The sequence below is a fragment of the Bacillus sp. BD59S genome (assembly GCF_007363175.1).
In the GTDB taxonomy this organism is placed as follows: Bacteria; Bacillota; Bacilli; order Bacillales; family Bacillaceae_G; genus Bacillus_A; species Bacillus_A pacificus.
Genome location: NZ_CP034685.1, coordinates 1 through 115,343, shown reverse-complemented (window position 1 = coordinate 115,343; position 115,343 = coordinate 1). Strand labels below are relative to the sequence as shown.

Annotated in this window: 86 protein-coding genes and 11 pseudogenes (1 of these 97 running past the window's edge); 50 read left to right on the top strand and 47 right to left on the bottom strand. The window is 33.5% G+C overall.

Annotation, left to right across the window (positions count from 1 at the left end):
• The 7 genes and pseudogenes from EKQ63_RS01470 to EKQ63_RS30110 form a co-directional block, all read right to left on the bottom strand.
• A protein-coding gene (locus EKQ63_RS01470) for an acyltransferase family protein (RefSeq protein WP_143880650.1) crosses the window boundary here: on the bottom strand, positions 1-1,411 show its 5' portion. Its footprint begins 404 nt before the window's first position; only the first 1,411 of its 1,815 coding nucleotides appear in the window; its start codon is at positions 1,409-1,411; its stop codon lies beyond the left edge, outside the window.
• 366 nt (positions 1,412-1,777) lie between these two features.
• The gene (locus EKQ63_RS01465) at positions 1,778-2,443 is read right to left on the bottom strand and encodes a YkyA family protein (RefSeq protein ID WP_143880649.1); all 666 of its coding nucleotides are present in this window, start codon (positions 2,441-2,443) and stop codon (positions 1,778-1,780) included.
• 20 nt (positions 2,444-2,463) lie between these two features.
• Complete coding sequence (locus EKQ63_RS01460) at positions 2,464-3,285, bottom strand: peptidoglycan-N-acetylglucosamine deacetylase (RefSeq protein ID WP_143880648.1); 822 nt, start codon at positions 3,283-3,285, stop codon at positions 2,464-2,466.
• Between the two features lie 474 nt (positions 3,286-3,759).
• Positions 3,760-4,881, bottom strand: coding sequence for an alanine dehydrogenase (ald, locus tag EKQ63_RS01455; RefSeq protein WP_143880647.1), 1,122 nt, complete (start codon positions 4,879-4,881; stop codon positions 3,760-3,762).
• Between the two features lie 137 nt (positions 4,882-5,018).
• Entirely contained in the window at positions 5,019-6,242 is a 1,224-nt protein-coding gene (locus tag EKQ63_RS01450) for a PucR family transcriptional regulator (RefSeq protein WP_143880646.1), read from the bottom strand.
• A gap of 739 nt (positions 6,243-6,981) precedes the next feature.
• Positions 6,982-8,382: a zinc dependent phospholipase C family protein gene (locus EKQ63_RS01445; RefSeq protein WP_143880645.1), complete on the bottom strand. Its 1,401-nt coding sequence runs from the start codon at positions 8,380-8,382 to the stop codon at positions 6,982-6,984.
• 440 nt (positions 8,383-8,822) lie between these two features.
• A pseudogene (locus tag EKQ63_RS30110) lies at positions 8,823-9,227 on the bottom strand (GNAT family N-acetyltransferase).
• A gap of 348 nt (positions 9,228-9,575) precedes the next feature.
• Between EKQ63_RS30110 and EKQ63_RS01435 the strand changes: the two are divergent.
• On the top strand, positions 9,576-11,249 hold the full coding sequence (locus tag EKQ63_RS01435; RefSeq protein WP_139889419.1) for a M4 family metallopeptidase: 1,674 nt from the start codon (positions 9,576-9,578) through the stop codon (positions 11,247-11,249).
• Positions 11,250-11,528: 279 nt separating this feature from the next.
• On the opposite strand, the gene EKQ63_RS30625 is transcribed toward EKQ63_RS01435, so the two are convergent.
• The 8 genes and pseudogenes from EKQ63_RS30625 to EKQ63_RS01395 form a co-directional block, all read right to left on the bottom strand.
• The gene (locus tag EKQ63_RS30625; protein ID WP_371861585.1) at positions 11,529-11,648 is read right to left on the bottom strand and encodes an IS3 family transposase; all 120 of its coding nucleotides are present in this window, start codon (positions 11,646-11,648) and stop codon (positions 11,529-11,531) included.
• A 92-nt stretch (positions 11,649-11,740) separates the two neighbouring features.
• Positions 11,741-14,230, bottom strand: a complete 2,490-nt coding sequence (locus EKQ63_RS01430) for a M60 family metallopeptidase (protein WP_143880644.1) — start codon at positions 14,228-14,230, stop codon at positions 11,741-11,743.
• A gap of 433 nt (positions 14,231-14,663) precedes the next feature.
• Positions 14,664-15,368 (bottom strand): annotated as a pseudogene (locus EKQ63_RS30105) (discoidin domain-containing protein); the annotation flags it as partial.
• 117 nt (positions 15,369-15,485) lie between these two features.
• Positions 15,486-16,427 carry a carbohydrate kinase family protein gene (locus EKQ63_RS01415; RefSeq protein WP_143880642.1) on the bottom strand — a complete coding sequence of 314 codons (942 nt, stop codon included), beginning with the start codon at positions 16,425-16,427 and terminating at the stop codon, positions 15,486-15,488.
• Positions 16,424-17,899: a glycoside hydrolase family 32 protein gene (locus EKQ63_RS01410; protein ID WP_143880641.1), complete on the bottom strand. Its 1,476-nt coding sequence runs from the start codon at positions 17,897-17,899 to the stop codon at positions 16,424-16,426. Before EKQ63_RS01410 ends, EKQ63_RS01415 begins: the two co-directional genes overlap by 4 nt.
• 17 nt (positions 17,900-17,916) lie before the next feature.
• Complete coding sequence (locus EKQ63_RS01405; RefSeq protein WP_143880640.1) at positions 17,917-19,293, bottom strand: sucrose-specific PTS transporter subunit IIBC; 1,377 nt, start codon at positions 19,291-19,293, stop codon at positions 17,917-17,919.
• A 136-nt stretch (positions 19,294-19,429) separates the two neighbouring features.
• Complete coding sequence (locus EKQ63_RS01400; protein ID WP_143880639.1) at positions 19,430-20,416, bottom strand: LacI family DNA-binding transcriptional regulator; 987 nt, start codon at positions 20,414-20,416, stop codon at positions 19,430-19,432.
• Between the two features lie 196 nt (positions 20,417-20,612).
• A pseudogene (locus tag EKQ63_RS01395) lies at positions 20,613-20,917 on the bottom strand (transposase); the annotation flags it as partial.
• 51 nt (positions 20,918-20,968) lie between these two features.
• Here EKQ63_RS01395 and EKQ63_RS01390 point away from each other — a divergent pair.
• Positions 20,969-21,157: pseudogene (locus EKQ63_RS01390) on the top strand (IS4 family transposase); the annotation flags it as partial.
• A gap of 930 nt (positions 21,158-22,087) precedes the next feature.
• On the opposite strand, the gene EKQ63_RS01385 reads toward EKQ63_RS01390, so the two are convergent.
• From EKQ63_RS01385 to EKQ63_RS01365, 5 genes are all read right to left on the bottom strand, one after another.
• A complete protein-coding gene (locus tag EKQ63_RS01385) occupies positions 22,088-22,507 on the bottom strand; it encodes a DUF2871 domain-containing protein (protein WP_143880638.1) in 420 nt (139 codons plus the stop codon).
• Between the two features lie 57 nt (positions 22,508-22,564).
• A complete protein-coding gene (locus EKQ63_RS01380; RefSeq protein ID WP_143880637.1) occupies positions 22,565-22,939 on the bottom strand; it encodes an HsmA family protein in 375 nt (124 codons plus the stop codon).
• A 181-nt stretch (positions 22,940-23,120) separates the two neighbouring features.
• The gene (locus tag EKQ63_RS01375; protein WP_143880636.1) at positions 23,121-23,834 is read right to left on the bottom strand and encodes an ABC transporter ATP-binding protein; all 714 of its coding nucleotides are present in this window, start codon (positions 23,832-23,834) and stop codon (positions 23,121-23,123) included.
• On the bottom strand, positions 23,834-24,898 hold the full coding sequence (locus EKQ63_RS01370) for an ABC transporter permease (protein WP_143880635.1): 1,065 nt from the start codon (positions 24,896-24,898) through the stop codon (positions 23,834-23,836). The genes EKQ63_RS01375 and EKQ63_RS01370 overlap by 1 nt, the downstream gene beginning before the upstream one ends.
• Positions 24,899-25,076: 178 nt before the next feature.
• Complete coding sequence (locus tag EKQ63_RS01365; RefSeq protein WP_143880634.1) at positions 25,077-26,480, bottom strand: sensor histidine kinase; 1,404 nt, start codon at positions 26,478-26,480, stop codon at positions 25,077-25,079.
• Between the two features lie 712 nt (positions 26,481-27,192).
• Between EKQ63_RS01365 and EKQ63_RS01360 the strand changes: the two are divergent.
• A pseudogene (locus EKQ63_RS01360) lies at positions 27,193-27,879 on the top strand (IS6 family transposase).
• A 449-nt stretch (positions 27,880-28,328) separates the two neighbouring features.
• On the opposite strand, the pseudogene EKQ63_RS01350 reads toward EKQ63_RS01360, so the two are convergent.
• The 7 genes and pseudogenes from EKQ63_RS01350 to EKQ63_RS01320 form a co-directional block, all read right to left on the bottom strand.
• Positions 28,329-28,691: pseudogene (locus EKQ63_RS01350) on the bottom strand (DDE-type integrase/transposase/recombinase); the annotation flags it as partial.
• Between the two features lie 91 nt (positions 28,692-28,782).
• The gene (locus EKQ63_RS01345; RefSeq protein WP_143880633.1) at positions 28,783-29,616 is read right to left on the bottom strand and encodes a class C sortase; all 834 of its coding nucleotides are present in this window, start codon (positions 29,614-29,616) and stop codon (positions 28,783-28,785) included.
• A 4-nt stretch (positions 29,617-29,620) separates the two neighbouring features.
• Positions 29,621-30,817 (bottom strand): DUF4046 domain-containing protein, encoded by a 1,197-nt coding sequence (locus EKQ63_RS01340; protein WP_143880632.1) that lies wholly within the window; start codon positions 30,815-30,817, stop codon positions 29,621-29,623.
• A 107-nt stretch (positions 30,818-30,924) separates the two neighbouring features.
• Positions 30,925-31,743 carry a class C sortase gene (locus EKQ63_RS01335; protein ID WP_143880631.1) on the bottom strand — a complete coding sequence of 273 codons (819 nt, stop codon included), beginning with the start codon at positions 31,741-31,743 and terminating at the stop codon, positions 30,925-30,927.
• Between the two features lie 99 nt (positions 31,744-31,842).
• Entirely contained in the window at positions 31,843-33,504 is a 1,662-nt protein-coding gene (locus tag EKQ63_RS01330; RefSeq protein ID WP_143880630.1) for an LPXTG cell wall anchor domain-containing protein, read from the bottom strand.
• 201 nt (positions 33,505-33,705) lie between these two features.
• The gene (locus EKQ63_RS01325; RefSeq protein WP_143880629.1) at positions 33,706-37,743 is read right to left on the bottom strand and encodes a SpaA isopeptide-forming pilin-related protein; all 4,038 of its coding nucleotides are present in this window, start codon (positions 37,741-37,743) and stop codon (positions 33,706-33,708) included.
• A gap of 1,542 nt (positions 37,744-39,285) precedes the next feature.
• Entirely contained in the window at positions 39,286-39,588 is a 303-nt protein-coding gene (locus EKQ63_RS01320; RefSeq protein ID WP_143880688.1) for an ArsR/SmtB family transcription factor, read from the bottom strand.
• A gap of 897 nt (positions 39,589-40,485) precedes the next feature.
• Between EKQ63_RS01320 and EKQ63_RS01315 the strand changes: the two genes are divergently transcribed.
• Together EKQ63_RS01315 and EKQ63_RS01310 are read left to right on the top strand one after the other, a co-directional pair.
• The gene (locus tag EKQ63_RS01315) at positions 40,486-40,995 is read left to right on the top strand and encodes an ABC transporter permease family protein (RefSeq protein WP_143880628.1); all 510 of its coding nucleotides are present in this window, start codon (positions 40,486-40,488) and stop codon (positions 40,993-40,995) included.
• Positions 40,973-42,559, top strand: a complete 1,587-nt coding sequence (locus tag EKQ63_RS01310; RefSeq protein WP_143880627.1) for a helix-turn-helix domain-containing protein — start codon at positions 40,973-40,975, stop codon at positions 42,557-42,559. Before EKQ63_RS01315 ends, EKQ63_RS01310 begins: the two co-directional genes overlap by 23 nt.
• A 163-nt stretch (positions 42,560-42,722) precedes the next feature.
• Here EKQ63_RS01310 and EKQ63_RS30100 read toward each other — a convergent pair.
• The 3 genes and pseudogenes from EKQ63_RS30100 to EKQ63_RS01290 all read right to left on the bottom strand — a co-directional run.
• Positions 42,723-42,878: pseudogene (locus EKQ63_RS30100) on the bottom strand (type II CAAX prenyl endopeptidase Rce1 family protein); the annotation flags it as partial.
• Between the two features lie 81 nt (positions 42,879-42,959).
• Positions 42,960-43,262, bottom strand: a pseudogene (locus EKQ63_RS01300) (DDE-type integrase/transposase/recombinase); the annotation flags it as partial.
• Positions 43,263-43,661: 399 nt separating this feature from the next.
• Positions 43,662-44,078 (bottom strand): hypothetical protein, encoded by a 417-nt coding sequence (locus EKQ63_RS01290; RefSeq protein WP_190240620.1) that lies wholly within the window; start codon positions 44,076-44,078, stop codon positions 43,662-43,664.
• Positions 44,079-44,231: 153 nt separating this feature from the next.
• On the opposite strand from EKQ63_RS01290, the gene EKQ63_RS01285 reads away from it, so the two are divergent.
• On the top strand, positions 44,232-44,465 hold the full coding sequence (locus EKQ63_RS01285; RefSeq protein WP_143880625.1) for a hypothetical protein: 234 nt from the start codon (positions 44,232-44,234) through the stop codon (positions 44,463-44,465).
• A gap of 309 nt (positions 44,466-44,774) precedes the next feature.
• On the opposite strand, the gene EKQ63_RS01280 is transcribed toward EKQ63_RS01285, so the two are convergent.
• Complete coding sequence (locus EKQ63_RS01280; protein ID WP_143880624.1) at positions 44,775-45,644, bottom strand: hypothetical protein; 870 nt, start codon at positions 45,642-45,644, stop codon at positions 44,775-44,777.
• 773 nt (positions 45,645-46,417) lie between these two features.
• On the opposite strand from EKQ63_RS01280, the gene EKQ63_RS01270 reads away from it, so the two are divergent.
• Entirely contained in the window at positions 46,418-46,648 is a 231-nt protein-coding gene (locus tag EKQ63_RS01270) for a helix-turn-helix domain-containing protein (protein WP_000467337.1), read from the top strand.
• Positions 46,649-46,653: 5 nt separating this feature from the next.
• Here the strand turns inward: EKQ63_RS01270 and EKQ63_RS01265 are convergent, their stop codons facing one another.
• The 5 genes from EKQ63_RS01265 to EKQ63_RS01245 all read right to left on the bottom strand — a co-directional run bounded on the left by EKQ63_RS01265 (position 46,654) and on the right by EKQ63_RS01245 (position 51,711).
• Positions 46,654-47,268 carry a replication-relaxation family protein gene (locus tag EKQ63_RS01265; protein ID WP_143880623.1) on the bottom strand — a complete coding sequence of 205 codons (615 nt, stop codon included), beginning with the start codon at positions 47,266-47,268 and terminating at the stop codon, positions 46,654-46,656.
• The gene (locus tag EKQ63_RS01260) at positions 47,207-48,388 is read right to left on the bottom strand and encodes an FtsK/SpoIIIE domain-containing protein (protein WP_143880622.1); all 1,182 of its coding nucleotides are present in this window, start codon (positions 48,386-48,388) and stop codon (positions 47,207-47,209) included. The genes EKQ63_RS01265 and EKQ63_RS01260 overlap by 62 nt, the downstream gene beginning before the upstream one ends.
• Before the next feature lie 100 nt (positions 48,389-48,488).
• A complete protein-coding gene (locus EKQ63_RS01255; protein ID WP_143880621.1) occupies positions 48,489-48,674 on the bottom strand; it encodes a hypothetical protein in 186 nt (61 codons plus the stop codon).
• 1 nt (position 48,675) lies between these two features.
• Entirely contained in the window at positions 48,676-48,972 is a 297-nt protein-coding gene (locus EKQ63_RS01250) for a hypothetical protein (RefSeq protein WP_143880620.1), read from the bottom strand.
• Positions 48,973-50,010: 1,038 nt separating this feature from the next.
• A complete protein-coding gene (locus tag EKQ63_RS01245) occupies positions 50,011-51,711 on the bottom strand; it encodes a hypothetical protein (protein WP_143880619.1) in 1,701 nt (566 codons plus the stop codon).
• Between the two features lie 1,754 nt (positions 51,712-53,465).
• Here EKQ63_RS01245 and EKQ63_RS01240 point away from each other — a divergent pair.
• The gene (locus EKQ63_RS01240) at positions 53,466-55,145 is read left to right on the top strand and encodes a helix-turn-helix domain-containing protein (protein WP_139889427.1); all 1,680 of its coding nucleotides are present in this window, start codon (positions 53,466-53,468) and stop codon (positions 55,143-55,145) included.
• Positions 55,146-55,209: 64 nt separating this feature from the next.
• Here the strand turns inward: EKQ63_RS01240 and EKQ63_RS01235 are convergent, their stop codons facing one another.
• The 5 genes and pseudogenes from EKQ63_RS01235 to EKQ63_RS01215 form a co-directional block, all read right to left on the bottom strand.
• On the bottom strand, positions 55,210-55,647 hold the full coding sequence (locus tag EKQ63_RS01235; protein ID WP_000763937.1) for a hypothetical protein: 438 nt from the start codon (positions 55,645-55,647) through the stop codon (positions 55,210-55,212).
• Between the two features lies 1 nt (position 55,648).
• Complete coding sequence (locus EKQ63_RS01230; RefSeq protein ID WP_139889428.1) at positions 55,649-56,836, bottom strand: ParM/StbA family protein; 1,188 nt, start codon at positions 56,834-56,836, stop codon at positions 55,649-55,651.
• Between the two features lie 850 nt (positions 56,837-57,686).
• Positions 57,687-58,218: pseudogene (locus EKQ63_RS01225) on the bottom strand (ASCH domain-containing protein).
• Positions 58,219-59,745: 1,527 nt separating this feature from the next.
• Positions 59,746-60,300, bottom strand: a complete 555-nt coding sequence (locus tag EKQ63_RS01220) for a MerR family transcriptional regulator (RefSeq protein ID WP_143880617.1) — start codon at positions 60,298-60,300, stop codon at positions 59,746-59,748.
• Between the two features lie 1,170 nt (positions 60,301-61,470).
• Positions 61,471-62,439, bottom strand: a complete 969-nt coding sequence (locus tag EKQ63_RS01215) for a Replicase RepFR55 (protein ID WP_143880616.1) — start codon at positions 62,437-62,439, stop codon at positions 61,471-61,473.
• Between the two features lie 634 nt (positions 62,440-63,073).
• On the opposite strand from EKQ63_RS01215, the gene EKQ63_RS01210 reads away from it, so the two are divergent.
• Both EKQ63_RS01210 and EKQ63_RS29785 read left to right on the top strand, forming a co-directional pair.
• The gene (locus EKQ63_RS01210) at positions 63,074-64,204 is read left to right on the top strand and encodes an AimR family lysis-lysogeny pheromone receptor (protein ID WP_143880687.1); all 1,131 of its coding nucleotides are present in this window, start codon (positions 63,074-63,076) and stop codon (positions 64,202-64,204) included.
• Entirely contained in the window at positions 64,197-64,343 is a 147-nt protein-coding gene (locus EKQ63_RS29785) for a hypothetical protein (RefSeq protein WP_001031951.1), read from the top strand. The genes EKQ63_RS01210 and EKQ63_RS29785 overlap by 8 nt, the downstream gene beginning before the upstream one ends.
• Before the next feature lie 256 nt (positions 64,344-64,599).
• Here the strand turns inward: EKQ63_RS29785 and EKQ63_RS01205 are convergent, their stop codons facing one another.
• A complete protein-coding gene (locus EKQ63_RS01205) occupies positions 64,600-64,992 on the bottom strand; it encodes a helix-turn-helix domain-containing protein (RefSeq protein ID WP_012263735.1) in 393 nt (130 codons plus the stop codon).
• A gap of 146 nt (positions 64,993-65,138) precedes the next feature.
• Between EKQ63_RS01205 and EKQ63_RS01200 the strand changes: the two genes are divergently transcribed.
• The 29 genes and pseudogenes from EKQ63_RS01200 to EKQ63_RS01060 all read left to right on the top strand — a co-directional run bounded on the left by EKQ63_RS01200 (position 65,139) and on the right by EKQ63_RS01060 (position 95,315).
• A complete protein-coding gene (locus tag EKQ63_RS01200) occupies positions 65,139-65,348 on the top strand; it encodes a helix-turn-helix transcriptional regulator (RefSeq protein WP_012263734.1) in 210 nt (69 codons plus the stop codon).
• A 163-nt stretch (positions 65,349-65,511) separates the two neighbouring features.
• Positions 65,512-67,797 carry a thioester domain-containing protein gene (locus tag EKQ63_RS01195; RefSeq protein ID WP_143880615.1) on the top strand — a complete coding sequence of 762 codons (2,286 nt, stop codon included), beginning with the start codon at positions 65,512-65,514 and terminating at the stop codon, positions 67,795-67,797.
• Between the two features lie 158 nt (positions 67,798-67,955).
• A pseudogene (locus EKQ63_RS01190) lies at positions 67,956-68,412 on the top strand (TRAG family protein).
• Positions 68,413-68,452: 40 nt separating this feature from the next.
• Positions 68,453-69,028 carry a TraM recognition domain-containing protein gene (locus tag EKQ63_RS01185; RefSeq protein ID WP_143880614.1) on the top strand — a complete coding sequence of 192 codons (576 nt, stop codon included), beginning with the start codon at positions 68,453-68,455 and terminating at the stop codon, positions 69,026-69,028.
• Positions 69,029-69,131: 103 nt separating this feature from the next.
• Entirely contained in the window at positions 69,132-69,380 is a 249-nt protein-coding gene (locus EKQ63_RS01180; protein ID WP_143880613.1) for a hypothetical protein, read from the top strand.
• A gap of 559 nt (positions 69,381-69,939) precedes the next feature.
• Positions 69,940-70,383, top strand: coding sequence for a hypothetical protein (locus EKQ63_RS01175; RefSeq protein ID WP_065486257.1), 444 nt, complete (start codon positions 69,940-69,942; stop codon positions 70,381-70,383).
• 29 nt (positions 70,384-70,412) lie between these two features.
• Positions 70,413-70,637, top strand: coding sequence for a hypothetical protein (locus EKQ63_RS01170; protein WP_001018798.1), 225 nt, complete (start codon positions 70,413-70,415; stop codon positions 70,635-70,637).
• A 31-nt stretch (positions 70,638-70,668) separates the two neighbouring features.
• A complete protein-coding gene (locus EKQ63_RS01165) occupies positions 70,669-70,977 on the top strand; it encodes a hypothetical protein (RefSeq protein WP_000062187.1) in 309 nt (102 codons plus the stop codon).
• A gap of 108 nt (positions 70,978-71,085) precedes the next feature.
• A complete protein-coding gene (locus EKQ63_RS01160) occupies positions 71,086-71,277 on the top strand; it encodes a hypothetical protein (protein ID WP_143880612.1) in 192 nt (63 codons plus the stop codon).
• Between the two features lie 39 nt (positions 71,278-71,316).
• Entirely contained in the window at positions 71,317-72,402 is a 1,086-nt protein-coding gene (locus tag EKQ63_RS01155) for a hypothetical protein (RefSeq protein WP_065486264.1), read from the top strand.
• A gap of 15 nt (positions 72,403-72,417) precedes the next feature.
• Complete coding sequence (locus EKQ63_RS30095) at positions 72,418-73,839, top strand: hypothetical protein (RefSeq protein WP_223290755.1); 1,422 nt, start codon at positions 72,418-72,420, stop codon at positions 73,837-73,839.
• 75 nt (positions 73,840-73,914) lie between these two features.
• Positions 73,915-74,430: a hypothetical protein gene (locus EKQ63_RS01145; RefSeq protein ID WP_143880611.1), complete on the top strand. Its 516-nt coding sequence runs from the start codon at positions 73,915-73,917 to the stop codon at positions 74,428-74,430.
• A 37-nt stretch (positions 74,431-74,467) separates the two neighbouring features.
• Positions 74,468-77,038 (top strand): VirD4-like conjugal transfer protein, CD1115 family, encoded by a 2,571-nt coding sequence (locus EKQ63_RS01140; RefSeq protein ID WP_143880610.1) that lies wholly within the window; start codon positions 74,468-74,470, stop codon positions 77,036-77,038.
• A 57-nt stretch (positions 77,039-77,095) separates the two neighbouring features.
• A complete protein-coding gene (locus EKQ63_RS01135; protein ID WP_000538815.1) occupies positions 77,096-77,305 on the top strand; it encodes a hypothetical protein in 210 nt (69 codons plus the stop codon).
• A gap of 23 nt (positions 77,306-77,328) precedes the next feature.
• Complete coding sequence (locus tag EKQ63_RS01130) at positions 77,329-79,890, top strand: pLS20_p028 family conjugation system transmembrane protein (protein WP_143880609.1); 2,562 nt, start codon at positions 77,329-77,331, stop codon at positions 79,888-79,890.
• A 47-nt stretch (positions 79,891-79,937) separates the two neighbouring features.
• A complete protein-coding gene (locus tag EKQ63_RS01125) occupies positions 79,938-80,225 on the top strand; it encodes a DUF5592 family protein (RefSeq protein ID WP_001258281.1) in 288 nt (95 codons plus the stop codon).
• Between the two features lie 14 nt (positions 80,226-80,239).
• On the top strand, positions 80,240-81,061 hold the full coding sequence (locus tag EKQ63_RS01120; protein WP_143880608.1) for a TraC-like domain-containing protein: 822 nt from the start codon (positions 80,240-80,242) through the stop codon (positions 81,059-81,061).
• A gap of 15 nt (positions 81,062-81,076) precedes the next feature.
• Entirely contained in the window at positions 81,077-83,014 is a 1,938-nt protein-coding gene (locus EKQ63_RS01115; protein ID WP_139889327.1) for a VirB4 family type IV secretion system protein, read from the top strand.
• Between the two features lie 4 nt (positions 83,015-83,018).
• Positions 83,019-84,146, top strand: coding sequence for a bifunctional lytic transglycosylase/C40 family peptidase (locus EKQ63_RS01110; protein ID WP_143880607.1), 1,128 nt, complete (start codon positions 83,019-83,021; stop codon positions 84,144-84,146).
• 27 nt (positions 84,147-84,173) lie between these two features.
• The gene (locus tag EKQ63_RS01105; protein ID WP_143880606.1) at positions 84,174-84,752 is read left to right on the top strand and encodes a MerR family transcriptional regulator; all 579 of its coding nucleotides are present in this window, start codon (positions 84,174-84,176) and stop codon (positions 84,750-84,752) included.
• Positions 84,753-84,773: 21 nt separating this feature from the next.
• The gene (locus tag EKQ63_RS01100) at positions 84,774-85,670 is read left to right on the top strand and encodes a hypothetical protein (protein ID WP_143880605.1); all 897 of its coding nucleotides are present in this window, start codon (positions 84,774-84,776) and stop codon (positions 85,668-85,670) included.
• Positions 85,671-85,930: 260 nt separating this feature from the next.
• Positions 85,931-86,191, top strand: coding sequence for a hypothetical protein (locus EKQ63_RS01095; protein WP_016513356.1), 261 nt, complete (start codon positions 85,931-85,933; stop codon positions 86,189-86,191).
• Positions 86,184-87,374 (top strand): MobP2 family relaxase, encoded by a 1,191-nt coding sequence (mobP2, locus tag EKQ63_RS01090; RefSeq protein WP_143880604.1) that lies wholly within the window; start codon positions 86,184-86,186, stop codon positions 87,372-87,374. The genes EKQ63_RS01095 and mobP2 overlap by 8 nt, the downstream gene beginning before the upstream one ends.
• 3 nt (positions 87,375-87,377) lie before the next feature.
• Complete coding sequence (locus EKQ63_RS01085; RefSeq protein WP_139889333.1) at positions 87,378-87,821, top strand: hypothetical protein; 444 nt, start codon at positions 87,378-87,380, stop codon at positions 87,819-87,821.
• A 42-nt stretch (positions 87,822-87,863) separates the two neighbouring features.
• Positions 87,864-88,139 carry a hypothetical protein gene (locus tag EKQ63_RS01080; RefSeq protein ID WP_139889334.1) on the top strand — a complete coding sequence of 92 codons (276 nt, stop codon included), beginning with the start codon at positions 87,864-87,866 and terminating at the stop codon, positions 88,137-88,139.
• Positions 88,132-90,633 carry an LPD25 domain-containing protein gene (locus tag EKQ63_RS01075; protein ID WP_143880603.1) on the top strand — a complete coding sequence of 834 codons (2,502 nt, stop codon included), beginning with the start codon at positions 88,132-88,134 and terminating at the stop codon, positions 90,631-90,633. Before EKQ63_RS01080 ends, EKQ63_RS01075 begins: the two co-directional genes overlap by 8 nt.
• A 295-nt stretch (positions 90,634-90,928) precedes the next feature.
• Positions 90,929-93,586, top strand: a complete 2,658-nt coding sequence (locus tag EKQ63_RS01070) for a type IA DNA topoisomerase (protein WP_143880602.1) — start codon at positions 90,929-90,931, stop codon at positions 93,584-93,586.
• 96 nt (positions 93,587-93,682) lie between these two features.
• Positions 93,683-94,660 (top strand): DUF3991 and TOPRIM domain-containing protein, encoded by a 978-nt coding sequence (locus tag EKQ63_RS01065; protein WP_143880601.1) that lies wholly within the window; start codon positions 93,683-93,685, stop codon positions 94,658-94,660.
• Positions 94,653-95,315, top strand: a complete 663-nt coding sequence (locus tag EKQ63_RS01060; RefSeq protein WP_143880600.1) for a restriction endonuclease — start codon at positions 94,653-94,655, stop codon at positions 95,313-95,315. Before EKQ63_RS01065 ends, EKQ63_RS01060 begins: the two co-directional genes overlap by 8 nt.
• 214 nt (positions 95,316-95,529) lie before the next feature.
• Here EKQ63_RS01060 and EKQ63_RS29780 read toward each other — a convergent pair whose 3' ends face one another.
• Positions 95,530-95,682: a ribbon-helix-helix domain-containing protein gene (locus EKQ63_RS29780; protein ID WP_000290205.1), complete on the bottom strand. Its 153-nt coding sequence runs from the start codon at positions 95,680-95,682 to the stop codon at positions 95,530-95,532.
• A gap of 333 nt (positions 95,683-96,015) precedes the next feature.
• On the opposite strand from EKQ63_RS29780, the gene EKQ63_RS01055 reads away from it, so the two are divergent.
• The 5 genes from EKQ63_RS01055 (at position 96,016) to EKQ63_RS01035 (ending at position 102,869) form a co-directional block, all read left to right on the top strand.
• The gene (locus EKQ63_RS01055) at positions 96,016-96,276 is read left to right on the top strand and encodes a hypothetical protein (protein WP_143880599.1); all 261 of its coding nucleotides are present in this window, start codon (positions 96,016-96,018) and stop codon (positions 96,274-96,276) included.
• An 854-nt stretch (positions 96,277-97,130) separates the two neighbouring features.
• Positions 97,131-98,681, top strand: a complete 1,551-nt coding sequence (locus EKQ63_RS01050; RefSeq protein WP_143880598.1) for an NPP1 family protein — start codon at positions 97,131-97,133, stop codon at positions 98,679-98,681.
• A 619-nt stretch (positions 98,682-99,300) separates the two neighbouring features.
• A complete protein-coding gene (locus EKQ63_RS01045) occupies positions 99,301-99,960 on the top strand; it encodes a lipoprotein BA_5634 family protein (RefSeq protein ID WP_143880597.1) in 660 nt (219 codons plus the stop codon).
• Between the two features lie 542 nt (positions 99,961-100,502).
• Positions 100,503-101,216, top strand: a complete 714-nt coding sequence (locus tag EKQ63_RS01040; RefSeq protein ID WP_143880596.1) for a class I SAM-dependent methyltransferase — start codon at positions 100,503-100,505, stop codon at positions 101,214-101,216.
• Positions 101,217-101,435: 219 nt separating this feature from the next.
• Positions 101,436-102,869, top strand: a complete 1,434-nt coding sequence (locus EKQ63_RS01035; RefSeq protein ID WP_143880595.1) for an IS4 family transposase — start codon at positions 101,436-101,438, stop codon at positions 102,867-102,869.
• A 401-nt stretch (positions 102,870-103,270) separates the two neighbouring features.
• On the opposite strand, the gene EKQ63_RS01030 is transcribed toward EKQ63_RS01035, so the two are convergent.
• Both EKQ63_RS01030 and EKQ63_RS01020 read right to left on the bottom strand, forming a co-directional pair.
• On the bottom strand, positions 103,271-103,831 hold the full coding sequence (locus tag EKQ63_RS01030) for an AAA family ATPase (protein ID WP_143880594.1): 561 nt from the start codon (positions 103,829-103,831) through the stop codon (positions 103,271-103,273).
• An 832-nt stretch (positions 103,832-104,663) separates the two neighbouring features.
• Positions 104,664-105,197, bottom strand: coding sequence for a hypothetical protein (locus EKQ63_RS01020; protein WP_143880592.1), 534 nt, complete (start codon positions 105,195-105,197; stop codon positions 104,664-104,666).
• Between the two features lie 292 nt (positions 105,198-105,489).
• Between EKQ63_RS01020 and EKQ63_RS01015 the strand changes: the two genes are divergently transcribed.
• The 6 genes from EKQ63_RS01015 (at position 105,490) to EKQ63_RS00980 (ending at position 114,032) form a co-directional block, all read left to right on the top strand.
• A complete protein-coding gene (locus tag EKQ63_RS01015; protein WP_223290754.1) occupies positions 105,490-106,908 on the top strand; it encodes a S8 family peptidase in 1,419 nt (472 codons plus the stop codon).
• A gap of 760 nt (positions 106,909-107,668) precedes the next feature.
• Positions 107,669-107,875 (top strand): hypothetical protein, encoded by a 207-nt coding sequence (locus EKQ63_RS01000; protein ID WP_000581809.1) that lies wholly within the window; start codon positions 107,669-107,671, stop codon positions 107,873-107,875.
• 649 nt (positions 107,876-108,524) lie between these two features.
• The gene (locus EKQ63_RS00995) at positions 108,525-110,120 is read left to right on the top strand and encodes a spore germination protein (RefSeq protein ID WP_143880591.1); all 1,596 of its coding nucleotides are present in this window, start codon (positions 108,525-108,527) and stop codon (positions 110,118-110,120) included.
• Positions 110,117-111,304, top strand: coding sequence for a Ger(x)C family spore germination protein (locus EKQ63_RS00990; RefSeq protein ID WP_143880590.1), 1,188 nt, complete (start codon positions 110,117-110,119; stop codon positions 111,302-111,304). Before EKQ63_RS00995 ends, EKQ63_RS00990 begins: the two co-directional genes overlap by 4 nt.
• A gap of 27 nt (positions 111,305-111,331) precedes the next feature.
• On the top strand, positions 111,332-112,420 hold the full coding sequence (locus EKQ63_RS00985) for a GerAB/ArcD/ProY family transporter (protein ID WP_143880684.1): 1,089 nt from the start codon (positions 111,332-111,334) through the stop codon (positions 112,418-112,420).
• A gap of 178 nt (positions 112,421-112,598) precedes the next feature.
• Positions 112,599-114,032, top strand: a complete 1,434-nt coding sequence (locus EKQ63_RS00980) for an IS4 family transposase (protein WP_143880589.1) — start codon at positions 112,599-112,601, stop codon at positions 114,030-114,032.
• Between the two features lie 413 nt (positions 114,033-114,445).
• On the opposite strand, the gene EKQ63_RS00970 is transcribed toward EKQ63_RS00980, so the two are convergent.
• Positions 114,446-114,757 carry a YbjQ family protein gene (locus tag EKQ63_RS00970; RefSeq protein ID WP_143880588.1) on the bottom strand — a complete coding sequence of 104 codons (312 nt, stop codon included), beginning with the start codon at positions 114,755-114,757 and terminating at the stop codon, positions 114,446-114,448.
• Positions 114,758-114,820: 63 nt separating this feature from the next.
• Positions 114,821-115,342 (bottom strand): annotated as a pseudogene (locus EKQ63_RS00965) (type II CAAX prenyl endopeptidase Rce1 family protein); the annotation flags it as partial.
• Position 115,343: the final 1 nt, after the last annotated feature.

The following is a 115,343-nucleotide window of genomic DNA, read 5'->3' as shown; positions in this document are numbered from 1 at the left end:
CCTTTAAATACGGAGAGACATCAATCATAATTGAATCACCAATGGCTGTAACAGTCTTAGGTTGTTTAATTTGTTTAGAGGAATCTTTATTTTCGTCCTCTAATGTTTTATCAACCGGTTTCTCTTCCTTAGTAACTGGATGAGCAGGTTCCTCATTTTTTTTCACTTGTACCGCCTCTGTCCTAACTTGTTTAGAATTGTCTTTTACTTTGTCAGCTGTTGAGAAACCAAAGATAACTGTTATGGAGAGGAATATTGTACATGCTAAAGCAACTCTATTAACGAATGATAAGTCTCTTATTTTCAAGTCCTTTAAACGAAGATTCTTCAATGCACCTTGACGAATTGGATTTTCAATAAACTTCCACGAAAGATGTGCCATAAGTAGAATCAAAAAAACTTGAAAAATAGCTTTAGTAAGATGAGGTCCTTCTGTACTAGCTTGCGAGCTCGTTAATGTGATAATCGGATAATGCCAAAGGTATATTCCATAGGACCGAATACCAATCCAACGTAATGGTTTAAACCTTAAAAGCACACTAATTCTGCTAGTTGGATGAGCAAGGTTGGCTACTAATAAAGCAGTAACAACTGATAAAAATAACATTCCTCCACGATATAGGAATGAGTCATATTGATTTGTCTCCCAAAACATAATTAAAATAATAATTAAAGCGATTCCCCCAACTACATCTAAAACAAGACGGGCTGACGGAATAATTTTATTAGAAAGTCTATTACTTGGCCAAAGTAGAGCGAGTACTGCCCCTATTAACAGAGAAAACGCTCTTGTATCGGTACCATAATAAACTCTACTTGGATCACTTCCTGGCTCATACAGTACAGCCATTGCAATTGCTGAAGCAATTGCTCCTAAAAAAATAAATAGTGTCATACGTGATCGTTTTTTTATGTAGTAGAATCCTAAGCTAAGTATGAATGGCCAGAATACATAAAATTGCTCTTCAACAGCCAACGACCAAAAATGATTTAAAGGAGTAGGTTGGCCAAAGTTATCAAAATATGATAACTTATGATAAATGTACCACCAGTTACTAATATATAATACTGCTGCTAACGAATCTCCCCGCATTTTTCCTAGTAAGGAGTTATGAAATAACGTCACCCATGCAAAAACAATAAGGAGCATAACAAACATTCCTGGAAGTAATCTTCTTGCCCTACGTATCCAGAAATTTTTTAAATTAATTCTTTTATATTTCTCCCACTCAGTAGCAAGAAGATCAGTAATTAAATAACCAGAGAGCACAAAGAAGACTGTAACGCCCAGGAATCCTCCAGGTATCCACTTATAGTTGACGTGATATAACACGACACCTAGTATAGCCAGTCCTCTTAAACTATCTAATCCGACCATATAACGATTATTTTTCTTTAATGGTGTGGGCATGTATAATCCTCCCTTAAACTTTGCTGATATGTTTGTTTACTTTTTCTCATAAGTGATTATCAACAGAAAACAAATGAAAACTCTATGAATATGAGAAAAAGTATATCTATACAACGAAACTTTTATATAGAAATTCCTTAATTTGTAATTTCGTTCTTTGTTACCAAGCCAAAAAGTCGAAAGAGCATTATAAAATGCTTTTTCGACTTTTACATTATATCATTTAGTTAATTAGTACTTGAATACCCCCTTCTAATATTACACAATCCCAATTTATCCTTTTTACAGATTTTCAATATAAAAAGCTCGGTGTAGAACTTTGATTTGTCTATAGATAGAAGAATTTTAAGGTACTTAAATTCATAATTATTTCTCTGGCTTTTGCTCTTTTATTTTTATCTTCGCGGCTTTATAAAAACTTAATTTCTCCTTATTATACTCTGTAGTATATTGATTGAACTTTTCTTTTTCCTTTAGTGTTTCTTCATTTATTACATTGTAAGCTTTTACTTTCTCACTAATCTCTTTTAGTTTTGTTTCTTTTTCTTTTAGCTTTTCATAAAGTTCCTTTTCAATTATTAATGATTTTTTGTAACTTCCATTCATTTTTAGAAAAGCATCATAACGATTTTTATAAGCTTGTTCTACTGCTTTGGCTTGTTCTTGTAATTTTTTATCCTCGATTTTATTTATATCATTAAGAACTGATGTTACTTCTGTTTGTGCTTTTTTTAATACATCTGCTTCATTATCTAACTCTTTCTCACGTTCAGATACATTTGCAACAGCTTGTTCTACTTGGGGTAGTGCTTCCTCATTATTCTCTTGTCCTTTCTGTATAATTTGATTATACAATTCTTGTCCCTTTGCTTCTAACTGCTCTAATTTTTTTACATTATCAGATAACGTTTTTTCTTGATCTGCTACCTTTTCAAAAGCAACATATAATTTCTCTTCTGGCTTTGCTCCTAAACATCCCCCTAGAAATCCAATTGATAGGATTCCTATTAGAATCGCTTTTCTATTAATCAATTTCAATCCCTCCTACAATGTCAAATACGTTTATCGTGCCAAAAATTTAACGGAAAATGTTCCTCTTCATGATACGCTTCAAGTTCATATCCTTTTTCTTTTAATCCTTTTATGATAGCTGGTACAGCAGCAACAGATTGCGGATGAATATCATGCATTAAAATAACTTCTTGTGGTTCTGTTGCACCTGCTAGTACATTTTGAACAATTTGAGCTGAAGCTGAATCAATTGGCATCTTGTTATACTTCCAATCTAAAGAGTCAATTGTCCAATCCCAAACTGTAAAACCAGCTTCTACTGCTTTATTGCGAAGTTCTTCATTTAGTCCTGGCATGGAGCCATATGGTGGCCGTGTTAATTTGGGAGATTCCTTCAGAATATTTGCTATTAAATTTTGATCTTCCTTCATTTCATTTACATACTCACCATCGGTATATAATTTCTTAAAGTTATGTGTCATACTGTGCATGCCCACATAATGGCCTTCTTCTTTCTCTCGTTTCACTAAATCCGGAAACTGCTTCACATTTTCACCAATTAAAAAAAATGTTGCTTCCGCACCATTTTGTCGTAGGATGTCTAACAACTCAGTTGTATATTTTCCAGGTCCATCATCAAAAGTAAGATAAGCAACTTTTCTCTCTTGGCCATTAAAGCGCTTTGGTGCTTCTTTCTTTATTTCATTTTTTGCTTGTTCACTTGCTAATTGCACTGAATTCTCTTGCTTCGTTACGGACCTTGCTGGTGAAGTAAGAGATTGATACATAAAATAGCAAGCTGCTACTGCAATAATTGCTATAATTGTAATAGATATACGTTGTATATTAGTAGTATTTCTCATAATAGTAATCCCTTTCGTTTTATATATTAATTTTATTATGTGATTCACATTTGATTTACTATTACATTTATAAATAACAAATCAAAGTAATAATTTTTTCTCTTTTTAATAGCAGAGATATAAGTTGTTGAGGATATATACAATGTCCAAAGCTACATTGAGGGTGTTTTTCTGCGTTGATACGATTTACAGATAAACCTTTTGAAGTATTTGGAGGAAAAGACGTTTATCCTTCATATAATTTTTAAAACTTCATTAACGGATATGAAAACGATTCCCGATATGTTTATATTAACTATTAAATCGATTAAAGCTTTCTTATAATACAAGAAGATTAGATAATAATTCTATCCAATCTTCTTGAGCGATTCAGATAGTTTAACTATTTTACCGCTAATTTCTTAAATCAAATGACAACAACTTAGCTTCTTTTTTTATCTTATTTAATACATGAAAGGCTCATGTTAATTTGGTTTATTTTTTCGCAAGAGCTTCTTCTATAGAAACACAAGCATAGCCGAGTTCTTTTGCAACCACTTCACATGTAACTTCACCGTTCAGCATGTTTACACCGAGTTTTAATGCATTGTTTTCAAAGATTGCTTCTTGCACACCCTTATTGGCGATTTGTAAAGCATATGGAAGTGTTACATTAGTTAAAGCGATGGTGGAAGTTCTTGGAACTGCCCCTGGCATATTCGCAACAGAGTAGTGAAGTACTCCATATTTTTCGAATGTCGGGTTATCATGCGTTGTAACATGATCGCAAGTTTCCACGGCCCCACCTTGATCAATGGCTACATCCACGATTACAGAACCGGTTTTCATTGCCCTTACCATTTCTTCTGTAACTAACTTAGGTGCTTTTGCACCAGGAATCAAAACAGCACTAATTAATAAATCTGCTTGTTTTACTGTTTCCGCGATGTTAAACGGGTTGGACATCAATGTTTTGATATGGGTACCAAAAATGTCATCCAGTTGGCGTAATCTTTCTGCATTCAAGTCAATAATTGTTACATCAGCACCTAGGCCAATTGCCATTTTCGCAGCATTTGTTCCTACAATGCCTCCACCAAGGATAGCGATTTTTCCGCGATTTACACCGGGAACACCTGCCAGAAGAATACCTTGTCCACCGTTTGATTTTTGTAGGAATTGTGCGCCAATTTGTACAGACATCCGTCCAGCTACCTCACTCATTGGTGTAAGAAGAGGGAGCGTATGATTCACTTCTACAGTTTCGTAAGCAATTGCAGTAACACCATTATCTTTAAGAGCTTGGGCTAAAGCTGGCTCTGCAGCCAAATGCAAGTAAGTGAATAGAACTAAATCTGGACGAAAGTATGTGTATTCACTGGCGAGGGGCTCTTTTACTTTCATAATCATTTCTGATTGTCTCCATACTTCTGCAGCACTTTGAATAATTTCAGCACCGGCATATACATAATCTACATTGTTAAACCCGCTTTCAACACCGGCATTTGTTTCAATCAATACTTTATGTCCAGCCTTGACAAACGCAATAACTCCTGCAGGTGTAAGTGCAACACGGTTTTCATTATTTTTTATTTCCTTTGGTACTCCAATAATCATGAAATGATCTTCCCCTCTATACTAATCTTTAGGTTACTTAGTTGTAGTCCAAGTATAGAGTATTAAAAATCTTTTTTCATTGTTAGGAAAAAAGAAAAATGCAGCATCCTTTTGTGGGATTCCACAAAAGGATGCTGCTACATGAATTTTTTTAGTTTGAGATCCAAGAACATAATCATTTTTTTGTTTGGATCTTTTAAATCAATCTCACCGATTTCGCAAATACGTTTAAGTCTATAACTTAATGTATTAGGATGAATATTTAAAGATTTGGCCACCTCACCCACATTACTGTCTTTATTCAAAAAGGTCTCCAACGTCTCAACAAGGTTGCAATTATGCTTATAATCATAATCATACAGCTTTTGTAACGCTTGATTTTCATACTCTTCACACTTTCGTTTCTCAAGGAGAAGGTCAATCAATTGATAAATACCCATATTTTGATATCCGTGGATGTTTGCTGTGTCGCAAGGGAATTTTTCCTTTATAGATAAAACAGTTAGAGCCTCTTTATAAGCTTTACCAACTTTTTGATAGTTACTATAAACACTACTAAACGCTGGTTTGATATGTTTAACTCCAAATCGTTTTTCCATTTTATGCACAAACATTTCAACGAAATTGTTGATTTCATAGGATGGTCGATTCACACAGTCCAATGAAGTAAGAAGAATTAATCGATTATGATCTATTGTGGTAAGTAAAACTTCTAAATATTGGCTTGTTTTTAGCAAATAAGAAATCTGTCTTTCTTTTTTATTTATAATTTCTTGTTCAAACTGGAATACGATGATAGTAAATACAGACGCAGGAGTAATATGCAGACGATGGAAATTTTCAATAATCATTTCATTTATTTGTATGTGATTGGTCAATAATTTCCAGAAAAATTCTTGTGTTTGTTCAACCTTTTTATTTTTACGAGCTTGAAGCTGTATTAATTTGCTTTTTACGGCCTCTGCAGCTTTTTTCAGCAAAGTGAAATTTTCCTCAGTTAAGAAATGTTCGTCTTCCATAACCCAGATGAATCCCAAAACTTCTTCTTTGTTCCAAATAGAAATAGCAACCCTGTCACTAAGACCGACACCATTTATCCTCTTTACACGAATAGGTTCACGCTTTTTCAAAAGTTCAGGGATAATGCCTTCTTTCCACAAACTGTTAATTACTTTTTCAGGTACACGTCTTCCCATAATAGTTGCAACTCTCGCGGAGTCTATTCTTTCGGCATGAGTACTATATGCCAGAAGACGATGATTCACATCTTCAATTGTAACTGGGCATTGTAGAATCTCACTAATTGTGTCAGCAAACTCTTCTAAACTGTTAAAGTTGATTTTAGAGAAATCATTTTTCATATATGTCAAAACTCATCCATCCTATTTAAAATATAGTTTTTATCTACTGTAAAATGTAAAAAAGTATTCATTGTGTAAATTAACAAACCTATAACACTTTTTATTAATAGTAGGGAATCGCTGTAACTCACTACACGTTGAAAAACCAAAGTTTAGTCGCAAACTTCGGTTTCGTTTATATAGAGCATGAAGCGTTTCAATTCCTTTAATCGTAAGAGAAGTATGACCCCGATTTTGAAAGTCTGTGAATTTCAAAAAACTTCGCTTTTTTCGAAGTTGAATCTCTAATATACGTCCATATTTATTGATTGCACGATATAGATAACACCATTTTTTTGAACTTTATATAGTTTTTTCATCTAGCTTCTAGGATAGATGAAGGCTTTTCATTTTCTTCTTCCATAATGGTCATACCAATTACAACTTTATTAAAACATTAAATTCCCAATGCGTAAACAGTAGATTTTTGTCGAATGTATTCAGTGATTTAATTATTATTTCATCAAATATGTTTTTTTGATGAAATAAGGGAATTATGGATACCTTTTTAGAAGACATTGTATATGTTTGGTTATATATAATATTTATCTTTCAATTGATTAAGATGGCTTCCTGCCATCCCTTGTCCGAAGCCAACTCATCTCCCGCCTACTCTCTTCCCGTTCCTTGAGGAAGAAGCCTTCATGGTTAAAAAGAAAAACACTCGTTCTGATTAAGGACGAGTGTTTTTCTTTTTAGATTATCTAACAGGGATAAACTTCCATGAGCTAGGTTTTTGTGTTTTTTCACCTAGTACAATCCAATTTTTCTTTGCATTTATATTTCCATAATTTAATGGATAGTCATCTGTAAAAATATTATATTCTGTAGGATTATCCAGGTTAATTTTAATTTTAAAATCAGCTAAACTATCGGATTTTTGAGCAAGGTGAATCCAACTAGAATAATTAGACCAATTTAAATATTGGAATTGGTCGTAATTTGAGTGCTTCATGCGAAGATATATACTCTCCCCGTGGTGTAGCTTTGCATCATTTTCTTTGTAGAATTCAAATTCCATAGGTGTACCAGATAAACCATTGTTTTCTTTATTTGCAAGTGTGACATAATCGTAACGATTTGCTATATACCATTCAAACGTTAGACCTTGATAAGGAGATTCACTTGGTACGATATAATAGTTTTTCCCTGCTTCTATGACATTTCCTTCTATATCATAGATTAATGCAGTCTCTATACTTGGAGCTTTCACATTTTCAGTAAAAGTTTTAAACCACAGATTTAAGAAACCTGCTGTATTGCGCTGAGCTTCTCCTAAGCTTCGCTGCACAGCTGGGGTAACCATTTCTTGCCACAATTGTGCCTTACCACTATTATAATACTTAAATGTTTTATCATTAGTAATATTTTGGATTTCAGGTTTAGCTACTCGAGCTGCATAATCAATCCATTCTTCAGGTGTAGATAGAGAATTGTTATAATTCCCTCCAGTATTGACTGCAAATTGATTTTGAATGGTTGTAACATAATTTTCAAAGTAGCTATGATATTTTATAGCTCTCGTATCAATTGCGGTAAAATTTGCTGCATGCATAGGTTGAGTAGCATCTGTAAAGTAGTGCGTGGCTACTCCTAAATAATAAAAAGCTTTTTCATAGTCCTTATTTCGTAAATGTTCTCCAGATTCATAAAAGTATTTTTTACCTTGTGTAAGAGCCGTTGGATTTGTTTCTCCTCTATAATTTTCTTTAGTATCAGGATCATAAAAATGAGATTTCCATCCACCTTTAAAAACGCCGCCTATACCTGTTCCACCATCGTTAAACTCTGCATTATAATCTGCATCATATAATCCTTTAGAAAATAGATCTTTATATTGTGGATAATTTAAAAAGTCCACAGCCTGCTTATTTGCTTCAATATTAGATTCTGTTTTCATAATTTCAATAGCTTGTTTTGCAATCCATAAATGTGTACTTTTATCAGAATGATACGGAGCTTCTGCAGACCATCTCGCAGTAATAGGATCGTTCTCATTTAAATCAATTTGATCGAGATGAGCATAACTACTTTGAGGACATACGCCTAAAATAGTTAAAGTCAGTCCAGCTACACATAGTGTTGTTATGATTTTTTTCATTTTTTCTTCCTTTCTAAATATAAAGATTCTTATGGGGGTATTCATCTTATTAACGAAAGTTAAATAGCTCTAATAAAAGAGCGATTAGCAAAGGCTAACTGCTTAATTTCTCTCTTAAAGGAATTTAAACACACATTGATTAAATTAAAAATTTTAAATTAACCTTAAACAATAATTTCCCTTCTCTACATCTAGTTATATATAAAAGCGCGTCTTATTTAAACATGTTTTTTTATGCAATTCTGCATATCCGAAAATAGGGAATCAAATAACCTTCCATTTGTTATATTAATGAAAGGCCGTTGTCTTTACACCATTGAAATTATGATGTTTTAAGTTAATAATCTATATCCATTAACTTACGAATTTTCACTACCCCTAAGTACAAAAAAACGTTATTCTTTCTAAACACTCTAAGAAAAAACACCTATAAATAAAATTTAATTAATTGGTATATACTTCTTGAAACCCTTACTTATGGTTCCATTGTATCCATTTTTAGTGAAAAATTTATGTGCTTTTATTCTAGATGCACTACTTAATAAGATAATTCTTGTGGATCTCCTTGCAATCGATATCTGTTCTACATGTTTCAATAACTTTTCCCCTATCCCATTACCTCAAAAATCTTCATTTACAATCACATACTCTAAAACAGTATATGGTCTAAATTGATATCCAGGATTAAGGCAAAACGTCATAAATATACTTCCTTTGACGTTACCACTTTCCTCATAGACAAACAAAAAATTATTAGAATCATTCCTTATCTGCTCAATTCTTTCTGGTAAAACTTTAATATTTTTGCTATGTGGTGCTAATTTTTTATATAGATTTTCAATTATATTACTGTCCTTTGGTGAAAATCTTTAATTTATTATTTAAGTCCCTACATGACAGCACATGTAAATCGATTTTGGAAGTATCATATTGATGATAATTGAAAACCAGAAAATCTTCCATTTGATCCTTTACGTTTTTTGAGGAGGAAGTCTTCCTGGATGAAATGATAAATCATTATGAAGAAGGATGTTTATATAACAAGGAATAGAGAATTAATTATCAAAAAATATTAAAAAGTCAAAAAATAATATATGCAATTTTACATTAATAATCTCAAAAGAATGGTTTTTTTGTATACTCCTTAATAAGATGCATCTTTATTATACGGAATATTAAGGGGAGAAATAGACATGAAAAAATCTGTCGTTACATTACTAGCAACCGGAATGGTTTTAGGTGCTCCATTTTCAAGTGCTTTTGCAGAAGAACAAGTATCGCAGCAAGAAGCTTTGAACAAAATGGAAGTCGTTCAAAAAAAGTGGAATGATGAACAAGGAAATCCATCCTTCCTTTCAGGAGAATTATCTGATAAAAGAGTGTATTCTGAAAAATCTGTAAAATCTTTCCTTGAAGAAAATAAAGAATTATTTAAAATCAACCCACAAACTGACTTAACACTGAAAGAAGTAAAGTCAGATGATTTAGGAATGAAACATTATGTGTACATTCAATCTATTAATAAAGTTCCAGTTGATGGTGCACGTTTCATTGTTCATACAAATCGTGACGGCAAGGTAACAACGGTAAACGGAGACGTACATCCCGCTGCCGCTGACCGTTTGAAAGGAAATACAAAGGCAAAGATTTCAAATGAAACTGCCCTTTCAAATGCATGGAAACATATTAATCTAGCAAAAAAAGATACACTTGTAGAAACAAATGGGACTCCGTTAGAACAAATAAAAGAAAAAGCAAAATCTACAAATGAAAAAGCAGATTTAGTTGTTTATGAAAAAGACGGGAATTATTACTTAGCTTATAAAGTACAATTACAATTCATTAAACCTTATGGAGCAAACTGGCAAGTCTATGTAAACGCAGAAGATGGAACAATTATAAATTCATATAATGCAGTTACAGATGCAGATACTCCACAAAAAGGCTATGGAAACGGCGTATTTGGGGATCGAAAAAACCTGAATACAACTTACAGTAGTCAATATGGAAAATACTATTTAAAAGACACAACAAAGCCGATGAATGGTGGCGTTATTGAGACAACTACAACTAATCATGGAACTGATTGGCAAAATCCAGATAATTACTATCTATTCGATACAGATAATGCTTGGATAGATAAGAGCCAAGCTCCTGCAGTTGATGCTCATTTTAATGCAGGAAAAGTATATGATTATTATAAGAATGTTCATAACCGTAACAGTTTTGATGGAAAAGGTGCAACGATTCGTTCTGGAATCAATTTCGGAACCAATTACAATAATGCATTCTGGAATGGACAACAAATGGTTTATGGTGATGGCGATGGTGTTAAATTCGCACCGCTGTCAGGTTCTCTAGATGTTGTTGCACACGAACTAACACATGCGGTAACTGAAAAGTCAGCTGAGCTTGAATACCTAAATCAATCCGGGGCACTAAATGAATCTTTTTCTGATGTATTTGGATATTTCGTTGATCCAGCCAACTGGGATTTAGGAGAAGCTGTAACTACGCCAAAAGTTGCAGGAGATGCACTTCGCAGCTTATCAAATCCTGAAAAGTATGGACAACCTGCTCATATGAATGACTATCAATATTTACCACCAACAGAAGAAGGAGACAATGGTGGCGTACATATCAATAGCGGTATTCCAAATAAAGCTGCTTATTTAACAATCAATGCTATTGGTAAGGAAAAAGCAGAAAAAATCTACTACCGTGCTTTAACAACGTACCTTACACCAACAAGTGATTTCAGCAAGGCACGTGCTGCTTTATTGCAATCCGCTGCTGATTACTATGGTGTTAATAGTGCGACATATCAAGCTGTGCAAAAAGCTTGGAATGACGTAGGAGTAAAATAATAGTTTCATTGATAGAGAAATGTAAAAGGGCCCCCCTGCTAGGAGTATCTGGCAAGAGGGTCTTTTTTCACTATCTATCATTAAAGAAAGTCCACATAGTTTTAGGATTCTCTCACTGTAACTTTCCCCATAAACTTGCCGTGAATGTTGCATCAAGACAAATAAAAATTGATTAAGAGCACCTTATAAAAGTTAATTTCAACTAAAAGGAAAAGAATTCATTTTAACCAAAGATGAACAGCTCCCTTTCAAGTAGACAGGGAAAATAATAAAAATACTTTAAGCGGCTTGAACACTGTATTCCAATGGACTTAAGCCGTTTAATCTTTCTTGGAAACGTTTGTTATTGTAAAATTTTATAGTACCCCCAGAATGAAATTTTGTGCTAATTTGTAACAAAAAAGCTCATTTTTTAGTTTTGGGCATATTTACATTTGTTAGCTTGAGGGCATGTAAGGTGACCCCTATTTGTTATTACCTAAACATTAAAATCATTGCGTACTTTTTTTGCTCAATAAAAGTAAACCTAAACCTATTAATATAGAAAGTATTCCTATATATAACCCTACAGAAATTCCATGTCCTGTTTTTGGTAATATCTTTCCATCTTCTCTCGTATTTAGTTCCTCACCTGTATTTGGCTTCTCACCTGTATTTGGTTTCTCATCCGTACTTGGCTTCTCACCTGTACTTGGTTTCTCTTCCGTACTTGGCTTCTCACCTGTATTTGGTTTCTCATCCGTACTTGGCTTCTCACCTGTATTTGGTTTCTCATCCGTACTTGGCTTCTCACCTGTACTTGGTTTCTCACCTGTATTTGGTTTCTCATCCGTACTTGGCTTCTCACCTGTATTTGGTTTCTCATCCGTACTTGGCTTCTCACCTGTATTTGGTTTCTCACCTGTATTTGGTGAATCTGTTTCTGCTTTTACTTGCTCTAATCGATTATTTTTTATTCTGAATAGATAAGTTTTATCCCCTTCCTTAGTCGTTTCTGAATTTCCATAATAATATTTTAGTCGCGAAGGTTCTGCATGATATATTTGAATTATATCTCCCTCTTCATATGTTAAACCGTTAATAGCTCTTTCCAATGTATTTTTAGTACTCTCATGTCCTTGTACTTTCACATTTACTTTTTGTTTTTTGTTTTTGTCATATATTTCTACACCTATATATTCTTTATTTGTAAAATAGCTATGCACTGAAGCATCTGTTCCTAAAAAGCTTAATTTTTTTGTTTCAGGATGTACCGTTAAGTTTCCTACTAAATATGATCCCAATCCTAAAAATTCTAGTGTGTCTCCATACTCCACATTAACCGGAATCTTTATAAGATTACTATTTCCATACGTGTTTGTTAACTTTACTAATAAATCCCCCGCATTTTTTCCAATCTTAAAAGCTTCAATAGAAGATGTGGTAACAGAAATATTAACATTGGAATCATCGTTTAAATTATGAATATCCGTAAAAAATTTAGAGGCATCTAAATGAGAAGCATCTTGTTCTCCTAATAATACTGTTGGAATATCTTTTATATTAGCTGTTGGAATAATATACGGACTGAGTTCTCTATCTACTATTTTATTTTTTTCTATTATATTTTTCCAAATGGGACGTGTTATTTTCGGATATTGTTCTACTATTTTCTTTGTTTCGTCGTTTGCGTATAGCCCCCATTTTTCAAAGAAAGGTAATAAATTCCTGTTAGTAACCTTACTTGTCATTTGAATAAATAATTGCTTTTTACTATCATCAGTACCCAATTTATGATTTTTTAAAACTCGATACTCTTGATTAAGTTTTGGATAAAAATTATTTCCATATGCTTGGCGTAATTGCTCAAACATTCCAAGCTTAACCCATACATCTGCATTATCAAAGTTTTTATTAGGATCAGTTGATTCTAAAAAGTCTTTTATTTCTTTCTCGGAATTTTTCAGACGATTAGGAAATCCTAGTTTTTCTTGAATGACTAACGCTGGAATATTTACAGTTACTTCTCCTAAACCACCCCATGTATAATCTGGATTTTGATATGTATGTCCCATCTCATGCCATACCCCCCATTGCTGTTGATTTGAGGGAGTACTCAAAATATCTTTACCTGCACCAGTATTTTTTTGGAAAGAAATATATTCACTTGTTGCATAAGCATATCCGGCACCGTTATCCGGATTCACAATGTGTATTCTATTATCATATTTTTTGGCAGCACCATTGGCGTTCAAATCTAATCCTGAAACCTCATTTTGAATTAAATATATCTTGTCCCAGTATTTTAATAAATCTTCTACTGATCTATTTTTTAACGTTTCAGCAGCAATTGTATATTGAAATGTACCAAATACATGTTTACCAACTAGTTCAACGAATGGGGCCTTTGGCATTTTTTCCAACATATTTATCCATTCTTCCTGTGTGGTTTCCTCTAAAATGAATTTAGGTACATCTTCTCCCCCCCATATTGAAACTGTAATCGTATTTGTTTCAGATGTATTTTTGAGATATAACATTCCATCTCCTTTATCAAAAACAATGTCATTATCTCCACTTTTTAATTCAAAATTAGTATAGCCAATGTCTTTATTGTCATTTAGATATTCATATGTCCCAATTCTGCCGATAGTAGCATACAGTTTTGCTGCATTATCAGCATTGTGAACTTGAATTTTAATATGTTCTCCTTTTTTAACAAAAATTCCTGTTGGTTCTAAATCAGTGTGATACATTGTGCGATTTTCTAAAGATCTTCTGTTATTTGCATTTCCTCTTGGTTTTAAAACAAATTTTTCACTCCGATCTGTTGCCTGTAATTGATTTTCAGTTGGCTTCCCCTCATGCTCCGCATAAGATATTTTTGGATAAAATTGCTGTGGCAACAAAATTACCATGAATGCGAATAAAATGCGTAATAATTTAGAAAATTTATCATGGCTTAGTTTGTAACTTTTAGTCTTACTTCCTTGTTGATTCATGCTGTACCCCTTTCATTTTTTATTATCTTAGCAAAGATTAATACTAAGAATATCAATAATTATAACTCTAATAAAATGCATATCAAATATAAGTTTTAGTTTTTTTATTGCGATAAAACCTTTAGGGATAGAAGAATATGCCCCTCAACTTAAGAATATTCACTCCCCCCAAGTGCAAAAAACGTTATTCTCCTAAACAAGACTATTGTTTAGAAGAAATAACGTTGCCACTTAAATATATTTTCATTTTCCATACTGATTACGTCTCTTTTAAAGAGTTATAATATCAGTATGTCCAAGTTTACTAGACTTGGTGTATATATTTTGAGATTTCGCAACAGAACCCTCTACTTTTTCTTTATGCACTTTTTCTCAAATATTATAGAAAAATCAATTCTAAAGCTCATTATCTAATAAATAATTACAAAAGAAATTAATGTCCTAAGATATCTATTTCTCCTGCCGAAGCATATCCATTTACTCTGTTTAGTACCTCTAATTTTACATATTTAGCAGTTACAGGATTAAATGTTGCAAATTGTTGTTTCTTACTATTTTCCCATGTTCCAGAAGTTACCTTTTGATAGTTCGTGCCATCTGTACTTGTGTAAATATTGTAGCTTAAAATACGACCATTTTCCGACCAATCTTGGTCTTGTCTTGGGAGATATGACAACTGTGTAATTGTACAAGTTTTGCCAAGATCAACTGTTAAATTGTATGGATATTGATTTGGTTCACTCCATTTACTATGCCATATTGTATATGGGTTTCCGTCAATTGCATTCGTTGCAGGTTCTTGCTCTAATTCTTTACTGCTTGCAACTACTTTTATATTTTCTTTAGGTAATGTGTTTAATGGAACACGTTTAAAATCAGTTGCGTCCTAAATAGGAGCAGTTAATGTTGGTAAATTCAACGCTTCTATTTTTTGTCTAGTTTCTTCCGATGCTTTTAATCCCCATTTATCAAAGCATGGAAGTAAATTCTATTTTGCTACTTTAGATGCATTATAAATGAAACCTTGTATTTTCTCATCATCCGTTTTAGGTAACTCTTCGTACGGTATTGCACAGTATAATTGTTGTAATTTAGGATAGAATTCGTCTCCGAATGCTAAAGCTAATTGCCAAAACATGAAAAAGTAGCCCTTCACCTGGCCAAAAAGGATAAGGTGAAGGACTATTCTTTGTACTTCTATCATTTCTTACTATCTTGTACGAATTTCAGTATTCATACATTACAGAGTGCTTGATTAATCGTATGCTTTTACATCTGTTAATGATGGAAGGGAAGCAATTGCTCCGTAATTTGTACATGTTACAGCACCTACTTTATTTGCAAATGAGATAAACTCTTTTAAATCTTTGAAGTTATGAATAAGAGTTTGTTCACTTTTTGCAATTTGGTATAGCATCGCTCCGACGAAAGCATCACCAGCACCAGTTGCATCTACTTGTTTAATGGAAACAGAAGGTACAATGATTTGAGAGTCCTGTGTTGCAAGAAGGGTGCCGTCTTTTCCGAGTGTAATAGCTACAACTTTAGCCCCGTAATGTAGTAATTTCAGGGCTGATTGTTGTAAATCAGTTTCTTTAGAAAGCATTGTGGCTTCTTCTTGGCTTACCTTTACAAAATGTGCGTGTTTTATAATGGATAGGCAATCTTGAGAAAATTGCTCTATATCTGTAATCAGTGCATCTCGATAATTTGGATCAAAAGAAATAAAATGATTATTGTCTTTCGCAAATTGTAATAGTTGAAAGTATGTTTCTTTTAATGGACTTGATAATAAGGCAGTTGCTGAACCGAAATGTATTAGATCATTACGTTTTATTTTCGATAAATCAATTTTATTAAAAGTGTATTCACCATCAGCTCCGCGCATAAAAATAAAATCTCGTTCGCCATCTTTATCGATGGATACGAAAGCAAGCGTGGTTTGTTTATCTTTTATGAGCATTGAAGTATCAACATGTGCACGCTGTAAAGTTTGCTCTAGAAACTCACCGAATGGATCATTTCCTACTTGTCCCATAAATGTAGCGTGTCCACCTAATTTTGTAATAGCGGCGGCAACGTTAGCTGGAGCCCCACCAGCTTTTTTCTCGAAATCTGCACCATCAACTAAAGACATATTGGAATTTCGACAAACGAAATCAATTAATAATTCACCTATACAAAAAACATTTCTCATACGATCCCTCTTTTAAGTTTATATTGTGTAATTGTAAAATGTAATTGTGCATCTGAAAAGATTGCGATATGATGTTTCATTCCTTTTCGCGGAAATACTCTAGACGTAAAGACAGTGGAACCATCATATAAGAAAATTTCTACGATGCTATTATCTACAAATATTCGTAATTCTATCGTATCGCGAATATCAATTTTTTTACAACGTTCATACCCATAATCTCCACCGAATTGGTGATGGAAATTGCTTCGGTCTACGAAAACAGTTCCTTTTTCACGGTTAAATGTAATCGGGAAAGATTCCTCTTCATTATGGAAGAGGGAAAGGCCGAATTTGTACGCATCATCTGTTTTAAGAGTGGCAATTAATTCATATGAGTATTCATGGCCCAGAGTGGTTAATACGTTTAGCCCCGTTGATATGTCACCTGAAATCTCTTTCTTGGTTGTTCTTAGCTTGGTTAGTTCTGAAACTGGTTTTTGTTTTAATATATTATTTTCTAATGCTAGTTCTCGTGGAAGTGTTAAACAATGAGCCCACATATAATCATCAGAAGGATATGTTATTTCGCTTGAGCCCGCCCAAGCAAATAAAAGGCGGCGCCCAGATTGATCTTCTAAAGTTTGAGGGGCGTAAAAGTCGAATCCTTTATCAACTTCGTAATACGCATCGATATGGAAATACAAATTTTCGATATCAAAATTTCCAATTGTATATACGACATTATATACATTTTGAAAACTTTCCTTATCTCTTTCGATTCCTTGTGGCGAAAAGAGTAACACATCTCTCCCTGATAGTTGGAAGTAGTCGGGGCATTCCCACATAAATCCAAATTCTTTTAAATTTGTTTTAACCTCACCTTGGAAATTCCAACTGTATAGGTCTAGTGATTTATATAATAATAGAGTCCCCGTTTTATTTTCACGTTGTGCTCCGAGTAACATATAGTATGCATCGTTATTTTTCCATACTTTTGGGTCACGTACATGCTTCGTATACCCATCAGGGATCATATCAATAACAGGATTATTACTATATTTAGTCATCGTATATTGAGAGTCCATCGTTACCATACATTGTTTAGAATCGCGAGAACCATCAGATTTTTTTATATTACCTGTATACAATAAGTGAAGGAGCCCATCTTTTATAATAGAACTACCGGAATATGCGCCATGTGATTCATAGCTTTCAGTCGGGATAATGGCGACTGGCATGCGCTCCCAGTTAATAAGGTCTTTTGATTTTACATGCCCCCAATGTTTCATTCCGTGTATTGGACCAAATGGATACCACTGATAAAAAACGTGATACTCATCATTGTAGTATGATACACCGTTAGGGTCATTCATTAATCCATATGGTGGATGGATATGATAAATGGGTTTCCATGAATCTTGATTTGCAATTTCATTTAAAGAATGTAATTCTTCTTTATTAGATTGTAGTATTGTTTTATATTTCGCCATAGGTTTTCACCCCGTTGTTATTTACTTTCTTTATATAAAATTAATGTGGCAACAAAAGCAGTAATAACCGCAATAGCGAAGCCGATTACATAGTGAATCACATTCATCATGCCAAGAGGTGCAACAATTGTAAGCATTGGTATACCTGTTAAACCATATGCATTCGCGGCAACTTGCATCCAAACAACGTAAGCACCTCCAATTGAGCCACCAATAGCTGCTGCAATAAATGGTTTACCAAGTTTTAAATTGACACCAAAAATAGCTGGTTCTGTAATTCCTAAAAATGCTGAAGCTGCTGCTGGAATTGCAATTTCTTTCGTTTTTTTGTTTTTTGTTTTGAAATAAACTGCTAAAGTAGCACCACCTTGAGCAACGTTCGCCATTGACCAAATAGGGAGTAAGAAATTGACCCCGATATCCTTATTTGCGAGTAAGCCCGCTTCAATAGCGTGGAAGCTATGGTGTAAGCCAGTAAGAACGATTGTTGAATATAGACCACCAAATATAAGGCCAGCTACTGGTCCTGCAAATTGATAAATTGTATTTAAAAGGTACGTAATACCGTCACCGATTTTATATCCAATTGGTCCGATAATAATAAGTGATAAAAAGCCAGTTATAATAATTGTTAAGAACGGTGTAACTAATAAATCTAAAGAGTTCGGAACGCGTTTTCGGAGTTCTTTTTCAATTGTGCTCATAACATATACGCATAATAAAATAGGTAAAACAGTACCTTGATAGCCAACCATATCAATATCCATACCAAGGAAATGTAAAACATTTGGTTTTGCATTTGAAAGCGTCCAAGGATTCGTTAAGCTCGGGTGAGTTAATATGCCACCAACAACTGCACCTAAGAAAATATTTCCGCCAAATTCTTTAGCAGCACTAACCCCGATTAAAATAGGTAAAATAATGAAGGCTGCACTGGAGAACATATCAAGCAATTGGATAAGTGAGTGATCGCCAGGAACTAATTTAAACGCTTTCAACATTCCGAGTAGACCCATAAGTAAACCGCTTGCGACAATAGCTGGAATAATTGGAACGAAAATATTGGATAATGTCTTTGCAAGTCGAGCAAACGGATTCATTTTTTTCTTAGGAATATCGTTTGATACTGGAGAATCAAGTTCGGCCATTCCAATTAGTTTTGAAAATTCATCATATACTTTGTTTACTACACCAGTTCCAAAAATAATTTGATATTGCTCAGACGTTGCAAAAGCACCTTTAACCCCATCGATGTTTTCGATTTCTACTGCGTTTATCTTTGTTTCATCTTTTAGTACAAGACGAAGGCGAGTAGCGCAATGTGTAGCGCGAATAATGTTTTCCTTTCCGCCGATGTTCTGTAAAACTTGCGTTGCGATTTGTTTCATATTCATAAAAATTCCCCCTTACTAATACACCTTTTATTTATGGAACCGGTTCCGTTTTTAGTTAAAATAAAAAACAGGGACGTGATGCGAAAATCCTGTTTTTAAAATATGGAACCGGTTTTAATTTTATTATAGAGCGCCTTTAAATTTTGTCAACGCTTTCTTGGATTTTTAATGTATAGCGAGAGTGTAATAATTTAGGAATTATTTTATTTTCAACAAGCTGCGAAAGGGAAGTAGCAGCAAGCTTACCAGCATACTCATAATCAAATGCGATTGTCGTTAAGCTAGGGTGTACCATTTCAGAAATATCATATCCACCGAATCCTGTTACAGAAATATGGTTTGGTATATAAAGATGATTGGAATGAATTACTTTCATTGCTCCAAGAGCGATATTATCTGTAGCACATACGATAATAGTAGGACGGTTGTGATCTAAAATATGCTGTACTTGTTTCATCGCATCTTCTATTCGGAAAGTTGTTTCGTAATAAGAAACAATGCAAGTAGGATCTAAATTTCTAATTGCTTTTTGAAAACCATTTTTTCGATTTACACCAACTGAAATATCATCTTTTTCTACTCCTAAATAGGCGATATGACGGTGGCCTTGTGATAATACGTATGCGCCTAGCTCATAAGCAGCGTCAAAATCATCGTGAATGAGGCAATATTGATCCTCATACTGTTGACCAACAAATAAAATAGGGGTAGTAGAATTAGCGATGATTTGTTTATGCTCTTTTGTTAAAGTTTTTGTTAATAAAATTATGCCAGCTACTTTTTGTTTTATAAAGTTTTCCATTGCTTGAATTTCTGTCTCGATTTTTTGATTCGCATTTGCAACTAGCATTTGATAGTTATTTTCTCGCAAAGTATTATCAATCCCGATAAGTGTTTTTGTTGTGGCGAAGGAATCTAATCGGGGGATAATGACACCAATTAAATTTGTTGTTTTTGCTTTTAAACTTTGTGCAAATGTATTGGGAGAGAAATTAGTCATTTCAATAATACTTTCAATTTTTTGTTTTGTTTTATCACTTACATATCCACCATTTAAGTAACGGGATACAGTACTTTTTGCAACACCTGCTAATTTAGCGATATCTGCAATTGTCTTAGCCATAGTATTCCACCTTTGTATTTTAAAAAAATGTTAATTTTATTATATGAAGAATTGAAGGTTACGTAAACAAGACAAAGAAATTAAAAAGTCTATTTCATTTTGCTGGGTTCTGGTGCAAAAAACTGAAGATGCTTGCAAGGAATCTCTGAACTTTGGACATACTGATATGTACTGAACCCAAAAATTGGACATATATTTAAGCAACTAATAAGGATTGTACTCTGTATTTCACAGGGTGAAATTCTTTTAATTTTTTTTGATTCTTTTGTGGCTGTAATAATGAATATAATTTTCTAATTCACTCTTAAAGTGTTCCATACTTTCAAATTCTTTAAGATAAAGTAATTCAGACTTTAATACGCCAAAGAAATTTTCAATGACTGCATTATCTAAGTAAATTTCCTAACGGGACATACTTTGAGTTATATTGTATTCTTTTAAGATATGGTGGTATTTATCCATTTGATAGTGCCAACCTTGGTCTGAGTAAAGAATAGGGATATCCCCTTTCTTCCAGCGTTTTCAGGCTTTATCTATCCTTTTTTCTCATAAGAAAAACAAAAAGAATTATGTAAATATAAAGCAATTTATATGATTCAAGATTATATATACTTAGTATATGGATCTATACAAAAAGACACCCAAGAAGTATCAAAAATTTTCCTTCGTCTGTTTGACCTATTACAGAAAAATGGACGAAAATCCCATCGATATGAGAAAAAGACAGTCTTTGATATTTAGGGTGTCGTTTATCAGTGTACTATATCCAATCTCAAGCAGAAAACTGCATAATCTTTATAAATACACCTTATCAAGGTTTAATTGGTATGCACATCTTTAATGTAGTCGTAGAAATTTCAAAAACACATTCAAATATACTCTCTTGATACCCTTATCTTGATAGCGATGTGTCTATACCCCACATCCATCAACTTAAGGATTTAGACTATTTTTGAATTTAAAAGCACGTTACTATTTTCTTATGTTAATGAGAAAGGGTGACGTGCTTTTTATGAAGAATCATAGCACTTTCAATATGTTTACGAATTATATGTATCGATAATATGAAATTCATTTTCTTATAGTTAATTAATCCTGAATATAAATATATTTCTTTCTGTAAGGTATGCTAAGGGATGTAAATGAGAACCCTTTGCCTCAAAGGGTTCTTTTATATCAAAAGATGACAATTATCCTTTATTTAGTTTTTGATTTATTTATATTTTATTCTTCACGCCAAAATATTTAATCATCTTAAATCCCCCCCTCTTTTTCAAATATTACAAATTCAAAAGTAACAAAATATTCATTTTTTCTTTCAAAATAATTAGATAAATAATAGCAACAAGTTAATCTTCTCACCACTTAAAAAGTACACCGAAAGGTACACTTTTTGACATTATATTTAAATTTCGTATGAATTAAGCTTATTCCCCTTTTTCGGAGGATGGGCAAAGATACCCATATTCTAATTCTATATCTACCTTTAACAGTGCAATTTTTTCATTTGGGGGATACTTCAAAATGTTAAGTTGATGGGCATATATGGTGATCCCTCTTCAGCGAATAAATGAAATTCATCTTGAATCGATAGATTCATACAAAAACGCCATCCTTTCTGTATATTTCTACAAAAAGAATAGCATTATTTCGTTTTATGGATACACTTTTTTAGCTTGATGGCGATGTATGGTGCCCCCTATAAGATTTCTTAAGTAACATCATAAACCAAACCAAACCAACACTAATAATTACATGAGACAGTCCAGCCATATGACTTAATCCTTTAAAATCAGTACCATTCACTTGAAGAAGCCCGCGAACTAGCATTGCTACAACCGTTAAAATTAGTCCTAAATTATAAACAATAAACCATTTATTAAAACTTTTTGCTTCATGAATTGTAAATACTTTTGATAATGCTAATGCAATTAAAAAGAATACAAAACCAAGTACCAGTACATGAGTATGTATAACATTCAGCATTGTAGAACCTTCAATGTCTTTTGCGCTTGAAAACTCCCTTGCAAATATACCAGACAATAATCCTATTACTAAGTAAAAGAACGCTGCATTAAATAATTTCTTCATTATTTACCTCCAAATGTATGAACTACATTATTTTTGTTTAGAAAATTTAAATCTATTTTATGAGTTATTTGTAATTCCATATACAAGCCCTGAAATATATGGAATTAACCAAATGAACCACACAATTACACTTAATGTGTGAAACTTTGCAATCATTTTTATATCCTTCTTCTTTAAAACTAAAGTGGCCCAAACAGCATGAAATAGCATAAGTAAAATTGCCGATAAACCCGTTATCCCATGAAAGCTGAATAGAGAACCTTCTGAAGCCATTTTCTCCATTAATGTAGTACCAATCGTATCGCATGCTAATCCAACCCAAAATATAATCACATGCCAAGGTTTTAATGTTTTTTGAATTTTTTCACTCCAGACCCCAATTGAATAAAAAATAAGTGCTGCCGTAATAAATGTAATAGCTGATGCTAACACATCAATCCCCCCTTTTCTAAACTCTCTCTTCCTTTTACGAGATTTATTTTATCTAAGGATTATGAACAGGGTATGAATGGAATATTACATTACACCATTTAACTTCTGTATATTATAATTAACATTGATAAAAAGGCTCTTATATCTAATTCTATAAGAGCCTTTTTATCTTTACCTATTTTCAAATTTCATTTTTCCGTAGTAATTTTCCATCTCTAAGCGTCAATATACGATCACATACATCAAGCATTTTTTCATCGTGCGTAATCATAATTGCTGCTTTTTTATTTTTCTTTACTTCATGCTTCATCATTTCAACAACTTCTCTAGCACGTTTTGAGTCTAAACTAGCAGTAGGCTCATCGGCTAAAATTAAATCTGGATCATTCATAAAAGCACGAGCAATGGCTACACGTTGTTTTTCACCACCAGAAAGTTGTCTAGGATAATGGTTAATTCGATGTGTTAAGCCAAATGTCTCTAGTAATTCATTGGCAAATGTGTCGGCTTCAGCTTTATTTTCGCCTTTTAATTTTGCGATATATAGAAGCTGTTCTTTAACTGTTAAGAATGGCACAAGGTTTGCAAACTGAAATATAAATCCGATTCGTTTCAAACGAACATCCGTCATTTCTTTTTCCGATAAACTAGTTATATCTTGACCAGATACATAAATATTACCTTTAGAAGGAGATAAAAGTGCTCCCGCAATGGAAAGTAATGTACTTTTACCTGATCCAGATGGCCCAACAATACCAATGAATTCCCCTTCCTTTACATCTAGTGTGATGGGATGTAAAGCTGTCACTTCCGTATCGCCTTCCCCATACACTTTACTGACTTTATCTAGTTTTAATAATGATGCTGGTGTCTCCCACTTTAAATCTGTCACCATTACATCCCACCTCCGATAGCTTCTAATGCATCTACTTTCAACACTTGATATAGAGAAATCAATGTCCCTAACACGCTAATTACGATAAAGATAATAGAATACTGCACCATCATTGTCGTTGTTAGCAAGAACGGCATACTTTCAGGGAACACAGTTTGTACCGCGAGTGTTAAACCAATACCTACTATTAATGCAACAACAGTTAAGAATACAGCTTGTACTACTAAACTATTAGCTAAATAAGAGTTTTTCGTCCCAATTGCTTTTAATACACCTAATTGTTGCGTTTTTTGTAAAGTAATAACATAGAAGAACACACCAATTAATAACGCTGTAATCACAAGTAAAAATGCAATAATCATTGTTAAAGTTCCTTGCTCTTCTTTATACCCAGGAATACTTTGTAGTACTTCTTTTTTCTCAACCACATTTGCATTATTAATTTCTTTATCAGTATTTAGAGCTATAACGTTGTACTCCTTTTGATGCGGAAGTGCAATGCTTTCCCATACTTTCTCATTCATATAGGCAACTGGTGCATGACTAAACATTTCATTTTCTGTAAATCCAACTACTTTAAATGCCTTTTTGGATATAGGATCTACAATTTTATCATTTAATGCTATCCCTTTATTTTTCGCTGATTCATCAATAATAATTTCATTATCTTCTAAATCAATCGCTTTTCCTTCAATAACCTTTGGAGTAATAAATGAATCTTGTTTATTTGCAAAGATGGCAATGTCAACCTTCTTCGAACTTCCCTCTTTCTCAAATGTAGACATTGTAATATGCATTGGAACCGCTTCTTTTTCACTAACTTGTGCTAATACATTATCTACATCTTCTTTCTTGATTTGAGATCGTAGTAATTTTCCTTCAGCATCTTCTGATACTACAAATTTTTCTGCTTTCATTTCAAGAATGGAAGAGGCATTTGCATTGGATAATCCATTCGCTAACCCTGATATGATAAGTACAAGAAATGATAATAAAATCATAATCGTACCAATTAATCCGTACCTTAATTTTGACTGTTTTAATTCTTTAAGAGCTAAAAACATTCCTTTTTCCTCCTTATTTTGTGCTTTGCCTATGCACTTATCATAAATAAGGAATATGAACAGATTATGAATGGAACATTACAAAAGACAATTTTAAAATGAAACCTCACCTCTTATAAGTACAAAGCTTTCATTATATATACGAAAAGAGACTCGTTCTAAAGAAATCTTTTAGTTATTAATCATCTAAATCCATTCCTTCTTTATTTTGGGGAAGATAAATAGTAAAGGTGGTACCACTCCCTACCTCGCTTTCCACTGTTATTGCACCCTCATGAAGTTCAATGATTTCTTTTACAATAGACAATCCTAACCCACTACCCTTAATGTTTCTATTTCTAGCTGAATCGACTTTATAAAATCGATCAAAAATTCTTTTTATCTCTTCCTTCGGAATGCCACATCCCCTATCAGTAATAGCAATACGCCACTCTAATTCATTTTCTTCAGCTTCAAACAAAATACTTTTCCCGCTTTCTGTAAATTTTATACTGTTAGTAAATAAATTCGTCCATACTTGATGAAGTAGATTATTATATCCATAAATATTTATATCAGGAATAACTATTTCAATTGCAAGATCTTTTTCTTGCCATTCCCATTCAGACATAAATATAATACTTCTTATTTGTTTTCCTAGATTGAAAAATTCTTTACGTAAAGTAAGTTCTTCCTGATCAAGTGATGCAAGTGTTAATAATTGTTTACACATATTAGACATACGTTGACTTTCTGATTCAATAATACTCAAGTAACGACATTTTTCTAACTCAGTTAAATTCTCTGTTTTTACTGTTTTAGAAAATCCTTGAATAGATGACAATGGTGATTGAAATTCATGTGAAACATTCGAAACGAATTCTTGGCGCATTTGTTCTGAGTTTTGCAACCTTTTTGCCATCTTACGAAAGTTCTTTGCAAGCACTCCAATTTCATCTTTTCGGTACTCTGGTAATACTAAATCATATTTACCACTCGCGATTTCTTGTGTCGCTTGTGTAAATTTTTGAATCGGACGAACAATAAAACGAGTAGCTATCGCAATACAGATTAAGCTAATTAATATAATTAATCCTAACAATACTGCGTAAAAAATTCGTAACTCTCCAAACTGCTGTTGAATATCCGGACGAATGAAAAGGGCAAAGTGTTGTCCATTAGTATGAATAGGGATTCCAATACTATTTGCTACTGTATTATCAAAAAAGCCAGTGGAAAACAATCGATTAGGATAGTTCTCAATCCCGTTATATACATTACCATTTAGTACACTATCAATGGCCTCATCACTAATATTAATTTTTTTAAAGCCCTCTCCATATCGTTTTCCTTGTTTCTTTTCATCTACCATATAGATTGCAAAACCAAGATTGGAAATAGATTGTAGATATGTCTCTTTATTTAGTTCACTGTCTTCCTCATATAAATGTTCTATATATAGAGCATAATTTAGAATTTTTTCACTGTTATATGGTTTTAAATACACATGGTAATATATATTTGTAAGTAGAAATGCCACTATGCTACTAATTACCATAATAACAGCTGATATAATGACAAATCTCCCATACAATGATCTCATTTTATTTCAACTCCTCTTTAGTGAATTTTTTATTCAGTAAATACTTTGATTTATTCTTCATACATATGAAAAGCAATTTTCCTATTGAGAGTAATAAAAACTATAATTCATGACCATACTCATTTAGCATTAGAATAAATTATATTCTCCTACGACAATGATGAAAGTATCGCAGGGGATCCTAGCTATAGGGAGTATCTAATAGAACATAAAATTATATTTGTATAATCACTCAAACTCTCCTGGTATTGTTTTAAAATACTAAATAATTATGAACGAAAGATGAACATACAATTACAATCTCTTCTAATAACTTTCACCCGAATTATAAAGTGTGTTATTAATATAGATTGACAGCTTACTTATGTATTTAATGAAGATTTTCTTAGCTCTGTTGCAAAGTTTTAGAAAGTAAGTTAGACGTTAACAGAACAAAATGGTGGAATAGCAGACTGATATTATCCCCTTAAGGTAGACAGACAGTGTAAAAGGACCATGAATAAACATAGATGTTACACTTTTACTTGGAGGGGATTTTATTATGGTTAAAAAAGGGGATAAATTTCAAACTTATTGGGGTACGGAAACGATTCTGGGTATGAGGGGCCACTCTAGGATTTAATTACAAATAAAAGAAGAACTTTATTGGTTGTGTTGCAAAGTTCTCTAAACTAGGATAAACTCTGAAAAAAGCAAACGAGGAGCATAACAGATGAGATACTTTAAAGGAAAACAATTCGAGAAAGATATTATATTGGTAGCCGTCGCCTACTATTGTCGTTTTTCTTTAAGTTATCGTGATGTATCTGAAATTCTGAAAGAACGTGGCATCTCGTTTCATCCAACAACCATTATGCGCTAGGTTCATGAATATAGAAATCTTATCTATCAAATTTGGAAGAAGAAAAACAAAAGAGCACAACTATCTTGGAAAATGGATGAAACCTATATAAAAGTCAAAGGGAAATGGTGCTATTTATATCGAGCAATTGATAAAGAGGGACAAACACTGGATATTCAACTTCGTAAGAAACGGGATACACAAGCTGCGTATGCTTTTATGAAACGACTCGTTCAAACTTTTGGAGAACCAACGGTTCTGACAACAGATAAGGCCCCTTCTTTACTTTGTGCATTCAAAAAATTAAAGATGAAAGGCTTTTATAAAAATACTACTCATTCTACAATCAAACATTTCAATAATTACATAGAATAAGATCATCGCCATGTGAAACGCTGGTTTGCTAAATCCTCAGGATTTCAAACACTTCGCCATGCTTCACGTACAATAAAAGGAATCAAAACGGTTCATGCCCTATATAAACAAAGACGAAGTCTCCAATCAGACTTCGTCTTTTCGACGTATAACGAATTACAAAAATTATTAACGGATTCGTAAAATTCAACAACAATTCCTTCACCTTTTATGTGTTAAGAAACTTTGTAACGGAACCATTATAGGTATTGCAGCTATAGTAATTTCAATCGCTTTTGATTTTTTAGTAATAAAAAATAGATTAAATGAATTTGATGAATATAGTGAAGATTTAACAGGGAAAGATGTTGATGAAGTTGTCAATTACTTGAAAAATAATAGCCTAAAACCCTGTGTAGTAAGTCAGAGTCATAAGGGGATTAAAATATCTAATGGAGCTCAAAAATAGTATAGAAAATGTATATAAAAAGATCACTTGTCTTGGAAACAGGTGATCTTTTTATTAGATAAATTGCTACTTGCCAAAAGCAGGTAGTTGTTATCCTATTCATATGTTCTGTAAATATTATAACACAATTCTTTTGGATAAAGTGACAACGTAGCGCTATGTTTTTGCTTTTGAACAGACTAATCCTGTAAATCAATCTGTTCTTTTTTATCATATGCATGGCTTCTACTCCTGCAAGAATAGATGTAGCTGTACGAAAAGATTTAAATCCTAGCATAGATCGTATGCGTCTTTTAATGAAACAGTGGTCTTGCTCCACGATAATATTTAGATATTTTATTTGCCTGATTGGAATACCTATATCCAATTCAGACCCATATTGATGAACCAAACGCATACTAGTTGTATGGGCTAAGGATAGCCCTCTTTCTTCCATCATTTCCACCCAATCGCGAGATCTGAGGTTGTACCGCAAGTATCAACGTACAATTAAAAGAATGATATCTGGCTGATAATGTTTCCACTTGAATATCTTTTCTTTTTCCACACTGATCACACACCCTTTATAGAGTAATAATATCAGTATGTTCAAGGTTTAGAGATTACTTGCCAGCATCTTTATTTTTTGCACCAGAACCTTATTTTTTCTTCCTTAGAAACCCCAACAATCCAATAAAAATAACCAACAGTCCCATTATCATAAAACTGATTTTTTGGACAAAGTCATGTGCTTGAGATTGTTTAAGTCTCATAATACTCTCTGTTCGAGCTTTTGTATTATTCTGAGGTATTTCTTCTTTTATCCTCTCACCATAAACGAGCAAGCGGTATTTACTTGAAGTGTACGGTTCACATGTAAGTAATGTAACCTTATCCTTTCCCTTCACAATCGCGATCTTTTCCACTTGGCTGGGATAAATAACTTCGCGTCCCGTTACTTCATACGTTAATTCTTTTCCTAAAATACGGATATAGAATTTGTCGCCATTTTCGAGTTGATCAAGATGTCGGAACATTTTAGCACCATGATAACCACGATGTCCAGCTAATACTGTATGCGTATCAGGTCCACCGATAGGAAAGGAAGTTCCACCAATTTGACCAACACCCATACTTAAATGCTTCTCGGTTGCACCTAAGTAGATGGGAAATTCTTCATTGATTTTTGGAATACTAACAGTGCCTAGTACATCATCTTCTTTTATCATATTGACAAGCGTTGTATTTTTCTTGTCGCTATTGCTAAAAGGATCTTCCGTAGGGAAGCTTAATCCCTTTAATGACTCATTATAAGCTTCCATTGTTTTAGATTTCTTACTTATGTCTTCTTCCTTTGAGTTTCTCACCTTGTTTTCATAATTTGTTATTTCTGTTTCATACACACGATGATTGATATAATTTGAAACAGTTGGATATAAAAATACTCCGAACCCAATAATAAATAATATGGCACTGAATAACAATCTTTTCATACATTTAGTACACCCGCTTACTATTTTCCACTTCAAATTCTTTTGGATATATTTCTTTTAACATCGTAGAGGTACTCCCCCCCCAATATTTATTAAAAGGTGTACTTAATTTGTTTTTCACCATCCATTTTCTTCCTCCTATTTTTAATAACTGTGAAACAGATATCCCTGCTTTATCTATCTCATCCTTAATTATTTTTTTCGCTTTCTCTTTTTCCCAAAACCTATTAGGTACTACTTTTAATTCCCATTCTTTAAATTGATTTGGGTAGGCCTCATTTAACATCTTGTAGGGGCTATCCGACCAAAATCTAATAAGCGGTGTCCTCAACCCGTTATTTACAATCCACTTCAAACTGTAATGTTTCTTTATATCGTCCTGAGACATGCCTTTTTCTTTGATAATCTGCTTAAAAATCTTTAAACTCTTTTCTTTATCGTTCCAAAATTTATTAGAAACTCTTTTTAATTCCCATTCTCTATATTGTTTGGGATATGCTGCATTTAACATCTGATAAGCGTTGTTATTCCAATACTTCAAGAGTGGTGTACCTAAGTTTTTTTCTCTTAACCACTCCCCACTATACACATCAAGTACCTCCTCTTTTGTTAATTTTTCTTTTTCCTCAATCCACCAGCGTAAGGCCAACAACCCTTGTTCCTTAGTCCAAAAATTCTTAGGGACACATTTCAATTCCCACTCTTTAAATCGATTGGGATATGCTGCATTCAACATTTGATAGGGGCTACCATTAAAATGGCTCGAACATACCTCACCCAGTTTATTTTCTATTAACCACTTCAAATCATACTTATTTAGTAATTGATACTCTGTTAATCTTTCTTTTCCTTCAATTATTCTCCTTAATATTTCCAATCCTTTTTCGTATGTCCAAAAACACCTAGGAGTATACTTTAACTCCCATGGTTCAAATCGATTGGGATATGCTGCGTTTAACATCTCATATGGACTACTTCGATAAACCTGCATCACACTAGTTAATTTGAATTTTATGATGAGACTCTGGTTCCATTTTTCTTTAATATCCTCATCGCTCCATTTTAAAACATCCTCAATTAAATATCGCGTTACCCTCCTTTTTGATTCCCCGTTCACATCTTCGCTCCATGTACCAGGAGGAAAACTTTTTCTTTTTCCATCTAATATTTCTCGATATATCCCCTCTATTTTTATTGCCAAGAATAGTCCACTCTCTTTCTAAAATTCCCCTTATTATTACTGAAATATCCTATTTATTAATCATTTCCAAGTAATCTTTCAATGAATGACATAGCAAGACTCTTTAACTATAATTTTTTCTTTTTTCTTTTTATGAGGATTAGGAGTACAACCGCTACTAAAATAGCAAATATTGAGGCAATAACTCTCCAATCTTCTAACATAGATGGCTCAGAATTTATCGATTTCTCTTTTTCTTTTGGTTCATAAGGAATTTTATGCCCCCTCACTAACAACCTATGAGTATTAACTCCATAAGGAGTACAGGTAAGTAAAGTGGCATACTCTTGATCATTTACAATTAATAAATCCTCTGTTTCACTTGGTAATACAACTTTAATCTGATCAACTTGATAGGCTAGAATTTTATCTAAGGAATGAATATAGAAAACATCAGATTCTTTCATTTTATCTAAATCAGTAAACAATAATGCCGAAGGCAAACCGCGATGTCCTGTCAAAACGGTGTGAGTCCCTTCTCCTCCTACTGGCAATGAAGACTTGTCTAAATGACCAACCCCACGGCTCAAAACTTCCTCGGAAGTTCCTGGATAAATGGGTAGTTTCACATGAATTTTTGGGATTTCCACATACCCCATAACATCCCCTATGTTAAGGGCATCGGCATACGATTTCCTCTCATTTTTTTCTTTGTCTGCGAATGGATCTAAAAACGATTTATTCGAATGTTGAATTTGTTTATTATATTCATTCGCTTCTTTTTCTCGGCGTTCCAGTTCTTTCTTTTGAAGTGACTTTACCTTTTCATCATAGGAACTCACCTGAGAGTAATGTGCTCTAGTCGCTAACCAATTGCTTACGGTTGGATATAAGAAGATACCCAGTCCTAATAAAAAAATACATCCAAAAATAATATTACGTTTCATAGCGACCCCTTTACATGTATTGGAATATGGAAAAGAGGAGAAGCGAATGGCCCCTCCTCTTTTCACATGTAAATATTATAAGTATAGACGTTTAAATAATTAGTTATTTACTGTTTTTCTTCTAAAGAAAACAAATGCTGCTGCAGCCATTAATGCAATACCTACTACAGAGAATATGATTGTTCCCATACCACCTGTTGAAGGAAGGTACCAACCGTTCTTATTATTCTCCACATTCAATTCAATTTTTTGATGTTCTGCATTAATTGTTACATCAATTGGATCTCTTAATAATTGATAAGAACCTGTTGTTCCATCTTCTTTTTTATAAGTTGGTGCTTTTGTCTCAATAATTTGGTATTCTCCGTAAGGAATGTTATTCCATTTAATTAAACCATTTTCGTCTGATACACCTTTTACTTCTTTACCATCTACTTTTACCACATTACCTTTTTTATCACGTAATTCAAATTCTGCACCTTGTAACGTTTTGTTATTGTCGCCATCAACTTTTGTTAATGCAATGCTACCACTTGTTGGAACAACAATTACTGGTTTTGTTCCTTTTTCACCCTTTACATCGTTTTTGTTTGTAAAATCAATTGTTGCTGTATTTGGAATTTCTGTTCCTGCCGCTGTACCTTCTTTAATTTGCGACTTGATTTGCAAATGAAGTTCTTTTTTACCATCTAACTTTGAAAAATCTTTTACAGTAGCTGTTACTTGTTGCCCATTTACAACTACTTCTACTACGCTAGAATCTACTACTACACCATCGATTTTCACAACTGGTGTACCAATAATGTTTAAACGATCATCTACATTATCTGTTACAACATAATTTTTGTAGTCTTTAATATCTTCTGGAATTAATGTTTTAATGTCATAATTGTAATCTGTTAACGGATTAATTGGTAAAAACTCTAAATCGTTATTAATCTTTTTATCAATTGTTGGTTCTAGATAGTTTGTAATTTCTACTGACACAACAACACCAGATTTAATCGTACCGTCTGCATTAATTGTACCTGATTCTTTAATTGAAAACGGATATTTTGTTGAATCTAAAACATATCCTGTTGGCGCTTTTGTTTCTTGGAAATAATAATCACCGTACTCTAGACCTTCTGCACGAATTTTTCCGTCAGTACCTGTTGTTAAACCAGTTTTTACTGCTGTGCCATCTGCTTTAAAGATAGAGAATTCTGCACCTGCTAGATCTTTATTTTCTGCACCTTTTTTTGTTAATTCTACTGCACCGCGTTTCGTTTCGTTCTTTGGATACATGTGCACGTCATAGTTTAACGCAACACCATCTTTGCTTGTCATTGGAACGTCAACTGTATACGTATTTGGGTTTAAATTAACATGTGGTGGACCAGAAACTTCTTTTACTTCATAACGACCTAATGGTAAATCTTTAAATATAGCTTGACCGTTTGCACCTGTTGTTACTGTAATTGGAGTTGCATTTGTGACTTGCTTTACAGATTCTTCAACAATTTTCCCATCATTTGAAATCTTATTGAATGACATAATTTGTTTAATCTCAAACGTTACGCCTGGTAATGCCTTAGCATCTGTAGGAATGGTTTGATTTGCAGAACCATCACCTTCTGCACCTGCTGTTCCATTTTTTTCTTGTTCATACTTATGGATTGTTAAAGACCCTTTCTCTGGAGCTGCCGCATTTGCAAACATACTTGGCAACATCGATAACGTTAATACACAAATTAATAACATACTAAATAATTTCTTCATGTTCTTCTCCTCACTCTTTCTATAAATTTTATAATCTATTTATTACTTTTTTTCTTATAAAGATATAGAAATAACACACTATCACTACAGCACCTATATTAAGTAGAAAGTCGTTATCCCCATACCACCAGCGTCTAGGATATCCCATTTAATTTTTGTATTTTCTTCAGTCATTTTTCGTCTGGTCATCAGACCATGAAATCAATTGTTTGCTTTCTTTTTACGAAGCCATAAAGTAAGCGGAATTATCATAAGTAATACACCCATTCCATAGAACAAAATGGTTCCGCTTCCGCCTGTTTTTGGTATTACCCATCCTGTCTTCGTGTTTTTCACTGTTAGTTTTACCACGTCTCCGGATGTTGTAATATTAACATCGATTGGATCTTTTAAAAGCATATAATCATTTGGTGCTTTCGTTTCAACAAGCTTATATGAACCTAATGGGAGATCCTTAAGTATCAGTTTCCCTAAATTATCCGTCGTACCACTAGCTATTATTGAATAATTCGTTGAACTACCTGATTCATATTTCCGAAGTTCAAACGTTGCACCTGGGAGAACTTTACCAGTTTGATCGTCTACTTTTGTAATTTCAATTGATCCAGGTAATGCTTTCATTGCAACCCCTACCCGTAATGGTTCTACAGCTAGCAGTCCATTCGCCGTCACTGCAAAAGAATTCCACGCGGCACGATTAATTTCTGGAATCGTTTCATCTAGAAGTGCTAGATCAACTGGTAAAGATGGTGCTTTTGCCTGTATGTCAAATTGAACATTTTGACCTTCTAACCAATCAACGCCTTCTTTCATTACAATTTTAAAACTATGAATCTCATTCCAGTTTGTAACCATACTCGCAGGCATCCAATTTGGATTCTCTGCACCAGCTGGGTTCGGTTGTGGTGTAGAACCGATTGAATAATCTACTGTTGTGTATAAATCATCACGCTTTGGATTTTTAGATTTGCTGTAATAAACAGTAACTTTATCCTGCCATTTTGTATCGGTAAAACTAATTGGTCCTTTTAATGTGGTTGCAAACTTACTATCTCTCGCCTTATTATCTGTTATACCTAAATCTCCTACTGAAGGTAATACATCTAAAAACATAAACTGTTCAATCACTTCATTCGTTGTATTCGTTAATTTGAAACGATACGTTACATTTCCATCTGGATTTGTATGCCCAAACAATGAAAACTCATTGTCTAAACTACCTTTTACGAGTTTTTCAATTTGTAAGTTATCGTTTTTAACAAGTGAATACTTATTTGCCGACTTTACACGCGGCTCGTTTATGTTTCCATTTTTGTTCAAATCACTTTTATCTGTTTCTAGAACCGATTTCGTAATTGTATTTCCCTGAGAACTAGGTACTTGCAGTTTCTGATTTGCTGAGAAACCATAGACTTCCATGCTTAAATCTGATAAAGCCTTTCTAGTTACGTCCACATCAAAACTCGCAGTTATTTTTTCACCAGGTAATACACGTCGATTGTCCCAAGTAAATTTGATTTGTTGTTGGCCGTTAACCTCACCGATCACTTGATATTTCGGATTATCTGAATTCGTACTGTATAACATATTGGGTTGATCCAGTATGTTGACCCCTTTAGGTAATAGGGCAACAAGTTCCAGTGGTCCTCTAATATTCGCTTTTGATGCAGCATCATTTTGGAACTGAATTTCGATACGATTGTTTCCGCGTTGTATGTTTGAACCTGTCGCTAACGGTTTGTTTCCACCTTCTACAAACTGAATAGAAGATCGAACAATTGGTGCCGTATCAAAAGTGTTAACAATATTGACGTGTCGATTACCATGCACGGATGTATCATCATTTGGTGTAAGTTCTACTTTGGTGCCATCATTTAGCTCAAATTCATACTTTACACTATTTGTAGTAGTCCCTGTTGCACCTGCATACACATCATAATAGGAGTAAACTTCGGTGTTCATTTGACCCGAGGCATTTCGGTAAATCACACGGTAAGCTTCTACATGTTCACCAACATTTTTACCGAATATTGATACCTCAAACTTCTCCGTCAATGTACCAGAAACTCCAATAGGGTATTGAATTTGATATTCTTGTTCCCAATTACCATTTACTTTTAATTGAATAAAAGTATCCGGTAATTTAGCAAGAGGATGTGGTGGATTGCCTGCATTATAAAATGAATAGGGAACTTTTAATTGAATATGTGTCAAATCTAATTTTGGATCAATCGTATACTCCATCATATAGTACGCGTATCCTTGATTTACAATTTGTTGCAAATCAGGATACTTAGCGTTAGGAACAGAATTGACTGTGGATAATAAACCATACGGATGGATAGCTATATAATTTCCGAACTGCAATTGAGCATCATCTGTAACAGTTGGTACATACCCCAAATTCACATTGCTTGTATAACCGCCAGTTCCATTTTGCGCTCCTGCATGAAATCCGTAAATCCACCACCCAGGTGTACCAGGTTTATCAACATCACTACTCACGATCCTTACTTTCGCTGTTCCTGTCATACTAATCGTTGGTGTAGTAGCTATATTTCCATAAGGTTGATACGTTGCGGTAGCTTTGTTTTCAATTACTGAATTATAGGCAATATTAGAGTCAAACAACAAACTTATTTTCAACTCTTTTTCAAATAAGTTCCCATTTACGCTTACTTGATCTTGCTGAGCAAACGTTGGTGCATCAAATTCCCAAGTAACAGTTCGCTTTGTTGCATCGTATACACCTGAAAACCCTTTTTCTTGTAAATTCGGATCAAAATTAAGACCTGCTGGCAATTGATCAACAATGCGGATTTTACTATTTTCTTGAATGTAACTAAGACCTGCAGATGTTTTTGGGATACTAACTTTAATCGTCCAACCACCTAAGTCTCCTTGCATTGCAGGGTCATTACTCAAAGTCCATTCGCTATTTTGGTATTTCTTTGTACTGGTATAAGCTTTAGAGACACTAACAGCTCCATTAGAAATAACCATTGTCGTTTTTTTACCGGAATTCAACGCTGCCGTATACTCATCTACTTTAATCATCGCATCCGCTTCGAGATTCCTTATATTATTACCTTTATCGCTGACAGGTGTTTTCCCTAGCTCTGGAACTGCTTGAATAATCGTCTTATAGACTTGTCCAGATTTTAGTTCCGGAAAGTTATACGTTAATGTGCTATTCTGCGCATCATAAATTGGACTAACCCCTGCAATTGTTAACGTTTCATCTGGAACACTATTTTGAATCTGCGGATAAATCACTGGCACTTCAGGATGTTTCGGTAAGTTCACAACGATTTTGCCGTTTGTTAGTGTTGTTTGTGACCCCGTCACTTTGACATCCAGCTCAAAATTAGCTGTTTTTCCAGAAAGTACTTCTTGTTGTAGTGGGTTTAAATACAACTCTAGATTTGCTGTTCCTGGTGTAGCTGCAGACCTCTGATTTGCTGTTCCTGGTGTAGCTGTAAACCTCTGAGCTGCTGTTTCTTGTATAGTAGACTCTTGAGTTGCTGTTTCTGGTTTAGCTTTTGACTCTTCAGTTGCTGTTTCTGGTTTAGCTTTTGACTCTTCAGCTGCTGTTTCTGGTTTAGCTTTTGACTCTTCAGCTGCTGTTTCTGGTTTAGCTTTTGACTCTTCAGCTGCTGTTTCTGGTTTAGCTTTAGCTCCAGAAGCACTAACAGCCTCATTTGAAATTACCTTTGTTGTTTTCTTTCCTGAATTCAACACATCTGCATATTGATCTACCGTCATACTTACATCTGATTCTAGTTCTCTGATGTTTTTATCTTTATCATTGACAGGTGTTTTTCCTAATTCAGGAACTGCCTGAATAGTAGTCTTATAGATTTGCCCAGATTTTAGTTCTGGAAGGGTATAAGTTAATGTACCTTTCTTAGCATCATAAATTGGACTAACCCCTGCAATTGTTAAAGTTTTATCAGGAACACCATTTTGAATCTGTGGATAGACCACTGGAACTTCAGCATGTTTCGGTAAGTTCACAACGATTTTGCCGTTCGTTAGTGTTGTTTGTGATCCCGTCACTTTTACATCTAACTCAAAATCAGCTGTTTTTCCAGAAAGTACTTCTTGTTGTAGCGCTTTAAAATTCAGTTCCAAATTTGGTACTTCTGACGTGGCAGCTACTGCAGATATAGCAAATTGCTGAAAAAACAATAGCACCGACATCATCAGAATTAGCGCTTTACCAACATACTTTTTCACTGTAAAAATTCCTCCTTTTCAGAGAATTTCAAGATTCTTTTAACGGTTTACACCTTTTCCCCTCCCTTTATTTAACTTTTGTGATGGTACATTGTTGCCTGTCACTTGAGCTATGTTTTTGATTGTGTTTCCTGCCTGATCTCACATGATTCTCTTCTAGAATGTAACGAATTTTCCATTTGAAAACTGTTCCTGTTAGAAAACACAGGTATCGTCTCATGTTGATTTACCTTCCATCATTTTTACCGAACTTGAATCCGATTGAATGATTATAGAAGTGGCTGAAGCACAGCGTCATCGCCAATAAGTTTCATCTGACACATGCATCCATCATCAAGGTCATTGAAAATCCACTTATATGGATTTTCAATGACTTTCTCCAAAGGATTTTACCAGTATGTGGTACTTTTATCAGTCATAAATATTTCCTGTGTCAAAGTAAATATTGTTTCTTTAAGTTGACTTCACAATTTTAACCTTCTGGTTACCTGTCTCTTCTGCTTTCAAGTTTGCAATACTATAAATGGTCTTAATTCTATTTTTTTGCCCTTTCATATATTCTATTTAAATTAATCTGATGTCCCCGCGAACTAGGTTTAACTATAAAAATAAATAATAAACATATCATATGTATATATTGAAAATTACATATGATAGTACCTCTTCTTAATTCGTAATCTTTGATTTTTTCATTTTGGTCAATCTTATTGTCTTGTTTTCTTTCGTAGAGAGTGGGATGGAATTACAATACAATATTTGAACCTTTCCTTTGTCGTGTAATAGTAGATTTCGTACGGTTAAGAGAACAAATAACAAAGTTGGATTTTATTTGTTCATCTAGAAGTTTCCAATACTCCCTCCAACATCTTAAAATCCTAATTTAACTACAAAAAAAGCTAAGACACTCACTTGTGATACCAGTGAATGTCTTAGCTTGCAACAAAAGGAAATTATACTTGAGATTTGCCCCTACAATTCATAAAGAACACATTTATGCTTTACTAAAGATAAGAAAAGGTTTCTACAACATTTTCATGATAAAACGCAATATTATAATTCTATAACAGTCTATGGAATTATAAATTAAGTAAACTCTCAATTAATTCATATATCAATTATCGCCCCCTCCTAATCACTGATTAGTTTTCTATTTCCACCCTCTAGTACTTAAAAAAGGAAAATCACTAGCAAGAAACACCTTTGAAATATCGATATAACTCGCTAAAAACTAGATTGTTTCAACAAAAAAGAAACTATTTTATCCCCAAATAGCTTCTTTTCTGTTTATTATCCTTTTTCACGTTGCTAAATTATGTACAGCCATGACATGGCTGGCGTAACAATGCTGTACATAGGAATAGAAGCAACTTGATTTATAGTTACTTTTAAGAAGACACGGGGGAACGGGGAAAGTGAACTTCTCAAATTAGTTACCTCTATTCCTACAGACAGCAGTTGCTTATCTTTTAAATTTAATTACTCACTTTAGTTATATAAAAATATTTTACCTTTACTATATAACTCAGATTACCTAATCAACCATTACTTCATTAGACATCCTAATGTCTTTATTATTTCCACCACCTTTTCATTACTAATTTGATAATAAATTTCTGTACCCTTTCTTTCCACCTTTAAAATTATTCTCCTCATCTTTGATAGATGTTGAGATGTTGTTGGTTGTGGAATACCTAGGATTTGGGTTAACTGTGTTACATTCAATGTTTTGCGTTTAATTATTTCATTAATAATTTTCAAACGTACTGGGTGTGCCATTACTTTTAACAAATATGCCTCTTCTTCATACGTCACACTTTGGATATCTTGATTTAACAATGTACTCACCATTCTCCCTTACTTATATTGATTTATTTTAATTTTTGAATAATAGCATGTCTATCTAAATAAATTACAGATACAAGGAATTCAGTACAAACCATATGAGAACCATTACAATTACTCATAATATGCTCATCTATAAGATTCTTTTTCTTCTTTTTACCTTAGAGAGGCAATGTATTCATTCGCAGCAACTCTTTAAAATTTCTATTATTAGATTAACAAGATATTAAAACTTATAAAGTCTTTTTTCTTCTCCTGACAAGGGAAAAAAAATAACATTTCCATACACATATTTAATATATAATCAGGATTGTTTTTAATAACTTTCTGTTTGAAATCATTACCTTTTTCACAAAAAAATTCATGCTTAAAAAATAATTCCTCTGTATTTGTTCAATTTTTGTTCAAAAGGCAGAGGGATTTTTTATGATGAGTCAATGGGGACTAATAATAGTTTATGGGTATATATCAAAAAAGGGGGTTTTTATAGAAAAACATATCCTAATTAAAAATAAGCAGTTGAATGGATTTGCTCTAAAGATCTAGGAGGCTACATTGTATGTTCATATAAAACTATTCAAAATGAGATTAAAATCATAAAAAAATTTCTTCCTGAAAATTGGATTTTGCATACGAAAAAGGGATATGGTATGAAATTAATTCATCCCCAATATGAAACAGTTGCTAGCATATTTATCCATTATCATAAGGAGTTAATTTTTCAGCTACTAAATTTCTTTGTTGAAAGCTGAAATTATTCAACAGATTTCCATCGATACACTATCCTGTGCATCACGTAATAAATCCTATATTTTTGAAAAACCTGTAACAGTCCATTCATATTCTGTTCATACTCCTTATTTAGGATAAATGCATAGTCAAATTACAAAATAAGAAGTACTGTTTTTAGCTCTTAAAGAATTAAAACAGTCGAAATTAAGGTGCGGATTAATTGGTACAATCATGATTTTATTATCATTTCTTGTACTTATCATATCGGGGTTAGCTAATGGATTATCCAATACAAATGCTTCTTCCATTTTTGAAATAAAAGCAGAGAACATTCCTAGGTATAAAGAAGAGCAAGAAACTTTAACAATGATTATTGCATTTTCACTTGTGATTACATCGTTGTTAATTGTTATGTTCTCATATGTTATTAATTTACAAATAATACAAAAATCAGGTGTATTAAAAGCGATTGGTATGAAAAATCCTTATTTAGCTTATGACTTAGTAGTACAAGCTGTATTCTTATCTGTTGTTGCATTATTAGTAGGTACTGGTTTAACGCTTGCATTTGTTCAAAAGGCAGAGGGTTTTTTTATGATGAATCAATGGGGACTAATAATAGTTTATGAGTATATATCAAAAAGGGGATTTTTTTATGGAAAAACATATTATAACTAAAAGGCAGTTTTTAATATTGAAGTATTTAGAAGGCGCAGTTGGGTGGGTTTGCTCTGAAGAACTAGGGGGCCACATTGGATGTTCATATAAGACTATTCAAAATGAGATCAAAATCATAAAAAAAACTCTTCCTGAAAGTTGGATTTTGCAAACGAAAAAAGGATATGGTATGAAATTAATTCATCCCCAATACGAAACAGTTACTAGCATATTTATCCATGATCATAAGGAGTTAGAAGTTCAGCTACTAAATTTATTAGTTGAAAGAAGAAGTTATTCAACAGAAGAAATTGGAGAGTTGTTATATATAAATCGTAACATGACTGTTGAATTACTCAAGAAAGTGGAACAGATGATTAAACCATTTTTTTTAACTTTAAAAAGTAGGCCCTATTATATTGAGGGCAATGAAGGGGCCATTCGCTTATTATTATTCGAGATTTTATTTTTAACAAGTGGCAATTCTTATTTTCAGAGCTTTAAAGTGCATCAGAAAATATCACTAAAGTTCAAGCTAAAGCTCAAGATTCATTTAGAGGCAACACATGGAATAACCCTTACTCATTTTGGTATGAATCTATTTTTAAACTTTTTAACGATTTGTATTTTACGGAGTCAGAAAGGCTTTGAAGCGGAAGAACTCCCCTTTGGTGTTGAAGAGAAATTAATACAGCAAGGGTATTTTAAAGAGTTTAATGGTTTGTTTTTATTATTGGAAGAAATGTTAGACTATGAAATTCCTATAAAAGAACGAGTATACATTTATTTAGCATTAATATTTTCAGAATTAGAGTATATAAACTCCATTGAATTAGCTCTTGAAAAGTATTCAAGAGTTGACATTGTAACAGCGCTAGAACTATTTTCTGCAGATAAAAATTTTAAGCATTTACATGTTCCTCAAAATGAATGTAAGGAGTTTCTTGAATTCTTACATTTTCTTAAAGAGTATTTAGAGTATGAATTTCTATATGATAAAACCTTTGTCATTAAAATGTTTAGTCTTTATTGTATTGCAAAAGTAAGAAGTGTGTTGCCAGAGCTTCAATATTCACCAAAACGAACTGTATTAACAGGGATTACTAACGAATACCCTCTATTTTTAGAAGAAGTAGCTGAACTTTGCAGTATTTGGGAGAAGAAAAAGACTTTTAAATGCCATAATAAAGTAACGATGTCTTTTACTTTATTATTGTTACAATACATTACTGCAGAAAAGAACTTGTATCCGAATGTTTTATATGTTACATCCCGCTCTCAAATTATCAGTGATTTTTCTTTGAATAACATGAATAGACATTTCAAGGGGAAAGCAAACCTGAAAATGAAATATCTTTGGGAATTATATGAATCCGCTATGGTATTTAAAAATATAGATTTAATTATAACAGATACTGTTTTACCATTATCGTTAAAGGATATTCCCGTCATCTTAATTGAAAATAACCTCTCAAATAAAGAGCTTTTAGATATTGACTATGCTATAGATCAATGTATGAAAAAAAAGGATGGACTGTTCTCTGAAAATAAAATGGAAGTTTCGAATCCAAAGGAGAAAATTTGATTGTTTTCTTTTCAGTAAAAGTATAATTTTATAAGATTATACTTCGCGACTCAAAGAAATAGTGACATATCACTATGCCACTATTATTACCGTAATTTATTTTCTTATAAACTAACATAGCTCCATGCTAGTTTATAAGAAAACTTGTTGCCCAAAACGCAAACTAAATATATAAAATATGTACTAACATTGATACTTTCAAATCTTTTGTTTTTTCATAACTCTATGTACACAAGCATCTATTCACAAAATAAGGCAAGAAGAACCAATCAAAATGAACCGTTGCAAAGATACCATTAGCAATAATAATTGCTGTTGTTCAGTTGATCCGTTCAATGGTTCTAGTGCAAAAATAAAACAAAAAAGAATAAAGCGCATATATTCCTAACGAAATCGTATCTTATGCTGAAAGTCCAAACAATTGATGGATGAATTTTTTCTGATTTTGGACAGACTGGTCCCTTAAATCAAGCTGTTCTTTTTTAATCATACGCATGGGTTCTACTCCAGAAAGAATGGATGTAGCTGTGCCAAAACATTTGAACCCTAGCATGGAACGGATTTACTTCTTTATAAAGCAATAATCTTATTCTACTATGTTATTCAAATACTTTTGTTGTCTAAGTTGCATGCCATCAGGTATGCTTTTTTCTTTTTTTAACTGTTCAATTGCTATCGGATAAGCTTTTTTGTCTATACTTATTGAATTTTATTAGATTTATCCCATGCTAATTTAGTAATAAAATATTGAATACCAAACAAGATAGTAACAAGTAGAATGAACTTTATACATACTAAAGTCCATCCACCTAAAATTCTTACTGCTATTTCACCAAGTCGTATTCCCCGATCAATTTTATGATCTCTTTTTTCCTCCAATCATTTTTTTATCTTTCTTCATAATCTTGCCCTTCTTCATATATTCATTTGCTTATTAATAATTTCACTTGCACATTCACTATCTAAAAAAATACATTAGTTAATAAATATTAGTAAGATAACATAAATAAATAACATTCTCAAAAGGTACACTTTTCATAACACGTTAAATGATATGTCGGTAGAAAATAAGTCGAGATTCACCTTAAGGATGATTCAGAAGTTATATTTTCTTACAACTAACATTCAGTGTTTTGACTTGATTGGCTGTTTTTATTTCTTTTGAGCTAGTAGCTTTTTTATAATAAGATAATGGCCCTAAGTAAATACTCTCATCTTGATTTACACCTTGATAAGGATGTGTACCTTCTCTGGCAGACTCTAGTACTTTATATGATGTACCACCTACTACTCCTACAATTACATATCCTTGTTTTCGTTCAGCTTGTTGAACTTGAAATAGATATGCTATCTTTTCCCCTTGTGCATTATACAAATCCCTATCAAAAAGTAATTTCCCCTCATTCCAATTTGATTCAGTATTATTAATCACTGTCTGAAAATATGAATTTGCTACTGTGAAAGCCTTTTTATTAGATTTCTCATCTTGGTTTACAATTTCTTCTGCATGAATATTCATTGTAGTGACAGGACTTATTAATAATGAAGAAACAAGTAAAATTTTGTGAATACATAAAATAAATATGTAGTTTATCAGAGCTATATAATGATAAATTTTTATATTGTAATATAATTAAGAAAGCTTCATTATATACAAATAGGAGGGATTTAATTGGACGATTTTGATGATGAGCTACGCCAAATTGATATGGATCAAAAAGAAGCAATACTAGTTGTAAGAGTTTATAAAAAATATTTAGCAGAAACAGATGAAGATAGACAATATGGAACAGAAGTGATTGAACGTATTTGCAATAATGATACTACTCGTGAGGATACTGATTTTATTATAAGATGCACGGAAGTTTTTGATGATATTATCGATAAGTCGTCGAGGAGAAATTAACAAATAAAGGCTAACATACTACTATAGGGATACAGCCGAGATATGTGTAAAAACAGGTCATAGCCTGACTTTTATTTTTAAATAATTGGAGTTGCTAAGAAATTAGAAGATTAAACGCCAGAAGAACAAGAAGTATTGATGATGTATGGAAACGATTCAAAGAATAACTCGCCATAACTAAAAATCCCTCCAATTTAAACGATGAAAGGAAAATGATACACACATTTAGGCATTCATTTTAATAGATGCCTAAATGTGTGTTTAGGGGCATAGAAACGTTGGAATTCACTGCTCTTTTCACTTATGAATTTAAAGATTTCGCCACTCATAACATGCCTTGCGAATATTTTCACGCATATTATTTGTAATTTCTAACCTGTCATTTAAGAAAGTATCTCTCTGTGAGATTATCTCATCTTTAGCACTCCAATAGAGCCTTTGAATAGATGAAGAATTTCTACCAGCTTCGGTTAATCTATAACGTGGGATACCTAGAGATTCTGTGTACCATAGCGGATCTGTTAGTGATATAGGATCAGAATCATATATATGAACCTTTGTTTCTAAATTCTCATCCCATTCATCTACAAAATTAAACCTGTATTTGAGTGTAGGATAAGAATTAGAAGTAGTAGGAGCTGTAATCATATCGTAGAGACCACTATTAGCATACATTGCATCGCCTACACTTACATTTGTAAAGTAAACTAATTTGTCACCACGTGGTTCACATAAAGCAGCATACTCATCCCCACAACGACTTAAAGTAGCTTTATACCCAGAGTCAATTTCACTAAGAGCTTTTATGTCAGTTAGATGCAAAGTACAAATGTAAACAAGGGCTGTTATACCTTCAAACGTTTCAAAACGTACTAAATCTGATACTAAATCTGAACCATCGTCATATATGCCGTGTAAAATATTTACATCATTGCTCTCTGGATAGCCCTGAAGACGTCTCGCAATACTATCACAATTAGCTACATAGTGATCTAAAAAGGCTTGGTCAATTATTTTTTTAACCCTATCACAAATTTCTTCTACTGCTTGTTTCGCCGCTTCTTGAGCACTATCTTCTGATGGAAACATTTCGCTTATTATTGCTTTACCTATTGAAGAACCCAAAGAACTAGCTCCTATTTTTAATATTTTCTGCCAGTTTAACTCGTCATTTATCATAATGAACACTCCTTTATAATTAGAATGCTCACCATCATTTCAATTTTATACATTTTTTATACCCTTATGCATTTTGGACACAGTTTAAGATGTTTGGTGTATATCAATATATGAAATTACCAGTGTTTCAAGAATCGGCTTTACCCCTATACGATAGCCCTCTTCAAAAAATATCTACCGTATTTGCACACGTGGACATTTGTACAAGTTCACATTTACACATTTACACATGCACAACTGGAAAAAAATGAACAAAGGTCTATGCAAAAAATCATTCGATTCATACATTTGGAGTAATCAAACATTGTTTCACCCTCCATAGATAGAACATTCATTCTTATCATGAACCTTTTGTTTCGTATTATACAATCATTTAGAGTATATTTTTTTATTATCATTATGGTACGTGAAATTATTAATTTAATTCTTCAATATTCGACGACTCAACAATATGATATCTCTTAATTTATTAAACTTGTTTTCATTGCTCCATAAATTAAAAAAGCCTAAACCCTTGTGTGTCAATAGGTTCAAGCTTTTAAATTTATAGGAATACCCTTTGCAACAAGTTGCCATTAGGATAGTGTATCAGCAACTTGTAGCTATTACTATGAATGCTACATTCTTCAAAATTATTACACATTTTTTAGATTTTCTTTATATTATTCTATGCTTTATTTAAAATTATAATTCCATATTTATGAACAAACGTTTAGATTTATGGAAATTTGGACAAGTTATTATTACCACAAGCTTAATTAGGGGGGCTTCCGATGTTTGGGTTAGGAAAAAAGAGAACTCCATTTGGTGAATATTTAGACCGTAGAGGGATTAAACAACAATGGTTAGTACAACGAACTGGATTAAGTAAATCTTTAATAAGTGATTTAGCAAATAAGAAAAATCGAATTCCCACCTTAACATCCGCAACTAAAATCATTAAAACACTAAGGAAATTTGATAAACGTATTGATTATCATGATTTTTGGGACATAAATGCTTAAAACAACTAAAATATATCTTCCATTACAAATGTTCTCATAAATACATTTTGCTTTACAGCATATTGTTCTAATTTGGATTGCCGATAGTCTGATAATGTGAAAAAGTTAATTACTGGAACAATAGCATTCTGTCTTTTATAGATATCTGTTATATGGCCATATAACTGTATTTTATGTTCGTTTGCCTTCATATGTTGCATACGATCTATTTCAACAAAATGGGGAACATTATCCTCAAAATACGTTGCGTCAGGAATAATCTGATACCGTTGACCATTAATTGAAAACTCGATAGGTCTTTCTGTTTTCCATTCTGGAAATCCAAGCCACATCCAGCTTTCGTTTCGCATTAATATGTGCTGTAATTGACTACTTTTCTTTACTTCTTTTGTAATTCCTAATAAATCCCGTCCCTTTTTATTTAAATAATATACGTATTCACGAGCCATTTTTGTAATGTGACAATACGGGTGCATATCCTTTAATACACGATTTGCATTTCGAATACTCCCTAGACAGTGGATGGCTTGCAATTGCCTCCTAGTTAAAAAATCCAACTTACTCAAAGTGGATAAAATCTCGATTTGTCTCGCTTTCTGTTTGAGTGTTTGATGCCTCATTTTGCTTCACCACCTTATATTGCTTTAGTAACTCCCACATATCTGTATCCTTTAAAAAAGGTACCTGAATTTCTTCTGTACGATCAGTCTTAAATAATGCTCTTCCTGGAAGAGAAGGTAAATCTTCAAGACCTGGTTCATCCAAAGCAACTTGTGAAGCGACCGCCGTTGGTAATCGAAAGCCTATTTTCGCATCAGCATTTTGTTTAATTTGCCTTGGTAATGTATCAGAGGTTGGATATTGCGTACAAAATATGAGCCGGAATCCTAAACCACCTCCGATTCTTGCGACTTCGGACAACATCTCCTGGCACAAAAATAAAACATCACGTTGTTTTTTAGGTAATCCTTGTGTCGGACAAAGATTTGCTCCTTCATCTACTATGATGAAGCAACGTTCTTTAATTGATGTGTCTATGATATTGGTAAAATAGGACTTCTTCATCATTTCAATCTGTTTTACCATCTTTTCACGTACTCTTCCCAACATTTCTAATGCCTGTTTCGGGTTTTCAGCGACTTCTACAACTTGGGATAACTCTTTGTAAGGACTAAACTCTAGCCCTTCTTTTAAATCAATAATAAAAAATTTCACGTGTTGGGATTGTTGCAAAATCAAACTAGTCATCACATTTTTTAGGAATACTGTTTTTCCAAACCGTGTCATACCCGACACGCACATATGCGGTGTTTTCTCGAAATCATGATACACATGTTTATCTAACGCTTTCCCCACCACAACTCTCCATGTATGCTCTTTTAATAAATCCTTAGACCAATTCCACATTTCAGGTATTCTTTGGCTAAATACTCGAATATGAAGCTCTCTTTGATGAAACGATATTTTAACAGGTTTATATAGACCTTCTTCTAATACTTCAGCTAACTTTTGGATTAGTTGACTAGGTACACCAAGTGGCAACTTGTAAACATAATTCATACTTATATCATCTTTAATTTTTTTTATAAAAATGGGATATTGTAATTCGCCTTTATGTTGAACACAAACCTTTGTAATTTCAAAAAACGTTGCAATTTTTTTCTTATCATTCGGTCCATTACTTTGGTAAAAATAAGCTACAGTTATAAAGGTTGCTGGGATTAATAAAAGTGACAACATTTCCTCCATACCTCCTTAAGGTAGTTGAGCCTGTATGGAAGCTTAGAAAAAGCTGTTTAAAATGCGCTATTATAATCATTTTCAACTACCAGATGTAATGCTAGCGTAGAAACACATCTAGAATATCCATTAGAACGTACCAAACGCTCCCAATTAGTAAGCATTTAAGACCCGAACGTAGCAACCAACCTGGAAGATAAAAACCTTTCTTCTTCAGCAATTTGATTCCTAAAACTGAAGCCCCCGTCACGCCATATACAATCCCTAGCTCTCCAATGATTGTCATATTAACCCCATCCTTTTGGTTTAATGGATAAATTCCCTTTACTGTCCTTAAAAAGTTGATATTCATCTAATAGCTGATTCCAGGAGACGGCCAGTTCATCACCATATAGATCTTTTTCGATTTTTTGACTTAAATAATAATACCCTCGGTATTGTCGGTCCAGGTATACTTCATGTCGTCGCATGTGTTCTTGTATAGCACATACGTTTTCTTCATTTTTAGTAGCTTTGTACATTTGATTCAATGTTCGAGAAGAATACAGATAAGGTGTACTATACAGCATTTGATATTGATTCATATGTCTTCACCATCCATATAGAATTCTAGATACACTAAATACATATGATAATGATATGAGTTTTCGAATTTGTCCCTAAAAAAATACGTCATTCCAAAATAGGAATGACGTTTGACAGGAATCTTAAATTCTCTGACATGTTGTTATAGCCTTAAAAAATAACTGTGAGGATAGTTATAGATTTATTTTTGAACACACAATGGTATTTAATGAACGCTATAGTTTTGTTAGTTTTTCTATAATCATTGTTTATCGTTATACTATATCAGCTTGTTTATGAATAGTAATTAATAAAATCTAATATAAATCTATATCTTATATATATTTAAAATATAAAGATAAAACTTATATAGGACTGAGAAATGTACGTATATCCTTACTGTAACAAAGCCTTTTAACATTACATAGCGTAAAAAATCATAAATAGTAGAATTTTACAGCAGAAAAACAAACCATAATCAGCTTTAAAAACTACAAATAATCATAAATAGAACTTAGTATTTCTACATAAAAAATGAAACAAATTAATACATTATTAAACATATTTATTCAATCGTGAAATTTCATATGAATTCACAGAATCTCCACAATTTGATTATAGTTACCCACAAAGAATTCACATTATGTGTTAATTAATCAACATGATCCATATTAAGCACATAACTCACATAAATATTGATGATTTTTGATAGATAAAGGCGTATAAGCTATTTATATCAATGATAATTGCAGTAAATTACTCACATTATGTGTTATTTATCTACTTATCCACGAAATTTAATTTATTTCTTATGATTTCTTGTAGGTATTTGAATGTAGTTAGACAACCCATAACGTCTTTTTATGAAGGTATGTGTGGAAATTGAGATAAGTACCATACTATTTTTGTATATGATTGCATAAAAAAAGACTCTATTATGAATAGAATCGAGTAAAGTTACTTATTGTGAAGAAGGAGTAAAGCTCTTTTAAATAAACGTAGCAACACGAATAGCCCTCTATGTTGAATTTTTTTCAAAAATAGAGAGCTGATTATGATTAGTTCGCTTTCATGGCTGTCAGTACTTGCTCAGCTGTTGTTACTGAGATACCAGCGCGTATTAACTGTTCAAAGGCACGCATAAATGTAATTAAATTAAAGTTATCTGGTACTTCAATAACGCGAAGCTTTTCTTTCGGTAATTTATCTATCTTTTCAATGAACAATTCCCGAACATCACTAGGAATAAAGCGTTCTTTATGTCCTCTCGCCTTTAAGAGTTCACGTATTTCTATTTCTAAAGCCATATAAGCATTTAGGTTTGTACCTTGTTCATAGGCGTACTTTCTAAACAATGTTTCTTCTTGATACTTTAGATAGTTGCGGTGATACGATTCCTCTGTAACAGGTACAGCAAATTTAGAGTTTAGTAATTCATACGTTTTGCGGAACAACTTTTTGATGTTTCGCAGAGAATACATAGAGAAATGCAATCCGAAATCAAATACAGCTTGTTCTTTTTGTTCTTTTGGAACATGCTGTGTAATAAGCGGATAGATACCTTCTTTAGCAGCTGTATCAAGAATTTTATATTGTGATGTTTGATTTAATAATTTCTTCAGTGTATATACTAACTTGCTTGGATATTCTTCATTACGATCTATCATGTCACGTAAGCTATGAATTACACTTCGAATTTGTCGATTGCATGTATGTTTTAGCACATGGATAAATTTGTTCATGTCTTGTGTAAATTCTCCAATACTCATCTCTTGTAGTACTGATTCGATAAAACGAGCTTTACGAGCGTAAGTAAGCTTTGGTGTAAATGGATCACGATACTGTACTTCTCCGCTTTCTTTTGTACATAAGAAATCCGTATGTAAGGATAGATATAGAGTTGTATATCTTTTTTTATTCTTAACCCCTTTTTGTAATTTACAAATTTTGAATAGTGGAGTCCCTGTACATGGTAATGCAGTTGTTAACTCTGTTATAACCGCACGTATCTGATGTGGGTATTTTTTATGTAAGAAGCGGTACATCCCACCAAAATGAGTTCTATTCCCTCTTTCGTCTTGTTTGTCTAAGGAACGTTTTAATGTAGTTTCACTGTGCTGTTGCATTGCAATATCTAAGAATAGTTTCTTAGATGCAATTGATAACTCAAAGAAAGCTTTTGTAAATACCACTGGGCTAATATAAACATATGCATTGGCCTTTTCAGTTTCTTCATTCATAAAATGAGTTAATTTAATTGTATATCGGCCATCTAATTCATTTTCAACCGAAATAATGTTATGTATACTTAATTTCTTTAATGCAATGTAGAATTGAGAATGCTGTATGTAAGCAAATTCTTCTTTATACAGTTTGTAATCTTCCCACATCATATGTATTGTTACATTTGGAATGACTCCATTTGTGTAACATTTTTTATGTAGATATAAGAAGACTTCCAGATCTGCGTTTGTAATGCCATATAATTTATGCTTTCTTCCCATTGTTTCCGAAATAGCAGATAGTGTACGACGTGAAAAAGATGGTTTAGCCTGTGCAACGAAGCCATCCACATCGGCAATACGCTCTTCGTATGTCATATGATCAACAATATCCTCAAGGTATGTATCTTTATAGCTGTAGTATTTTTCTTCGAAAGTTTCAACAAGTTTTTGCCAAGACTTCAGTGTTACTAAAACTGCATTTGTGGATTGTCCATTTAGACTACGTTGATTACGAATAATAAATGATTTCCCCATCTTTTTCACCTCCTACCTATAAAAATTGAAATAAATACCAAAAACTATAAAATATATCAATTATGATTATACCAAATCGAAATTTGATGAAATGCGTCCCTTTAAGAGAAAAAATGAAAAGATGAAACGCCCTCTAATCCCTTGTGTATCAAGGAGTTTCAGGATTCGTTCATTTTTTTTTATGGACATGATATAGCTATAGATTTTCATGTTGGTAGAAAAGATGAAAAATAGAAAAAAAACTTATAAACATGATTAAATCAACGTTTATACCGATTTTCAAAAAAACAAAAGGGACATGATATAGCTATAGATTTTCATATTTATAATTGTGAATTAAAGAGATGAAATCCTTTAAACATTGATGTTAATAGGGTTTATCTGTAATTTTACAATTAAAAAGGGACATGATATGGCTAGACTGGTTTTCATCTTTGGGTAAAAAAGGGAACATCATACAGCTATGGATTTTCATGTTGCATAAATACATGAAAATAGGATTATAAACATGAAAACCCTTAATATAAAAAGGTTTATGGGGTTTTTATCTAAAATAAAAGGGACATCATATAGCTATAAATTTTCATAACTAATAGTATAGGTATAGTAGAAAAGCTTATATATCAAGCTTTAAACACTTTTAGAAAAAAATTTCGAGATAATAAAAAAGGGACACATAATGTTATTTTTGTTTCATGTTTTGTTAAAAAGGGACATGATATGGCTATAAATTTTCATGTTAATGAATTTGGGATGTTCGAAGTAATCGAAAAATAATAGTACTAAACAAGACTTGTTAAGCGGAGTTCCCCTTTTGAATATTGGACATAAAACAATTAAACTTTATTTTCAAGCTAGAGTAACTATGTTTTTAAGGTGAAATTAGAGCATAGTGAATAAAATGTCGAAAATATAAGAATTTTGTTATTTTTTTGTTGATTTATGTTATTTATAATGTTAAACTCATAACAACAAAGAAAGAGTAAACGAAAACCCTTAGCGATTAAATTGTCAGAATATTCACTTTTTATTGGTTATTCCATGTGATTTTCACGTTTGTGTATTGCTGTTCTACTCTTTCTTTGTTCTTCTCTATAAAAGAAAACAATCTGTTTTTATCCGAGTTGTTTTCTTTTGTAAAGAGTTAATTTGTTTTTTATAACAGTTGGTTACTATTTTAAAAATTATTATTGTTTAGGGGTGATACCCAATAGCTTGGTCATTTAATGAAGAGCTTTTATTACAATGGAGTGAATCCAGAAAGAGGTGAAAAACAAGAAATTTGGATGTTAGTTTTTTAATTTTAGAAAAGGAAGAATCAAAATATAGTGGACATACAATTACAATAAAGGAATGCAGTATAGATCATTATACTTGCATTCCTTTTCTATTATTATATTGTTTTATACAATTATTTTTCTATATATATGTCATGAATAATTTTATATAAAAACAGATGCAATTTTTTGTGAAATTGAAATAAAGTTTAATCGTTTTGAAAAAAGATTAACTATTTATAAAAAAAATGTAACGTTTTATCCCTTTGGATTTTAAAAATCGATTGAGTCTTGTATAATCAGTTACAGAGCAGGTTATAAAGACGCAAACTAGATCCCTGCACATGTTAACGGCGGAATTAAAGTGCGAAATATTCTGACTTAATTTCTAGTTTTTCAAAAAAGGAACATCATATAGCTAGTTATTTTCAAGTTCAGATTAATAATGACTAAATGTATATAAGGAGCAGAATTTATATGGAAGACGTTCTACAATTGTTTAGAGATGCACTATCAATAACGGAACAATTGTATAAACAAGACGAGCAATTGTGGCATAAATGGGTGTCCTATTATCTTGAGGTTGAAGCAGATAAAAGTAAAATTGTGACTTCACAATACCTTTCTCCGTCATTTTCAATGCTCGTACAGTGGCTAGAGCAACAACAAAGAAAAGGTGTTTCTCCTCTAGATATATATAGAAATATAGATGAATATAGTTTAATCATTGATGAGACAATAGGTGTCTTTATTGAACAAGAATTTCGTAAAAATCAGACAGTTAATAATAAAGTGCATACAGCAACAAATGAATCAAATACAAATAAATTGAATGAAAACTATTTAGAAGTAAATAACTCAGCAGTGTATTATAAGTTAAGAGATGGAATAGCTAAAAATCAATTTGAAGAAGATGAAAACACAAGGTTAAAATCATATCCTATAGAAACAAAAGATAGTAATGGAGTGGCACAGCTTTCTTCTCATAAGGATGAAGACCTAAAGTTAACGAATATTGAAGAAGCAGCAAGATGGAATACATTAGTAGATGGTGTAATGAGTAATATGGATGATCTAACTGCAGATTGTTTAGATACCATCACGATTCAATGGTTGAATGAAGCAAAATCGCCCGATGAATTTATTGATTTTTCATATGAACAAGTTTTAGAGATGTGCAGTATTTCAAAGGCTAAGGCAAATGGTGTGGAATACTATAGGGTAGAAGATAAAATTAAAGTAGCGAAGCGGATTGCGGCCCTAGCAAGTATTTTTATATATCTAAATGATGACAATGAAGTAGTCGTATTAAATGATCGTGCTGAAACAGGTAAGCATTATGAGGTAAAACGTGAGGTAATTAAAAGACTATTCGTATTAGATTCTGTAGTTTTATGGAGAGATAAAAACACAAACGAATACATGGGAATAGAATCGTGCCGAATCAAACCGGGAAGTTTCTTATCAGGATATTTATATGGATCTAATAGTACTACAGCATTATTATCAAAAAAGGCACTTGAATATAATAGTTATAGACACAAATATCATAAAAGATTAATTCGATATTTAACATGGCAATGGAGAATACGTCAAATGTTTTCTAGTTTACAAAGACCTTATTCTATAGGTGGAGATAAAGGTTTGTTAGCAGTTATGGGTATAAACCAGAAACAAAAACCGAATCGTATTCGCGAACAATTAGAAAATGTTCTTATGGATCTAGAAAAAGAAGAGGTAATTTCTCATTGGGAATATGATAATGGTTTAGAAGAAGAAAAACTGACAAAGAAGAATTGGTTTAAAAACTACTATTCACAGTTAGGAATAGTAATATTGCCACCCCAAGAACTAATTAGTTCAATGGAAAACTTAGCAAAAAAGAAAACAATTGATACAATACATGAGGAAAGTCAGCCAATAAAAATTGTAGAAAAACCAGTAGATACGAGTGAAAATGAACAAGTAATTAGAGAGAAAATAGAGTTTGTGCATATGAAAAAGAATTTAACTATGCGAGAACTTTCAATAGAGATAGGTATATCGCAGCCTACTCTTTCTAGATTTTATAATAAAAAAACAAAACGTCTCTCTAGTACGGCAAGAAATAAATTAAATCAATGGTATAAACGACAGTTAATTATTGATAAGATGTAAGTTGAAATTTAAGCCTAAAAAAAGAGTCCTATTTCTAGGACTCTTTTTTTAGAGTATTTACATACTAATTGCCAAATAAACTTGCCGTATCAAGATCATCATATTCATCATTCAAAACATTTGTTTCAGATTTAGAAACGTCTTCTTTTTTTTCATCTTCATTATCGGGCTTTTCTTCAGAAGTTCCAATTACTTCATTAGAAGATTTAATCTCATTATGGATGTTTTGATCATCATTTTTAATAATGAGTTTTGAATCATTCAAAAGGACCCGTTTAACCTCATTTAAAAAATCTTTATCTTGAAGTAAGATCTCTCTTTGCATTTGTTGTTGAATCTTATAATCACCAACATCTTGTAAACCATGTTTATCAATAAAGTAACAGACAAGTTTATATAATGAATCTGCTATATTTCCTTGAGATTCAAACCATTTAAAGAACTCCTCATTCTCAATTTTTTTGAGATTCCAAAAGAAAGATTCTCTTTTCTTGTCAGCCATATTATCTCACCTTTTTTCGAGTAAGAATATTCTTGATTACTTGCATCCCTCTAGCATTCATATCTACAGCATATTTTTCTGGTATCCATAATAAGTACATGCCAACTTGCTCACAATACTCTAATAGTTGATTATATAACTCATCTTTAAAAGTAACACTTCCCCCACCGTATACACATAAAATTTCAGCTTCACTAGCGGTATTGCTTACATACTTTTCACTTGTATCTTCTAAGATAAGTTCAGCTTGTTCTACTTTTGTAATATTAAAGTACCCAGTTGCTTCTTCATAGTATTTATGATCTGGATCTTGAAGGATTTGTGAGAATTGTTGGCGTTTAATGTTTGTGCCACGTTCTTGGTTTAATAGCCTAACAGCTTCTTCTGTAGCATGCCCAACGCCACGTCTTTCTCCACTACAAGCATCAATGACTGGATTTACACCAACTGTGTATATATACTCAGTTGTTCCATCTCCAATGTCGCTATGTAAGATTTTTTTGTTCTTAAAGAAGGATTTTTCAACTGTCTCTACCTCAAGTTTGTCTTTATATAGTTTAATAAAGTCACTAAACATATCTTCTTCGCCTTCAAGGATTGCATATAAAGGAGGAACGCCTTCCTGGGTAATGTTTGCACTGTTAAATGTTAAGCTGACTGTTACTTGTTCTTCACCTACATAAACAACTACAACATGATTTGAATTAGTAAAACGTTGCTCTAGGTGTTTTGCATTTACTGGTGTCCATTGGCTTGCTGGAATAGCTGAAATAAGATCAACAGTCACATTAATTGATTGTGGTAGTTGTTCAGTTCTTTCCCACTCAAGCTGAACGGATTTATTTGCAATTAGTCCTAGCATATTAATTAACGGCAAATCATCGTTATATTTTTGACCTACTTTAATGTTCATGTTTTTTGGGTTCTTCCCTGTTAGCATCGCTCGATTACCAATAAAGTACATACCTGATCTTCTAATTGATTTACTAGCAATATTTACAAACATATTGTCTACTAGATTAATCACATTTTTTTGAGTGTTTGTTTCTGTTACATTTGGCATTGAGTAAACGCTTTGATATACGTTTTTCATTTTTATGTATTCACCATTAATGTAACCTTTAAAAGAATCGTTTCCAATATCGCCTTCAATGTCTATATGAAGAGTTTTCCCTTTTGAATTCTTCATTATACATCACCTCTATAAATTTTATTTTTTATTTATATTTAATAAATATATTATACCTTAAAAGTAGAGTAATTACAAGGTTTCGAACGGGATCAACCATAATTAAATATTAATTAGATATAATTTAAATATAAAATTAATATTTAAATGGATTAACTCTATATTTAACAGTTGATTAGTTCTAATTTATATAAAATAAATATAAATTAGATATTTATTTTATATAAATTAGAACTAAGTTCAGTTCGTTTGCTAGATTAATTGTTTTTTTAGTAATTGTATCTTTTGTAAGGCATTTATATAAACCTTGGAGAAGTTTTCTATATGAGTTGAATGAATTCCTTTAAGATATTCTTAGGAATTAAAGTTAGAATTAATAGTTTAAATTATAAACTTCTTAAGAGAATTTGAAGTTTTCGAGGATGTATAAAATCCGCTAACAGACAAACGTTATCGAAGTGTTAATTTGGTGTTTAATAATACATAAACGCTATACGTTATTATGGCGTTTATCCCTTTAATAACAACGTTTGTAAGGTTTTTGTTAACGAATGATAAAGTTGTTTTAAAAATAAAATAGTTGTTTAAAAACAGGCTGTAAAATCGGATTTTTACAGCCTGTTTCTTTTATATATAGCTAGAATAAAACATGTTTGGATTTCAATTTATCGTTTTCCGGCAGAAGACTCCTTCCTCAAAAATGTAAAGGTGTGAAACACCAATTTTAGGTGGGAGATGAATGTCGGTTGGCATAAGCCAACATGTTTGCTATCATTTACTTGTACAGATTGCTCTTTGAAAACTGAAGATATGAGGTTGGTTGCAGAAAAACGTTGCAACCGTAAAATCTTCAACGTTCTATCGCCCACACTTGCCGAAGTTGCGAAAACCAAGCTAAAGTAGGGAGTGTGGTGAGTAGTTCAAAAACATCCATTACCCTAAACGTTTGAGAAATTAGCAATAAGTCTGGAGCAAAAGTAAGTCCATACGGGCTTAATTCCCAAGCGAGAAATTCAACACGCTCACTATACCAATAATCATAGCTTAAATCACCTGTACCCTCAGATCTGGAAAAATCACTTGTTACTTCATTCATTTTAAAAAAATCAATCTCTGTATATTTTATAATTGCTAATCGAGTATTGTCTCCGGCCAATACAATATCGTACTGACCAAACTTTTGAATGTCCTCTCCTTCAAGCCCGTAAACACAATGTGCAGCGTATGTTCCTGTTTTGATTCCTTTTAACATCTAAACTTCTTAATTCATCTCTCATTTCCTTGGAACCATCTCCAAACACCCATGCATCTGGAACACTTATGTTTAACTCGTTTTCTCTCGCGTACATATGCCAATATTCTTCTATCTTATTAACTGATATTAGTCCCTCATCCCTATAATCTCTCAATATTTTAGAAGAACATGTAAGCCATTAAATAGATTAATTTAGGATGTTATGCTTTCTCTGATCCATGTATATAATGTGAGTTCATAGTTTACATAATAATATTCGGCATGACCCTCTAGATTTAGTGTAATAACTGATAGACAGCTTAAGTTATAGTGTCCAAAAGTAATAATGAAAGTATTAATTAGAGCGAGTAATTTGTATATGAACCAACCAAATTATTTAAGTTAGAATTCATTTTTTAGTAAATAAAGTAGTTAGTTGGATCTGAAAGTTTAATACTTCCAAGAGGATGTGATGTTTTAGAGAATGTAACTAAACCCCCTAAGACATAAACGTTATCAAAGTGTTATTTTAGTGTTTAAGAATACGTAAACGCTATCCGTTTTTGTAGCGACTATCCCTTTCATAGCAATGTTTATGAGGGCTCATCTATTTAGGGGGATGCGACTTGCACTAAGATTGCTTAGAGATAATGATAAAAGATTTGCTGGTAAAGCTGAAAGTTGAAGATCAAGAAAGCTTTGTTTGTGAAATTTAAGGACGCGTTATTTTAAATTGGTAGTTCCATTTAAAATAAGCTATCATTCTATATTTGTAATAAAGAAGCGTAATTTAAGTGTTCAATATATAATTTCATTACAGCTAGATTAAAATGAATACAGAATGAACGCTTGTGAAGTGGTAAATTAACGTTCTGATTAACGTGAACGCTATGCGTTCATAATCCGTTAAACCCATTGTTTTATGGGGTTAAGACATTCTTACTTAAGTTCTATAATATGAAAATTTTAAAAAAGTTAGGGCGTTACAGCGTTTAACCAAGCTTCCCGAAAAACTGATGGAATTTTGATGATTTTGAAAATAACGATCAATACATTGATATTAATTAATGCCGAGGATTTTTGGGATTCATAGGTAAGGCCAAAGAAATATATAAATACTTCTAATTGTTGAAATGGTGGAAGTACCTTAAACGCAATAAAATTGAAAGTAATACTCTAAATTTTATACGAAATTAAATTTAAATTTGAGTTGAGGAATAACTATATAGAATTGAAGTATATAAAAACTGAAATTTATCGTGAACGCTAGGCGTTTACGGTGCGTTAATCTCTTGATATTAAAAGGATTAAGATGGTTTTGATATGTTTGAATTAAGAAAATTAATTAAGAAAAGGTTGAGAAAAAGACAGGAGTTCTTTGGTTTTTCAATTAATAATATTATAATTGAAATTAAGTGATTTTCTCTTTATTATACTTAGGCGATATGTATGAACTTTAGTAAAAAAGTACATGAACTTTTAATGAGTATTAGTTAGATGTATATTAGTAAATATACGTTTTACTTTTGAAGTTAAATAGGTATTAAAGACAGACATAAGAGGAATTCTTTTTAATGATGTATATTTAGCATTGTGAAGGTGATTTGAAAAATAAAAAAAGCGGTAATTACCGCTTTTTTTATTTGGGAAATGTGTTTAAAAGAAAATCGCCCAATTATTTTCGAGTAAACAAACGTTGAATGAACGTTTGTTTACTGTTATCTTGTTGTTCTTGTCGATCTTCATTTAACAATTGAATGGCTTTATCCAGTTTTTCCTGTAGTAACTGGATTTGTAAATCTTTTTCTTCCTTTTCTGAGCGTTCTTGTAATAATAAATTAATAATATCTTGGTTTTGTTGTACAATTTTTTCTTGCTGGTTAAACATATAGGAAAACTTATCTTGAATTATTGAAATATCTGTTTGTGAACGTTTCTGAAGTGTTACTTCAGTTTCATTTTCTCCCTGAACACTATCCGTTTTTGGGGCGTTTTCTTCGGTTGTCTCCATGCTTCGTGTAGCGGCCTCTTCTAATTTCCAGTTTTGATTTAGGTATTCCTTCATTTGTTTTAAAATATCTATATCATTTTCATAATAAATTCTTTGGTTACGTTCATTTCTTTCAAATATGTACTCCATTTTTTCTAGTTCAATTGACCATCTACGAAGTGTATTGGTGTTTATATCCAGTTGCTTTGCTACTTCTTGTGCAAAATATCCATATTCCAAACTTCACACCTCCATTATTTGTGTGTTAGATATTCTTTCTTTATTAGAAGGATCATTCCTCTAATAATAAAAATCTTTATTGGGCCACTCGGTAAGAAGCTTTACTACCTTTAAAGTTTTAAAGTGTTCTAGTGCAGCTATTTGTGTGCTAGATTAGTCTATGTATCTAGTATTAATGTTAATTAAATTATAAAGGTTATCCGTTTTGATAACGTTCACCTTTGGAAGTAAAAAGATATTTAGTAGACAATACAATAACTAAAGAATTGCTTGAAATTTTATTATTAAAAGTTTGTTTCCAATATAAGAATTTTACTAGATATATGTGCAAGAATCAAAGTTTTCATTAATAGAATTAGTATCTAATTAATATTCTTTTAATTCTAAATACACAAAATTTAATAGGGGTGTATTAAACGCTATGCGTTTAAATAGCGTTTTACTAGTAAATAATAATACTCAATGTGAAATTGAGATACTTCTAATGAGATTTTTGTTCCTCAAAATGGCTTATAAGGTGTTTTAAACTTTTACATAATCTACAAAGTATTAGAGGTATTTAATCTTAAAGAAAAGTCATACTATAAAGTTATATTTAATAGTTTACGTTTTTTAGTATGGCCGATCTTTTTAAAGTACATTCAATAGCTAGTGATATTCTTTTGAAGTAGGGGAGGAAGGGGAGGCATATAGATTCCATTTGAAATGAATAGAATTTTATCAGATTTTAGGGAAGCTGATTACAGGCATCTACATAATCATTTATATATTTTGCAAGTTGAATCGGATTCCCTAAAATTAGACAAAAGAGAAAGAATTCCAGAATGCTATATTATATAAATCTTGTTTTAAAAAGTAAAACCAATAAAAACATTAGAAATAATAATCATGCTTTTAAACTTACTCTAGCATGTTACGCAGCTTTTTCACTTAGTAAATTTCAAGTTTAATTTGATAGTTAAAGAAGAGCTAACTATAAATATATTATGGTTAACTGTATACGTAAATTGCCTGAAACTTTATAAAAAAATCCTATAAGATGATTTGTATTTTGAAGTTTTTTGTGTCGGAAAATAGCAAGTTTATGACCATTTATAAGAGGATATGACAAATAGCCTTGCTATGGTTGATTTTTTTAGCAAGGCTACATACTAGTATGATTTTTAAAATTTAATTACTCTCTTCTAGAAAATTATAGAAAACAAATTCTCTTTTTTTATTTAAACCATGCAGTGATTTCTTTTCTAATGCGTTTTGATTTCTTCGTTCGCAGTTTTGTTTAGATTTTTGCCCAAACATTTTTATAAAATGTGCAGGATTGCTATTTTGAGCTTTATTGTATTGGAACCATTGCACACACTCTTCAAAATCCCATCTAGCATAGCGGTCAATATAATGTGGCATCCTTAAAGCAATTGTGTACGCATCCTTTTCACTAAGATGATTTAGTTCTTGGCTTAAAATGTAGTAATAAGCTTTTCTCTGATCCTCACTTAGATAGTCGTCTAAATCTTGTAATCTGTTATGCTTTTCTTTTAATTCACAATCCTTATCTGATTTTTCTTGTTTATTTATGTTGAAAACATCTAAAGAATTAGACGAGACTTGTATATCATTTTTTAGATTTTCAGGATTGGCTACAAAATTTTTCTTGAAAAGTTTTTCACTTAGAAATTTAGTGAAAGTAGAGCACACATCAATTGCCAAAGCCCATTTCAACTTAAAATATTCAATGATTTTTAAATAGTTGTTATGTATGGCTAATATGTAAATTGAAGGGGCGATTTTACCATGTCTTCGCACTTTAATTTGTTGGCATACGCCCAGATCTTGCAGCCAGGTTAACACGTAGTTAATGACTGGTTTTGAAATGCCTGATTTTTTGCTGATGTGTTCTTGCCTAACTTGACTATAGCCTTCTTGTACTAAATAAGATAAAACAGTCTCTAAGGCTTCATATTTTCTTTTGGTAAGGTAATCTTTAGTGGTAACACCCTCATATTCTAGGACAATAGTATCAATATAAGTAGTAATTTTCTTTATTGCTTGATTTATAGCTCCAGAAGTTTTTGATAAGTGTTTGATACGGGGACTTAATTCAGCTTTTGCACGACTGAGCAAAAAATTTTGTAAAATCACAAAAAAACCTCCTATTTTTCCCACTAAACACATATAGAAAATGCATGAAAAAATAGAGGTTCTTATTCACTTTAAATTCACTTTATGTTATAATTATTGTCATAAGTGAACATTAAAAAATGTTAAATAAGACCCTTTCTATTCTAGGAGTTTTAAATTGGTTCATGTCGCCAAACTAGAGACCAATTTAAAACTAAGTGTAGTGGGTTTTTTTTTATGTTTACATCATTAAAAAACATTTTCTATTCAAAATGCAATCTTTCTTTCTATCTTATATTGTTATTAAAATAATATCAATCCCTTCAGGCTGGCTTTATTATCCCATCTGTAAAAAGGCGGATTTTAACACTTATTATTTTCTGAATTTTCTGTAAAATAAATATAAAATTTTGATAATGTTCAGTTTACAAATCATTACAGGATCCTTATGTTAAAATATTTCTAATTATACAATTAATGAGAATGTATTAAGTTCATTATATAATTACAAGTTTTGATTACCCAATTATAAAAGTTAATTATTAACCTCCAAGAATATCTCAAAATAATACACTATAGATTAAAACGTTCTTTAATAATTTATATTGGGTAATGTGTCTTGTGCTTGGAAGGGGGCTTTACATTGGAGAATTTAATGAAAAAATTGTTGGGAATTAAGGCTGAAAAGAAAATAAGTAGCAGGCAACTAGCAAAGGAAATCGGAACAAGTAAAACAACAATTGATAACGGACTTCAATGTAAAACAGAAGAATTTAAATTTGAGATTTTCTTAAAGTTAGTTCAAGTCATTTGTGATAGTTCGAAAGAACAAAGGGAAATTCTTCATGAGTATATTCTTCTGTGTAAAACACCATTAAATGTACAAAAAGCATTATGCTATTGTCAAGCAATGGGAGAATACAAATTAATAGCAGAAATTATAGAAAAACATGCAGATACAAAAGGATTAAAAAAGTACTTAGCGGTTTATAAAATACAGAACAAAAGGAATCAAAACATTGCAAGAGGTCAACAACTACTGGATGAGATGTATGTTAAAGATTTCTCATCAGATACGGTGTGCCAAGCAGCCTTAAATATTTTATATATGGAAGCTATGTATGATAAGCAAAATTATAATGCTGTTATCCCTTATGCTGATCGTACAGATGTTATTTTAAAAGAAGTGAAACAGGAGTACGTTAAGCAATGCTTGGAAATGAAATATAAAGAGCGATTGGCTTATATTTACTTAATGAGAAATGACTTAGAAAGATGTCGCAATACATGCTATGAAATTCTCGATTCTGAATTAGATATTTCTATTATCAAAGCTACAGCTTGGTGTTGTTTAGGAGAAAGTTTCACATTTGAATGCCCATCTACAGCTGAGAAGTATATTAAGAAAGCTATTTCTCTTTGTGAAAGTATTCAAGTTCCACAAAAAGCACAAAAATATGTAGCGTTTCATACTACACTAGCGCATTTATATATAGAAAATGGTGTTAATTTGGATGAGATAAGATTTGATCTTATTCATTTATCTGAGAAAGCTTTTTTTGAATGTATGCATGGTGATTGGGAAACAGGAATTAAGCTATATGAAGAACTGAGAAAAGATGGCGAAAAATTCACGGCTTTTCAACAGTATTCGTTTTCGAAAGTAAATAATGATATAATAGGATTAAAAGAATCTTTAGAATCTTTCGAATTGACAGGTAATATATTTTATTCGCAATACGTCAAGAAAGAGCTATTAAAAGAAGAGGTGAAGTCAAGTGAATAAATTTTTAGCGGTTACGTTATATACCGTAATGCTATTGACATCGTTTTTTCAATTAGAAACACCAGATTCACAACATGCAAAAGTGCAAGATACAAATAAATATGTTATGCAAAGAATGGTCGACCCCGGTGGTGGTTGAGCCGTTTAAGCAAGAAAGACGCTACTAAAAAGTAGCGTCTTTCGTACTTTATAATGGTGGTTCATTATTTAAAAGCGTAAAAATTTCGTGCCAATAACACATGAAAATATAATAAATTACATAAATACGGGAGGTTTACAAAATGAATCTAAATCAAGAATGGTTTAATGAAATGATTGACCAGGACAATCAAATTTTAGAAACTTATCGTGAATTATTACTGTTAATTGGAAACTTCCAAGAAGAATAATGGATTTCAGCTATCTTTTAGTTTATTTTTAGTCTCAATTCTATGCGTTAAATATTTTGCATACTCAATCAATTCATTTTCTAATAGTGGTTTATCTTTATCCGGAATACTTTTATAACTTTCGTACAAATCTTGAGCTAAACGTTCTACAATTAATTTTCGATCTTCTGTTGTAAGAGCTTCACTATCACCAATTTTATGATTTAGGAGTCGATCAGTACTTACATTAAAATAAATGGAGATCTTTTGGAGCATTTCAAAACTTGGCTCTTTCCTGTTATTTTCCCAGTTGGAAATAGTACTACTAGCGACTCCTAAAACATCACCAAGTTCCTTCATATTTAATCCTTTAAGTGTTCTTAGAATTCTAACATTTTCCCCGAAATAATTCTGTATCATTTATTTCACTCCAATCGATTTATTCACCTTTGGGATAGTAATTTGCTTTAATGGTGAAAAAAATTCACCATTGGGATAGAAAAGTTTCCCTAAAGGATTGACATTCTACTTTTAGGAGAATAGAATGTGATTAAGGGGGTGAGAAATTGACTGTTATACGCAATATTAGAGAATCAAAAGGGTTAACAATTCAAGAGCTGTCGGAGGCTTCTGAAATACCCGTGAAAACTCTGTATCACATTGAAACTGGTACAAAAGGAGTTATTGAAAATAGGGCAAAAATTCTTGCCGATATTTTCAATGAACCAATTGAAAAACTGTTTTTTGCTACGTACTATCGAGCAAGATTAGAATGAAACAAATTTCATTTACTCGTTAAACAATAATTATACATCTATATTGTAAATGAACAATACAGAAAAAGGATAACTTAATTAGTATTTTTCAAGTTAATAAAACTGAAAATTAAGTTTTTACTGATCTTTGAAAACTGCATATCATATGAGGGAGCTGTTAGTCATGTTGAAACGTTCGTATCAAATGCTACTCATTACAATGAGTACGCTTCTTGTAGCATTAAACTTCCTATTTCCGTTTACTAAGGTAAGTGCTGAAGTAATTCAGCGTGAGCAATATAAAATGGATTGGAGTTATAGCCATCAATTCGGGAAGGATGTTAGAACGGAACTCCTCAAAAATTCTAATGGGCAAATTGCGTACTGTCTTACATATGGACTACGTTCACCGAATGGTGAGGATCTTCCAGAAGTAGGGCGAACAGATAATGTGGTATATAGAGTTTTAATGAATGGATACCCACAGAAATCCCCACAAGAATTAGGTGTTTCGAATTGGAAGGAAGCTCATTATGCAACGCAATTAGCGGTTTGGAATGCATTAGGACAATTATCTATTTCGGAGCTTGAGCATCGTAATGCTAATGTCGAAAAGGCAGCTAAGGCAATTATTTATGCGGCGGATCATAGTAATGAAACACAAGAAACTTACATGAATGTAATTCCAACTGATAATCAAGAAGCAAAACTTAATGGTGAGTACTTTGAAACGAGTATGTACCAAGTAGAAAGTAACGCTAAAAATGGTGTATTCGCTGTAAACCTTACAAATGCACCAAATGGTACAAAAATTGTTACTGAGAATGGAGAAATGAAAGAACAATTCCAATTAGGAGAGAAATTCCGTATTTTGGTTCCGAAATCCTACAATACAGGAAACCTTTCCTTAAAAATCACTTCTAATCTAGTCAATTTACATGCAGTCGCTTACAAAGGAACTGATAAAATTCAAGATGCTACCGTTCTATTAGAGCGTAATGAAGAAAAAGTAAGTGCAGATTTAAATGTGAATTGGAAGTCAGTAGGTCAATTAGAAGTTATTAAAGTAGGAGAACAAAAAGAGGTATTACAAGGTGCCGTATTTGATGTGTTTAATAGTATGAATGAAAAGGTTGGTACTATTACAACAAATGAACAAGGAATTGCTAGCCTTTCTGGTTTAGAAATCGGAACTTATACTCTTAAAGAGGTAAAATCACCTACTGGTTATGTAATAAATGAACAGCCACAACAGATTGAAGTTAAAACAGGTGAGATTACAAGAGTTACAGTACAAAATAATAAAGTAAAAGGGAATATCGAGATTAAGAAATTAAGTGACAGCGGAAAAACTCTTTCAAAAGTAGAATTTACAGTGTTCACAGCAGAGGGAAAAGAAGTCACAAAAACAATTACAAACGAGCAAGGGATTGCACAAGTGAAGGATCTTCCGTATGGAAAGTATTATTTTGTTGAGACAAAAGGGGTAGAAGGATACCTTCTGAATCAAACTAAATATCCATTCGAGATTAAAGAGCAAGGAAAAACGCTAACATTCACAGTCGAAAATAAAGAAGTAAAAGGAAACGTGCAACTTCTAAAAGTAGATGGAGAGAATCCAGATAAAAAATTAGAAGGTGCAGTGTTCGTTCTTCAAGATAGTAAAGGGGAGAAAATAAGTGAACACAAAAGTGATAAAAACGGTTTGATTGAAGTGAAAGGCTTATCATTTGGAGCATACTCATTTGTTGAGAAGCAAGCACCAACTGGCTATGTTTTAACGAAAGAATCTATTCCTTTTAGTATCTCGGAACAAGGAAAGACAATCATGCTAACAGCGAAAAACAAGCACATCACAGGAGAATTAGAGATTAGCAAGGTAGATATTGCAGATGGCAACAATAAGCTTCCGAACGCTGAATTTACTATCTTTAACGAGCAAGGGAAAGAAGTTGCAAAAGGAAAAACGGATGAAAACGGCATTGCAAAATTCAAGCTTCCATATGGAAAGTACACGTATAAAGAAACATTCGCACCAGACGGCTATTTACTGAATGAAGAGATATTCCCTTTTGAAATTAAAGAGGATGGTCAAATTATTAAGCATACGGTGAAGGTTCAGAAAAAACCGACACCACCTACACCAGAGACACCAAAACCAGAACAGCCAGAACAACCACAAAAACCAGAAATACCACAAAAGCCAGAGCAACCAGAAGCACCGCAACCACAGGTACCGGAACAACCAAAAGTAATCGAGAAACCTGTTATTCCACAACTAGAGACACCACAACAAATTATTATGAAACCACAACTAGAACAAACACCAAAGAAAATCGAAACGTATCTTCCGACAACAGGCGGTAAAGCCGAAAATCCATACATAAAATGGATCGGTCTTGCATGTGTCGTACTTGGCTTAATTGGAGCCGTATTTGCAGTAAGAAACCGTAAGAAAGCTCAATCTTAATATGAAAGAATATGAAGCTCATTTTAGCGAAATTGATGAAAATCCGTTAGGCTTTGCTATTGGATGTCGGAATGCATGTATACTCGTTATTCCCATTTGGATCGTTGTTTTTTGGATAGGGAGCAAGATATAAGAAACCGAGAGGGAGATGATATGAGATGTCAGAAATCTACGTCGGTAAAATGAAAAAAATAGGGAAACTTGGGGAAGACGATATGCAGCGCAAGAGTGCTTGGTTGTCTGAAGAATTGATGCAAGCAATTTCTATCGCTCAAACTGTAATGAAACCAATAAAACAGCATGATTATTGTATAGAATACGCTACAAAATTATTGGCAGGAAGTATTCTGTATCTGAATCAGCGACATAAAAGTTTGTATTACCTAGATGTGAAAAAGGCTATTGAGTTCACAGAAAAATTATATAAAAGTGAGGCAAACTTGGTAGAAGTAGTAAATTCGCTTGAGAAGGAGCATTCAGCTTATCGTACCTTCCATGAGTTAGGTTTTTATTCAGAAGAAACAAGGGATACGATAATTGTTACATTGCTATACCATCTAGAAAAATATCAGCGTGAAAAATTAAACCCAGAGAGAGTATTTTTGGTTTCAGTAGTAATCATAAGAGGAAAATGAAATAGGAAGGAGTGCAACGCATGTTAGGCGTAGCTAAGAAGTATACAAAGGTGATTAGGGCGTTGAAAGAACTGAATGAAGGGGAAAAGGTTGCAGGTGTCATAAAAGCTCGTTTTGGAGCTTATAAAACGGTCATAGAAGGCGTGAAGAAAACAACAGATGATTTTATTTTCATTTTTGATCCGAAAGGAATCTTTTATGAAGATACCCATCACGAAAAACGAAAACAGGGGTATCACATCATCAAACATGATTTATTAACTGGTTATGAAACGCTACAAATGAATCTAAAACAAAAATCCGTTGTGTACATCAGTGTAGAAACGGAAATGAGTACGTATCAAGAGAGAGGAGAAGCATTATCAAATTTTCTTCAATATCTAACAGAATGCAAGAATATAAGACCGATTCACCTGGTATTTCATCAATATGATTTGTACCCGATCCCTCATATGGAGCAGTTTTTAAAAGAAAGCGCAACATACCACATTCAGCATTCAATCGTAGTTGAATCTCAATCCGCATTACAGCACATATACGGAAAAGAGGCAGCGCAACGCATTATCACTTCGTACAACACAACAATCCTAGCATGATATGAAGCACTCGTTCACTATTTAATCCTATCTAGATGGCTAGAAAACTAGACAAGGGAGAAGCGTTTTTCTCCCTTCTTTATCAAAAATAGGAGGCGTTCATATGGGAAAAGAAAAAAGACTGACATTTTATGATATTGCGGCATCACAAGCTCATAGTGTTAAAACTTTTGATGGAAAAACATACGAACTGAAAGGCACGATAGCAATTGAAAATAGCACAGGAAGCATTGAAAAGGTGGCTCAAATTTACTATAAAGTGCGCTCGGTTAGAGATGAACATCAAAACTTAATTGCTAAAAGAAAAAATAAACATGCGGAATTAGTAGCTGTAAAACAAAAGTGTAAATAAAAAAAGCGATTTTGAAGTGTGCTGAGAACATAGCACAAAGTAAGTTGCTCTTTGACAATTTAGATATATATTGCGTATCTTTTCCTTTCAGTATTGATGTAAAAGGATGATATACGGCTTTCAATATATATGCGTGCCTCCCTTCGAAAGGTCACTAGAGGGGTTAGGTATACGATTATCGTTGGGTGAGTAAGATCGTAAAACTCATCTGTGACCACTGGGAAATGCAGTGTATCAAAGACCTGTTTGTGTCAGTACTCGTGAGGAATATCCCATTTTGACATTCTGAAGAAGCGAGGAACATCACAACAGTAGATACATAAGGTTCTACGTTCACGCCAAAATACGTAGTGCGGTATTGGGCATATAGAAGCTAGGTCGGGATTAGTCTCTATACGCATGCCAATACAGGGTTCGTCATTCCAGCCATAAATGATATTTCCATTTTCTATCCCACTTTCCTTTAAATGTTATAAAATAAAGACAGATGTTGAAGTTAAAATGTGTCTCATCACACTTCAAAATCGCTTATAAAAATATGACATAGGGAGGAACATGCATGAGTCGTAAAGGGTGGATCATTTCCGCTATTGTTGGACTGTTAATTGCAATTGGTATTGGTTCAACATTTGTCTTTAGTTCGGGAAAAGGGGAAGTAATGGAACTTAGTCCGTTAGAAATGAAGAAGTTCATGAGTGAGGATGGCACAGGTTTTGTTATGCTAACATCTAACATGAGGCATAGTGAAGAGTGGATCTTTCTGGTAAAAAAAATAGCTAAAAAAGAAAAGATTGAAGTAAAAGGTTTAGATGAAAATCGTGATGATATTCCAAGTACAAGTAACCCTCATGATTGGGGATTATCGCAAAGAAGGGATACTCTTGCATATTATGAAAAAGGTAAGGTAAAAAAAGAGATTAAATTTACAATTGATAAACTTCCAGAACTTGAAAAAGAAGTTACCTATTTTGTTCAAAATTGCAAAGAGCAATATCAGAAGTAATCACATAATCATTGAAAGGTGGTGATATAGTGGCGATTACACAGAGGGAATTGAAAAAAGAAAAAGATATGGTAGCAAACCTATTAAGAGCCAATGGTCAGGATTATAACCATTGGCTTCATTTACATCATCAGAAATACATTGAAGAAAATCAAGATCTAGTAATGAAGGCTTTGCAAGCTTATAAAGCAACGTCAACAGAAGTAAAGGAAGATAGCAAGGCGAATGAATCAAGTCAGCTTAGTAACGTATAAGCACTTAAAAATGAAAAGGGAGTGAATGTATATGTCAATGTTGGAAACATTATCTCAAATGTTAGTGTTAGGTGATGCGATGGATGGTCTAATTAATACAGGTAATTCTTTTATTGCATGGATGCAAAGAGGGGCAATGGTTAGTACAGCGATTGTATTTTGCTGGGGCGCTTATTTATTAATTTGGGGCGGTGAACGAGGAAGACATAAATGTATTTGGTGGTTTCTTGGTGGGGCAGCCGGACTCGTTATTGTAATGGGATGCCAATACTTAGCAGAGAGCGTAAATAGCAATGTAAAATTTGGTCAAATCTTATTCCCGTTTTTCTGGATGAAATAGTGAAAAAATATAATTAAGGCAATGAGGGAGCTATGCAAAGGGTATGGCTTTTTTTGTTGCCTTTTTTTCATGGAATTTTAGTTTTATTAAGCAATTGGGGTGTTAATTATGAGATTACCAAGTGTATTGGAGAGCGTTTCGGTTTTTGGTAATATACAACCGATTATGACAGTACCAACAACAGAAGGGCTGTTAAGAGCTTTGATATTCTTCATCGTTATTTGGGTATTGATTTCTGTTTTTTGTATCTATCATAAGTACGCAACCAATAAAGCTGAAAATAATAGTTCAAAAGATTAATCGAAGTAAATTTAAATCAAACGGAAGAAAGGAGAAGCCATGTTTGTCATTTTTAAGAGTAGCAATGGAACAGAAATTGAGTCGGGTAAGCAATATTCGTTTCATGAAGCTTATATCTTAACGAAGCGATTAGAACGAGTTTATAGAGAGGCAGGGCGGCAAGAACATATTGATTTCGATTTGTTAGATGGTCATTCCAATGAAATTTATAACGGTACGTTATCACTTGGTTCGAGATATGCAGATCACATTTTTGATCACATTTCTAAAAAAATGAATGTGATGCAATTAGATCCGGAACAAGAGGAACAAAAGAAAGAGCTGTTAGAAACGTTAGAAAGGGAAATCAATGATTCTCCTTTTCATGAAGAATATGAATATCAAGAAGAATTACCAGTAAGAAAGGAAGAACCCTCTTATAGTCCATCGAATGAATTAGAGCCAAAAGTAAAGCCTGAAAAGGAAAATAGAAAAGGATTTAAGATTATTGCGAGTGTCATAGGAAGCGTGGTGTTAATTGGAGCTGGTGCCATATTTGCCTTTAAGTTATTCTCTTCAGAACCAGTTTCGAGTGCAAATGCTGGCTCGGAACAATATGTAGTAAAAGGGTTACAACAGGCAGCCATTCAGCAGTATGGAGAAGCCGTTAAATACTTCGATAAGGTCAATTACACAGAATTAGATAAAGATAGTCAGAAGGCAGTTCTATTTACTTATTTATTAAATGGAAAGGCAAATAAGGCCTTACAATATGAACCGAAATTTGCAGAAAGTGTGGTTGCTTATTTTATTGGGATAGACAACATGAATAAAATTAATGAAATTGATGTCAAAAATGATGTAATCGACTTTGAAAAAGCAGCACTTAATAAGAAATATGAGGAGGTAATTAAGCTTAAGGGTAAAGTCAATATGGACGGTAGACGTGAAAAACTCATTGTTGAAGCTTTTGTAAATCTAAAAAAATATGAAGATTGTTATTCCTTTGCTAAAACGCAAGGAAATAAAAATGTAATGAAAGAGGTCAAAGAATTAGAGAAACGAGATATTCAACAATCTACGATAAGTGAAGAGGAAAAGAAAGTTAAGATTGAAAAAATTGATAAAGATCTACAGAACATCTAAGGGGGAGAGAATAATATGCCTTTAAATTATGAGAATCTGTACAAAAAGATGGGAATTGTTTTTCTTGGTGGTTCATTGATATTAAGTACGACAGGTTGCAGTTGGTTTGGAAGTAAGGAATCATCAAAAAGTAAATCAGCTATTACAAAAAAAGTAGATAAGAATAAGCCGGAGGAAAAGAAAGAAGATCTGAACAAACAAGATTTTGAAGCAATTACAGAGAATGCAATTCAAAGTAAGGATAATGAAGTTGCTTATGTACTAGAAGAGCTGGATAAATCAAAAATTAACTTTAAAGAAAAATCTATTGTAAGTAATCTTCAAAATGGGGATGACACCACTTCTCGTGTTCTAGCACTCTTTGATAAAGAAACGGTAGATAAATCAATTCAAGATACAGCAAAAGACAATGTGATTGCAGCTATTACAGATAACAAGCCACAAGTCACCGTGAATGGAGATCATTTTGCATTCGGTGATCAAAATATTGATTCTTCAGTAGCGAGTATAGGTGATATTCTTCCACCAGAGAAGAAACCAGATACAATTGTGAACCCACCAATTATAACGGAGGGTGAGAATGGTAATACGGAAAATAAAGGGACAGAAAAACCAAATCCACCAATAGAGCTGGAAAAACCAACAAATCCAGAGAAGCCGACAGAGCCAGAAAAACCAACAAATCCAGAGAAGCCGGCAGAGCCAGAAAAACCAACAAATCCAGAGAAACCGACAGAGCCGGAAAAACCAACAAATCCAGAGAAGCCGACAGAGCCAGAGAAGCCAACAGAACCAGAGAAGCCAACAGAACCAGAGAAGCCGACAGAGCCAGAAAAGCCAACAGAGCCAGAGAAGCCGACAGAGCCAGAAAAACCAACAGAACCAGAGAAGCCGACAGAGCCAGAAAAACCAACAGAACCAGAGAAACCAACAGAACCAGAAAAGCCAACAGAGCCAGAAAAACCAACAGAACCAGAGAAACCAACAGAACCAGAAAAGCCAACAGAGCCAGAGAAACCAACAGAACCAGAGAAACCAACAGAACCAGAAAAGCCAACAGAGCCAGAGAAACCAACAGAACCGGAGAAACCAACAGAACCGGAGAAACCAACAGAACCGGAAAAACCAACAGAACCAGAGAAACCAACAGAACCGGAGAAGCCAACAGAGCCAGAGAAACCAACAGAGCCAGAGAAACCAACAGAACCGGAAAAGCCAACGAATCCAGAGAAACCAACAGAACCGGAGAAGCCAACAGAGCCAGAGAAACCAACAGAACCAGAGAAACCAACAGAACCGGAGAAGCCAACAGAGCCAGAGAAACCAACAGAACCGGAGAAACCAACAGAACCGGAAAAGCCAACGAATCCAGAGAAACCAACAGAACCGGAAAAGCCAGTTCTGAAACAAAATGAAAAGATGGTAGCGAGTAAATAAAGAAAAAACCAACTGATATTGCCAAAAAGGTACTCATAAAAAGAGTACCTTTTTAATTTGAAAGGGGGCATATAGATGTTTGTTAATAGTACAAATTTAGTGCAAATTTCAAGTCTAGATAAAAGTTTAATGGTGGTAGGTCGAGTGGGAACAGGGAAAACGAGGGAACTGAAGAAAATGGCTTTAAGTTTATCAAAAGTTTTAGTGTTAGATCCACTGAGGGAATACGAAGACGAAGCATTCGGGAAGCAAACAGAGGGTAATGTGACTTTACAATACTTGGATTGCGAATCGAATGAGGGGTATGGGAATTTTAAAATTACAGAAGATGTGATAAATATAGCTAAACAATATGAATACGTAATTGTAGATGAAACCAATTATTTATGTCAGGAAGATTTTATATACTTTCTTCAACAGATGAAGGATTCCGACATAAAAGTAATAGCAAGTTTTCAACAAATGCCATCAGATGCCCAAATTACTAAGAAATTTGAATATATCATATCTTTAGATGTAACGAATGATTTCGATAAGTTAACAGAGTATGAAAAATATAATTATGATTCGGGCTTTGGTTTAAAGAAGTAATACGTGTGGCTAGATTGAACAGAGGTGATGCTTTGATATGTATAGTGAAAAAATATCAATCAAATATAAATTGGCTGAAAAAGAAGTACTCATTCCATTGAGTGCTTTTTTGTTTGTTGGCATGTTTTTAATCGCTAATTTTTTACTCAACTTATTCTTAGAGCTGATAGAAACAACTTTTAGTGATTTATTACATCCCAAACCGTTTCATATGGAGATAGGATTTCTTTTTCGGATGCCAATTGCAGAGCATCCAATATACTACTTGCTTGTTTTCCTTGTAGTAATTGGAACCATTGCAAGAACAGTGTACAAATTGAAATCTTCCTTTAAAAACTTAAATAATCATGAGAAAGGATCTAGTCGTTTTACAACAGTTGAAGAGCTGAAAAAGCAGTACCGAGCTGTACCAGATCGAGAGGAAACATTTAAAGGTAGCGGTGGTGTTGTTATCTCCCGATTAGATGACAAGGTATTTATTGATGATAGCCCGGTAAACAATTTAATCATTGGTACAACACGCTCTGGTAAAGGAGAAACCTTTGTATTCCCTACAATTGATGTCTATTCTAGAGCGGAACATAAGCCATCTTTAATTTTTAACGATCCAAAGGGGGAATTGTTCAGCGCATCGAAAGAAACGCTGGAAGAACGAGGGTATCACATTGAAGTTTTGAATTTATCAACCCCACTTGATTCTATGAGTTATAACTTATTGCAGCTAGTCAAAGATGCCTATAAAGAGGGAGATTATTCAACAGCCCAAGCGTTATGTAAAACACTTTCTCACACTTTATATTACAACCCAACTGTCAAAGATCCTTTTTGGCAACAGTGCGCTATGAGCTTGTGTAACGCCATGATATTAGCCGTTACAGATAAATGCATTGCGGAAGGTACAGAAGAAAAAATCACAATGTATACAGTTGCAAATATGTTATCAGAACTTGGTTCAAAAGAGGTAATCGTAGATCCGGAAGCAGATCCACAAAATGCATTAGATTTATACTTTGAAGGCTTACCAGCGGATAGTGTTGCGAAAATGCAATATGCAACCTCAAACTTCTCGAAAGGAACGACACGAGGCGGGATTTTCACCCAAACAATGAACGGACTTTCTATTTTTACATTTGATGAAATCGCTAAAATGACAGCAAAAAATAGTGTGGATTTAAAACGTGTCGCTTTTGGAAAAACGATAAAAGGAAAAGTTACACCTAGAAAACGAGTGGAAATTGTATTTCCAGACGGCTCAAAGGAGTCTATTAAAGCAGATATTAAAGGACGTTTTGCATTAGATTTTAAGCAAGTAATACAAGTTGGAGATACCATTCAATGTAATGAAAAGGACAATAAGAAAAAGAAAGCATCCATTTCCATTACGAAAATAGATGAAAAGACGGGTCATACAGAATTTAAAGTAATAGAAGAAAATGAAGATATACAAGTAATAACAGTGGATTATTTCGAGAAACCAATTGCTATTTTTATGATTACACCTGATTATGATACCTCAAATCATGTGATTGCTTCTATTTTCGTAAGACAGCTTTATTTTATATTGGCAAAGGGTGCATCCCTCGCTCGTGGAGGGAAATGTCACCGTGAAGTAGTTTTTTGCTTAGATGAGTTTGGAAATATGCCGAGTATTGAAGGAATGGCAAATATTATCACGGTTTGTCTTGGTAGAAATATTCGCTTTAACCTTGTAATCCAGGCATATGCACAATTGAAAAATAAGTATGGTGAGGATGCAGATACGATTGATGGAAACTGTGGGAATACCATTTACATTCTAACTAACGATCAAGAAACCGCCGAAAAAGTTTCTAAAAAACTAGGGAATCAGACGATTAATCTATCTTCCCGAAGCGGAAAAGGTCTTTCTACTGATAAAAATAAAACGGAAAGTCTAGATCAACGACCACTGTTAACAGCAAATGAACTTATGAATTTTAAAGAAGGAGAAAGTGCTGTTATTCGTGTCATAAAACGTCAGGATAATAACAGAAAACGGATCAGACCTCGCCCGATTTATAATACGGGAGAAACAGCTTTAAAATACAGATGGGAGTACTTAGGAGTAGAGTTCGATACAGATAAATCTATTTTAGATATAGATATTGATTCTCTACATGATGATGTAAATCCAAAATCACTTATTGTAGATTTTCTAGGAGAAAGAAAATCAGAACAAATTGAGAAAAAAACATCAGAACCAGAACAGGAAGATTTGCCACCAGTAGAGACATCGCAGCCAGTAGAAGAGCCAACAATGATGGGTATTGATGAAGAGATTCCGGAAGAGGCATTTCAGCAGGAAGACAGCCCGTTTGATTCCCTTTCCATTGAAAATTGGAAAGAAAAAACGGTTAATGAATTTTTCGAATCTGATCTAGCAGTTTTGAAACTGGTTGATAAGTTCTTTTTAGCGCAATTAGGTAAATCAATAGATGAAGTTGAAAATCAAGAAATGGGCGAGTTTTACAGTGAATTTCAAATGTTAGCTTACAATGACCACATCGACAAAAGTGTCTATCAAGCAGTTGAAAACAAGATTAATCGAATCTTGCGTGATTTAGAAGAAAAAGAACAAGTAACAAGTTAGAAAGCACTCAAATAATTGGGTGCTTTTTTGAATCCAAATAAAAAGGGGGAAGAGGTAATGGGTGTACCGACAATCACGGATAAAATGCAATTGATTTTAGATAGTTACTCGCCATTTGTAACAGAAGAAAATGAGGTCATTCTTGGTCTAGAAGATGCGGTTCTTTTCCTTTCAGTAGATCGGGAACAAAAAGGAAAATTGATTATTCGTATCGACAGACTAAATGAGAGAGTGAATTGGACAGCAAAAGAAGTATTAGGACAGTAATAAGCATGAGAGGAGGATAAATAGTGAAAGATGAAGAGATTTTAAAGGTTTTAGAAGAGTACTCAGATTATCTTCAAGTAGGGGACATCGTGAATTATGTATTGCGTTGGCTAGGATGGTTCTTAATTCAAGGCTTATCTTTAGTTGTTGATGCCTTGGAAGGTGTGACAGATGCCATACTAGGAATTAAAGGTTTTTTTAATTCAACTGAAGTACAAGAGTTTGTTGATATGTTATATCCATTGTTTGTTGTTCTTTTAGCCATTTCGTTTTTATATATTGGCTACATGTTTATTATGAACAAACAAATGAATCGTTCTCAAATTATCATCAATATTTTCATAACATTGAGTGTACTTTGCTTATTAAGTACAGGTATGACAAAGGTCGATAAGTTCACCGATGATGCCATAGCGGTTGTGAAATCTGAACAAAAGGGTTCTTTAAGTGATGAAATTATTAAGAAGAATATAACCGATGTTGCAGTAATAGATCAAAATGGATGGAAAAAGAAGGAAGATTTGAATCCGAAAAATAATATTCCTGAAAAAAATATTAGACAAATAGATATTACAGAAAAAATTGATTCCGATTTCAAATTTACGAAAGACAAGGATTTATCAGATGGTGGTCAAAAAATCCTACAGAATAAAAGGGTGATGGATGCATTAGGAGTTGCATCTTTAGCTGAACTAAAAGATGGATGGTTTGATTTCTTTCCAGAAAAGTATTATCGCTGGCATTGGAATTTCTGGAATATATTTTTTACTTTATTGATAACGGGATTAACGTTGTTATTGGTGAGTATTAAATTAGCTAGGTTATTTTATGAATTGGCATTTAACTACTTGTTAGCCAACATATTAGCACCAGCCGATGTTGCGAATGGTCAAAAGTTAAAAGCTGTATTATCAAATATCCTCAATATATTTATAGCAACGATTATGATATTCCTATCTTTGAAGCTATATCTAATGGGTACGGCATTCCTCCATGACAAACTAAATGGTGTACCGTATCTGATTGCATTAGCGGCATTTAGTATGGCAGTTCTAGATGGCCCGGCAGTCGTAGAAAGGTTATTTGGAATAGATATTGGATTAAAGAGCAGTTGGGGCATGTTAGTAGGTGGTTTCGCACTTGGTAAAGGAATTGGCAGTCTCGCAAATTCAAAACCAATGAAGAGTCTTGGAAATATGATTGGAAAAGGAGCGAAAGGTGCAGCAGAAGGAACCGGTGTTGCAGCAGCTAAAACAGCAAGTGCGGCAGCGATGGCAACAGGTGGCGTGGCAGGGCTTATAAGCGGTTTGAAAAAAGGGAATGAGTCTGAAAATAAAGAGTCCTTGCAAGATCAAATGAAAAAAGCGGATCAGAAAAAAGCAAATGGTAATGATTTAGCAAAAAATGAAAAAGAAAAAGGTAACTTAAATAAGGAAAAAGATAAAAAGAATGGTGGTACGCCATCTATTCAAGAAGACATGAAAAAAGGAGGGAACGAAACCCCAGGGGGAGCGAATGGGCAAGAATCGGGAACAACAAGTCTTCAAGATGAAATGAAAGAAGCTGGAAAATCAAATGGAGCGATTGAAGGAAATCCAACAGTAGGAACAGTAAGACAAGGAGCAAGTGAAGGAGGTCAAACACCAGGAACAGTAAGACAGGGAACAAGTGAAGGAAGTCAAACACCAGGAACAGTAAGACAGGGAACAAGTGAAGGAAGTCAAACACCGGGAACAGTAAGACAAGGAGCGAGTGAAGGAGGTCAAACACCAGGAACAGTAAGACAGGGAACAAGTGAAGGAAGTCAAACACCGGGAACAGTAAGACAAGGAGCGAGTGAAGGAGGTCAAACACCAGGAACAGTAAGACAGGGAACAAGTAAAGGAAGTCAAACACCGGGAACAGTAAGACAAGGAGCGAGTGAAGGAAGTCAAACACCGGGAACAGTAAGACAAGGAGCGAGTGAAGGAGGTCAAACACCAGGAACAGTAAGACAGGGAGCGAGTGAAGGAGGTCAAACACCAGGAATAGTAAGGCAAGGAGCGAGTGAAGGAGGTCAAACACCAGGAACAGTAAGACAGGGAGCGAGTGGAGGAGGTCAAACACCAGGAATAGTAAGGCAGGGAACAAGTGAAGGAAGTCAAACATCAAGCCCGGCACCAATGGAAACATCAAAATCAGTACCAAGTGGAAGTAGCTCGGCACCAGTAGAAACACCAAGATCAGTACCGAGTGGAGGAAGCCCGGCACCAGTGGAAACACCAAGATCAGCACCAAGTGGAAGTAGCCCGGCATCAGCCGATATTGTAACGGTGACACATAGTAGCCCAATTATTCCTTATGAAAGTGATAAAGAAGTGGCAGCAAGTAGAAGTCAGGAGACACGTACATTAGGACAGTATACAACCGATAAAGTGAAACATACGACATCATCAGTGAAACAAAAGGTAAGAGGAGTGCAAGAGCGCATTCATAATTCGGAAACGGTACAAAATACAAAGCGTTTTTATCAGATGGGGCAAAACACGGGTAAAAGTTGGAGAGATATTGTAAACAAAAATAAAAATAATACAGATAAAAAATAAGCGTAATCGTACGCTTATTTTTTATTGTCGAAAAGGAGGGAATCCCGATGAGAAGCTATCGGATTCCGAAGGAAATCAGTACAGAATTACGGATTAATAAAGTGCTTTATTTAATAGATTTCTTTTTATTAATTGGTTTATTAGTTGTAACAATGATTCTTAGGAACTTCGTACATGAGTCCTTTCAGTTACCATTTATTCTTTTCATGGTAGCTATTGCAATTATCATGATTTGGCGACCAAGTACGAATCCTCAAAAACGAATGTATGAAGTGTTGATTATTACATTGCTAAGAAGGAAAGGTGCATATTGCGCCATTGATAACGATCAATAAGGGAGGGATCACATATGGCGTTATTCAGCGAAAAAGATGTGGAGAAACAAGAACCAAAACGACTAGAAGTACCAAAGAAAACAGCATTTCGATTTAACGAAAAAAATGTAAAAGAATCACTTTCTGAACCAAAAGAAATTGTGAAAGTGGTACCCGACAAAAAGAAAGAAGAAAAACCAAAGTTAGAACCAAAAGTAGAACAAAAAGTAAAAAAACAGAAGAAAGAAAAGCCAAAGAAAGACCTTTCGAAAAAGAAAAATCCAAAACTTTTAGGTTTTTTATCTAGAAAAAAGAAAGAAGCACCACCAAAGGTAAAGAAAAGTATTGCGGAAATTATGCAAATTGTAGACATGACAGAGGATGGCATATTTGAACTGAAAAATGAGGAGTTTTTAGAAATTCTTCAAGTGGAAGGTGATGATATGTTCTCTAAGAATAGCGACGAGCAAGCATTTGTTATTTTCTCACATGCGTATTTTTATCAAGCCTACAAACAGTCCATTAAACTCGTTTTTTTAAACTTCCCATGTCAAACAACTGAACAGCAACGCTATATTGAGAAGAAAATTAAAGAATGTACCAGTCCTTTGTATGAAAGAATTTTAAATCAAAAGTTAAAAGAACTGCAGTTTTTAGAATGGGGCAGAACCAATCGGGAAGCCTTCTTATTTATTTACGGAGAAACGGAGTTAATCATAAAAGAACGTGTAGATGCAGCAAAACGATATATCAAGCGCTCTACCGAGCTGTTAGAGGTGGATGAAGAGAAAAAGTTAGAGCTTATGTTTAAATTGTTCAATCAAAATGCAAAATTAGGAACGAAAAATATATGGTAGTAAGGGGGCAACAATATGTTTGCATTCAAGAGTAAAAAATCTAAAAAAGAAAAACAAGAAGAACTAAAAAAGAAGAAAGGTTACAACCCTTATTTAGTGGCTAGAGTTCAGCCACAAGGGGGAATTAGTTTTAAAGAAAGTTATTTTCAAACAGGTGATGGATTAGGTACTTGCATTCATGTCTATGATTATCCAACAGAGGTAAATGATTTTTGGTTAGAGCAAATTATGAATATGCCAAATGTGATCACAACATTAGATGTAATGAGTGATAATCGAAATGAAGTTGTTGAATCGATTAATAAATCCATGAGTGAACAAAGTGTTCGGCATGATACAGCGAAGGATAATATAGATCGGATCGATGCGAAAAATGAATTTTTAGAACTGGAAGCTCTCTATACGGATTTGAAACAAGGTGAGGTCATGAAACGTATTCATATTCGTATTTATGTTTCTGCTAGAACAATAGATGAGCTAGAAAAACAAGTAAAAGAGATCCTGGAAACATTAGAATCTTATAACTTTCGAGGAGCTGTCTTTTTAAATGAACAAGAGTATGAATGGGATGCACTCGTAACGAGCTTTGATACACAAAAAAATTATGTGAACCGAAGAAAAGGGAAAGAAATTCCGGCAGTCAGTTTGGCTGGTGGGTGTCCGTTTCATTATTCCTATTTGCACGATCCATACGGCACGTATTATGGAACAACGAAAACAAAAGGAAATGTTATTTTTGATATCTTCCATAAAGACAATCAAAGAAAGAGTTATAACGGTGTAATGATTGGAAAGTCTGGTGCGGGGAAATCAACATTGTTAAAAAAGAAAAGTGTGGATTATGCAAGTAAGGGTCATTTTGTTCGGATATTTGATGTGGTAGAAGAGTTTACAGATACGGTAGAAGAGTTAGGTGGGAAGACAATTGCGTTAGATGGATCACAAGGTCAGATTAACCCACTTCAAGTATATAAGACAGCAGAAAGTGAGGAAGTTAGTTTTACCCAGCATTTATCTAAACTAACAATTATTTATCGATTCATTGCGCCAGAAGCAAAAGATGATGAAATTAAAGAATATGAAAATTTACTTCGAAAATTATATATTCGTATGGGATTATGGAATGACGAAAAAGGAGCGAAAAATGAAATTACAACAAGAAAATCAAAAGAATATCCGATTTTCTCTGACTTTTTAAGGTTTGTTCGCAAAGAATTATATCAAGATGTAGAAGCTAGAAAGCATCATGAGAATTTAGGAGAAAGCAGAAAACATCGTTTAGAGTTGATCGAATTAAATCTTGTAAATTTAGTAGAAGCATATGCAGAATTATTTGATGGGCCTACTACCATAGAAGATTTCAAAAAAGAACAGGTTGTATCTTTTTCCTTACGGAATATATCCAGTTTTAAACCAGAGGTATTCCAGGCACAGATCTTTAACGTGTTAAATCTCCTCTGGAATGAAATGATTTCAAATGGTGCGCCTCAATTAAAAGCCTTTAACAAAAAGCAACTTGCTTTTGAAGATGTAACTCGTTATTTCATTATTATTGACGAGGCGCATCATATCATCAACACGAAAAAAGAAAGCGCTCATGCGCTACAATTTTTAACGAAACTTAGCCGAGAAGATCGAAAATACTTTGCAGGGCTTTTATATGCAAGTCACACGATTCGTGATTTTGTACCGGAAGGATCTTCACAAGAAATGATTGATGAAATTAAAAAACTATTTGAACTTACACAGTACAAATTTATCATGCAGCAAGATAATAACAGTTTAGATATGTTACGAAAAGTATTTGCAGGACAGTTAAGTGAAAGTGAGATTGCAGCGATTCCACATTTGCCAACAGGGGATGTCATCTTAAGTATTGGGGCTGTAAAAAACATTCATTTTCATGTAGAAGTAACAGATGAAGAATTGATGTTATTCGGGGGAGGTGCTTAATACTATGCATCTAGTTTTAAAGATTATACCAAAGAAATGGCTCATCACTTTAGCACTACTTGTGATGGGTCTTTTTTCTTTTCTTTTACTTGGAGTAGTAAGTATTTTTATTGCGGCAATGGGGAGTGATAGTGGAACAGACACGGGTGATATTACGTATACAGGTGAAGGGCAAGTCATGAATGTTTCACCTGAAGTTTTGAAATGGGAACCTACGATTCGGAAGCATGCGAAAGCCTCTGGTGTGGAACCGTTCGTTGCTTTAATGCTTGCACAAATGATGCAGGAAAGCGGAGGGCGTGGTAGCGATCCAATGCAGAGTTCCGAGGGTGCATTTAATACGAAATATTGTAAAAAACCTAATTGTATTACAGATCCAGATTACAGTATCTGGGCTGGCGTGCAGGAGTTTAAACATGCGATAGAAAGAGCCGGAGTAACGAGTCCAGGGGACATGGATCATATTAAAACAGCCCTTCAAGCTTACAATTTTGGAACTGGATTTTTTGATTTTATTAACTCCAATGGGGGCAAATATACAAAGGAATTAGCCATAAAATTCTCACAGGAGCAATACAAAAAAGTAGCTCACACAGGAATGTATCATTGCCTAAGACCCGAAGCTGTTCCGTTTCAAGCGTGTTATGGGGATATCTTGTACGTTGATGCGGTTTTGAAATATTATCAACCGGGTTCTGTTGTTTCTGGTGGTGGAGGCAACTCCGGAAGCGGAGGAAGTAGCGGTGTAAAAGTTGTAGATGTTGGTCGTCCATTGATAGGAAAAAGTACTTATGTTTTCGGTGGAGGACGAAAGCAAAGTGAGATTGATAGGAATATATTTGATTGCTCTAGTTTTGTACATTGGGCATTTAAGCAAGTAGGAAGAGAGTTAGGACCTGTAACGGATGTTAATACAGAATCACTGAACAAAATTGGTCAAAAGATATCGCCAAATGATATGAAACCTGGTGACGTAATATTCTTTGATACTTATAAAAAAGATGGGCACGTTGGTTTTGTTGTAGATAAGGATCATTTTATTGGTTGTCAAACAAATAAAGGAGTATCTATCGAAGATTTAAATAATCCGTATTGGAAAAAAGTGTTTACTGGTCATGTGAGAAGGTTCTAAAATTCGAAAAAATAGGAGGCTAAAAGAATGAAAGACAAACGAAAATCTTTGTTTATTGTGTTTGTCATTTTAGTTATAGGTGTGACAGCTTTTAATATCTATTTGAGCAAAAAATCAATGAGTGATGGCAAAGAAAAACAGTTAAAACTTTCAAATGAATTACTAACAAAACAAAATGAAGACTTAAAAAAACGACTGGATAAGGTGCTTCCTTCCGCACAAGAACAACAGAGAGGGGCGTATTTATCGACAGCCGAAACGTTTATTCAATTATCATTTCATCGAGAAAAAGAAGGATACAGTAAGCGAAAAGAAAAAGCAAAATCCATTATGAGTGAAGAACTATTACAACAATTTTATCCCACTGATAAATACGAATTAGGAGATACGTATAAAACGAAACCAATAGAAATGAAGTTTTATTTACAAGAAAATGAACCCGATAAAGAGGAGGTAAATGTGTTAGCTGAATTTATAAATGTCACGACAGATTCAACGCAAAACCGAGAAGAAAAAGTAAACGATGTGTTACGAATCATCATGAAAAAAGAAAATGAAACATGGCGAGTTACAAGTGTGGAAGAGTTAAATATGAAAGTTTTATAACGAAAAAGGTGGGGTGAGAGTGTGATAGGAGCGATTGGTAAGAAGAGTGAAAAAATCAATCTAAGAAAAAATAAGTCGTGGATCTACTTAACAATTATCAGCTTTCTATTTTTGGGTTTTTTCGCTTTCTTGACATCAAAAATTTACATGCCAAACGATGAAAAACTATTCCATACAGAGACAAATAAAGTAATTAAGTTGTCGGGTATGGGGAAATTGATTGTAGAGAAAAGGGAATACAATCCACATAAAAACTTTATACAAATTTACTTTCGATTAGAAGGATATGAGGAAACAGGATATACATTTAAAGCACAGCAAAAAGCAAATCCAGGTGTCCAATTACCTGTCAAAGTATTGTATGAGGAGAACGGAAAATACGTAGTAGAAGTAAAAGACTTATCTCCGAATTGGGGAGCGTTAGCTTTCGATATTTACAATAAAAATAGTGAAAAAGAACAAATGGATATTCGTAAATTTACAAAAGATGTGAACGAATATGAAGAAGAAAATGCATCGACAAAGAGTCCAAATAAATTAGTTCAGACGATTTTTACCGATCAAAGAAAAACAAAAGCAAATGACGAATTGATAGCTGAAGATAAAAAAACATATGAGCTAGATTTTATAGAAAGAGACAAAAAGGATATCGAAACAAAGATAAAAAATTATGGGAAAGCAATCAAACTGGAAGAAGAAAATGCAAAGACAGTTTATGAAAAAGTAAAGGAATTACAAGATGAAATGAAGTACCAAACGGAAGCAGAAAAAACGGAAACACAATCAAAGATAGCATCCTTAGAATCTAAAATAAAATCATCAGAAAAGAACGTGGAATTGTTTAAAGGGGAACAAAAAATTGCACGAGATAAGATCAAAAAGCTAGAGCAAAAGGAACAAGAAATTAATAAAAAGTGAAAAAAGATATAGGGACACAATGGGGACATTGAGGTGAAATAAGGGGACATGAAAGGGACGTTAAGAAAAAATAACGGGACATGATGGAGACATTAATAAAAAAGATAGGGACGTAATGGGGACATTCAACTTCTTTCCTTGTTCCCATCGTTTTGCTAGGCTCCGCCTAGCTTCACACCTTAGGTGGGAACAAAAACCCCTTATGCTCTTCTCACTATTTTTTTGATCTCTACCCAGATTTGCAGAAAGGAGAGGGAAAAGTGGAAATCAGAATTAGAGAAGTAGATCCAATTGCCGTAAAGAAAATAGATGAAATCGCAAAAAGGAAAGGATTATCCAGACAAAAATTTTTGAAAGCTCAAATTGAAATGCTGGCATTTTTTCAGCAGCAAAATAAAAGGGAAATGGAGTTAGAAAATCTCATTGAAAAGAACATCCATATGATGAGTGATTGTTATAGCGCAATGGAAAAAATGAATGAGTTTATTCAAATGATGATGCAGGATGTTGAAAATGAGTAATGCGGTTCCTGTTCAATCTTCCGTCACACCGGGTGTTGTTTTAAAAACGAAATTTGTGTTACCAAGTTCCGATGCGTTTCAGAACTATATTGATTATGTAGATCGGGAGGAAGCGAAAAGTGAAGTGAAGTTGAATTCGAAAATGTTCGAAACGTATCAAGACTATATGGGGAATTCAGAAAAGACCTCGGCACTATTTACGGAACACGCAAATCGTTTAACAGAAAGTGAAAAAAAGTCCTTAAAGGAAATGTTTAAAATCGCTCATGAGAATGGGAGTATCATGTGGCAAGATGTCATTTCTTTTCATAATCCCTGGTTAGAAAAACAAGGGATTTATGATGAGAAAACAAAAACGTTGGATGAAAAAAAGTTAATGGATGTAACACGGCTTGCGATGAAAGAAATGCAAAAAAGAGAGGGGCTGGAAAAAAACTCTATCTGGTCGGCAGCCATTCATTTTAATACGGATAATATTCATATTCATGTCGCAACTGTTGAGCCATTTCCAACGAGAGAACGTGGCAAAAGAAAACCCAAAACGTTAGATGCGATGAAGGGGAAAGTCGTAAATAATTTGTTAGATCGTAAGCAGGAACAAAAACAAATTAATGATCTAATTCGAAAGAATATGGTGGGAAGGAAAAAAGAAGATTCCGTTTTTGATTGGCGTAATCAACATTTGAAGCCATTGTTTTTACAAATCTATAAACAGTTACCAAGTGATAAAAGACAGTGGCAATATAGCTACAATACGATTCAACCATTAAAGCCGCAAATTGATGAATTAAGCAGTCGGTATATTCAACATCATCATAAAAAAGATTACGATCAGTTTCTCCAAAAGTTAGATAAAGAAGTGCAAGTTTTCAAAGAAGCATATGGGGAAGGAAAGTATGATAAGAAGCAATATGAAAATTACAAGACGAATAAAATCGGTGATCTGTATAAAAGGATGGGTAACGCTTTTTTACAAGAAATGAAAGCATATGATAAAGAACAAAAAAGAATCCATCACATGAAAAAATCAAAGTCATTTCGAAAATTTCAGCAGAATGTATCTATTCAGTATTCTATGAGAAAAGTGGAAGGCGCCTTTAAAAGTGAATATGAAAGTTGGAAAAATCAAAAGTATTATGAGCGTATGCAAAGGGAAAATGCATATGAAAATGAAAGGGGTTAGAGCATGGGAAATGAAAAAATTCGAATGAAGTTATCGTTGAATGAAAATGTCCATCAATACATTCAAGACTACATGGATGAAAATAATATTACTCATCCTGGTGATGCTATATCGAAAATTTGTATGGAACATCAAGCATCAAAAAATACAGAGTGGTCATTGAATTATATTTCTGAGGTTGTATCGAAAAATCTACACGATGTGCTGAAAAATGAGTTAACAAAGATACGTCTTGGTGCAAATAGTGCGGATAGAAACACACAGGTTTTAATTGAGTTATTAAATGGATACTTTTTTGCTAATGACTTGGATTTAGAAAGTATTATTACAACAGATAAAATTGAAGTGGGGGGCGTGAAGATGGCAAAAGAAGTCGTAGCGGAACGCATCAGTAATGCACGACAAAAACGTTTAGATTATGAGGCATCAAAGAGCAATGTAACATAAGCTACATTGTTTCTTTTTATAAAAAAACAGGAGGTTAGTAGGATGTTATTATTTCATGAAGATATGGCATTAGGAGTCATTAAAGAAATTGGAGAAGATGAACTTGTTTTACTTGTAAAAGAGGAAGAACTAACAATCAAAATTACACGAGAACAAGTGAGAGAATTGGCAGTCCATGTCATGAATCAAGAAAATATGTTAGTTCCGGTTAATGTAAAAACTCATGAGCTTTTCTTTGATACAGCGGAGAGATGGAATGAAGAAGAAATGGAGGAATTGCAAAAAGCGAGTGAAAGAGTAGGAGAAGATCATGAGTAAAAATTATAAGAAAAAGTATCAAACGAAATCACCAGAAGAAAAGAAAGAAGCGGTACAAGCTTTAACAAAAAAGATGGAAAAAAGTGTAGAAGGTTATTTTCGTACACCGGAAGATTTAAAAGAGTATTTAACCTTTATGGCAAAGTTTTATCACTATTCACCATCTAATATTTCATTAATACAAAGTCAATTCCAGGGAGCCAGTGCAGTGGGTTCCTTTTCTTTTTGGAAAGAAAAAGGATTTCCGGTTAAGAAGGGTGAGAAAGGAATAAAAATCCTTGTTCCAAACCGAACTGTAGCAAAATTTAAAGACAAAGAAGGCACTTGGAAAACAGTAACTAAAGCAAATGAGGAAGAGAAGAAACAAATTGAATCTAAAAGCGTAGAAGTGATGCCCGGTCGCTTATATTTTGCTGTCGGCCATTTGTTTGACGTGTCTCAAACAAACGCAAAAGCGGAAGATCTACCTCGTATTTTTCCGAATCGTTGGCTAGAAGGAAGTGTTACAGATTACAAGAGTTTGTATAAAGGAATGGAAGCCATTGCGGAAAAAAACGGCGTGAAAATCATTGCACCCAAAGCAGAGCTGGGTGTTTCAAAAGGCGTGAGCTATACCCTAACAAAAGAGGTTGCTTTGAATCCTAGAAACAGTGAATTACAAAATGTTAAAACACTTCTTCATGAATTGGCACATGCCAAACTTCATACAGCAGAGACACATATGAATTACACAGCACCAGAAAAAGAGTTTCAAGCAGAAATGACAGCTTACGCTGTTTCTTCTTATTTTGGAATTGATACAAGCGAATATTCATTAGGATATTTAGCGAGCTGGACACAAGGAAAAGAAATGAAAGATAAAACCAAGTTGTTGAGAGAAGTACATGAAACTTCGATTGAATTTATTGAGACAATTGAAAACACATTAGAAAAGGAAAAAGAACAAATACATGAAAAAGAGGTGGAAAATATGGCAAATAGAAATGAAAAACAGGACGAAAAAAATATTTTATTGGTCGAATTTATGAGTTTAAGTAACACGACACAAGAATTTGTTTCTGTTGCAGAGTTAAGGGAACAAGCAGATAGGAACCGTCAGTTTGAACCTGTAGAAGGTGGAGAAAAATTGAGTGATAAAGAATTTATTGATGCATTTAACGAGGCAAATCAAGAGAAGTATGCAGCATTAAATCAGGACGAAATTAATCGTCCAACTATGCTAGTTCAATGGAGCGACAACGAAACTTTTAAGAATAATCAACTGATTCCATTTGGAGAAGCCAATGAAAAAATGGCTGAAGTTATTGCAAGTATTGAAAAAGCAAGGGAAGAAGCTAAAGAAAGAGGTCAAACCATCCCTTACGATCAAGCTCGTTATCATATTGCCATTCCAAAAGAAGTCGATATGGATTTTGGAAGAATGGAGCTTGTGAGTATGGATCGTATGAATATGGGTGATGGAGACTACAAAACGCCATATGAACAAGTATTAAACGAGAAAAGGTATCTATCGGATGAAGTGAAACAAGCGTTACGAGATGAGGTAATGAACCATAGAAATAACAAAGAAATACCGATGGAAAAAGTACAAGAAAATCCATTAGAAAAATTAAAAGAGACACCTAACCACTTAGTAACAATTGAAGTATTAGCAAACGGTATGCAAGATGAAGAGCTTGCAAGAATCCACATGATGGATGCCGTTACGAAAGATATCAATTATTTGTCTGTATGGAATCAAGATAAAACAGATCGGGACGATTTATACGTTTCCCTCATGGAAAAGAACGGGAAACGAGAAAATGTTTATTTAGATAACATTTTGAAACCAGATTTATATGAAAAGGTTCAAAGTTCTATCTTTGATGGAAGAGGAAATTTGTCATTTGTTGTTTATGAAAAGGATGCAAATATGAGTCTAGATGAATTGGTAAAAGATGAACGATATGGACACTTAGTTGATAAAGCGGAGGCACAAAAAGATTACTCGTTTAATGAAAAAGAAGTGGAATTATATAAAGAAATGAAAAAGGAAGGAGATGCACCTATTGCTTCTCTAGATCAACAAATTCAGCCTTTAAAAGAAAAGGAGCCAACTACATTAGATAAAGATTTAAGCCGAAAATTCGAAGCATACAGACGTTCACAATATGAAGAGACACCAGACAATATTGATAGCATTGTCACTCGTGTAAAAGCTGAAGAGCGGTATTATACAACGAAATATGTTTCGATTGATAATGAGCTGGTAAGCCAGGAACACGTAGTGAAATTAGAAAATCAGGTGGATGAGAAGCTTGGAAAAGAAGGAATAACAGTGAATCAGTCTACAACTTCAAAGGAAATGGATTTTGATAAAAATTTTCAGCAATTGAATGGAAAAAAAGCGAATGATAAAGAAAAAGATAAGGAAATAGATCCTGGGAATGTAGATCAGTCGAAAACTACAAAGAAATCAGGTAGAAAAAGAGAAACAATGGAGATGGAACGATGAAAAATTTTATAACAGGAAAAGCAGATTAAATCATTTTTTGTTACTCAATTGAGATAACGGAGAGTGATTTTTTTATATCTAAAAATGAAAGAGGGTAAAAGGAAAAGCCCTCTTTCTTATTTTAGAACGAAAGGAGAGAATGCCATGAATGTATGGCTGTTTGCGGGCTGTATGTTCCTTGTAGCTGTCTTTTTGAACATGTTGCTATTATTTTGGTCACAGAATAATAAAAAAGCGAAGAAATAAGAAATGGAAGCATGAAACTGAAATTGTAGATTAATAGGAGGTAATACGTATGGGAAAAACATTATTTATTGCAGAAAAGCCGAAGGTAGCTGTTGAATTACTAAAATCACCTAGATTTAAAAACTCAAAAAGATATCCAGGAAGCAAGCCTTATTATGGTTACTATGAAAATGAAAATTACATTATTAGTTGGTGCCGGGGGCATTTATTAGAACTAAAACATCCGGAGGAGATGGACGAGAGGTACAAAGAATTTAAATTTGATCACTTACCCATTATTTTAGAGCCAGAATATAAAGAGAAATCGGATAGTCTAGAACAAATTCAAATATTAGTTAAGCTGTTAAATCGTCCCGATGTGGATCATGTGGTCAACTCTTGTGATGCAGATAGAGAGGGTGAGCTTATCTATCGAGAAATATATGAACATGCAGGTGTGAACAAGCGAGAATCCCGTCTTTTTATCTCTTCCTATGAAGCAGCAGAATTAGAAGGCGCATTAAACCGATTAGAACCAGGAACAGACTATGACGGGCTTGCACAATCGGCTAAAGCAAGGCAATACCTGGATTATATTCTAGGGATTAATGTTACAAGAGGCTGTACATCCAAACTAGCAAAAAATCAATTTTTATTGGCTTCTGGTCGTGTTCAAATGTGTATCTTGAATGAAATCCGTCAGAGGGAAATCGCTATCCAAAATTATAAAGAACAAACCTATTACAATTTGAAGTTACTAACGGAAAACGGTTTATCACCAGTAATGAAAACAGAAGATCAACTGATAGTTCCATCGCCACTACAAAAGCTTGGAGATAGCTTGAAAGAAACGAATGTAATCGTAACGGAATTTAAAGAGAGTACGAGAAAAAAGAAACCAAAATTATTATATAACTTAACGGATATCTACAAAGATGCTCACGCCAAACTGAAGATAAATGCGGAAACAGCAAAAAAACACATTCAGAGTTTGTATGAAGAAGGCTTTATTACTTATCCTCGTTCTTCATCCAGGCATTTACCTACTGAGCAAGTGGAACGAGTGAAGGAAGTAATGGCAGCATTAGAAAAAAGCACCTATGCAAATCTCGTACAACAAGTAATCCCATCTTCTATTACAAAAAAACACACTACATTTAATGATGAATTAGTCAGTAGTCACTTTGCCATCATCCCAACAACAAAATTATATGTCGGGATCAACCGAGAACCATTAGAAAAACAGTTATATGACTTAATTGTAAAACGATTTATCGGGAATTTTATGAAACCAGCAATCTACCTGGTAAGAGAAGTACATTTTATAGATCAAGAGGGCAACACATACAGTACAAAAGAAAAAATCCTACAAGAGAAAGGGTTTCTAAGTGTGTTTCAAGAGGATATAGAAGAGGGATCAGTTGAAGCATTCCAGATACCTATTTTACAAGAAGGAGATTCTTTCAGAATCGTTCAGTATGACTTGATTGAGTCTCGAACAAAGAAACCAGCCTTTCATACGGAAAGTTCCATTTTAACTTTTATGGAGACGGCAGGGCGTAAATTAGATGATGAACATTTGAAAGAACTTATGAAAGGAAAACGGATTGGGACAGTCGCAACGGAAGAAACGTTTATTCCGAAACTGTTAGATCGTAGCTATATTGATGTCACCAATAATCAAATTCGAACGACACCTATTGGTCGTGCTTTTATAGATGCTTTTCCGGTAGATACAATTAAAAATCCAGCTTATACGGCTGAAATGGAAGGGATGATTTACATGATCGAAAAGGATGAATTGAATTATGAAGAATTCGTAGAAAAAACAAATACGTTCGTAAAAGATACGGTGGAACAATTAGGCGCAATGGATGATAAGGTGTCGGATAGCATTATTAATACCTGGAATCAGCAGATTGAGGTGTGCAAATGCCCTTGTAGAAAAGGGAAAATCCTTCATAAAGGCAACTTTTACGGGTGCAGTAATTATCCGGAATGTGAAATCTCCTTACCGAAAAAAATTAAAGAAAAAGCGATTCCGGAAGCGCAAGCGAAAAAGCTGTTTGAAGATAAGAAAACAGATCTTTTAAAAGGATTTAAGTCCAATGAGAAGGAGTTTTCCGCTTATCTCGTGTTACATGAAGGGAAAGTTAAATTTCAGTTCCCAACACAAGAGGAGCTGTCATTTGGTAAATGTCCAAAATGTAAAAAAGGAGATATGCTTCATCGTAAAACATTTTATGGATGCACAGAGCATAAAAATGGATGTGATTTTATGTTACCAGCCAAAATGAAAGGGAAAGCAATCCCTGGTAATCAAATGAAGAAGCTACTTCAGTATAAAACAACAGATTTTATCAACGGCTTTCAAGGAGAAAAGGGAGAATTTACAGCAGCTATCTATATGGAAGCGGACGGAAGTTTGAAATTCCGTTTTCCAACGACTGAAGATTGTACCATTGGTAAATGTCCATTGTGTAAGAGTAGGGTTCTTGTAGGGAAAAGTAATTACTTATGTGAGAAATACAAAAAAGGCTGTGACTTCATTATTTTTGGTACATTCTCTGGTAAAAATTTAAGTAGTAACCATGTGAAAAAGTTATTAGAAAAGAGTGTAACAGATCAGATCAAAGGGTTTATCTCAAATAAAAACGGGAAGAAATTTGACGCTCGTTTATCATACAGCGTACAGGAGAAGCGATTAAAATTCTTATTCGGCAAATAAAAATAAAATGTATCAACTATAAGTAGCAAAAGAGGACTAGGAAACGGAATAGTCCTCTTTTTTATTTCATTTTATAGAGTAAAGGGGGATTCCGTAATGGCATATGTCAGTGCGGAGGATGCGATGAAAGCAAGAAACGTTGACTTGATTTCATATCTGGAAGCAAAAGGAGAAACGTTTAAGAAAGAAGGTAACTATTATCGTCATACGGAGCATGACAGTCTCATCATTAAAGGGAATCAGTACGTCTGGAATAGCCGAGGGGAAAAAGGATATGGAGCGATTAGTTTTGCCATGATGTACTATGACATGACATTCCCACAAGCCGTGATGGACATTCAGAAGGGGGACTACAAAGAGTTTGATCGTTCAAAAGCGGAAGAGGAGCGCAAAAAAGAGCAGCAGCCATTTAGTTATCCCAAACACTTGGAAGTAAATAAGCAAACAGAAATAAAAGAATATCTAATTCATGAACGGAAAATAGATCCTCGCTTGGTGAATTGGCTGATTAAAAAGGATCTCATCGCCCAGGATAAGAAAAATAACGTGGTGTTCAAATGGAGAGAAGAAGGAGGCAAAGGGCAAGTCATTGGAATGAACCGTCAAGGTACGGTCAAAATGGAGAATAAAAGAGGAAGCTTTAAGCAAATTGTCCCGAATTATGAAAAAATCAATGCCGGTTTTACGGTTGATGTAGGTAAACCGGATAAGATTTATTTTTATGAAGATCCGATTGATATGTTATCTCATTGGAGTATCAAGCAAAATAAGATACAAAACGCTCGCCTGGTTTCTATGCATGGATTGAAGTCAAAAACAGTAATTCAATCTTTAATGGATGCGAAAAAAGAAGGGCACGATATTAAAGAGGTCATTATGGCAGTTGATAATGATAAAGCTGGGAAAGACTTTATTCAGACAATGAAATGCTTTGTAGATCTTAAAGAGGATATCCCAACGAATGAAAAGGATTGGAACGATGTCCGGAAGAAACAAGTGAGTGAGCAACAAACAAAAGAAACGGCCCAACCAAAGAAAATGAAACCAATTAAAGAGGTGGAGCGAAGTGTCTAATCTACCAGAAATGTCAAACATATTACAAATTTTATTGTATGGTTTTATCCTTTATGTTCTTTTTCGTATTTGTAAATTTATGTACCGGAAGTTCCAGGAGCGAAGAATATTAAAGCGAATGGCTAAGTCCGGTATTCGTTATATAGACAAAATGGACGGACATCAATTCGAAGTATACCTAAAAGCTCTCTTTCGAGAGTTGGGTTATTCCCCAACAGTTACAAAACAGACAAATGATTTCGGAGCGGATCTGGTATTGAAGGGAAAAAATCGTATTGTCATCCAGGCAAAACGCTACGGGATGAAAAATAGAGTCGGCATTAGTGCCGTACAAGAGATATATGCAGCACAAGCCTATTACAAGGCAAATGAAGGCTGGGTTGTAACGAACAGTGTGTATACAAGGCAAGCGAAAGAATTAGCGGAAGCTTGCAATGTAAAACTAATAGATCGTGTAGAACTTCAGAAATTGATTAATAAAATCAATCCCGAATATTCGGCTGAAGATGTGTATCAAGGGGTAAAACCTGCAGAACGGAAATGTCCCACATGTAAACATGATTTAGTCATTCGAAATTCGAATAAAACAGGTAATAAGTTTTTTGGCTGTTCACAATATCCCACATGTACACATACAGAACCAATTAATTCATGAGCTGTGATGAAAATCCGGCTCTTTTTTTATTTATTTAAAGAATACATGAAAAAAAACAGTTTAACTAAAAAACGAACCTTCAGATTTGGTTGTATGAGTCTTTGAAGGAGTTGTTAATATAATAAGTCATATTTGTTATAAAAACGCATGTAAAGGGAGATAGGTGATTTAAATACGTTTTTAGGTTTTTTAGGAAAAACAAAAAGGGTAGCCATTATTTACGACTTAACCCTTTGTCTACGATCTGACGAATTGCTTCGTTTCGGTTCTTCAGCTTATTTTCATGCCAATAATTTTCTATTTGCTCTACTTGTTCTTTTGTAAAAGTAACTAAAATTTGAGTGTACTTGTCTTTATTAACAGCCATATTACAACCTCCTCTATAAAAATAATTATAAGTTATATAACTTATATTGACAACTGGAAAAATGAGTTATAGAATAGTTATATAAGTTATATAACTTTATTGAGGAGGTTATTATATGGAACGGAAAGTTAAAAAGATGATGGCTGATCTTCAATTTATTATGAATCATGGTCAAATCAGTGTAGATTTTATGGATTAAGGATATAAAAGAATGCTTTTTAGTGCATTAGAAGCTACAGGAAAATAGTTTAATGTGCATACCAATGAGCATAATCAAACAATCTTGTCCTTAGAGTTAGTTTAGTAAATTTACGCAATGAGGAGCTGTTAATAATGGAGCAGTTAACCATTTTTGACGTAATGAATGAAACTAAAAATAAGCTTTATGAGGTATTAGAGAAAAATGGATTAAATTATAAGATTCGTAAGTACTATTTATATTCAGATTATCAGGGAGCTGTTCAATATTACTATATAAGAACAACTGATAATACAATTATTGATTTGTGTCTCTCGGATTTTCCAGAAATCTTCGCTGTCCATGAAGGATTTAGCGATAAACAAATTAGAAAGATTTACAACTGGAACTTATAAGTTATATAAATAACAAATGTAATTATTGGAGGAATGGAAAATGAAGATTGCTGTATCGGAATGGAAAGCATTGAAAAAAGAAACAAAGTTAAAGTTATTGCGTTATGCGATGTTAGAAAGCAAGTATAAGTATGCAAAATAAAAGCTCTTCATTTGCAAAAAGCAAACAAAGAGCAGAGTCATGAGTGACCATCTGGGAAAGAAATTGGCACATTTCTTTCCCTCTTATTTTAACATATAAAAAGATGTAGAGAAAAGGGGCATGTAGAATGGAAGAAGGTTGTATTTCCTTTCAGCAAAGGGTTAAAGAGTTTCTTATTATGATTGTCTGTTTTTGGTTCATTATGTTTCTCATGTACGGTGAGAGCCTGTTACAATAGAATAGAGTCGAAAGTCTAAATACCCTTAGGTAGCTCTCATAGGTGTAAGATCTATGGGGGCTTTTTAATAAGAGATATATAAAATTTCACGTACCGTAATGTTTAATAAAAAATAAAATATTTAAACAATAGTCTACATTTAATTTTTTGCCTAAATAATCCGCGTAATGGATACTGTATTGTTTGGGATGTTGCAGAATCCTTATAATAAGGATTCTTTTTTATTATATATAAGCAAAAGGGAACTCTTAAATAAAAATTAGAATAATAGAAGGCCTTCGAAAGAGTGCTTTATCTATTTCTGAATATAACACTGATTTGAATTGTATTTCTCAATAAAAAAGAAATGCAAATGGGATAAAATAAACTTTATGATATATATTTAGAGGTCACCACGCTATTTTGAGGATTTTTACGTTTAGACACAGGTTGACCTTTACGATGTATGTTATTTATATAACTAGGAGGGGGAACATGAAATTAATATCAAAAATAGTAATGACTGCGTTAATAGTATTGAGTACATTTGCATTCAACTTAGGTGGAGAATTTGATAAGAGTTTTCTTTCTACCCCAAAAGCATATGGGGATGTAATCAAGGCACTTCCACAAAATGCGTCAAAGATAGAGTTAGATTATGCTCCTAAGTATGACTACGACACAGACGGGTGTTATGCGACTGCAGCAATTTCTCCAGATGGCACGACTAACCCTGGCCTAAGTTTGGGTGGTTCCCCGGAAAGTGTCTGTAGAGATGTTAACCGACTGGAAAATTCAAACACTTATTCTCGGGCTAAATCAAATAATGGTTGGACTGCCATTATGTATGCGAGTTACTTTGAGAAAGATCAACAAACTTCGGGCCCTGTTGCGCTTGGACATCGACATGACTGGGAACACACAATAGTTTGGGTTAAAGATAGTCAGGTTCAATATGTAACTTATTCAGCACATGGTAATTGGTACACTAACCCTCGCTCAAACGTTAGATTCGATGGAAACCACCCGAAAATTGTATACCATAAGGACGGCGGCTTGACACATGCTTTTCGCCTGGCTAATAGCAATGACGAGCCGCCAGAAAACTATTATCACCAGTGGCTCCAACTACCAATGGTTGGTTGGAATGGCTATCCAAGCCCAAATATTCGTGAAAAACTAATGACTACGAACTTTGGAGATGCAACACTTGAGATCAAAGATGGAAGATTTGAAAAAGCCCTTGCTAACGCAAAGCCACCCATTAACTTTGACCCTTATGCACCGGAACTAGAAGATGGTGGTACTTATCAAATAGTTTCTATTTTAAATAATAGTAGTGTCGTTGACTTAAATCAAGCAGATGGAAATGTTCAATTGTGGCAAAATGGCAACGCTAATAATCAAAAATGGAAGCTAGTATATGATTCAAATAAATCAGCATACCAAATTAAAAATATAGCAAATCAAAATTTAGTATTAGCTTGGAATGATCTTAATGGTTCTAATAATGTAGTTGCTACATCTAATCAAAATAAGGAAGAGCAATATTGGATACTAACAGAAGCAGGAAATGGATATTATTATGTAAGGAATAAGAAGGATCAAAACAAAGTGTTAGATGTAAGTGGTTATGGTACTGCAAATGGAACAAATGTTACAGTATATAATTTCCATGGTGGTAATAATCAAACATTCCAATTGTCTAATGTAACTGGGACTTTAACAACAGAAGTGGAGTCACTCTATAAGGCACAGCCTGGTCAAACCAGTAGATCAAGTAATAATTTTTCACTTGAACATCTCGCGGCAGGTACCAAAGTACGAGTTGTTTTAGAAGGAGCAGGTGCTACCTCTTTGTCATTTGGTGTTGCAAAAGATATACGTAATGGTTCAGACCGTGGGATTTGGTCAAATGTTAGAGATGGTTCTATTCTAACGATCCCTTCAGGAGATGATAGAAAGAATTTGTATATCGCAGGTCCTCCTAGCGGATATACTTCTAACGGTACATTTAAAGTGAAATTTTACGCTCTTCCAAACTAAAAAATATTATAACATTTCTATTCCCTTTATATTAATCTAATTAGAAAATGAGTATGCATACTTCAAAAAATTATTTCGGCTTGCTTGATTGGATTAACTATATTAATAGGAAATATAGTGTTTTGTTGCAAAGTTCTTTAAATGAAGCGTATAAAATGGAGTCGAAAGTCTAAATACCCTTAGGTAGCTCTCATAGGTGTAAGATCTATGGGGGCTTTTTTTTAATAAGGGAAATATATAATTTCACGTACCGTAACGTTTAATAAGAAATAAAACACATAATCAATAGTCTACATTTAATTTTTTGTTGAATAAATACGCTATTTGGGGTACGGAAACGATTCAAAGAAACATCCTAATAGGGTTTACTCTATTGGGATAAATGGGAGTTGATGATATGGAAACTTATGAATCTTTATATAATAACTTTCGGCTTTCTTAAGAAAAAATTAAGATAGATGATCAGTATTTATTAAGAAATGCCATTTATAATTCAAAATACCCTTTAAAAAAATAAAAATTATATATACGATATAATTTTTACTTTTTTGCGCCTTCACATATTTTCCTCAAACATGTGAAGGCGCAAAACACTAATAAGACGGAGGAATTTTGATTGATGAAAAAGTTTTTATTTTTTTGTAGTATTTTATTAATAATAGGAGCAGGGTATTGTTTCTATCAAGCGTTGCCAAATGTACTGCTTGTATCTGGGGATCAACAACAAGTAGAAAAAGTAACAGAAGAATATAAGTCTAAATTAAGTTCATCTACGCAATATAAAGAAAAACAGATGTGTGGTTCTGAATTTAAACATAAAGATGAAACATCCTGTGAAAATACTGGATCAGTACGAGTTTTGAATAAAACTACAGCTGAGAAACTACTAAAAGAACAGATGTTACAAAAAACAATACGTCCACGTGTTACAGAACCTATCCAATCTTTGCCATCCATCACAAAAGAAAAAGGTGTGGTATATGGAAAAGATATTTCTAGTGAAGAGATACAGGTTGGAACTCAAATTATTCCTGTGACAAAAGGAGGAGATGATTTAGGAATCGGCGTTGGACAGGGACAAAAAATACAATCTAAATTAATAATTGTTGATGATTCTATTTATAAAGAGCTGTTATTAAAAGAAAATACTTTTAGTATATTGCGTTTTGATATTAAAAACACTTTAATGGGGAATATTCCAGATGTAGGAGTTATAGAAAAATCATATCCAGAAGTAGAAACAATAAGAGTAAAAGCTAATAAAAAGATTAACTATTAGGGGTACCGCAACATGCCCATCAAGCTAAGAAAACAAGTTACCCCCAAAACGAAAAAATGAGCTAAATTACTCATAGCAAAATGTAATAAGCTAAATTTTATTTTTGAAGACTTCAAAGTATTAGCTTGGTACAAATTGGTGATATTTCAATAAGGGATGTGCTCATTTTCTTACTACTGATAATGAAATTTATGTAAATTACCAAAGAAACATTTTTATTTAATGAGAATGTATAGCTACTCCATTTGTAATATTATTGCAACAATTGTAAAGATAATTCTGGAAAATCGAAATAGAATTCTAATTCTAAGGGTATTTCCAATTGTTTGGTTGGGTTTTCAGAAAGAGTAAGGTAAATACTTTTAAAGTAATATAAAAGGAAAATTAGGTATCTTTATGCGCGTTAAATTAACATAAATAGGCATATATAGAGAATTCAAACTTATTTAAATTTAAAGTGTTGTTAACCCCTATGAAACACGAATTATTCTAATTGTTAGTACAATTAGAATGTAAGATTTAATTGGAAAGAAGGGGTTATTGTGAAAGAAACAATTAGTAGTTATGAAGATTTATTAGATATGTTAGATTCATTATTGCGTGAACCAACTCAATTTTGGGATGATTTTTATTCAAATCGTGAAAAAGGAGTTCCCTTTTTTACTAATAAACCAGATGAGAACCTAGTTAATTATTTCGAGAAAAAATTACTTAATCCAGGGAAAGTTCTTGAACTTGGATGCGGTCCAGGCAGAAATGCAATTTACTTTGCTGAAAAAGGATGCTTAGTTGATGCGGTAGACTTATCACAGGAATCAATTCAATGGGCAACCGAACGGGCAAAAGAAAAAAATGTACATGTAAATTTTATTTATAACAATATCTTTGACTTACAAATTGAAGAAGGTACATACGATATTGTGTACGATTCAGGATGTTTTCATCATATTGCTCCACACAGAAGAATGAATTATATAAATTTGGTGAAAAAGGCTTTAAAACCAGGTGGTTATTTTGCAATCACTTGTTTTGTTCAAGGCGGAGAATTAGGTGGGGCAGATATAACGGATTGGGAAGTATACAAACTACAAAGTCTTAAAGGTGGATTAGGTTTTACAGATGCAAAACTTAGAGTCATCTTTAGAGACTTTTCTGAAGTAGAAATACGTAGAATGAAAGAGATAAAACAATCGAATAAAGTATTTGGTGTCTCTGGGCTGTGGACAGCTTTATTTATGAAAAAGCTTACTGAATAGTAAAAAGAATTATGTTTTCTTAGTGAATTATATTTATATCTGTTAGCAAAGACTATGTGAACGAAGAAACCCTTCAGAAAATCTGAAGGGTTTCTAGATACATTAAATACTAATAAGGATATCATCTCATCGCTATCAAATTGAGATAAATTTGTATCTAAATAATAAGAAAAACGCTATTCTTTTTGTAGAAATATACAGAAAGGATGGTGTTTTTGTATGAATCTATCGATTCAAGATGAGTTTCATTTATTCGCTGAAGAACTACAGCGATATCTATCTCCACATATCCTCCAACAAGTCGCACAGGAGACAGGTTTTGTAAAACGTAAAAGTAAGTATGGCGCACGAGATATGGCTGCTTTATGTATTTGGATCAGTCGACATGTAGCAAGCGATTCCCTCACTCGATTATGTAGTCAACTTTATGCAAATACAGCTACACTCATGAGTCCTGAAGGACTTAATCAACGTTTTAACCGATACGCTGTTTTATTTCTACAGCGTGTATTCTCCCTTTTAATCAAAAGCAAACTAAACGATTCGTCTCGAATCTCAAACCAATACACCTCTTATTTTCAACGTATACGTATTTTAGATGCTACTATTTTTCAAGTACCCAATCATTTGGCTCCTATTTATCCTGGTTCAGGAGGATGTGCACAAACAGCCGGTATTAAGATTCAGCTAGAGTATGATTTACATAGTGGAAAATTCCTCAATTTTCAAATGGAACCAGGTAAAAATAATGATAAAACCTTTGGTACAGAATGTTTGGATACCTTACGACCAGGAGATTTATGTATTCGAGATTTAGGATACTTTTCTCTAAAAGATTTAGACCAGATGGATCAACGAGGGGTGTTCTATGTTTCAAGGTTGAAATTAAATAATAGAGTATATGTGAAAAATGAATCTCCAGAATTCTTTCGGGATGGGACAGTAAAAAAGCAATCTTTATATGCTTTACTTGACCTTGAACATATCATGCATCAGATAAAACCAGGAGATACTTATGAAATTCGAAATGCCTATGTTGGACAACAAAAATTACCCTCACGAGTTGTAATATACAGACTCACATCAACTCAAGTTCATAAACGTAGGAAACAGCAAACCTATGTTGAAAAGAAAAAAGGAGTTACATACTCTGAAAAAAGTAAACGATTAACAGAAATCAACGTTTATATTACCAACATACCATGGGAAATTGTTCCGATGGAACAGGTTCATGATATCTACTCACTACGTTGGCAAATAGAGATTGTATTTAAAACATGGAAATCTCTTTTTGGTATTAATCATTGTCACAATATTAAGCGAGAGCGTCTAGAATGTCATCTTTATGGACAGTTAATCGCTATTTTTCTTTGTTCTTCCACTATGTTCAAAATGCGACAGCTGTTACTACAGAAAAAACAAAAAGAATTAAGTGAATATAAAGCAATTTATATAATTCAAGATCATCTGTACTTAGTATATGAAGCTATACAAAAAGACACCCAAGAAGTATCAAAAATTTTCCTTCGTCTGTTTGACTTCTTACAGAAAAACGGACGGAAATCCCATCGATATGAGAAAAAGACAGTCTTTGATATTTTAGGTGTCGTTTATCAGTTTACTGTATCCAATCTAAAGCAGAAAACTGCATAATCTTTAAAAACACACCGTATCAAGGTTTATTTGGTATGCGTATTTTTAAAAACAAATAAACAAAATATCAAGCATGTAGGCAACATGAACAGAAGTTCATAGGAAACCCAACCTTAGCTTGATGGGCATGGGGTACCGCAAGCATTTTGGAAAATAACCACGCAAAGAGTATGCAAGATTTTATACAGTTTTTTGGCTAATCCAGTAACAAACGAGAGCCATAAAACCGCACCAGAATAGGAATGTATAAAAAAATGCATAGATCCCTAGAACAAAAAAGGAGGAACCCTTACTCTCATAGGGGGTTCCTCCTTTTCCTTGCTACCGATAATGAGACGTTATGTTAATTAGAAATGTATACGATATTCATAAAATCCGAACTGTTCAATTTGTAAAAAAAACTATAGCTGAAATTCTTTCTTTATAATTTCAGCTACTTCTGTAGCATTTAAATTCGTATTATTGATCCTTATATAATTTTTCTCTGTAATTTCTCCTTCTCTTGAATTTAATCTAAAATTTTCAAATGTGCTTAATAAATTTTGTTCAGATTGTTCAATATTCCTTTTTGTTGGCTTATGTTCAAGTCGATGAGGTGTTTTATTTCGTTGAAGTCTTTCTTCTACATCAGCTTCTAATTCAACAAAATAAATATTAACCCCTTGGGAACGAAAAATATTACATATACTTTCAACATCATCCCAATCTTTCTTTTCATTAAACGCCCATACGTATGTAAAAATCATTCCATAATGTTCACTATTTGAAAATGATTGAAATATTTCCTTTCGAAAAAGATGTGTCAATCGCCACATTTCCGAAGAGAATCCATACAATGGCTCCAATAAATCAATTGTCATATGGTTATGAAATAATTTTAAATCAGTCATCTTTGCTAGTTCTTGTCCAACTGTCATTTTCCCAACTGCTTGTGGCCCAAATATCAAAACAAACTTTTTCATCAAATTCCCTCCAAAAAATAATAAGACATTAATTACAAAATAAGAGATTCTGTAAATGTATCACAATCAAAATATTTTGTAGAATCTATATACTTTTCTGCCTTTTGTATTTATAAAAATAGTTGTCTTCCAATAACGATAATTATGTAAATAAGCTGTCCATATGGGGGTCACACGACCGAAAAAAGAAAATTGTACGTTAAGGAATATTTTTAAATAAAAAAGGCAGTTCTTTTTTATTTAAAGAGTCGCCTTTTCCACTTTTTAAATCTCCCTAATTTTCCATATAAAGCGACTTGACTTACACCTATTATAGAATACTTTACCTTGATATCCTTTTCAGAGGATGGGTATAGGTGCGTTAACCCCTCATTATATTTACTTACTTATTTACCATAAAAAAAGCTATTCGTTTCTATGAATATATAGAAAGAATAGCTTTTTGTTAGATTGATTGTGAATTATTAGTCCTTATTACTTTGACCGTCTTTTACATAAGATAAAGACTATACAAATAATGAAACAAATCAAATTATGTATAGAAATTATCCAAAAGTCACGTGTAAAAAATGTAACGGTTATAGTTAAAGAAAGATTGGTTAAAGCAATCAAAAGATAAAAGGTTATATCAAGTTTGCTCCATTTCCTCCGATTAACAAAAATATAAATCAATCCAATTATAGGGACAATAAAACAAACTAAAAATCTAAATATGTAACTTGAATATTTTGTTTTTGAAGTTTGAGTTTTCATTTTTACTCCTTTGCAGTTGATGATGTAACTACAAAAATTATATGAAATTTCTAACCAATTAACCAGTAAAATCTATTGATTACAGTAATAGGGTGATTGATTTAGTGATCCACCATGCAGCTGTTGGATTACCAACAACATCTAATACACCAGCATAAATCGCATCTTCTAAAGCGCCAGTATAATGTTCTACTCTGTTTGCGATAGTAATTAAGGCACTTTGTCTTCCTAGTCTATCTTTTACAGGACCTGGAAGCTCATTCCATAATTTTTTAATAGCTTTAGCAGCCCAACTTAATTTTCCACGAGTTTCAAAACCACTATCATCTTTATTAGCTACGGCATCTAAAAACACTTGTTTTTCTTCAGGTGTTAAATTGAAATATTCGGAAATTCCTTCAATATCTTTAAGGTCCGAAGGACTAATAGATTGAACTAAAAGGTTATTTTCCATTGTTGTTTTTAGATTGAAATTAACTGTCTGTACAGGTGCTTGTGCTGTGTGCTTTGGTACATTGTTACCTACTTCTTCAGCCGCAGCTTTTGTACTAATGAATCCAGTAGATAGTAAAGAAACTGTTAGTGCACTTGCAATGATTTTTTTGCTTTTCATAATAAAATTCCTCCCTAATTTAAATCTAAAATTAAATATTAAGTTATCCAGTTATTGTTAAACTTAACTATTTGAATGTAACATGCACTACTTGGAAAGTACAATCATTTTTTACAAAAAAGGAAAAAAAAATTAATATTTCCATTTTTTATCAGGTTAAATTTTAATCACGTGAAATAACTTGTTTCTCGATGAAATGATCATTTTTCTTGATATTGACAACCTTGGAGGCAAATGATATTTTTTTCGTTGTAACTTTATATTTAAATATAAGATTTCAGGAGGGGAATTTATGTGGGATTTAAAACGAATGAAAAATTTTAAGAGGGTAAAAACAATAGTTCTGTTTATGGCCTTGTTGATTTTTTTACTACCTTATGACTTCGTTAGTGCTGCTGAAGAAGATAATTATTACACTATTCTACTGAAAGAAACGGATAACTATAATGATGTAGTCAGATTGGCAGAGAAAAATAATATAGAAGTTGTCTATTCTATTGAGGAGTTAGGGCTATTACAGGTGAAGGGGAATGAAGAAAAAGTCAAAGTGTTGGGTGAAAACTCATTAATTGATACATACAATCCATCTTTACGGACATTAGGCTCAAAAATGAATATGGAAAAAGAGATGGAAACGAATCTGCAAGGTTCTTTATGGGATAAGCAGTGGGATATGCATGGGATTACAAACAACGGAGAAAGTTATAAGATATATTCTGGTTCTAAAAATGTAACGGTTGGTATTATAGATTCAGGATTAGATATGGAGCATCCGGATTTAAAAAATAATATTGTAGGAGGTTCTAAAAATTTAGTTCCGAAAAATGGATTTCGTGGGAAAGAGCGTGATGAATCAGGGGATTCCAACGAATTAACTGATAAATTAGGGCATGGAACTCATGTTGCAGGGCAAATTGCTGCTAATGGAAAATTAAAGGGAGTCGCACCAAATGTAGGGATAAAATCATATAGGGTATTTGGGGAAAGAACGGCTGAATCTTTGTGGATTGTTAAAGGGATTATTGAAGCTGCTAAGGATGATGTAGATGTTATTAATGTGAGTTTAGGAGACTATTTAATTGATGGTGTAGCTTATCTTGAACAACAAGGCTCAAAAACGAATATTGCTGAAATTAAAGCATTTAAAGATGCGATTCAGTATGCGGAAGAACAGGGAAGCATTGTTGTTGCAGCTGCTGGGAATAATTCGCTTGATGTAAATGATAAAGATGTAATGTATAAATTTTTGCAAAAAAAACTACGGAATGATGGCATAAAATTAGATGGAGAACTCTTAGATGTTCCGGCATCCTTACCAGGTGTGGTGACGGTTTCCTCTATAGGACCATCGAAGGAACTTTCTCTGTTTTCTAACTTTGGAGATGGATTTATAGATATTGCAGCTCCAGGAGGAGATAATAGATTATTTAAACAGTTCGATTTTAATATTTGGGACGAGCAAAAAATGTATGAGAAAGAAAAAGTAATTAGCACTGGTCCAGATCAAGATTATTTTTATGATGCAGGAAACTCTACAGCAGCTCCGAAAGTATCGGGTGCGTTAGCGTTAATAGTGGGGCAGCGAAATTTAAAGGATAAACCTAATCAAGCGGTGGAATATTTGTATAAATGGGGAGTGGATTCTGTTGAAAACAAGAGGAGTTTATTCGGGAATGGAATTCTTAATGTGTATAAAGTGGTGAATTCATAAGATTCATGAATAAGTAGTGGGAATTTTTACAAGTGATTTTATCCATTTTTTTATATTTGTATGTATTTATTTGCGATAAATACCAGTTCAGAGGTTGACTATAAAATCGTAAAATTATTTGTGTTTAAGGAAAGATTGATAAATCAAGTAATCGTAAAGCTGCAGAATAAAGCAGAAATAAAAACACAGGGAAAATCATTTTCTCTGTGTTTTTATTTCATAATTATATGTAAAAATATTCCTTAATGTACAATTTTCTTTTTTTGATATGGTGGCCCCTATTTAGAAAAGAGGTTGGCATGTCTTTAAGTAGATATATACAAAGTGAAAAAATTAGAGAAGCTAAGAAACTTTTAGTTTTAACAGACAATTCTCTATCTGATGAATTACCATATATCAATAAACTTCGATATTGATATAAAATCTGATATGTTATTCGAGGTTTTAAATAGTTTAAATAAATTTATGAGGGAACTGAGATGGAACAATGATTTTTTTAAAAGTTATTGCATATATTTAATTAATTAATTAATACTCCTACCCCTAAAGGGTCAGCTGACTAACGTCAGTGGGATTCTTGCTACCAAAGGAGAAGTCCATTTCTGGCATCGCTGACGTGCAAGATTGCGGTGTGCTATCACCTAACTAAGAAAAATCTGATATGTATCAAAGTGTGTACCTATCTTCAAAAATTATAATTGTAATCAACAAATAAGAATGATCTGTGAGAAAACTTAGGGAAAAAGGGAGTGGAGAAATTTTGATACATCAATATGAATTGAATTTTTCAGTGATGTATAGTGGTAAAGTATCAAGCTCACAATCTACGGTGATTCCAGCAAGTTCTTTAGAGGAAGCAAATGAAAAATTATTATCAGAAGTAAAGCGGCGATTAGGGGATTGTAGTATAGAAATTAATTCAAAAAGTTTATATGTTTCAGAAGATAGCCGATATACCATTGAATAAGATATAAAAAAGTTCACACATTGGGGGTATGTATTAACAGTTTTTTACTTATAATATCTATTTGAGTATTTCTCCGGAGTGACCCCATCCCCATCAACTTAAGAATTCAGAATTACCCCAAAACGAAAAATTGAGCTTTTTGTCACAAGTTAGTACAAAATTTCGTTTTGGAGGTACTATAAAATTTTAGCTTGATAGCGATGTGGCGGTACCCTTAATATAATATTTATGAATCCTTATTATAAAAACTAGTTTTCAATACAAATAAAGTTGTTTACTCCCGAAAACATAGCAGCCGTATCTTCTCGTTTGAGAAATACGGCTGCTTCCTTTTAATAAATCAATACAAAAAGTAGTGATTACTAAGCTATGTAAAATGCGCCTCCCAATTTGTCGGTTAACTAACTTAAATAAATAATTGAATAATTCTCCTGTGTATGGAAATTTTAAGAAAGATATCGATGGTGTATTTTCTTCTTGGCATTTTGAATAAATAATGATTTTACCTTCCGAAAATCATTATTTATTCAAAACCATTAGGTGGGAAGGTATATAAAAATTTGCTATCAAGGACTCATTAACTTTAAGGTCCAAATATAGAAAATCTACTTTTTATAAAAAACATAAACCGTTCGATAAATGGGGTAGTATGATGAAGAAACTTCGTACGATAAAGCGTTTTAAAAAAGATATTCAGGAACTTGAGAGTGCAAGTATGCTGCTCCAAAATGATCAAGATCGTGAACTTAGTCAGAGTGTATCTGCGAATGAAGAAGCTTTGAAACAAGTTTTTGAAAATTGTTCCGATATTGTTTTTCGTCCAATTATAATAAATAGTCAAACTAAAATTCTTTTTATTTATATAGACGGATTAACTGACACTAAGATTTTGGAACAGGTTGTTTTGAAACCAATGATGTTCGAAGGTATGCCTGATGGATTAAAGGGTTTGGATTCAGTAGGGGAAATCATTCAAAATCAGCTTATTGCTGTTTCTCAAGTAAAGACGGTTTCTAAACTTCGTGAGGTTATAGAGGGAGTATTGAAAGCTAATATCGTCATTTTAACAGATGGTGAGAGTCAAGCCCTGATTGCGGATTTAAAAGGGTTTGAAAAACGTAGTATTGAAGAGCCTGCTGCCGAAATCTCTGTTCGCGGTCCTCGGGACGGTTTTACAGAAACGTTAAGAGTCAATACGAGCCTTATTCGCCGAAGAATTCGGAGCCAAAAACTAAAAATGGAACCCTATTCGATTGGGGAATTATCACAGACAGATGTGGCGATTGCCTACATTGAGGGCATTGCTCCAGATTCCGTTTTGGAAGAAGTTCGACAAAGGATACAGCGAATTCAAATTGATGGGGTGCTGGAGTCCGCTTTCATTGAAGAGTTTATCGAGGATCAACCTTTTTCTCCCTTTCCGCAAATTCAGAACACCGAGCGGCCAGATGCGGTGTGTGCAAGTCTTTTAGAAGGGAAAGTCGCTATTTTAGTGGATAACACCCCCTTCGTTTTAATCGTTCCTATGACATTTTGGACAGGTCTGCAAGCAGCGGAGGATTATTATGAACGCTCGATCTACACAACCTTTATTCGATGGATACGTTTAGTATTAATCAACATTTCATTATTTCTTCCTTCTCTCTATGTTGCTATTACAACCTTTCATCCGAAATTAATCCCAACAAATTTGCTTATTAGTATTGCAGCTGCTCGAGAAGGCATTCCTTTCCCTGCTGTCATAGAAGCGCTAATGATGGAATTTTTATTTGAAGGTTTGAGGGAAGCTGGCGTTCGGTTGCCAAAACCCGTTGGATCAGCAGTTAGCATTGTGGGAGCACTTGTCATCGGGCAAGCTGCCGTGCAAGCAGGTATTATTTCTGCACCTTTGGTTATTGTTGTCGCGACAACAGGTATTGCGTCGTTTGCGTTCCCGCGCTACAACTTGGGAACAGCTTACCGGATGCTACGCTTTCCGATGCTGTTATTGGCGGGGATGCTTGGACTATATGGTATTGCAATAAGCACCCTTGCAATTTTGATTCATGTAACTAACATTCGTTCTTTTGGTATTCCGTATCTAAGCTCGGTTGCTCCTCAGACTCCGCGTGATTTAAAGGATGTTTTGCTCCGAACACCGCGGTGGAATATGACCCACCGCCCTATAATGGTATCCGGTGAAGATAAAATACGTTTTCCAGATGGACAACAGCCAGGTGCGAAACGAGGAGGAGACACAGAATGATCCTGCACAGGGCACTTTGTATGATATTAGTCGTTTTTTTATTTTTTTTGACGGGCTGCTGGGATCGTACAGAATTAAATGATCTTGCAATAGAATTAGGATGGGGACTTGATCAAACAAAGAATAACAAGGTTGAAATTAGCGCTCAGTTTATCATCCCATCAAAAATGGGAATGGGACAGAGCGGAAGAAGTAATGCAGGAAAAGCAGTTTTTATAGAATCCGGAACTGGAAGGGATACACATGAAGCTGTACAAATGATGCAAACAAAAATGTCGAGAGAAATCTTTCGAGGGCACCAGCGTGTAATACTGATTGGAGAAAAAATGGCTAAAAATGGTCTCACTCCAGTTTTAGATACATATAGCCGCGATCCTGATATTCGATTACGAGCAGATGCGTTTGTAATAAAGGGGCATACTGCAAAAGAATTTCTGAAAGCATCCCTCCCTTTAGAGTTTATCCCAGCACTTGGGGCACTTAAAGAGCATACGCAAATAGAGGCATTGGGAGATATGTCTTTATTAAATTTTCTTATTGCTGGTACGAGTGATGGAATCACCCCGATTTTGCCCGTTATTAAACTAAATGTGTCTAATAAAAAAGGTAAAACCGAGGTCAAAGGGTTTCAAATTGTAGGCGGTGCTATATTTAACAACGACTTCAAATTGGTAGGATACTTAAACATGCAGGAATGGTTAACTACTCTTTGGATAGTGAATCGTTTAAGTAAACAGACGGTTACAGCAACGGTCTCCGAAGGAAATGGTAGTGCAAGTTTATATATGACAAAGATCAATAGAAAAATCATACCTACTATAAAAGGGGACACAATTAAGTGTGACATTGTTTTTTCTGGTGAAGGAACGATTCAGGAAAACAATACGAATTTAGATCTTTCACAGCCAAAAAATCTTACTCTTTTAGAACATGCATTGGAAAAACAATCCGAAAAGCAAGCTCTCCAAACTATTAAAAAAATTCAAAAACAATACGGAACCGATATCTTTGGATTTGGGGAGGCCGTTCATCAAAAATATCCACCCGAATGGAAAGAGCTAAAAAAGAATTGGAGTAAACAATTTCGAAGAGTGCAGGTTTCTGTTCATACAAAGCTTACTATTCGGCGAGTAGGACTAACTGGACCATCGTTGCAGTTAAAGAAAAATGAAATAAAAAAATAAGGAGGAATATAAAGTGTGAGAAGTTCAATGAAAATCTCTGGCAGACAAATCTTTTGGATGATGTTCACATTTGAAGTGGGACAATCACTCCTTCTAGTTATTCCAGCGACGATTCGCACTGCCAAACAAGATGCATGGATCTCGATCTTGATTGCAGGGTGTGTTGGGATTGCTCTTACTTTTTTGGCAACCACACTTGGTTCGCTTTATCCGAAGCAAACTTTGATTGAATTTAGTCAAACCATTCTTGGTAAATGGCTAGGAAAGCTACTGATGATTCCCTACTTCTTTGGATGGTACATGATAATTTGGATAACCGTCCGTGAATTTGGTGAATTCATTATTATCGCTTTGTTTCATAATACACCTTTGTGGGTTATTGTCTTTACTGCTATGTTATTGCTCATTTTTATCATTTACCAAGGCGGGGTGGAAGGTATTGGGCGCTTAAGTGAAATCATAGGGCCAATGGTACTTTTAATGATAACGTTTGTAATCCTTTTAAATGTTGGCAATATGAATTGGGATTATATGCGTCCTATTTATCACGATTCTGGATGGCTTCCCATCCTTAAAGGTTCCTATACCCCTGTAGCCGCATTTTTTGGAGAAGCTGTCATGATGACAATGTTCGTTTTCTTTATGGACAAACCAGAGCAAGCGTCATCTCGGGCGATGTGGGGAGTAGGACTGGCCGTTTTCATGGTAACAATCGGAACATTAGCGGTCATTTTAACATTCGGTCCGAATTTGCCTTCAAGTTTTTTGTATCCGGTTTACGATTTAAGCCGGTACATATCCGTCATGGAGTTCATTCAAAATGTGGATATTTTGATTGTTATTATTTGGTTTTTTAGTATTTTTGTTAAACTGGCGTTATACATGTTTCTCGCTTGTTATGGAACAGCACAAATATTTCATTTGAGGGATTGGCGAAAAGTAGCTTGGGTTCTTGCTCCTATTTCGTTTATCATAGCTGTGTCGGTTAAAAATATCCAGACATTTACCCATTATTACTACATATTTTTCGTGATTCCAATTGCATTTCCCGTCTATGAGCTAGGGATTCCCTTACTGTTATTGGTGGTTGGCAAAATCCGAAGGAAATATGTATAAACCCAATTGGTAGCTTGATTAAATGTAATCGTGAAAGGGTAAATAATTTTTCGATGCAAATAAAATGTGTTTTTTGCGGTATCACCTCATCGCTATTAAGCTAAGGTTTTACACTACCCATAAAGCAAAAAAGGCGTTATCCTTTCTGTAGAATTATAAGAAAGGATGGCGTTTCTTTATGAATCTTTCGATTCTTGATGAACTTCAACCGATTGCTGAAGAATTACAACGACATATGTCTTCTCATGTTCTAGAGCACTTAGCCAAAGAAAAAGGATTCGTTCAGCGAAAGAGTAAATATCAAGCACAGGAGTTAGTTGCTTTATGTGTATGGCTTAGTCAACAGGTCGCAAGTGCATCACTCACACAATTATGTAGCTGCCTTGAAGTATCTACGGGTGTTCTTATAAGTCCTGAAGGGCTTAACAAACGATTTAATGCTTCCGCAGTAAAGTTCCTTGAACAAGTTCTAGCTAACCTTCTAACCCAAAGAATTCATTCAACACAAGAAATAATTCATCACTATACCACGATCTTTAAGCACATTCGGATTCTTGATTCTACAACATTTCAGCTTCCAGATAAGTTTTCTTCACATTATCAAGGTTCAGGTGGAAGTAGCCATACGGCAGGAGTCAAAATTCAATTAGAGTATGACTTATTAAGTGGGAAGTTCCTGTACGTTTATGTAGGAGAAGGAAGAGAAAATGATAAAACCTTTGGTTCAACAAGCCTACAAAGCATTCAACCAAAAGACTTGTATATAAGAGATTTAGGCTATTTTGACTTACATGACTTAGAGAAGATTCATGATAAAGGCGCTTACTATGTCTCACGTTTGAAATTAAATTCTCGAATCTATCGTAAGAATGATGAGCCAGAGTATTTTCGAAACGGGACCGTGAAGAAAGGAACACTCTATATTCAATTAGATATGGAAGAACTCATGAATCAAGTGCCCCCTGGTCAAACATTGGAAATTTCAGAAGCATATATTGGACAGGATCAAAAATTACCAGCTCGTGTTATTATTCATCGATTAACAAAGGAACAAACAGAGAAAAGGTTGAAGGAACAAGCCAAAAAAGAAAAAAAGAAAGGTATTACCTACAAAGAACGAAGTAAGCGGTTGAGTGGAATCAACGTGTATATTACGAATCTTTCAGCAGAAAATGCTTCAACGGAACACATCCATGACTTGTATTCATTACGCTGGCAAATTGAAATTTTGTTCAAAACATGGAAATCTTTCTTTCAAATTCACAAGTGCAAAAAAATAAAGAAAGAACGCTTAGAATGTCATTTATATGGTCAACTCATTAGCATATTACTCTGTTCATCGACAATGTTTAAAATGCGTCAGTTACTCTTAGATAAGAAAAAGAAAGAGTTAAGTGAGTACAAATCTATTTATATGATAAAGAATTATTATCTATTGTTTTACCATGGATTAAAAAAGGACATTCAAGAACTATTAAAAGTTTTTCTGCGTTTATTTTATCTTTTAGTGAAAAACGGACGGAAATCTCACCGTTACGAAAAGAAAACAGTCTTTGATATCCTAGGTGTTATGTATGATTGTACGTTGTCACAGAGTTTTAAAGTTGCATAATATTTTTCAAAACACCTATTTGATAGGTTTATTTGTTATGCACATTTTTAGTGTAGTCGTAGAAATTTTTAAAAAATACACTCACAATATACCCTCTTGGTACCTTTAGGTTGATGGCGATGGGGTACCGCCACATGCCCATCAACTTAAGAATTCAGAATTACCCCAAAATGAAAAAAAGAACTTTTTGTTACAAATTAACACAAAATTTCGTTCTGGAGGTACTGAAAAAATTTTGCCTGATAGTGATGGAATGGGGCCTCTATAAAAAACCCACAGTTTACACTCAAACTGTGGGTTTTCGACGTACAATGATTTATCAACTTCTGTTTTTTGTCTTTAAAATCTGCAACAGAACCAGGATCCCCCCTCAAAGTATAAATCTCAAGGAGGGGATCCGTTTTTTTATTTACTTATATACGTACAGCTGTACCACTTACAGCAACCATTAACATTCCATCACGAACTACTTCGTAATCTACGTCAACACCAACGATAGCGTTCGCACCTTTTTGTTTTGCAAGTTCTTTCATTTCATCCATTGCGATATCACGAGCTTCTTTTAGCTTACTTTCATAAGAACCAGCACGACCACCGACAACATCACGAACAGAAGCGAATAAATCGCGTATAATGTTGGCCCCCATAATAGCTTCACCATTTACAATATCAATATACTCAATAATTTCTTTACCTTGAATTCCAGAAGTTGTTGTTACAATCATGTTTGACACCCTCCTAATTTTTTATAATATTCAATTGCATGTGTCTCTCTATGACATATGTAATTAAAAAATAGCATTAAAATTGTTTAACATATGTATCGCTATAACATATGCAAGGGATCTATTAGAAATAAGATAAGCCGCAGTAAGCATCACCGTGCCAGGTAAATATATAGCAAGATCCGAAAGTTGATTTGAATGAAGACCTGCAAAAATTATAATCGAAACGATGGATGCAATAGCAGTACCAATATATTCTGAAAAACGATTTACTAATATATGACGAAATATAATTTCTTCAATTATTGGTCCTATAATCCCAAATAGAAGTACTGTGAATATAATAGGCACCTCTGCGCCCTTTGAAAGGACCTGTTCTTGGTTCTCTAGCTGACCTATGTTTAGAAAATGCATAATAGAATTTTCCACAATTACCATAAGTAAAACCACCATAGGAACGCTTACTATTTTCAAAATTGTTTTCTCTTTAAAATAAGTAAAACTTTCAATAATTTCTTTCCTAAAGAAAATGATTCCTACAATAGCAGGTACAGTCAAACCGATGGCACTAAGAGCAAATTCTGAT

What these genes read in the sequence shown, in the direction of transcription:
- EKQ63_RS01460 (WP_143880648.1), bottom strand. Translation starts at nt 3,285, where the DNA reads ATGAGAAATACTACTAATATACAACGTATATCTATTACAATTATAGCA.
- ald (WP_143880647.1), bottom strand. Translation starts at nt 4,881, where the DNA reads ATGATTATTGGAGTACCAAAGGAAATAAAAAATAATGAAAACCGTGTT.
- EKQ63_RS01450 (WP_143880646.1), bottom strand. Translation starts at nt 6,242, where the DNA reads ATGAAAAATGATTTCTCTAAAATCAACTTTAACAGTTTAGAAGAGTTT.
- EKQ63_RS01445 (WP_143880645.1), bottom strand. Translation starts at nt 8,382, where the DNA reads ATGAAAAAAATCATAACAACACTATGTGTAGCTGGACTGACTTTAACT.
- EKQ63_RS01435 (WP_139889419.1), top strand. Translation starts at nt 9,576, where the DNA reads ATGAAAAAATCTGTCGTTACATTACTAGCAACCGGAATGGTTTTAGGT.
- EKQ63_RS01430 (WP_143880644.1), bottom strand. Translation starts at nt 14,230, where the DNA reads ATGAATCAACAAGGAAGTAAGACTAAAAGTTACAAACTAAGCCATGAT.
- EKQ63_RS01415 (WP_143880642.1), bottom strand. Translation starts at nt 16,427, where the DNA reads ATGAGAAATGTTTTTTGTATAGGTGAATTATTAATTGATTTCGTTTGT.
- EKQ63_RS01410 (WP_143880641.1), bottom strand. Translation starts at nt 17,899, where the DNA reads ATGGCGAAATATAAAACAATACTACAATCTAATAAAGAAGAATTACAT.
- EKQ63_RS01405 (WP_143880640.1), bottom strand. Translation starts at nt 19,293, where the DNA reads ATGAATATGAAACAAATCGCAACGCAAGTTTTACAGAACATCGGCGGA.
- EKQ63_RS01400 (WP_143880639.1), bottom strand. Translation starts at nt 20,416, where the DNA reads ATGGCTAAGACAATTGCAGATATCGCTAAATTAGCAGGTGTTGCAAAA.
- EKQ63_RS01385 (WP_143880638.1), bottom strand. Translation starts at nt 22,507, where the DNA reads ATGAAGAAATTATTTAATGCAGCGTTCTTTTACTTAGTAATAGGATTA.
- EKQ63_RS01375 (WP_143880636.1), bottom strand. Translation starts at nt 23,834, where the DNA reads ATGGTGACAGATTTAAAGTGGGAGACACCAGCATCATTATTAAAACTA.
- EKQ63_RS01370 (WP_143880635.1), bottom strand. Translation starts at nt 24,898, where the DNA reads ATGTTTTTAGCTCTTAAAGAATTAAAACAGTCAAAATTAAGGTACGGA.
- EKQ63_RS01365 (WP_143880634.1), bottom strand. Translation starts at nt 26,480, where the DNA reads ATGAGATCATTGTATGGGAGATTTGTCATTATATCAGCTGTTATTATG.
- EKQ63_RS01345 (WP_143880633.1), bottom strand. Translation starts at nt 29,616, where the DNA reads ATGAAAAGATTGTTATTCAGTGCCATATTATTTATTATTGGGTTCGGA.
- EKQ63_RS01335 (WP_143880631.1), bottom strand. Translation starts at nt 31,743, where the DNA reads ATGAAACGTAATATTATTTTTGGATGTATTTTTTTATTAGGACTGGGT.
- EKQ63_RS01330 (WP_143880630.1), bottom strand. Translation starts at nt 33,504, where the DNA reads ATGAAGAAATTATTTAGTATGTTATTAATTTGTGTATTAACGTTATCG.
- EKQ63_RS01310 (WP_143880627.1), top strand. Translation starts at nt 40,973, where the DNA reads ATGGAAAAACATATTATAACTAAAAGGCAGTTTTTAATATTGAAGTAT.
- EKQ63_RS01290 (WP_190240620.1), bottom strand. Translation starts at nt 44,078, where the DNA reads ATGAATATTCATGCAGAAGAAATTGTAAACCAAGATGAGAAATCTAAT.
- EKQ63_RS01280 (WP_143880624.1), bottom strand. Translation starts at nt 45,644, where the DNA reads ATGATAAATGACGAGTTAAACTGGCAGAAAATATTAAAAATAGGAGCT.
- EKQ63_RS01270 (WP_000467337.1), top strand. Translation starts at nt 46,418, where the DNA reads ATGTTTGGGTTAGGAAAAAAGAGAACTCCATTTGGTGAATATTTAGAC.
- EKQ63_RS01265 (WP_143880623.1), bottom strand. Translation starts at nt 47,268, where the DNA reads ATGAGGCATCAAACACTCAAACAGAAAGCGAGACAAATCGAGATTTTA.
- EKQ63_RS01260 (WP_143880622.1), bottom strand. Translation starts at nt 48,388, where the DNA reads ATGTTGTCACTTTTATTAATCCCAGCAACCTTTATAACTGTAGCTTAT.
- EKQ63_RS01255 (WP_143880621.1), bottom strand. Translation starts at nt 48,674, where the DNA reads ATGACAATCATTGGAGAGCTAGGGATTGTATATGGCGTGACGGGGGCT.
- EKQ63_RS01250 (WP_143880620.1), bottom strand. Translation starts at nt 48,972, where the DNA reads ATGAATCAATATCAAATGCTGTATAGTACACCTTATCTGTATTCTTCT.
- EKQ63_RS01245 (WP_143880619.1), bottom strand. Translation starts at nt 51,711, where the DNA reads ATGGGGAAATCATTTATTATTCGTAATCAACGTAGTCTAAATGGACAA.
- EKQ63_RS01240 (WP_139889427.1), top strand. Translation starts at nt 53,466, where the DNA reads ATGGAAGACGTTCTACAATTGTTTAGAGATGCACTATCAATAACGGAA.
- EKQ63_RS01235 (WP_000763937.1), bottom strand. Translation starts at nt 55,647, where the DNA reads ATGGCTGACAAGAAAAGAGAATCTTTCTTTTGGAATCTCAAAAAAATT.
- EKQ63_RS01230 (WP_139889428.1), bottom strand. Translation starts at nt 56,836, where the DNA reads ATGAAGAATTCAAAAGGGAAAACTCTTCATATAGACATTGAAGGCGAT.
- EKQ63_RS01210 (WP_143880687.1), top strand. Translation starts at nt 63,074, where the DNA reads ATGAAAAAATTGTTGGGAATTAAGGCTGAAAAGAAAATAAGTAGCAGG.
- EKQ63_RS01205 (WP_012263735.1), bottom strand. Translation starts at nt 64,992, where the DNA reads ATGATACAGAATTATTTCGGGGAAAATGTTAGAATTCTAAGAACACTT.
- EKQ63_RS01195 (WP_143880615.1), top strand. Translation starts at nt 65,512, where the DNA reads ATGTTGAAACGTTCGTATCAAATGCTACTCATTACAATGAGTACGCTT.
- EKQ63_RS01185 (WP_143880614.1), top strand. Translation starts at nt 68,453, where the DNA reads ATGTTAGGCGTAGCTAAGAAGTATACAAAGGTGATTAGGGCGTTGAAA.
- EKQ63_RS01180 (WP_143880613.1), top strand. Translation starts at nt 69,132, where the DNA reads ATGGGAAAAGAAAAAAGACTGACATTTTATGATATTGCGGCATCACAA.
- EKQ63_RS01175 (WP_065486257.1), top strand. Translation starts at nt 69,940, where the DNA reads ATGAGTCGTAAAGGGTGGATCATTTCCGCTATTGTTGGACTGTTAATT.
- EKQ63_RS01165 (WP_000062187.1), top strand. Translation starts at nt 70,669, where the DNA reads ATGTCAATGTTGGAAACATTATCTCAAATGTTAGTGTTAGGTGATGCG.
- EKQ63_RS01160 (WP_143880612.1), top strand. Translation starts at nt 71,086, where the DNA reads ATGAGATTACCAAGTGTATTGGAGAGCGTTTCGGTTTTTGGTAATATA.
- EKQ63_RS01155 (WP_065486264.1), top strand. Translation starts at nt 71,317, where the DNA reads ATGTTTGTCATTTTTAAGAGTAGCAATGGAACAGAAATTGAGTCGGGT.
- EKQ63_RS30095 (WP_223290755.1), top strand. Translation starts at nt 72,418, where the DNA reads ATGCCTTTAAATTATGAGAATCTGTACAAAAAGATGGGAATTGTTTTT.
- EKQ63_RS01145 (WP_143880611.1), top strand. Translation starts at nt 73,915, where the DNA reads ATGTTTGTTAATAGTACAAATTTAGTGCAAATTTCAAGTCTAGATAAA.
- EKQ63_RS01140 (WP_143880610.1), top strand. Translation starts at nt 74,468, where the DNA reads ATGTATAGTGAAAAAATATCAATCAAATATAAATTGGCTGAAAAAGAA.
- EKQ63_RS01135 (WP_000538815.1), top strand. Translation starts at nt 77,096, where the DNA reads ATGGGTGTACCGACAATCACGGATAAAATGCAATTGATTTTAGATAGT.
- EKQ63_RS01125 (WP_001258281.1), top strand. Translation starts at nt 79,938, where the DNA reads ATGAGAAGCTATCGGATTCCGAAGGAAATCAGTACAGAATTACGGATT.
- EKQ63_RS01120 (WP_143880608.1), top strand. Translation starts at nt 80,240, where the DNA reads ATGGCGTTATTCAGCGAAAAAGATGTGGAGAAACAAGAACCAAAACGA.
- EKQ63_RS01115 (WP_139889327.1), top strand. Translation starts at nt 81,077, where the DNA reads ATGTTTGCATTCAAGAGTAAAAAATCTAAAAAAGAAAAACAAGAAGAA.
- EKQ63_RS01110 (WP_143880607.1), top strand. Translation starts at nt 83,019, where the DNA reads ATGCATCTAGTTTTAAAGATTATACCAAAGAAATGGCTCATCACTTTA.
- EKQ63_RS01105 (WP_143880606.1), top strand. Translation starts at nt 84,174, where the DNA reads ATGAAAGACAAACGAAAATCTTTGTTTATTGTGTTTGTCATTTTAGTT.
- mobP2 (WP_143880604.1), top strand. Translation starts at nt 86,184, where the DNA reads ATGAGTAATGCGGTTCCTGTTCAATCTTCCGTCACACCGGGTGTTGTT.
- EKQ63_RS01085 (WP_139889333.1), top strand. Translation starts at nt 87,378, where the DNA reads ATGGGAAATGAAAAAATTCGAATGAAGTTATCGTTGAATGAAAATGTC.
- EKQ63_RS01080 (WP_139889334.1), top strand. Translation starts at nt 87,864, where the DNA reads ATGTTATTATTTCATGAAGATATGGCATTAGGAGTCATTAAAGAAATT.
- EKQ63_RS01075 (WP_143880603.1), top strand. Translation starts at nt 88,132, where the DNA reads ATGAGTAAAAATTATAAGAAAAAGTATCAAACGAAATCACCAGAAGAA.
- EKQ63_RS01070 (WP_143880602.1), top strand. Translation starts at nt 90,929, where the DNA reads ATGGGAAAAACATTATTTATTGCAGAAAAGCCGAAGGTAGCTGTTGAA.
- EKQ63_RS01065 (WP_143880601.1), top strand. Translation starts at nt 93,683, where the DNA reads ATGGCATATGTCAGTGCGGAGGATGCGATGAAAGCAAGAAACGTTGAC.
- EKQ63_RS29780 (WP_000290205.1), bottom strand. Translation starts at nt 95,682, where the DNA reads ATGGCTGTTAATAAAGACAAGTACACTCAAATTTTAGTTACTTTTACA.
- EKQ63_RS01055 (WP_143880599.1), top strand. Translation starts at nt 96,016, where the DNA reads ATGGAGCAGTTAACCATTTTTGACGTAATGAATGAAACTAAAAATAAG.
- EKQ63_RS01050 (WP_143880598.1), top strand. Translation starts at nt 97,131, where the DNA reads ATGAAATTAATATCAAAAATAGTAATGACTGCGTTAATAGTATTGAGT.
- EKQ63_RS01045 (WP_143880597.1), top strand. Translation starts at nt 99,301, where the DNA reads ATGAAAAAGTTTTTATTTTTTTGTAGTATTTTATTAATAATAGGAGCA.
- EKQ63_RS01035 (WP_143880595.1), top strand. Translation starts at nt 101,436, where the DNA reads ATGAATCTATCGATTCAAGATGAGTTTCATTTATTCGCTGAAGAACTA.
- EKQ63_RS01030 (WP_143880594.1), bottom strand. Translation starts at nt 103,831, where the DNA reads ATGAAAAAGTTTGTTTTGATATTTGGGCCACAAGCAGTTGGGAAAATG.
- EKQ63_RS01020 (WP_143880592.1), bottom strand. Translation starts at nt 105,197, where the DNA reads ATGAAAAGCAAAAAAATCATTGCAAGTGCACTAACAGTTTCTTTACTA.
- EKQ63_RS01015 (WP_223290754.1), top strand. Translation starts at nt 105,490, where the DNA reads ATGTGGGATTTAAAACGAATGAAAAATTTTAAGAGGGTAAAAACAATA.
- EKQ63_RS00995 (WP_143880591.1), top strand. Translation starts at nt 108,525, where the DNA reads ATGATGAAGAAACTTCGTACGATAAAGCGTTTTAAAAAAGATATTCAG.
- EKQ63_RS00990 (WP_143880590.1), top strand. Translation starts at nt 110,117, where the DNA reads ATGATCCTGCACAGGGCACTTTGTATGATATTAGTCGTTTTTTTATTT.
- EKQ63_RS00985 (WP_143880684.1), top strand. Translation starts at nt 111,332, where the DNA reads ATGAAAATCTCTGGCAGACAAATCTTTTGGATGATGTTCACATTTGAA.
- EKQ63_RS00980 (WP_143880589.1), top strand. Translation starts at nt 112,599, where the DNA reads ATGAATCTTTCGATTCTTGATGAACTTCAACCGATTGCTGAAGAATTA.
- EKQ63_RS00970 (WP_143880588.1), bottom strand. Translation starts at nt 114,757, where the DNA reads ATGATTGTAACAACAACTTCTGGAATTCAAGGTAAAGAAATTATTGAG.